108 protein-coding genes and 1 other RNA gene (1 of these 109 running past the window's edge) are annotated in these 110045 nt (G+C 66.0%); 58 read left to right on the top strand and 51 right to left on the bottom strand.

Annotated elements, in window-relative coordinates; all coding sequences use genetic code 11:
* The 6 genes from map to ACIQ3B_RS01945 all read left to right on the top strand — a co-directional run.
* Nucleotides 1–559, top strand: the 3' portion of a protein-coding gene (gene map, locus ACIQ3B_RS01970) for a type I methionyl aminopeptidase (RefSeq protein ID WP_397399628.1). The gene continues 188 nt to the left of window position 1, outside the view; the window shows 559 of its 747 coding nt (coding positions 189–747); its start codon lies beyond the left edge, outside the window; it ends in the stop codon at nucleotides 557–559.
* A gap of 81 nt (nucleotides 560–640) precedes the next feature.
* Nucleotides 641–775 (top strand): 50S ribosomal protein L34, encoded by a 135-nt coding sequence (gene rpmH / locus ACIQ3B_RS01965; RefSeq protein WP_068877158.1) that lies wholly within the window; start codon nucleotides 641–643, stop codon nucleotides 773–775.
* Between the two features lie 25 nt (nucleotides 776–800).
* Nucleotides 801–1214, top strand: coding sequence for a ribonuclease P protein component (rnpA, locus tag ACIQ3B_RS01960; protein ID WP_397399627.1), 414 nt, complete (start codon nucleotides 801–803; stop codon nucleotides 1212–1214).
* Entirely contained in the window at nucleotides 1211–3010 is a 1800-nt protein-coding gene (gene yidC / locus ACIQ3B_RS01955) for a membrane protein insertase YidC (RefSeq protein ID WP_397399626.1), read from the top strand. The genes rnpA and yidC overlap by 4 nt, the downstream gene beginning before the upstream one ends.
* Before the next feature lie 47 nt (nucleotides 3011–3057).
* Nucleotides 3058–3654 carry a ribosome biogenesis GTP-binding protein YihA/YsxC gene (gene yihA, locus ACIQ3B_RS01950; RefSeq protein WP_397399647.1) on the top strand — a complete coding sequence of 199 codons (597 nt, stop codon included), beginning with the start codon at nucleotides 3058–3060 and terminating at the stop codon, nucleotides 3652–3654.
* A 118-nt stretch (nucleotides 3655–3772) separates the two neighbouring features.
* Nucleotides 3773–4789 carry an adenosine deaminase gene (locus ACIQ3B_RS01945; protein WP_397399625.1) on the top strand — a complete coding sequence of 339 codons (1017 nt, stop codon included), beginning with the start codon at nucleotides 3773–3775 and terminating at the stop codon, nucleotides 4787–4789.
* Here the strand turns inward: ACIQ3B_RS01945 and ACIQ3B_RS01940 are convergent.
* Nucleotides 4768–5196: a GNAT family N-acetyltransferase gene (locus ACIQ3B_RS01940; protein ID WP_397399624.1), complete on the bottom strand. Its 429-nt coding sequence runs from the start codon at nucleotides 5194–5196 to the stop codon at nucleotides 4768–4770. The two genes, ACIQ3B_RS01945 and ACIQ3B_RS01940, sit on opposite strands and share 22 nt — an antisense overlap.
* A gap of 158 nt (nucleotides 5197–5354) precedes the next feature.
* Between ACIQ3B_RS01940 and ACIQ3B_RS01935 the strand changes: the two genes are divergently transcribed.
* The 4 genes from ACIQ3B_RS01935 to ACIQ3B_RS01920 all read left to right on the top strand — a co-directional run bounded on the left by ACIQ3B_RS01935 (nucleotide 5355) and on the right by ACIQ3B_RS01920 (nucleotide 9507).
* The gene (locus tag ACIQ3B_RS01935) at nucleotides 5355–6494 is read left to right on the top strand and encodes a parallel beta-helix domain-containing protein (protein WP_397399623.1); all 1140 of its coding nucleotides are present in this window, start codon (nucleotides 5355–5357) and stop codon (nucleotides 6492–6494) included.
* Nucleotides 6491–7546, top strand: a complete 1056-nt coding sequence (locus ACIQ3B_RS01930) for an SO2930 family diheme c-type cytochrome (RefSeq protein ID WP_397399622.1) — start codon at nucleotides 6491–6493, stop codon at nucleotides 7544–7546. Before ACIQ3B_RS01935 ends, ACIQ3B_RS01930 begins: the two co-directional genes overlap by 4 nt.
* The gene (locus ACIQ3B_RS01925; RefSeq protein WP_397399621.1) at nucleotides 7543–8346 is read left to right on the top strand and encodes a CAP domain-containing protein; all 804 of its coding nucleotides are present in this window, start codon (nucleotides 7543–7545) and stop codon (nucleotides 8344–8346) included. The genes ACIQ3B_RS01930 and ACIQ3B_RS01925 overlap by 4 nt, the downstream gene beginning before the upstream one ends.
* A 72-nt stretch (nucleotides 8347–8418) precedes the next feature.
* Nucleotides 8419–9507: an NADH:flavin oxidoreductase gene (locus ACIQ3B_RS01920; RefSeq protein WP_397399620.1), complete on the top strand. Its 1089-nt coding sequence runs from the start codon at nucleotides 8419–8421 to the stop codon at nucleotides 9505–9507.
* On the opposite strand, the gene glcF is transcribed toward ACIQ3B_RS01920, so the two are convergent.
* The 6 genes from glcF to ACIQ3B_RS01890 all read right to left on the bottom strand — a co-directional run bounded on the left by glcF (nucleotide 9504) and on the right by ACIQ3B_RS01890 (nucleotide 16318).
* Nucleotides 9504–10766 (bottom strand): glycolate oxidase subunit GlcF, encoded by a 1263-nt coding sequence (glcF, locus tag ACIQ3B_RS01915; RefSeq protein WP_397399619.1) that lies wholly within the window; start codon nucleotides 10764–10766, stop codon nucleotides 9504–9506. The genes ACIQ3B_RS01920 and glcF overlap by 4 nt on opposite strands.
* Nucleotides 10763–11929: a glycolate oxidase subunit GlcE gene (gene glcE / locus ACIQ3B_RS01910; RefSeq protein ID WP_397399617.1), complete on the bottom strand. Its 1167-nt coding sequence runs from the start codon at nucleotides 11927–11929 to the stop codon at nucleotides 10763–10765. The genes glcF and glcE overlap by 4 nt, the downstream gene beginning before the upstream one ends.
* On the bottom strand, nucleotides 11929–13410 hold the full coding sequence (locus tag ACIQ3B_RS01905) for an FAD-linked oxidase C-terminal domain-containing protein (protein WP_397399646.1): 1482 nt from the start codon (nucleotides 13408–13410) through the stop codon (nucleotides 11929–11931). Before ACIQ3B_RS01905 ends, glcE begins: the two co-directional genes overlap by 1 nt.
* 67 nt (nucleotides 13411–13477) lie before the next feature.
* Nucleotides 13478–14323, bottom strand: a complete 846-nt coding sequence (locus ACIQ3B_RS01900) for a phytanoyl-CoA dioxygenase family protein (protein ID WP_397399615.1) — start codon at nucleotides 14321–14323, stop codon at nucleotides 13478–13480.
* 64 nt (nucleotides 14324–14387) lie between these two features.
* On the bottom strand, nucleotides 14388–15170 hold the full coding sequence (locus tag ACIQ3B_RS01895; RefSeq protein WP_397399613.1) for an enoyl-CoA hydratase/isomerase family protein: 783 nt from the start codon (nucleotides 15168–15170) through the stop codon (nucleotides 14388–14390).
* On the bottom strand, nucleotides 15170–16318 hold the full coding sequence (locus ACIQ3B_RS01890) for an acyl-CoA dehydrogenase family protein (protein ID WP_397399611.1): 1149 nt from the start codon (nucleotides 16316–16318) through the stop codon (nucleotides 15170–15172). The genes ACIQ3B_RS01895 and ACIQ3B_RS01890 overlap by 1 nt, the downstream gene beginning before the upstream one ends.
* An 86-nt stretch (nucleotides 16319–16404) precedes the next feature.
* On the opposite strand from ACIQ3B_RS01890, the gene ACIQ3B_RS01885 reads away from it, so the two are divergent.
* Genes ACIQ3B_RS01885 through ACIQ3B_RS01875 form a run of 3 tightly spaced genes read left to right on the top strand, consistent with a single transcriptional unit; the run spans nucleotide 16405 to nucleotide 21562 of the window.
* Entirely contained in the window at nucleotides 16405–18060 is a 1656-nt protein-coding gene (locus tag ACIQ3B_RS01885) for an AMP-binding protein (protein ID WP_397399610.1), read from the top strand.
* A 7-nt stretch (nucleotides 18061–18067) separates the two neighbouring features.
* Complete coding sequence (locus ACIQ3B_RS01880) at nucleotides 18068–19660, top strand: carboxyl transferase domain-containing protein (RefSeq protein WP_397399609.1); 1593 nt, start codon at nucleotides 18068–18070, stop codon at nucleotides 19658–19660.
* An 18-nt stretch (nucleotides 19661–19678) separates the two neighbouring features.
* Nucleotides 19679–21562 carry a biotin carboxylase N-terminal domain-containing protein gene (locus ACIQ3B_RS01875; protein WP_397399645.1) on the top strand — a complete coding sequence of 628 codons (1884 nt, stop codon included), beginning with the start codon at nucleotides 19679–19681 and terminating at the stop codon, nucleotides 21560–21562.
* A gap of 115 nt (nucleotides 21563–21677) precedes the next feature.
* On the opposite strand, the gene ACIQ3B_RS01870 is transcribed toward ACIQ3B_RS01875, so the two are convergent.
* Together ACIQ3B_RS01870 and ACIQ3B_RS01865 are read right to left on the bottom strand one after the other, a co-directional pair.
* Nucleotides 21678–22895 (bottom strand): CoA transferase, encoded by a 1218-nt coding sequence (locus tag ACIQ3B_RS01870; protein ID WP_397399607.1) that lies wholly within the window; start codon nucleotides 22893–22895, stop codon nucleotides 21678–21680.
* Between the two features lie 2 nt (nucleotides 22896–22897).
* Nucleotides 22898–23827 (bottom strand): aldo/keto reductase, encoded by a 930-nt coding sequence (locus ACIQ3B_RS01865; protein ID WP_397399605.1) that lies wholly within the window; start codon nucleotides 23825–23827, stop codon nucleotides 22898–22900.
* A 165-nt stretch (nucleotides 23828–23992) separates the two neighbouring features.
* Here ACIQ3B_RS01865 and cpaB point away from each other — a divergent pair, with 165 nt between their 5' ends.
* The 6 genes from cpaB to ACIQ3B_RS01835 are packed head-to-tail and all read left to right on the top strand — an operon-like array spanning nucleotide 23993 to nucleotide 30839.
* Nucleotides 23993–24940: a Flp pilus assembly protein CpaB gene (gene cpaB, locus ACIQ3B_RS01860; protein ID WP_397399603.1), complete on the top strand. Its 948-nt coding sequence runs from the start codon at nucleotides 23993–23995 to the stop codon at nucleotides 24938–24940.
* A gap of 3 nt (nucleotides 24941–24943) precedes the next feature.
* On the top strand, nucleotides 24944–26305 hold the full coding sequence (locus ACIQ3B_RS01855) for a type II and III secretion system protein family protein (RefSeq protein ID WP_397399601.1): 1362 nt from the start codon (nucleotides 24944–24946) through the stop codon (nucleotides 26303–26305).
* 8 nt (nucleotides 26306–26313) lie between these two features.
* Nucleotides 26314–27525 (top strand): CpaE family protein, encoded by a 1212-nt coding sequence (locus ACIQ3B_RS01850; RefSeq protein WP_397399599.1) that lies wholly within the window; start codon nucleotides 26314–26316, stop codon nucleotides 27523–27525.
* On the top strand, nucleotides 27525–28916 hold the full coding sequence (locus tag ACIQ3B_RS01845; RefSeq protein WP_397399597.1) for a CpaF family protein: 1392 nt from the start codon (nucleotides 27525–27527) through the stop codon (nucleotides 28914–28916). The genes ACIQ3B_RS01850 and ACIQ3B_RS01845 overlap by 1 nt, the downstream gene beginning before the upstream one ends.
* Nucleotides 28916–29884, top strand: a complete 969-nt coding sequence (locus ACIQ3B_RS01840) for a type II secretion system F family protein (RefSeq protein WP_397399595.1) — start codon at nucleotides 28916–28918, stop codon at nucleotides 29882–29884. Before ACIQ3B_RS01845 ends, ACIQ3B_RS01840 begins: the two co-directional genes overlap by 1 nt.
* 4 nt (nucleotides 29885–29888) lie before the next feature.
* Nucleotides 29889–30839, top strand: a complete 951-nt coding sequence (locus tag ACIQ3B_RS01835; RefSeq protein ID WP_397399593.1) for a type II secretion system F family protein — start codon at nucleotides 29889–29891, stop codon at nucleotides 30837–30839.
* A gap of 16 nt (nucleotides 30840–30855) precedes the next feature.
* On the opposite strand, the gene ACIQ3B_RS01830 is transcribed toward ACIQ3B_RS01835, so the two are convergent.
* Together ACIQ3B_RS01830 and ACIQ3B_RS01825 are read right to left on the bottom strand one after the other, a co-directional pair.
* The gene (locus ACIQ3B_RS01830; RefSeq protein WP_397399644.1) at nucleotides 30856–31551 is read right to left on the bottom strand and encodes a VIT family protein; all 696 of its coding nucleotides are present in this window, start codon (nucleotides 31549–31551) and stop codon (nucleotides 30856–30858) included.
* A 21-nt stretch (nucleotides 31552–31572) separates the two neighbouring features.
* Nucleotides 31573–32124 (bottom strand): cytochrome b, encoded by a 552-nt coding sequence (locus ACIQ3B_RS01825; protein ID WP_397399591.1) that lies wholly within the window; start codon nucleotides 32122–32124, stop codon nucleotides 31573–31575.
* A gap of 161 nt (nucleotides 32125–32285) precedes the next feature.
* Here ACIQ3B_RS01825 and ACIQ3B_RS01820 point away from each other — a divergent pair, with 161 nt between their 5' ends.
* Nucleotides 32286–33584, top strand: coding sequence for an O-acetylhomoserine aminocarboxypropyltransferase/cysteine synthase family protein (locus tag ACIQ3B_RS01820; protein ID WP_397399589.1), 1299 nt, complete (start codon nucleotides 32286–32288; stop codon nucleotides 33582–33584).
* On the opposite strand, the gene ACIQ3B_RS01815 is transcribed toward ACIQ3B_RS01820, so the two are convergent.
* On the bottom strand, nucleotides 33581–34654 hold the full coding sequence (locus ACIQ3B_RS01815) for a hypothetical protein (protein ID WP_397399587.1): 1074 nt from the start codon (nucleotides 34652–34654) through the stop codon (nucleotides 33581–33583). The two genes, ACIQ3B_RS01820 and ACIQ3B_RS01815, sit on opposite strands and share 4 nt — an antisense overlap.
* A 136-nt stretch (nucleotides 34655–34790) precedes the next feature.
* On the opposite strand from ACIQ3B_RS01815, the gene ACIQ3B_RS01810 reads away from it, so the two are divergent.
* The gene (locus ACIQ3B_RS01810) at nucleotides 34791–36089 is read left to right on the top strand and encodes a cytochrome P450 (protein WP_397399585.1); all 1299 of its coding nucleotides are present in this window, start codon (nucleotides 34791–34793) and stop codon (nucleotides 36087–36089) included.
* 76 nt (nucleotides 36090–36165) lie between these two features.
* Nucleotides 36166–37305: a succinyl-diaminopimelate desuccinylase gene (gene dapE / locus ACIQ3B_RS01805; protein ID WP_397399583.1), complete on the top strand. Its 1140-nt coding sequence runs from the start codon at nucleotides 36166–36168 to the stop codon at nucleotides 37303–37305.
* 3 nt (nucleotides 37306–37308) lie between these two features.
* On the opposite strand, the gene ACIQ3B_RS01800 is transcribed toward dapE, so the two are convergent.
* The 5 genes from ACIQ3B_RS01800 to ACIQ3B_RS01780 are packed head-to-tail and all read right to left on the bottom strand — an operon-like array spanning nucleotide 37309 to nucleotide 41659.
* A complete protein-coding gene (locus ACIQ3B_RS01800) occupies nucleotides 37309–38151 on the bottom strand; it encodes a TIGR00266 family protein (RefSeq protein ID WP_397399643.1) in 843 nt (280 codons plus the stop codon).
* Nucleotides 38148–38909, bottom strand: coding sequence for a tRNA pseudouridine(38-40) synthase TruA (gene truA / locus ACIQ3B_RS01795; RefSeq protein ID WP_397399581.1), 762 nt, complete (start codon nucleotides 38907–38909; stop codon nucleotides 38148–38150). The genes ACIQ3B_RS01800 and truA overlap by 4 nt, the downstream gene beginning before the upstream one ends.
* Entirely contained in the window at nucleotides 38909–39835 is a 927-nt protein-coding gene (gene fmt / locus ACIQ3B_RS01790) for a methionyl-tRNA formyltransferase (RefSeq protein WP_397399579.1), read from the bottom strand. The genes truA and fmt overlap by 1 nt, the downstream gene beginning before the upstream one ends.
* A gap of 47 nt (nucleotides 39836–39882) precedes the next feature.
* Nucleotides 39883–40389, bottom strand: a complete 507-nt coding sequence (gene def, locus ACIQ3B_RS01785) for a peptide deformylase (protein WP_397399577.1) — start codon at nucleotides 40387–40389, stop codon at nucleotides 39883–39885.
* 52 nt (nucleotides 40390–40441) lie between these two features.
* Complete coding sequence (locus ACIQ3B_RS01780) at nucleotides 40442–41659, bottom strand: DNA recombination protein RmuC (protein WP_397399575.1); 1218 nt, start codon at nucleotides 41657–41659, stop codon at nucleotides 40442–40444.
* 75 nt (nucleotides 41660–41734) lie between these two features.
* Here ACIQ3B_RS01780 and ACIQ3B_RS01775 point away from each other — a divergent pair, with 75 nt between their 5' ends.
* Nucleotides 41735–42979, top strand: a complete 1245-nt coding sequence (locus ACIQ3B_RS01775; protein WP_397399573.1) for an MFS transporter — start codon at nucleotides 41735–41737, stop codon at nucleotides 42977–42979.
* A gap of 109 nt (nucleotides 42980–43088) precedes the next feature.
* Here the strand turns inward: ACIQ3B_RS01775 and recR are convergent, their stop codons facing one another.
* The 5 genes from recR to ACIQ3B_RS01750 all read right to left on the bottom strand — a co-directional run bounded on the left by recR (nucleotide 43089) and on the right by ACIQ3B_RS01750 (nucleotide 47342).
* Entirely contained in the window at nucleotides 43089–43691 is a 603-nt protein-coding gene (gene recR / locus ACIQ3B_RS01770; protein WP_397399571.1) for a recombination mediator RecR, read from the bottom strand.
* Nucleotide 43692: 1 nt separating this feature from the next.
* Nucleotides 43693–44019, bottom strand: coding sequence for a YbaB/EbfC family nucleoid-associated protein (locus tag ACIQ3B_RS01765; protein ID WP_397399642.1), 327 nt, complete (start codon nucleotides 44017–44019; stop codon nucleotides 43693–43695).
* A 3-nt stretch (nucleotides 44020–44022) separates the two neighbouring features.
* Nucleotides 44023–45831, bottom strand: a complete 1809-nt coding sequence (locus ACIQ3B_RS01760; RefSeq protein ID WP_397399569.1) for a DNA polymerase III subunit gamma/tau — start codon at nucleotides 45829–45831, stop codon at nucleotides 44023–44025.
* Between the two features lie 60 nt (nucleotides 45832–45891).
* Nucleotides 45892–45990, bottom strand: an RNA gene (gene ffs, locus ACIQ3B_RS01755) — signal recognition particle sRNA small type.
* Nucleotides 45991–46043: 53 nt separating this feature from the next.
* On the bottom strand, nucleotides 46044–47342 hold the full coding sequence (locus ACIQ3B_RS01750) for a spinster family MFS transporter (RefSeq protein ID WP_397399567.1): 1299 nt from the start codon (nucleotides 47340–47342) through the stop codon (nucleotides 46044–46046).
* Nucleotides 47343–47512: 170 nt separating this feature from the next.
* On the opposite strand from ACIQ3B_RS01750, the gene ACIQ3B_RS01745 reads away from it, so the two are divergent.
* The 4 genes from ACIQ3B_RS01745 to ACIQ3B_RS01730 all read left to right on the top strand — a co-directional run bounded on the left by ACIQ3B_RS01745 (nucleotide 47513) and on the right by ACIQ3B_RS01730 (nucleotide 49651).
* A complete protein-coding gene (locus tag ACIQ3B_RS01745; RefSeq protein WP_397399565.1) occupies nucleotides 47513–47935 on the top strand; it encodes a hypothetical protein in 423 nt (140 codons plus the stop codon).
* A 72-nt stretch (nucleotides 47936–48007) separates the two neighbouring features.
* Nucleotides 48008–48934, top strand: a complete 927-nt coding sequence (gene nudC / locus ACIQ3B_RS01740) for an NAD(+) diphosphatase (protein ID WP_397399563.1) — start codon at nucleotides 48008–48010, stop codon at nucleotides 48932–48934.
* 49 nt (nucleotides 48935–48983) lie between these two features.
* Nucleotides 48984–49280: a type II toxin-antitoxin system HigB family toxin gene (locus ACIQ3B_RS01735; RefSeq protein ID WP_397399561.1), complete on the top strand. Its 297-nt coding sequence runs from the start codon at nucleotides 48984–48986 to the stop codon at nucleotides 49278–49280.
* Nucleotides 49280–49651, top strand: coding sequence for a type II toxin-antitoxin system HigA family antitoxin (locus ACIQ3B_RS01730; protein ID WP_397399559.1), 372 nt, complete (start codon nucleotides 49280–49282; stop codon nucleotides 49649–49651). The genes ACIQ3B_RS01735 and ACIQ3B_RS01730 overlap by 1 nt, the downstream gene beginning before the upstream one ends.
* 36 nt (nucleotides 49652–49687) lie before the next feature.
* Here ACIQ3B_RS01730 and ACIQ3B_RS01725 read toward each other — a convergent pair whose 3' ends face one another.
* The 3 genes from ACIQ3B_RS01725 to ppk2 are packed head-to-tail and all read right to left on the bottom strand — an operon-like array spanning nucleotide 49688 to nucleotide 52675.
* Entirely contained in the window at nucleotides 49688–50887 is a 1200-nt protein-coding gene (locus ACIQ3B_RS01725) for a winged helix-turn-helix domain-containing protein (protein WP_397399557.1), read from the bottom strand.
* Between the two features lie 58 nt (nucleotides 50888–50945).
* Nucleotides 50946–51917: an aldo/keto reductase gene (locus ACIQ3B_RS01720; RefSeq protein WP_397399555.1), complete on the bottom strand. Its 972-nt coding sequence runs from the start codon at nucleotides 51915–51917 to the stop codon at nucleotides 50946–50948.
* Between the two features lie 2 nt (nucleotides 51918–51919).
* Nucleotides 51920–52675, bottom strand: a complete 756-nt coding sequence (ppk2, locus tag ACIQ3B_RS01715) for a polyphosphate kinase 2 (protein ID WP_397399553.1) — start codon at nucleotides 52673–52675, stop codon at nucleotides 51920–51922.
* 60 nt (nucleotides 52676–52735) lie between these two features.
* Here ppk2 and ACIQ3B_RS01710 point away from each other — a divergent pair, with 60 nt between their 5' ends.
* A complete protein-coding gene (locus ACIQ3B_RS01710) occupies nucleotides 52736–53449 on the top strand; it encodes a 16S rRNA (uracil(1498)-N(3))-methyltransferase (protein ID WP_397399551.1) in 714 nt (237 codons plus the stop codon).
* Here ACIQ3B_RS01710 and ACIQ3B_RS01705 read toward each other — a convergent pair.
* Complete coding sequence (locus ACIQ3B_RS01705) at nucleotides 53446–53868, bottom strand: VOC family protein (protein WP_397399549.1); 423 nt, start codon at nucleotides 53866–53868, stop codon at nucleotides 53446–53448. The two genes, ACIQ3B_RS01710 and ACIQ3B_RS01705, sit on opposite strands and share 4 nt — an antisense overlap.
* A gap of 144 nt (nucleotides 53869–54012) precedes the next feature.
* Between ACIQ3B_RS01705 and ACIQ3B_RS01700 the strand changes: the two genes are divergently transcribed.
* Nucleotides 54013–55368 (top strand): glutamate--cysteine ligase, encoded by a 1356-nt coding sequence (locus ACIQ3B_RS01700; protein WP_397399547.1) that lies wholly within the window; start codon nucleotides 54013–54015, stop codon nucleotides 55366–55368.
* 97 nt (nucleotides 55369–55465) lie between these two features.
* Here ACIQ3B_RS01700 and ACIQ3B_RS01695 read toward each other — a convergent pair whose 3' ends face one another.
* Nucleotides 55466–56143, bottom strand: a complete 678-nt coding sequence (locus ACIQ3B_RS01695; RefSeq protein ID WP_397399545.1) for a PEPxxWA-CTERM sorting domain-containing protein — start codon at nucleotides 56141–56143, stop codon at nucleotides 55466–55468.
* A gap of 346 nt (nucleotides 56144–56489) precedes the next feature.
* On the opposite strand from ACIQ3B_RS01695, the gene ACIQ3B_RS01690 reads away from it, so the two are divergent.
* Complete coding sequence (locus ACIQ3B_RS01690) at nucleotides 56490–56744, top strand: DUF6356 family protein (protein ID WP_397399543.1); 255 nt, start codon at nucleotides 56490–56492, stop codon at nucleotides 56742–56744.
* Between the two features lie 7 nt (nucleotides 56745–56751).
* Here the strand turns inward: ACIQ3B_RS01690 and ACIQ3B_RS01685 are convergent, their stop codons facing one another.
* Complete coding sequence (locus ACIQ3B_RS01685) at nucleotides 56752–58869, bottom strand: M13 family metallopeptidase (RefSeq protein ID WP_397399541.1); 2118 nt, start codon at nucleotides 58867–58869, stop codon at nucleotides 56752–56754.
* Nucleotides 58870–59024: 155 nt separating this feature from the next.
* Here ACIQ3B_RS01685 and ACIQ3B_RS01680 point away from each other — a divergent pair, with 155 nt between their 5' ends.
* A complete protein-coding gene (locus ACIQ3B_RS01680) occupies nucleotides 59025–59534 on the top strand; it encodes a thioredoxin family protein (protein WP_397399539.1) in 510 nt (169 codons plus the stop codon).
* Between the two features lie 6 nt (nucleotides 59535–59540).
* On the top strand, nucleotides 59541–60035 hold the full coding sequence (locus ACIQ3B_RS01675; protein WP_397399537.1) for an HtaA domain-containing protein: 495 nt from the start codon (nucleotides 59541–59543) through the stop codon (nucleotides 60033–60035).
* Between the two features lie 9 nt (nucleotides 60036–60044).
* Here the strand turns inward: ACIQ3B_RS01675 and ACIQ3B_RS01670 are convergent, their stop codons facing one another.
* Nucleotides 60045–61676 carry an amidohydrolase gene (locus ACIQ3B_RS01670; protein WP_397399535.1) on the bottom strand — a complete coding sequence of 544 codons (1632 nt, stop codon included), beginning with the start codon at nucleotides 61674–61676 and terminating at the stop codon, nucleotides 60045–60047.
* Between the two features lie 124 nt (nucleotides 61677–61800).
* Here ACIQ3B_RS01670 and ACIQ3B_RS01665 point away from each other — a divergent pair, with 124 nt between their 5' ends.
* Genes ACIQ3B_RS01665 through ACIQ3B_RS01635 form a run of 7 tightly spaced genes read left to right on the top strand, consistent with a single transcriptional unit; the run spans nucleotide 61801 to nucleotide 66764 of the window.
* The gene (locus tag ACIQ3B_RS01665) at nucleotides 61801–62148 is read left to right on the top strand and encodes an MmcQ/YjbR family DNA-binding protein (RefSeq protein ID WP_397399533.1); all 348 of its coding nucleotides are present in this window, start codon (nucleotides 61801–61803) and stop codon (nucleotides 62146–62148) included.
* 40 nt (nucleotides 62149–62188) lie between these two features.
* Entirely contained in the window at nucleotides 62189–62377 is a 189-nt protein-coding gene (locus tag ACIQ3B_RS01660; protein WP_397399531.1) for a hypothetical protein, read from the top strand.
* Between the two features lie 31 nt (nucleotides 62378–62408).
* Complete coding sequence (locus ACIQ3B_RS01655) at nucleotides 62409–63935, top strand: UbiD family decarboxylase (protein ID WP_397399529.1); 1527 nt, start codon at nucleotides 62409–62411, stop codon at nucleotides 63933–63935.
* 14 nt (nucleotides 63936–63949) lie between these two features.
* The gene (locus tag ACIQ3B_RS01650) at nucleotides 63950–64351 is read left to right on the top strand and encodes an MAPEG family protein (protein ID WP_397399527.1); all 402 of its coding nucleotides are present in this window, start codon (nucleotides 63950–63952) and stop codon (nucleotides 64349–64351) included.
* A gap of 37 nt (nucleotides 64352–64388) precedes the next feature.
* Nucleotides 64389–65720, top strand: a complete 1332-nt coding sequence (locus ACIQ3B_RS01645; RefSeq protein WP_397399525.1) for a TldD/PmbA family protein — start codon at nucleotides 64389–64391, stop codon at nucleotides 65718–65720.
* Nucleotides 65717–66502, top strand: coding sequence for an inositol monophosphatase family protein (locus ACIQ3B_RS01640; RefSeq protein WP_397399523.1), 786 nt, complete (start codon nucleotides 65717–65719; stop codon nucleotides 66500–66502). The genes ACIQ3B_RS01645 and ACIQ3B_RS01640 overlap by 4 nt, the downstream gene beginning before the upstream one ends.
* A 22-nt stretch (nucleotides 66503–66524) precedes the next feature.
* Complete coding sequence (locus ACIQ3B_RS01635; RefSeq protein WP_397399521.1) at nucleotides 66525–66764, top strand: DUF4170 domain-containing protein; 240 nt, start codon at nucleotides 66525–66527, stop codon at nucleotides 66762–66764.
* Nucleotides 66765–66766: 2 nt separating this feature from the next.
* Here ACIQ3B_RS01635 and ACIQ3B_RS01630 read toward each other — a convergent pair whose 3' ends face one another.
* Entirely contained in the window at nucleotides 66767–69085 is a 2319-nt protein-coding gene (locus ACIQ3B_RS01630) for an ATP-binding protein (protein ID WP_397399520.1), read from the bottom strand.
* Here ACIQ3B_RS01630 and ACIQ3B_RS01625 point away from each other — a divergent pair.
* From ACIQ3B_RS01625 to ACIQ3B_RS01615, 3 genes are all read left to right on the top strand, one after another.
* Nucleotides 69078–69275 carry a hypothetical protein gene (locus tag ACIQ3B_RS01625; protein WP_397399519.1) on the top strand — a complete coding sequence of 66 codons (198 nt, stop codon included), beginning with the start codon at nucleotides 69078–69080 and terminating at the stop codon, nucleotides 69273–69275. The two genes, ACIQ3B_RS01630 and ACIQ3B_RS01625, sit on opposite strands and share 8 nt — an antisense overlap.
* 21 nt (nucleotides 69276–69296) lie before the next feature.
* Nucleotides 69297–69509, top strand: coding sequence for a hypothetical protein (locus ACIQ3B_RS01620; protein WP_397399517.1), 213 nt, complete (start codon nucleotides 69297–69299; stop codon nucleotides 69507–69509).
* Nucleotides 69510–69598: 89 nt separating this feature from the next.
* Nucleotides 69599–69931: a c-type cytochrome gene (locus tag ACIQ3B_RS01615; protein WP_397399515.1), complete on the top strand. Its 333-nt coding sequence runs from the start codon at nucleotides 69599–69601 to the stop codon at nucleotides 69929–69931.
* Nucleotides 69932–69944: 13 nt separating this feature from the next.
* Here ACIQ3B_RS01615 and ACIQ3B_RS01610 read toward each other — a convergent pair whose 3' ends face one another.
* The 4 genes from ACIQ3B_RS01610 to ACIQ3B_RS01595 all read right to left on the bottom strand — a co-directional run bounded on the left by ACIQ3B_RS01610 (nucleotide 69945) and on the right by ACIQ3B_RS01595 (nucleotide 72105).
* Nucleotides 69945–70598 (bottom strand): DsbA family protein, encoded by a 654-nt coding sequence (locus tag ACIQ3B_RS01610; RefSeq protein WP_397399513.1) that lies wholly within the window; start codon nucleotides 70596–70598, stop codon nucleotides 69945–69947.
* 1 nt (nucleotide 70599) lies between these two features.
* Entirely contained in the window at nucleotides 70600–71394 is a 795-nt protein-coding gene (locus tag ACIQ3B_RS01605; RefSeq protein WP_397399510.1) for a hypothetical protein, read from the bottom strand.
* A gap of 27 nt (nucleotides 71395–71421) precedes the next feature.
* Entirely contained in the window at nucleotides 71422–71607 is a 186-nt protein-coding gene (locus tag ACIQ3B_RS01600) for a hypothetical protein (RefSeq protein ID WP_397399508.1), read from the bottom strand.
* A 75-nt stretch (nucleotides 71608–71682) separates the two neighbouring features.
* Nucleotides 71683–72105, bottom strand: coding sequence for a DUF4118 domain-containing protein (locus ACIQ3B_RS01595; protein ID WP_397399506.1), 423 nt, complete (start codon nucleotides 72103–72105; stop codon nucleotides 71683–71685).
* A 61-nt stretch (nucleotides 72106–72166) separates the two neighbouring features.
* Between ACIQ3B_RS01595 and ACIQ3B_RS01590 the strand changes: the two genes are divergently transcribed.
* The 3 genes from ACIQ3B_RS01590 (at nucleotide 72167) to ACIQ3B_RS01580 (ending at nucleotide 74168) form a co-directional block, all read left to right on the top strand.
* Nucleotides 72167–73228, top strand: coding sequence for a 2OG-Fe(II) oxygenase (locus ACIQ3B_RS01590; protein ID WP_397399504.1), 1062 nt, complete (start codon nucleotides 72167–72169; stop codon nucleotides 73226–73228).
* 141 nt (nucleotides 73229–73369) lie between these two features.
* Entirely contained in the window at nucleotides 73370–73906 is a 537-nt protein-coding gene (locus ACIQ3B_RS01585) for an RcnB family protein (RefSeq protein WP_397399502.1), read from the top strand.
* An 85-nt stretch (nucleotides 73907–73991) separates the two neighbouring features.
* Nucleotides 73992–74168 (top strand): hypothetical protein, encoded by a 177-nt coding sequence (locus ACIQ3B_RS01580; RefSeq protein WP_397399500.1) that lies wholly within the window; start codon nucleotides 73992–73994, stop codon nucleotides 74166–74168.
* A gap of 20 nt (nucleotides 74169–74188) precedes the next feature.
* Here ACIQ3B_RS01580 and katG read toward each other — a convergent pair whose 3' ends face one another.
* Entirely contained in the window at nucleotides 74189–76378 is a 2190-nt protein-coding gene (gene katG, locus ACIQ3B_RS01575; RefSeq protein ID WP_397399498.1) for a catalase/peroxidase HPI, read from the bottom strand.
* A 99-nt stretch (nucleotides 76379–76477) separates the two neighbouring features.
* Here katG and ACIQ3B_RS01570 point away from each other — a divergent pair, with 99 nt between their 5' ends.
* Entirely contained in the window at nucleotides 76478–77281 is an 804-nt protein-coding gene (locus ACIQ3B_RS01570; RefSeq protein ID WP_397399496.1) for a class I SAM-dependent methyltransferase, read from the top strand.
* Here ACIQ3B_RS01570 and dapD read toward each other — a convergent pair.
* From dapD to ACIQ3B_RS01545, 5 genes are all read right to left on the bottom strand, one after another.
* Entirely contained in the window at nucleotides 77259–78089 is an 831-nt protein-coding gene (gene dapD / locus ACIQ3B_RS01565) for a 2,3,4,5-tetrahydropyridine-2,6-dicarboxylate N-succinyltransferase (RefSeq protein ID WP_397399494.1), read from the bottom strand. The genes ACIQ3B_RS01570 and dapD overlap by 23 nt on opposite strands.
* Complete coding sequence (locus tag ACIQ3B_RS01560; protein ID WP_397399492.1) at nucleotides 78089–78751, bottom strand: pyrimidine 5'-nucleotidase; 663 nt, start codon at nucleotides 78749–78751, stop codon at nucleotides 78089–78091. The genes dapD and ACIQ3B_RS01560 overlap by 1 nt, the downstream gene beginning before the upstream one ends.
* Nucleotides 78748–79662: an acetylglutamate kinase gene (argB, locus tag ACIQ3B_RS01555; protein WP_397399490.1), complete on the bottom strand. Its 915-nt coding sequence runs from the start codon at nucleotides 79660–79662 to the stop codon at nucleotides 78748–78750. Before argB ends, ACIQ3B_RS01560 begins: the two co-directional genes overlap by 4 nt.
* 63 nt (nucleotides 79663–79725) lie before the next feature.
* Nucleotides 79726–80868 carry an acyl-CoA dehydrogenase family protein gene (locus ACIQ3B_RS01550; RefSeq protein WP_397399488.1) on the bottom strand — a complete coding sequence of 381 codons (1143 nt, stop codon included), beginning with the start codon at nucleotides 80866–80868 and terminating at the stop codon, nucleotides 79726–79728.
* Between the two features lie 66 nt (nucleotides 80869–80934).
* On the bottom strand, nucleotides 80935–81084 hold the full coding sequence (locus ACIQ3B_RS01545; protein WP_397399486.1) for a hypothetical protein: 150 nt from the start codon (nucleotides 81082–81084) through the stop codon (nucleotides 80935–80937).
* A 97-nt stretch (nucleotides 81085–81181) separates the two neighbouring features.
* On the opposite strand from ACIQ3B_RS01545, the gene dgcA reads away from it, so the two are divergent.
* Nucleotides 81182–82168: an N-acetyl-D-Glu racemase DgcA gene (dgcA, locus tag ACIQ3B_RS01540; RefSeq protein ID WP_397399484.1), complete on the top strand. Its 987-nt coding sequence runs from the start codon at nucleotides 81182–81184 to the stop codon at nucleotides 82166–82168.
* Here dgcA and ACIQ3B_RS01535 read toward each other — a convergent pair.
* Nucleotides 82165–83019 carry an enoyl-CoA hydratase-related protein gene (locus ACIQ3B_RS01535; protein ID WP_397399482.1) on the bottom strand — a complete coding sequence of 285 codons (855 nt, stop codon included), beginning with the start codon at nucleotides 83017–83019 and terminating at the stop codon, nucleotides 82165–82167. The two genes, dgcA and ACIQ3B_RS01535, sit on opposite strands and share 4 nt — an antisense overlap.
* Before the next feature lie 131 nt (nucleotides 83020–83150).
* Between ACIQ3B_RS01535 and ACIQ3B_RS01530 the strand changes: the two genes are divergently transcribed.
* A complete protein-coding gene (locus tag ACIQ3B_RS01530; protein ID WP_397399480.1) occupies nucleotides 83151–84464 on the top strand; it encodes an anthranilate synthase component I family protein in 1314 nt (437 codons plus the stop codon).
* Nucleotides 84461–85240: an aminotransferase class IV gene (locus ACIQ3B_RS01525; protein WP_397399478.1), complete on the top strand. Its 780-nt coding sequence runs from the start codon at nucleotides 84461–84463 to the stop codon at nucleotides 85238–85240. The genes ACIQ3B_RS01530 and ACIQ3B_RS01525 overlap by 4 nt, the downstream gene beginning before the upstream one ends.
* Here ACIQ3B_RS01525 and ACIQ3B_RS01520 read toward each other — a convergent pair.
* Both ACIQ3B_RS01520 and ACIQ3B_RS01515 read right to left on the bottom strand, forming a co-directional pair.
* Nucleotides 85221–86552 carry an aspartate aminotransferase family protein gene (locus ACIQ3B_RS01520; RefSeq protein WP_397399476.1) on the bottom strand — a complete coding sequence of 444 codons (1332 nt, stop codon included), beginning with the start codon at nucleotides 86550–86552 and terminating at the stop codon, nucleotides 85221–85223. The two genes, ACIQ3B_RS01525 and ACIQ3B_RS01520, sit on opposite strands and share 20 nt — an antisense overlap.
* Nucleotides 86553–86573: 21 nt before the next feature.
* Nucleotides 86574–87410 carry a hypothetical protein gene (locus ACIQ3B_RS01515; RefSeq protein ID WP_397399474.1) on the bottom strand — a complete coding sequence of 279 codons (837 nt, stop codon included), beginning with the start codon at nucleotides 87408–87410 and terminating at the stop codon, nucleotides 86574–86576.
* A 149-nt stretch (nucleotides 87411–87559) separates the two neighbouring features.
* Here ACIQ3B_RS01515 and ACIQ3B_RS01510 point away from each other — a divergent pair, with 149 nt between their 5' ends.
* From ACIQ3B_RS01510 to ACIQ3B_RS01500, 3 genes are all read left to right on the top strand, one after another.
* Complete coding sequence (locus ACIQ3B_RS01510) at nucleotides 87560–88801, top strand: LLM class flavin-dependent oxidoreductase (RefSeq protein ID WP_397399472.1); 1242 nt, start codon at nucleotides 87560–87562, stop codon at nucleotides 88799–88801.
* Nucleotides 88802–88838: 37 nt separating this feature from the next.
* The gene (locus ACIQ3B_RS01505; RefSeq protein WP_397399470.1) at nucleotides 88839–89639 is read left to right on the top strand and encodes a hypothetical protein; all 801 of its coding nucleotides are present in this window, start codon (nucleotides 88839–88841) and stop codon (nucleotides 89637–89639) included.
* Nucleotides 89640–89714: 75 nt separating this feature from the next.
* Nucleotides 89715–90974 carry a cytochrome P450 gene (locus tag ACIQ3B_RS01500; protein WP_397399468.1) on the top strand — a complete coding sequence of 420 codons (1260 nt, stop codon included), beginning with the start codon at nucleotides 89715–89717 and terminating at the stop codon, nucleotides 90972–90974.
* Nucleotides 90975–91034: 60 nt separating this feature from the next.
* Here the strand turns inward: ACIQ3B_RS01500 and ACIQ3B_RS01495 are convergent, their stop codons facing one another.
* Nucleotides 91035–92054, bottom strand: a complete 1020-nt coding sequence (locus ACIQ3B_RS01495; RefSeq protein WP_397399466.1) for an endonuclease/exonuclease/phosphatase family protein — start codon at nucleotides 92052–92054, stop codon at nucleotides 91035–91037.
* Between the two features lie 234 nt (nucleotides 92055–92288).
* Nucleotides 92289–93416 carry a phosphatidylserine/phosphatidylglycerophosphate/cardiolipin synthase family protein gene (locus tag ACIQ3B_RS01490; RefSeq protein ID WP_397399464.1) on the bottom strand — a complete coding sequence of 376 codons (1128 nt, stop codon included), beginning with the start codon at nucleotides 93414–93416 and terminating at the stop codon, nucleotides 92289–92291.
* A 259-nt stretch (nucleotides 93417–93675) separates the two neighbouring features.
* Between ACIQ3B_RS01490 and gltB the strand changes: the two genes are divergently transcribed.
* The 3 genes from gltB to ACIQ3B_RS01475 all read left to right on the top strand — a co-directional run bounded on the left by gltB (nucleotide 93676) and on the right by ACIQ3B_RS01475 (nucleotide 100341).
* The gene (gene gltB, locus ACIQ3B_RS01485; RefSeq protein ID WP_397399462.1) at nucleotides 93676–98313 is read left to right on the top strand and encodes a glutamate synthase large subunit; all 4638 of its coding nucleotides are present in this window, start codon (nucleotides 93676–93678) and stop codon (nucleotides 98311–98313) included.
* Between the two features lie 20 nt (nucleotides 98314–98333).
* Nucleotides 98334–99785: a glutamate synthase subunit beta gene (locus tag ACIQ3B_RS01480; protein ID WP_397399460.1), complete on the top strand. Its 1452-nt coding sequence runs from the start codon at nucleotides 98334–98336 to the stop codon at nucleotides 99783–99785.
* Nucleotides 99786–99846: 61 nt separating this feature from the next.
* Nucleotides 99847–100341: a hypothetical protein gene (locus ACIQ3B_RS01475; RefSeq protein WP_397399458.1), complete on the top strand. Its 495-nt coding sequence runs from the start codon at nucleotides 99847–99849 to the stop codon at nucleotides 100339–100341.
* On the opposite strand, the gene pdeM is transcribed toward ACIQ3B_RS01475, so the two are convergent.
* Together pdeM and ACIQ3B_RS01465 are read right to left on the bottom strand one after the other, a co-directional pair.
* Nucleotides 100323–101018, bottom strand: coding sequence for a ligase-associated DNA damage response endonuclease PdeM (pdeM, locus tag ACIQ3B_RS01470; protein ID WP_397399456.1), 696 nt, complete (start codon nucleotides 101016–101018; stop codon nucleotides 100323–100325). The two genes, ACIQ3B_RS01475 and pdeM, sit on opposite strands and share 19 nt — an antisense overlap.
* A 143-nt stretch (nucleotides 101019–101161) precedes the next feature.
* On the bottom strand, nucleotides 101162–103780 hold the full coding sequence (locus tag ACIQ3B_RS01465) for a ligase-associated DNA damage response DEXH box helicase (RefSeq protein WP_397399454.1): 2619 nt from the start codon (nucleotides 103778–103780) through the stop codon (nucleotides 101162–101164).
* 69 nt (nucleotides 103781–103849) lie between these two features.
* Between ACIQ3B_RS01465 and ACIQ3B_RS01460 the strand changes: the two genes are divergently transcribed.
* Nucleotides 103850–104578 carry a class I SAM-dependent methyltransferase gene (locus ACIQ3B_RS01460; protein ID WP_397399452.1) on the top strand — a complete coding sequence of 243 codons (729 nt, stop codon included), beginning with the start codon at nucleotides 103850–103852 and terminating at the stop codon, nucleotides 104576–104578.
* Here the strand turns inward: ACIQ3B_RS01460 and ACIQ3B_RS01455 are convergent.
* Entirely contained in the window at nucleotides 104575–105117 is a 543-nt protein-coding gene (locus ACIQ3B_RS01455; protein ID WP_397399450.1) for an adenylate/guanylate cyclase domain-containing protein, read from the bottom strand. The two genes, ACIQ3B_RS01460 and ACIQ3B_RS01455, sit on opposite strands and share 4 nt — an antisense overlap.
* A 364-nt stretch (nucleotides 105118–105481) precedes the next feature.
* On the opposite strand from ACIQ3B_RS01455, the gene ACIQ3B_RS01450 reads away from it, so the two are divergent.
* On the top strand, nucleotides 105482–106471 hold the full coding sequence (locus tag ACIQ3B_RS01450) for an SDR family NAD(P)-dependent oxidoreductase (RefSeq protein ID WP_397399448.1): 990 nt from the start codon (nucleotides 105482–105484) through the stop codon (nucleotides 106469–106471).
* 8 nt (nucleotides 106472–106479) lie between these two features.
* Here ACIQ3B_RS01450 and ACIQ3B_RS01445 read toward each other — a convergent pair whose 3' ends face one another.
* Nucleotides 106480–107748, bottom strand: a complete 1269-nt coding sequence (locus tag ACIQ3B_RS01445) for a cytochrome P450 (protein WP_397399446.1) — start codon at nucleotides 107746–107748, stop codon at nucleotides 106480–106482.
* Nucleotides 107749–107886: 138 nt separating this feature from the next.
* Between ACIQ3B_RS01445 and ACIQ3B_RS01440 the strand changes: the two genes are divergently transcribed.
* Entirely contained in the window at nucleotides 107887–108726 is an 840-nt protein-coding gene (locus tag ACIQ3B_RS01440; protein WP_397399444.1) for a carbonic anhydrase, read from the top strand.
* Nucleotides 108727–108757: 31 nt separating this feature from the next.
* Here ACIQ3B_RS01440 and ACIQ3B_RS01435 read toward each other — a convergent pair whose 3' ends face one another.
* Both ACIQ3B_RS01435 and ACIQ3B_RS01430 read right to left on the bottom strand, forming a co-directional pair.
* Nucleotides 108758–109699 (bottom strand): phytanoyl-CoA dioxygenase family protein, encoded by a 942-nt coding sequence (locus ACIQ3B_RS01435; RefSeq protein WP_397399442.1) that lies wholly within the window; start codon nucleotides 109697–109699, stop codon nucleotides 108758–108760.
* The gene (locus ACIQ3B_RS01430; protein ID WP_397399440.1) at nucleotides 109696–109971 is read right to left on the bottom strand and encodes a hypothetical protein; all 276 of its coding nucleotides are present in this window, start codon (nucleotides 109969–109971) and stop codon (nucleotides 109696–109698) included. Before ACIQ3B_RS01430 ends, ACIQ3B_RS01435 begins: the two co-directional genes overlap by 4 nt.
* Nucleotides 109972–110045 lie beyond the last annotated feature (74 nt).

Raw genomic sequence — 110045 nt, 5'->3', positions numbered from 1 at the left:
TGGCGCCACCTGTATTTCGATCGCGCCGGACGTGGCGCACGGGATCCCCGATGATCGGGCGATCAAAGCGGGCGACCTCATCAACATCGACGTGTCTGCTGAGCTGGAAGGGTTCTTTGGCGACACAGGGTCCAGTTTTGCGGTGCCGCCAGTCTCCAGGCAGGTGGAACGTCTGTGCCGCGATGGCCGCCGCGCCCTGTGGACCGGCATCCGCGCCGTGCGCACCGGCGGCGACCTTGCCGCGCCCGGCCGGCAGATCGAGGCGTTTGCGCGCAAGAATGGCTATAGCCTGGTCCGTAACCTGGCCAGCCATGGGGTTGGCGGCGCTCTGCACGAGCATCCCACGGAAATTCCGACCTGGAATGAGAGGTCCGAGCGGCGAAAGATCACCGAAGGGCTGGTCTTCACGCTGGAGCCTTTCCTGTCTCTGGGCGCCGATTGGGTCGAGGAAACCGGCGACGGCTGGACGCTGCGCCCGCCGGGCGGCGAGCCCACGGTGCAGTACGAGCATACCCTGGTGGCGACGCGGAACGGACCAGTGGTGTTGACGCTGGCATAGCGGCCGACGCCACTGTGGTTGACAGGCCCCCGCCCTTCGACTATCCACCGCCGCTCGATTTTCGACCCCGGAGCTTTCCCCGTGAAGCGCACTTTTCAACCGTCCCGCCTCGTGCGCGCGCGCCGTCACGGCTTCCGTCTTCGCATGTCCACGAAGAATGGTCAGAAGATCCTGGCGCGCCGCCGCGCCAAGGGTCGCAAGCGCCTGAGCGCTTAAGCCCGGCGTGAGATAAGGTGTCCGGGTGACGGACGCCGCACTTTCCATTCAGAAACTGACCAGGCGCAGCGAATTCCTCGCCTGCGCCAAGGCCCCCTACTGTGCAAGGGGAGCGGTCGTCGTCCAGGCCCTGCCCCGCGAGGACGACAACGCTTTGGTCCGCGTCGGCTTTACCGCCACAAAACGCATCGGCGGCGCCGTGCAACGCAACCGCGCCAAGCGCCGGTTGCGCGAGGCGGCCCGCCAGATTTTGCCCCTGATCGCCAGCCCCGGAACCGACTATGTGATCATTGCGCGCACGGGCGTGATCACGCGCAACTGGACCCGGTTGCTTGACGATGTGAAAAGCGCGCTGTTAAGGCTCGCCGCCGACCGCAAGGCCCCCCATGTAGATGGGCCTGTCCCTTCCTCCGCTGGAAACCCGCGTCCCCGCTCATGAGAGACGATAACACTCGCAACACGATCATCTTCTTCGTGAGCGCGGCCCTGCTGCTGATGGTCTATCAGTTCTTTGTCATTGAGCCGCAGGCCAAGCAGAGACAGACAGCCGCCGCCGTGGCGGCCGCGACCCAGGCGCCGGCAGGCCCCGGTCTGGCTGCCCCGCAGGTCCCCCAGGCCATGACCCGGGAGGCCGCGATCGGAGCCAGCCCTCGCGTTCCCATCGAGACTGCGGCGCTCAAGGGGTCGCTGTCGCTCCGCGGTGGCCGTATCGATGATCTTTACCTCGTGGGGTATCGCCAGACCCTGGACAAGGGGTCTCCGCCGGTCGAGTTGTTGCGACCGGAAGGCGCAACCCATGCCCTGTTCACAGACATCGGCTGGGCCGGCGCCAACGTTCCCGGACTGCCAACCGCCCAGACCCTATGGACTCTGGCGAAGGGCTCGGTGCTGTCACCCGGCAATCCCATCACCCTGACCTACGCCAATGGCCAGGGCCTGACGTTCACTCGGGTCGTCGCGGTCGACGACAGGTTCATGTTTACGGTGACCGACAGCGTGGCCAATGCCGGCGGCCTGCCCATCACCCTGGCGCCCTATGGTTCGGTTCAGCGTCAAGGGGTGCCGGAACACCTTGGCAAGAACTCGGTCGTCCACGAGGGTGGCATGGGCTGGATGGACGGCAAGCGTCGGCCGATCCGCTACGCCAAGTGGGAGAAAGAGGGCGGTGGCCCGGTCTATCCGTCCACCGGCGGCTGGATCGGCATTACCGATCACTACTGGCTGACAGCCCTGATCCCGGCCCAAACCGAAAAGATGGAAGCCCGCTACCGTGTGACGAAGACGGCGGCGCTCAACATTTTCGACGCCAGCTTCGTGGGGCAGGCCCGGACCATTGCGGTGGGCAAGCAGGTCAGCTCCACCATCCACGTCTTTGCCGGCGCCAAACAGGAACCTGTGCTTAAGGCCTACCAGGAGAAGCTGGGAGTCGCCCATCTGGATGAGGCGATCGACTGGGGCATGCTCTGGTTCATCACCCGGCCGATCTTCCTGTTCCTGGCCTGGATCTTCCATTACGTCGGCAACTTCGGCGTGGCCATTCTGCTGCTGACCGTTGTCGTGCGCCTGGTCTTCTTCCCGCTCGCCAACAAGCAGTACGAGTCGATGACCAAGATGAAGAAGGTGCAGCCGGCGATGGAGGAGCTGCGCAAGACCTTCAAGGACGATCCGGCGCGCCAGCAGCAGGAGCTGATGGAACTCTACAAGCGCGAGAAGGTGAATCCGCTGGCAGGTTGCTTCCCGATCCTCCTTCAGATTCCGGTGTTCTTCGCGCTCTTCAAGGTGCTGCAGATCAGCATCGAAATGCGCCATGCGCCATTTGTCGGCTTCATCAAGGACCTGTCGGCGCCGGATCCAACGACGATCTTCAATCTGTTCGGCCTGATCCCCTGGGATCCAGGCACGGCGCCCATGATCGGCAGCCTTCTGGCCTATGGTACGCCGCCGGGCTTCCTGCACATCGGCATCCTGCCGATCCTCTACGGGATCACCACCTGGCTCACCACCTCGATGAGCCCGCCTGCGCCGGACCCGATGCAGCAGCGGATCTTCCAGCTGATGCCGATCCTTTTCACCTTCATCATGGCCCAGTTCGCCATCGGCCTGCTGGTCTACTACACTTGGTCCAACATCCTGACCGCCATGCAGCAGTATGTGATCATGCGGCGCTTCAAGGTGGACAATCCCATCGACCAGCTGATCCGGCGGATCACGGGCAAGCCCGCGGAACTGACGTGAGCGAACCCTCCGTCGCCTTCGATGAAGAGGCGCTGGAGGCGGCGCGGGTGTTTTTCGCGCATCCCGTCGCCTTCCTGATGGGCGCCGTCGCCATCGATGGTCTGCCTTCGACAGACTTGCCGGAAGTGGCCTTCGCGGGTCGTTCCAATGTGGGCAAGTCGTCGCTCATCAACGCGGTGACCGGACGCACCCATCTGGCGCGGGCCTCCACGGCGCCGGGACGCACCCGTGAAATCAACTTTTTCGTTTGCGACGAGACCCTGCGCCTGGTCGATCTGCCCGGCTACGGCTTCGCCAAGGTCAGCCGCGAGGCCAAGAACAAGTTCCAGAACCTGGGGCGCGCCTATCTGCGCGGCCGACCTAATCTCAAGCGCGCCTATCTGCTGATCGACAGTCGTCATGGCCTGAAGGACGTGGATCTGGATGCTATGGAGGCGTTCGATCTGGCAGCCGTTTCCTACCAGATCATCCTGACCAAGGCCGACAAGCTGAGCGCCCGCGATGTGGCCCAGGTCACCGCCGAAACCCAGCGCAAGATCGCCAAGCGTCCTGCGGCCTTCCCGCGGGTGCTGGCGACCTCTTCCGAAAAGGGTGGAGGCATCCCCGAGCTGCGCGCCGAGATCGTGGCGGCCTGCGCCGCTTGATGCGGCCAATTCAGGTGTCGAACTTGTCCTTGCGGCGTTGGCCGAACAGTCGTGCGCCGCAAGGTGCGGATTGAAGCAGACCTTGACGCCGCTACCCGCCCCGGAGAGGACGTAGGCCATGATCGACGTCGCCCGTTTCATTCAGGGTCTGCCCAAGGCCGAACTGCACCTGCATATTGAGGGAAGCCTCGAACCCGAGCTGATGTTCGATCTGGCGCGGCGCAACCGCATCAGCCTGCCGTTCACCTCGGTCGAGGCGGTGCGCGCGGCCTATGCCTTCTCAAACCTGCAGGATTTCCTGGACATCTATTATAAGGGCGCGGGCGTCTTGATGACGGAACAGGACTTCCAGGACCTGGCCATGGCCTATTTCCGACGGGTAGCCGCCGACGGCTGCCGCCACGTCGAACTGTTCTTCGATCCCCAGACCCACACAGATCGCGGGCTGCCGTTCCGTATTGCTATCGAAGGGCTTCTGGCCGGAATGGCCGAGGCCGAGCGGAGGTTCGGCGTATCGTCCAGTCTGATTCTCTGCTTCCTGCGACACCTGGATGAGGACGCCGCCTTCACGACCCTAAGGGCGGCAGAACCCTATCTCGACCGCATCCTTGGTGTCGGCCTGGATTCCTCTGAAGTCGGGCATCCGCCGTCGAAGTTCGCGCGGGTGTTCGCGGCCGCCGGGGAGCGGGGCCTGAAGCGGGTCGCCCATGCCGGTGAGGAGGGTCCCCCAGCCTATGTCCGGGAAGCGCTGGACCTGCTGCACGTGGATCGCATCGACCATGGCAATCGGGCGCTGGAGGATCCGGCGCTGGTGGCGCGGCTTGTGGCGGAGGGGATGACGCTAACGGTGTGTCCACTGTCGAACCTCAAGCTCTGCGTCGTTGACGACCTGAAGGCGCACCCGTTGAAGCGAATGCTGGACCTCGGCCTCAAGGCCACGATCAACTCGGATGATCCGGCTTATTTCGGCGGGTACCTGGGACGGAACTGGACCGAGACAGCCCAGGCGCTTTCACTATCGCGCGCCGAACTCGTCACCCTGGCGAAAAACAGCTTCACCGGCTCGTTCCTGCCGCCGGATGCAGTCAGTGACCATCTTGCCGGGATAGACGCCTATCTGTCGTCGAACTCGTAGAAGTACAGCACGAAGGGCTCCGCCTCGGACCCGCGCCCCTTGTAGAGCGCGCGTGCGGCCTCATTGTCGACTTCAGTGCCCACCCAGGCTTCCTCGCACCCGAGACTGCGGGCCCAGTCCGTCAGATCGTCCAGCAAGCGGGTGGCGACGCCTTCGCGTTTACGGTCGGGGGTGACGCCCAAATTGTCGATATAGAGCTCGGTGGGCGCGTCCGGGTGTCGATGAACGACACCGCGCGCCTGGCCAATGACCTCTCCGTTGAAAGTCGCAACCACCATAAGGTGCGAAGGGTCCCGCAGGTAGTGCGCCAGCCGGGCCAGATCGATCCGGTCGTCAAAGACGTCCTCTGCAACCCGATCCAGCAGATCGGCCTGAGCGGGCCCCACGCGTATGATCTGGACATCCATGGCGCTGACCTTAGGGTTCTCGTCAACTTTGTGAAGAGCGACGCGTTTGAGGCCTAACCTCGATCTGCAGCGCCAGGAGGACCCCGATTATCAAACTTGCGACAGCCCTGCTCGCCGCCACGGCGCTGGCGAGCGCCGCCCAGGCCAAAACGATCGCGGTGGGGCCGGGACCCGACGCTCAGGAGCGCATCCAGACCGCGCTGCTCGACGCCAAGCCGGGCGACACGGTGCAGTTCGCCGCCGGCCGCTATGAGCTGACCGACGGCCTGTCGCTGGACGTGAACAATGTCACGGTCAAGGGCGCCGGCCCCGACGCTACAGTCCTGTCGTTCAAGGGGCAGAAGGGCGCCGGTGAGGGGCTGCTGATCACCTCGGATCAGGTGACGGTCCGCGACTTCGCCGTTGAGGACAGCCGCGGCGACGGTATCAAGTCCAAGGGCGCTGACGAGATCAGCTTTCTGAACGTGCGCGTCGAATGGACCGGCGGCCCCAGGGAGACCAACGGCGCCTATGGCGTCTATCCGGTAGCCTCGACCAATGTGCTGATCGATCGGGTGGTGGTGCGCGGCGCGTCCGACGCCGGGATATATGTCGGCCAGTCCAAGAACATCGTGGTCAAGAACAGCCGGGCCGAGTTCAACGTGGCCGGGATCGAGATCGAGAACTCGATGAACGCCGACGTCTTCGACAACGTCGCCACGCGCAATACCGGCGGGATTCTGGTGTTTGACCTGCCCAATCTGCCGCAGATGGGCGGCCATTCCACGCGCCTCTACCGCAACAAGGTGGTCGACAACGACACACCCAACTTCGCGCCCAAGGGCAATATCGTGGCGGGCGTGCCTACGGGCACGGGCATCATGGTGATGGCCAACCGCAACGTCCACGTCTTTGACAACGAGATTTCAGGCAATCAGAGCACGGCGGTGATGCTGGTCAGCTACACGCGCACCTTCGACGACAAGAGCTACAATCCCCTGCCACGTGATATCGTCGTGCGGAACAACCGGATCGGGAAGAATGGCTGGGACCCCAAATTCGACGGCGGCCCGATGATCGCCAAGCTGATGGGCGGCAGCCTGCCGCCGGTGGTCTGGGACGGCGTGACCACCTTCGCGGGTTCGCCGGATGTAGCCCAGGTCCGGATCAGTGACGGTCCGGTGCTGAATCTCAACCTTCCCGGCCCGGGTCAGATCGAAAAGGCCCGCCCTTCCGTCGCCAAGACGGTCGGCGACACGCAGATCGCGGAACCTGGCGCGGTAGTCCTGCCGAAGCGACAGGCTGACCTCGGCGCATGAAGGCCTGGTTTGCCGGACTGGCTGCGCTGCTGTGCCTTGGCGCCTCGCCGCCGCCGCCCGGTGTTGCACTTGATCTGCTGCTGGCCGAGACCCCGGCGACGAAACTGGCGGACTACCGGCTGTTTACCGACGCCAGTGGCCGCAAGGTCAACGCCGGTCTGACCCCCTACGCCCTGAATACGCCGCTGTTCACAGACTATGCCGAAAAACTGCGGTTCGCCTGGTTGCCGCCGGGAACCCGGGCGCACTACCGCGCCGACGAAGTCTTAGCGTTTCCGGTCGGAACCGTGCTGGTGAAGACCTTTGCCTATCCCGCTGACCTTCGAGAGCCAGCCAAAGGCGTCCGCTACATCGAAACGCGGCTGTTGATCCGCAAGGCCGCGGGCTGGGTCGCGCAGACCTACCTCTGGAATCCGGAACAGACCGAAGCGGTGCTCAAGCGGGCAGGAGCGCGGGTGGACGTGGCCTTCATCGACAATCAGGGGCGCGCCCGCACGGTGGATTACGCGGTTCCCAACCAGAACCAATGCAAGGAATGCCACCAGCTCGACGAGGCGCTAACGCCGATAGGACCCAAGGGACGAAACCTCAACGGCGTACTCGACTATCCCGGGGCGTCGGAAAACCAACTGGTCCACTGGACCCACAAGGGCCTGCTGGCCGGCGCACCGGCGGCCGGGACGGCGCCGCGCACCGCGCGCTGGGATGATCCTGCCGAGCCCCTGGATCGGCGCGCCCGGGCCTACCTAGATGCCAATTGCGCCCATTGTCACAACCCTCGCGCGGTGGCCAGCAACTCCGGCCTGTTCCTTGGCGTCGAAGAGACCCGGCCCGCAGCGCTGGGGATCGGGAAGGGGCCGGTGGCCGCCGGTCGCGGCTCTGGAAACCTGCAGGTTGGCATCGAGCCGGGACACGCGGAGGCCTCGATCCTGGCCTATCGGGTGGCGTCGAACGAGCCTGGTGTGATGATGCCCGAACTGGGGCGCACCCTGATCCACGACGAGGGCGTCGCGCTCATCCGGGCCTGGATCGACGGAATGAAGCGCCCTTGAGCGTTGGGCGACGCACCTTTCTGGTGCTGGGCGCCGGCCTCGCCGCCGACTGTGCCCTGGCTCAGGCTCCAGCGCGATCTGTTCCGGCCCCACCCGCCGCCGACGCTTCCGCCTGGACCGCCTACGAGGCGAGGCTCCGCGCCCGCCTCCATGACGCCGGCGGCGGCGCCTTCGATGGGGATGGCGGTCGCCTGGCCCTCGATCTGGTCAACCGCGCCCGCGCGGTGGCCGGCGCCTCGCACTTGGCGTGGCACGAGGAACTGGCCGAAACCGCGCGCGCCCACGCCGGCGACCTGGTTCGACGTGGCTATGTGGAGCACGTCTCGCCTGAAGGCTTCGAACCCAGCCACCGGTTCTGGTTGATCGGTCGCACGACCATCGGCTCGCCGTCCGAGAACATCGCCCACCACCGGGGATCAGAGGGCCGGGCCACACCACAACAGCTGGTGCAGCTCTGGCGTTACAGCTCTGGCCACTGGCGCAACGTGCTACGCCCATTGCACACCCACGCCGCGTTCGCGCTGGTGAGGACGCCGGGCAAGGCGTGGCTGGTAGGTCTGTTCGCCCGGCCGCTGGCGACGCTGTCCGAGCCATTGGCCTTCCGGGCTATCGGGCCGGAGATCAGCCGCGCCCTGCGCAGTCTCTCCCCAGACCTGCGCGCGAGCGTCTCGATCCCTCAGGGCAGTCGCCTGGGCGATGTGAATGGCCCGCCTCCCGTTCTTCAGATCACAGCGGTTCGCCCCGCCGGCCTGGGCGCTTATGATGTCATCGGCGGCCCGATCTTTCTGGCCGCCGCCTGACTGCACCCTGATTTGCCAAACCTAGCGGAAGCCCGTTAGGTCACGGACGCTTTCCCCTTTCGGAGTCCCGCCATGGCCGACCTCTTCGATCCCATGACCTTCCCGCATGGCCCAGCCATGAAGAACCGGTTCATGCTGGCGCCGCTGACCAACTGGCAGAGCCATCCCGACGGGCGGCTGTCCGACGATGAGTTCAAGTGGTTGACCATGCGCGCCGAAGGCGGCTTCGGCCTGACCATGACCTGCGCGGCGCACGTGCAGGCCGTTGGTCAGGGCTTCCCGGGCCAACTGGGCGTGTTCGGTGATCAGCATCTGGAGGGCCTGAGCCGCCTCGCCGCCGCCATCAAGGCTAACGGCAGCGTCTCGTCGCTGCAGATGCACCATGCGGGCAACCGATCGCCCAAGGAGCTCGTCGGCCAGCCGGTCTGCCCGTCGGACGATCCCGAAACCGGCGCGCGCGGCCTGTCGCTGGGTGAGGTTGAGCAACTGATCGAGGACTTCGTCGCCGCCGCTGTCCGTTCGGAACAGGCGGGCTTCGAGGGCGTGGAGATCCACGGCGCCCACGGCTACATCATCGCCCAGTTCCTGTCGGCCGAACTCAACCACCGCACCGACCGCTACGGCGGCTCGGTCGAGAATCGCGCCCGCATCATCCACGAGATCATTGACGGCGTGCGCAGCCGCTGCGGGCCCGACTTCCAGCTGGGCCTGCGCCTGTCGCCGGAACGCTTCGGCCTGAAGCTGGCCGAGATCCTTCAGATCACCCAGACCATCCTCACCGATGGCCGCATCGATTATCTGGACATGTCGCTTTGGGATGTCGCCAAGGAGCCCATGGAAGAGGAATTCCAGGGTAGGTCGCTGATGTCGTACTTCACGGCGCTGGATCGTGGACAGGTGCGGCTGGGCGTCGCCGGCAAGGTGACCAGCCCGGCGGTGGCGCGCGAGATGCTGGCGGGGGGCGCCGATTTCGTCCTGATCGGCCGCGCGGCCATCCTGCACCACGACTTCCCGAAGCTCTCCCACGATCCCGCCTTCGAGCCGATCGCCCTGCCGGTCACCCGCGAGCATCTGGTCAAGGAAGGCCTCGGCCCGGCGTTCGTGGACTACATGTCCACCTGGAAGGGCTTTGTGCAGGAGCCGGTAGCGGCCGAGGCTTAAAGGCCGAGACGTGCCGGCTTCGGCCCACCGGTCGCCCAGTCCAGGAGCTCCACGGGGTGGACCACTGGCGCATCCAGCACTGGCGCAAGTTGCGCGATACAGCCGATGTTGCCGGCGGCCACAACGACGGCGCCCGTGCGGTTGATGTTGGCCGCCTTGCGGTCGCGGAGTTGGGTGGCGAGGTCGGGCTGCAGGATGTTGTAGACGCCGGCTGAACCGCAGCAGATGTGACCCTCCGGAACCGTCCGCACCTCGAACCCGGCCGCTCCCAGCAGCGCCGGAGGGCCGGTCTTGATCTGCTGGCCATGTTGAAGCGAGCAGGCAGCATGATAGGCCACAACCAGTCCCGATGGCGCTAGGACAGGCGGGAGCCCCACCTCGCCGATGAACTCCAGGATGTCTTTGGCCGGTACAGCCTCGCCGACCAGCTGCTGGTAGGACTTCAGCATTGTCCCGCAGCCAGCCGCCGTGGTGATGATGGCGTCGATCGTCCCGGCGCGCGCCCAGGCGGCGAGATTGGCGTTCGCCATCGCCTTCGCTTCGGCCGCGCGGCCAAGGTGTTCGGAGAGCGCGCCGCAGCAGCCTTCACCCTCGGCCAGCACGACGTCAATACCTGCCCGGTTGAGCAATCGGATCGCCGCTTCGCGGATCTCCGGCGCCATCACCGGCTCAACGCATCCCTGAAGCAGGATCACCCGGCCTCTCACCGGCTGGGCCGCTCCTGTCGGCGCGGCGCCGTGCCCTGGCGCAGTGACGCCGGCCCGTGATTTCGGGACCAAACCGAGCATGGCTGCCAAGGGTTTCAGTCCCAGACGCCTCAAGAGGGGCTCAAGCGGCCGAGCGATCCGCCCAAGGCCAAGCGCAATCCGCAACCTTCCAGGCCGCGTCATCACGCCCGCCAGGACGGCGCGCAGTATCCGCTCGGGCAAGGGCCGCACGTGATGTGTCTCGATATGGGTCCGGGCGTGATCGATCAGCTGCGCGTAGTCGACGCCGGAAGGGCAGGTGGTCGTACAGGCCAGGCATGACAGGCATCGGTCCACATGGGTGACGGTGCTGGCCGGCGGCGGCCCGCCATCCTCCAGCATCGCCTTGATCAGCTCGATCCGCCCGCGGGGACTGTCGCGCTCATCGCCCAGCAGCACATAGGTGGGGCAGGTCGCCGTGCAGAACCCGCAGTGGACGCACTTTCGGATCGCCGCGGCCGAGGCTGCGGTTTCGGGATCGGCCAGCTGTTCCGGTGTGAACGAGGTTCTCATCCGCGCCCCTCCATGCGGCCGGGATTGAGAACGCTTAAGGGATCAAAGGCGGCTTTGACCCGCGCCTGTAGCGCCCCCAGCGCCCCGCTTCTCGCCGTGAACGCCTCGCCGCCCTGCAGGCAAAGGCCATGGCCGCCCAGGTTCGCGACAACGGCGCGGATGCGGTCAGGCAGCGCCTCAGTCCGTAGCCAGACCTGTCCGCCAGCCCAGTCATAGAACGCATCGCCCGCAAGCTGCTCTGGCCCGCGCCATCCCGACGCCGGGGGCAGGGACAGTCGCCAGAGCGGCCGTGGATCGTCGGCCAGGGCCTCAACCTCGCGCACCTGCTTCCAGAACGGGCGACTGTGGCCGGCGTCCAGCGTCTCGATCCGACCGAAGGGCCTGAGCGCCGCCGCCAGCGCCTCGGCCCGCGCCGTGACCGACGCCTCGAACCCCTCGAGCCGCAGCGCCGTCACCGCGCTCTCGGCCTTCAGGAGGCTTGCCTTGGCCGCGAAGGGCGGAAGATGGGCCGCGCCGGACACTTCAAAGGGGCCGTTCATCGCCGCACCTATGGCTTCAAAGGCCCTGGTGTCGTTCAGACCAAACAGCATCAGGGTGGTTTCGGCTCGTGGCGCGGGGAGCACCTTGATGGTGACTTCGGTCAATACCGCCAGCGTGCCCCAGGACCCCGCCATCAGCTTCATCAGATCATAGCCGGTGACATTCTTCACGACCTTGCCGCCGGCCTTGAACATCTCCCCCCGACCGGAGACGGCTTCGAACCCCAGGAAGTGATCCCGCGCGGCGCCCGAACGAATCCGCCGGGGTCCCGAGACGTTGGCCGCGAGGACCCCACCGAGGGTCGGCTGCCCCGTTGCGCCCAGCAGCCCGGTCCAGTGCGGCGGCTCAAAGGCCAGCATCTGACCCTGACTGGCCACCCGCGCCTCCAGATCCGCCAGCCGCACGCCGGGCTGCGCGGTCAGCACCAGCTCGTCCGGGGCATAGTCGATGATGCGGTCAAGACGCGTCGTCGACAGGACCAGATCCGTCCGGTCGACACCGCCGATGCTCCGCTTCGTGCCGCCGCCGACGACCTCGATGCGACGCCCCTTCGCGCCGGCCTCCGCGACAGCGTCGAGCACCTCTTCGGGCGTCGCGGGTTCCAGGGTGGGGGCGTTGGACATCAGAACCGCGACAGATCCGGGAAGGCCAGCTTCCCGCGGTGAACATGGACGCGTCCCAGCTCGGCGCAGCGATGCAGCACCGGAAACACCTTGCCGGGATTGAGCAGGAGGCCAGGATCAAAGGCGCACTTGACCCTTTGCTGGCAGGCCAGATCGGTCTCGTCGAACATCTCGCTCATGAGGTCGCGTTTCTCGACACCCACGCCATGCTCCCCGGTCAGGACGCCGCCCACCGATACGCAGAGTTTCAGGATGTCGGCGCCGAACGCCTCGGCCTTTTCCAGATCACCCGGGATGTCGACATCGTAGAGGATCAGCGGATGCAGGTTGCCGTCGCCAGCGTGAAAGACATTGGCCACACCCAGCCCGTACTGCCCGCTCAGCTCGGTGATCCTGGCCAGCACCTGCGGCAGCTTGCCCCTGGGTATCGTGCCGTCCATGCAGAAATAGTCCGGTGCGATCCGTCCCACAGCCGGGAAGGCGGCCTTGCGGCCCGCCCAGAAGGCCTGACGCTCGGCTTCGGACTTTGACACGCGCTCGAAAGTGACATTCCGCACCGCCGCCAGAGCCCGGATGTGGCCGGTCAGTTCGTCGCACTCGGCCTGCGGTCCATCCAGTTCGACGATAAGCAGGGCCGCGCAGTCCACCGGATAGCCGACGCCCACAAAGGCCTCCGCCGCCCGGATCGCGGGGTTATCCATCATTTCCAGGCCCGCCGGAATGACGCCCGCGGCGATGATGTCGCCCACCAGCCCGCCCGCATCTTCCACCGAGGCGAACCCCAGCAACATGGCCTTGGCGGTCTCGGGCTTTGGCAGGATCCGCACTGTCACCTCGGTGACAATTCCCAGAAGACCCTCAGATCCGGTCACCAGTCCCAGCAGATCATAGCCGTCCGCGTCCATCGCCTTGCCGCCCAGGCGCACGATCTCGCCGCTCATCAGCACCAGTTCACAGCCCAGCAGGTTGTTGGTGGTCAGGCCGTACTTCAGGCAGTGCACCCCGCCGGAGTTCTCGGCCACGTTACCGCCGATGGTGCAGGCGATTTGACTGGAGGGATCGGGGGCATAGTAGAACCCCTCGGCCTCGACGGCCCCGGTGATCGCCAGATTGGTCACGCCCGGCTGCACCACAGCGCAGCGATTGGGATAGTCCACCTCCAGCACCCGATTGAACTTTGACAGACCCACGACGACGCTGTCCGCCAACGGCAGCGCGCCGCCGGATAGTGAGGTCCCGGCCCCGCGCGGCACGACCTTGACGCCATTGGCCTGACACCAGCGCAGTACCTCGGCGACCTGCGCTGTGGTTTCTGGGAGGACCACGGCGATAGGCGCCTGCCGATAGGCCGACAGTCCGTCGCTTTCGAAAGGGACAAGTTCGCTCGCAGCGCTCACCACGCCCTCGCCAGGCACGATCTGCTGCAAGGCGCGCACGATCTCGGCCTTTCGGGATATCAGGTCGGCATCCGGCACGGGCATCTTCATGCGGCGGACGGTAAGCGGATGTGCGCTTCGAGGCTACGGCCCTTGCGCGTTCAGCCGGGCCTCACCCGTCGTAGAACAGCGCCGGGTGCAGGCCGATCACCTTGCGCTCACGGGACGTGGTTGCCCGCGCGATGGCCTCTGTGGAGAGCTGATTCGCCTCATCTGTCGTAACCAGCCGCTGGGCGATGTCGCGACGACCATAGTGGACCTGCAGGAAGAACCGCCCTTGGTCGCCGTCCCGCGTCGGCATCCGTCGGTGCCAGACGTCGGAAACGAACAGGCCCGCGTCACCGGCCCGGGTCAGCAAGGGCACAACGCGTTGGCCCTCATAGTCGAGGTCATCATCCATGTTGCGCGCATGAGGCGGCGCCCGGCCTGAGAGATGGCTGCCCGGCAGCACGCCGGTCGGGCCGTCTTCCAGTGCGCAGTCCTGCAGATAGAGATGCACCCCGATGGCGAACACAGGGTGCGGAATTTCGGCTGGCCATCTCACGCCCTCGGGCAACGGCACATGGGGACCGGCGTCAATGTGCCAGGCCTGCCCTCCGTGCGAACCGGGATGGCCGGCCGGGTTCCGCCAGGCTGTATTGGCGATCACGTGGCAATCCTCGCCCAGCAGCGGCTCTATCACTGACAGCAGCCGCGGATGCGCGCACACGCGCTGGGCGGCGGCGCTTCGGTTCAGCATCGCGTAACGGAACATCGCCGCATCTTCCGGCGGTCGGTCACCGCGCCGGTCGGACGGATCGCGGTCATAGATCTCGCCGATCTCGGTGCATAGCTCGGCCATCTCTGCCGGTGAGAGCAGGCCACGGATGATGGCGAAACCGTCCCGCTCCAGCTGGACGGACTCTTCCGGCGCCGGTTCGGTGCGAACTTCCAGATAGGGGCGGCCGCGTCGGATCATGCTGTGGCTCCATGTGGGCTCAGCCTATCCACTGCCTGGGCGGCGCGCCACTATGAAGGATCGCCTACTCGGCCTTGAACGCGGGCGTCCGCTTCTCGTTGAAGCTGGCTACGCCTTCGCGGCGGTCGGCGGTGGTGAAGAGGCGGTTGTAGAGGCTGAGTTCCAGGTCCATCGCAGCCTTCAGGTCAAGGTCCTGACCGCCATGGACCACCCGCTTCAGCGCCCGCACCGACAGGGGCGCCCGGCTGGCGATCTGGGCGGCGACGGCCAACACGGTGTCGAGCAGGGCGTCGACCGGAACCACGCCGTTGACGATCCCGTAGTCCAGCGCCTTGTCCGCCGGGATCGGGGCGGCGGTTGTCATGATCTCGATGGCCCGGCGGGGTCCCACGGCGCGGGTCAGGAGCTGGGTGCCGCCCAGACCCGGCATGATGCCGAGCCCGGCTTCAGGCAAACCGAACCGCGCGCCTTCGGCGGCGTAGGCGAAGTCGCAGGCGAGCGTCATCTCGCAGCCGCCACCCATGGCCGCACCCTGCACGGCCGCGATCACGGGAACCGGCACGGCCAGCTGTGCGCGGGCCATGTCCTCGAAGATCTTGTGCTGGGCCGCCCAGGCCTCATCGGTCATGCCGTTGCGTTCCTTGAGGTCCGCGCCGGCCTGGAAGTTCTTGCCCTCGCCGCGCAGGATCACGCAGCGCAGATCGACGCGCGCACCCAGTTTGGTCCAGGCGTCCAGCAGTTCGCGGCCCATGGTCGACGACAGGGCGTTGGCCACCTCCGGCCGGTTGAACACCACCGCCACGATGCCGGGGCCGAGGTCTTCCAGTTTGATCGTCTCGTAATCCATCAGAAGCTCTTCGGCTGGCCCAGCACGTGGGTGGCCACGTGGCTGAGGATGAGGTTCGTGGAGATGGGAGCCACCTGGTAGAGGCGGGTCTCCCGGAACTTGCGCTCTATGTCGTATTCCTCGGCGAAGCCGAAGCCGCCGTGGGTCTGGATCGCCATGTCGGCGGCGAACCAGCTGGCCTCCGAGGCGACCAGTTTGGCCATGTTGGCCTCGGTGCCGCAGGGCTGACCGGCCTCGAACAGTTCCGCCGCCTTTTCCACCATCAGATTGGCTGAGGTCATCTGCACATAGGCCCGCGCCAACGGGAACTGGACGCCCTGATTCTCGCCGATGGGACGGCCGAAGACCACCCGGTCCTTGGCATACTGGCTGGCGCGGTCGATGAAGAACTTCGCATCGCCGATGCACTCGGCCGCGATCAGGATCCGCTCGGCGTTCATGCCGTCGAGGATGTACTTGAAGCCCTTGCCCTCCTCGCCGATCAGGTTCTCGGCGGGAACCTCCAGGTCCTCGAAGAGCAGCTCGGTCGTGGCGTGGTTCAGCATGGTGCGGACCGGCGTGATGGTCAGGCCGTTCCCCACCGCCGCGCGCATGTCGACCAGCAGCACGCTCATCCCGGCCGACGTCTTCGCCTCGTCGCGCGGTGACGTGCGGCAGAGCAGCACCATCAGGTCGGAATGCTCGGCCCGGCTGATCCACAGCTTGCGGCCGTTCACGACGTACTTGTCGCCGACCTTCCTCGCAAATGTGGTGATGCGGGTGGTGTCAGTGCCGGCGTCCGGCTCGGTGACCCCGAAGGCCTGCAGGCGCAGCTCGCCGCTGGCGATCCGGGGCATATAGGCCTCTTTCTGCGCTGACGTGCCGTGCCGCAGCAGCGTGCCCATTGTGTACATCTGGGCGTGACAGGCACCGCCGTTGCAGCCCGACCGGTGGATTTCCTCCAGCACCGCCGACCCCGCCGCCAGACCCAGGCCCGAGCCGCCGTACTCTTCCGGAATCAGCACCGACAGGAAGCCGGCCTCGGTCAGGGCCTGCACGAAGGCCGTCGGATAGGCGCGATCGCGGTCAAGCGCCCGCCAGTAGGCGCCGGGGAAGCGGGCGCACAGCTTGCGCACCGCCTCGCGAATTTCAGGGAAGGTTTCGGTCATCGTGGTGTCTCTGTCATGCGCGGCACTGGAGATCGACTGCCAAAAGTGATCATCTCCACAAAACAGGAAACGTCGGGGAACCCAAGGTGAGTCAACTCAGCTATGTGCATGGCGCGAGTTCGCAGCCGCTGATCGGAAAGACCATCGGCGTGGTGTTCGACGAGACGTGCGCCGCCCATCCCGATCAGCTTGCGGTAATCTCTCGCCATCAGAAGATCCGCTGGACCTATGCTGAACTACAACGCCGCGTCGACGCCTTCGCCGGCGGCCTGATTGCGCTGGGCCTGGAACCGGGTGACCGGATCGGAATCTGGGCGCCGAACTGCGCCGAATGGGTCGTCACCCAGTTCGCCACCGCCAAGGCGGGCCTGATCCTTGTGAACATCAACCCGGCCTATCGTCTGTCCGAGGCTGAGTACGCCCTGAACAAGGTTGGCTGCAAAGCCCTGGTCATCGCCGTCCGCCACAAGACCAGCGAGTATCTGTCGATGGTGCATGAGTTGCGTGACGCCGGCCGCCTGCCGCATCTCGAAGTCGTCATCACAATCGGCGACGATCCGCATCGCGGCTGCCAGAGCTTTCCGCACGTATCGAATACCGCGCGTCTGGCCGACCGGTCGCGGCTGACCGAGATCGGCGCGACCCTGCAGTTCGACGACCCCATCAATATCCAGTTCACCAGCGGCACCACCGGCTTTCCCAAGGGCGCGACGCTCAGCCACCACAACATCCTGAACAACGGCTTCTTTGTCGGCGAGGCGCTGCGTCTGAAGGCCGGATCCCGACTCTGCATTCCGGTACCGCTCTATCACTGCTTCGGCATGGTGATGGGCAATCTGGGCTGCATCACCCGCGGCGCCACAATGGTGCTCCCCTCGGAGGGGTTCGAACCCCTGGCGGTGCTGGAGGCTGTGTCAGAGGAGCGCTGCGAGGCCCTGTACGGGGTGCCCACCATGTTCATCGCCGTACTGGCGCATCCGGCCTTCGACAGTTTCGATCTGACCTGTCTGCGCACCGGGATCATGGCCGGCTCGCCCTGTCCGGTGGAGGTGATGCGTCAGGTGATTGACCGGATGCACATGCCGGAAGTGACCATCGCCTATGGCATGACCGAGACCAGCCCGATCAGCTTCCAGTCCAGCTGCGACGACAGTCTGGAAGCCCGGGTCTCCACGGTCGGTCGCATCCAGCCCCACATCGAGGTCAAGATCGTCGACGAGGCCGGACGGATCGTGCCCCGCGGCGCGCCCGGCGAACTCTGCACCCGGGGCTACTCCGTGATGCTGGGCTACTGGGATGATGCCGAGCGGACGGACGAGGCCCTCGACCGGTCCGGCTGGATGCATACCGGCGACCTCGCCACCCTCGATGCCGACGGCTACTGCAACATCGTCGGCCGCATCAAGGACATGGTCATTCGAGGCGGCGAGAACGTCTATCCGCGCGAGATCGAGGAGTATCTCTATGGCCATCCCGCCGTACAGGACGTGCAGGTGATCGGCGTACCCGATCTCAGGTTCGGCGAGGAGCTCTGTGCCTGGATCGTGCTGAAGCCCGGCGAAGCGGTCACTGACGAGGAGGTCCGCGATTTCTGCCGCGGCCAGATCGCCCACTACAAGATCCCCCGCTATATCCGCTTCGTGGAGGGTTTCCCCACCACCGTCACCGGCAAGGTGCGCAAGGTCGAGATGCGCGAGACCATGATCGCCGAGCTTGACCTGAAACTGGAAAAGACGGCCTAGGCCAACCATGAGGAAGCTGTACAGCGCCGTCGATCCGAACGGCCCGGCCTTTGCGGCCAACGCCCGGGTGAACCGAGCCCTGGCGGACGATCTCCGCGCCCGGGCGGGCAAGGCCGCACTGGGCGGGCCAGAAGCCTCGCGCACCCGGCACGTGGCGCGCGGCAAGCTGTTGCCCCGCGACCGGGTGATGCGCCTGCTCGACCCCGGTGCGCCGTTCCTGGAAGTCGGTTCGTTGGCGGCGAACGGCCTCTATGACGATGAGGCTCCGGCCGCCGGCGTCATCACCGGCATCGGCCGAGTGTCCGGCCGCGAGGTGATGATTGTCGCCAATGACGCGACAGTGAAGGGTGGGGCCTATTTCCCGATCACTGTGAAGAAGCACCTCCGCGCCCAGGAGATCGCCCAGCAGAACCGCCTGCCCTGCGTCTATCTGGTGGACTCGGGCGGCGCCAACCTGCCGCATCAGGCCGAGGTATTTCCCGACCGCGAGCATTTCGGGCGGATCTTCTTCAACCAGGCCCGGATGAGCGCCGAGGGCATTGCACAGATCGCCTGCGTCATGGGCTCCTGCACCGCCGGCGGCGCCTATGTCCCGGCGATGAGCGACGAGACGGTGATCGTGCGCGGCCAGGGCACGATCTTTCTGGGCGGCCCGCCCCTGGTTAAGGCCGCCACCGGTGAGATCATCTCGGCCGAGGAACTGGGCGGCGCCGACACCCACGGCCGTCGCTCCGGCGTGGTCGACCATGTGGCCGAAGACGACGAGGACGCCCTGGCCATCGTCCGGCGGATCGTGGCCAATCTCAACACCACCAAACCGCAGGACATCACGCTGGCCGAGCCGGAGCCCCCGGCCTTCGACCCCGAGGAACTCTATGGCGTGGTCCCCACGGACGTCCGCGCCCCCTACGATGTGCGTGAAGTGATCGCCCGCGTCGTCGACGGCTCCCGGTTTGATGAATTCAAGGCGCTCTACGGTGCGACGCTGGTCTGTGGCTTCGCCCGCATCTGGGGTTATCCGGTGGCGATCCTGGCCAACAACGGCGTATTGTTCTCGGAGAGCGCGCTGAAGGGCGCCCACTTCATCGAACTGGCCTGCCAGCGGAAAATCCCGCTGGTGTTCCTGCAGAATATCTCGGGCTTCATGGTCGGCGGGAAGTACGAGGCCGGCGGCATCGCCAAGGACGGGGCCAAGCTGGTCACCGCGGTCGCCAGCGCCAATGTGCCCAAGTTCACCGTCCTCATCGGCGGCTCGTTCGGGGCCGGCAACTACGGCATGTGCGGCCGGGCCTATTCCCCCCGCTTCCTGTGGAGCTGGCCCAACAGCCGGATCTCGGTCATGGGCGGCGAGCAGGCTGCCTCGGTCCTGGCCACCGTCCACCGCGACGCCGACAAATGGACGCCCGCCGATGAAGAAGCCTTCAAGGCCCCGGTCCGCCAGCGCTACGAGGATGAGGGCAACCCCTACTTCGCCACCGCGCGACTGTGGGATGACGGCATCATCGACCCGGCCCAGACCCGCGACGTTCTGGGCCTGTCCATATCGGCGGCCCTCAACGCCCCGATCCCGGAGACACGCTTCGGCGTGTTCAGGATGTAGCGGATGGCCAGGTCAAAGATGTTCAAGTCCGTCCTGGTCGCCAACCGTGGAGAGATCGCCCGCCGCATCTTCGGCACCGCGCGCCGGATGGGGATCGAAACGGTCGCGGTCCACTCCGAGGCCGACACCCACGCCGCCCACGTCCGCGACGCCGACCAGGCGATCCTGATCGGGCCCGCCGCCGCGCGGGAAAGCTACCTGGTCCCAGAAAAGATCATCGCCGCGGCGAAGCAGACCGGCGCCGAGGCGATCCACCCGGGCTATGGCTTCCTGTCAGAGAACGCCGCGTTCGCCGAGGCCGTGACGGCGGCAGGTCTGATCTGGATCGGGCCGCCGCCGTCGGCGATCCGCGCCATGGGCCTGAAGGACGCCGCCAAGAGCCTGATGGCCAGGGCCGGTGTCCCGGTGACGCCCGGCTATCTGGGCGAGGACCAGTCGCCGGAGATCCTGGCCCGCGAGGCCGCCCGCATCGGCTATCCGGTGCTGATCAAGGCCGTGGCCGGCGGCGGCGGCAAGGGCATGCGGCTGGTAGACAGCGCCGACGCGTTCGCCGAGGCGCTCGCCTCCTGCAAACGCGAGGCCGCCGCCAGCTTCGGCGATGATCGCGTGCTGCTTGAGACCTATGTGAGCCGCCCCCGCCACATCGAGGTGCAGGTGTTCGGCGACAGCTACGGAAACGTTGTACACCTGTTCGAACGCGACTGTTCGTTGCAGCGCCGCCACCAGAAGGTGATCGAGGAGGCGCCGGCGCCCGGCATGGACGCCACCACCCGAGCGGCCGTCACCGCCGCCGCAGTCAAGGCGGCCAAGGCGGTGAACTATGTCGGCGCCGGCACCATCGAGTTCATCGCCGACGCGAGCGCCGGCCTGCGCCCCGACCGCATCTGGTTCATGGAGATGAACACCCGCCTGCAGGTGGAGCATCCCGTCACCGAGATGGTCACCGGTCTCGACCTCGTGGAATGGCAGTTCCGCGTGGCGGCCGGCGAAAAGCTGCCCTTGAAGCAGGATCAGATCCTGATGACCGGCCACGCCGTCGAGGCGCGCCTTTATGCCGAGAACCCCGCCTCGGGCTTCTTGCCGTCGATCGGTCGGCTTGACGCCTTCAGCCTGCCGCAGGGGATCCGGGTCGATGCCGGGGTCGAGGCGGGCGATGTCATCAGTCCCTTCTACGATCCGATGATCGCCAAGCTGATCGTGCATGGCGAAACCCGTGAGGAGGCCATCGCCGATCTGGCCGAAGCCTGCGCCGAGGTGGACATCTGGCCGGTGAAGACCAATGCCGGCTTCCTGGTCCGCTGCCTGGAGAACCCTGACTTTATTGCCGGCGCCGTTGACACCGGCCTGATCGCCCGAAACCTGAACACCCTGGCCGCAACGCCCGAGCCCAGCCCGGAGGTCCTGGCGACGGCTGGCTGGGCCTTCCGCGAGGTGATCGAGCGCGCCGCCGCCGGCCAGCCGGCCACGCCCTGGGTGGAACTGCTGGGCTTCCGCCTCAACGCCCCGCCGCTGGAGACGGCCCGCGTCTTCCTGGGCGCAACGGCCGTCCATGTCCCTATGCCGCTGGAACCCAGTCGCATTGTCCATGCGCCAGGCGACGACGAGTTGGTGGTCTTCGAGGCCGGTGAGGCCTTCGTCTTCCGCGATAACCCGGCCATAAGGGAGGGTGGCGTCGCGGCTGGCGACGGCTCGATCCGGGCGCCCATGCCGGGCAGGATCACCCAGTTGTCGGTCAAGGCGGGGGACAGGGTGACATCAGGTCAGCCTCTGTTGACCCTCGAAGCCATGAAGATGGAGCACGCCCTGGCCGCGCCATTCGACGGTGAGGTAAGCGAGGTCGCCGCCGAACTTGGCGGACAGGTCACCGAGGGGGCGGTGCTGGTGAAGCTGACAGCGGACTAGAGCCTGTCCGGTTCAGATGGAATCATCTGAACCGGATAAACAGGCTCGTTATCAAATGTTTAGAGCACGACGGGCGCTTGAACCGGTATCCACTTCAAGCTGTCGTGCTCTAGGGTCAGCTGGCCCCTGCCACCACGCCCGCGTCGTGCAGCTTGCCGATCTCGCCGCTGCTCATGCCCAGCACCTCGGCCAGCACCTCGTCCGTGTGTTGACCCAGTTTCGGCGCCGGTAGCACCGGTCCACGTTCGTCCTGCGGGATCGTGCCCATGGCGCCGGGGGCGGGGTAGGTGAGGCCGCTGGGGTGTTTCACGGCCTCGAACACCGGGTTGTTCTTGTAGAGGCGGGTGTCCTCGAGAGCGGCTTCCAGGGTCTGGTAGCTGCCCCAGGTGACGCCGCCGGCGTCGAAGGCCGGTGTCAGGGCGGCGGCGTCCTTCGCCGCGAACGCCCGCTCGAACAGCGGATAGAGCCGCGCGCGGTGGGTGAACCTCAAGCCTTCGTCGGTTGCGAAGGAGACGCCCAACGCCGCCTCCACGGCCGACACCTCGGCGCCGATACCCAGCGCTTCCAGGGCCTTGCTCCACTGCTTGGGCGTGATCGCCAGCAGCATCAGCTTCTGCCCGTCGCGGGTGGTGAAGTCGCGGCCGAAGGCGCCGAACACGTCATTGCCCATGCGGGGGCGCTGGTGGCCGGCCAGCATCGCCTCGGCGGTGAAGCCCATGTTGGCCATGGACGCTGCGCCGATGTCCGACAACGGGGCCCGGATCTCACGCCCACCGGCTCCGCGATGACGCGCCAGAAGCGCAGACACCAGGCCAAATGCGCAGTAGGCGCCGGTGAGCAGGTCCCAGGCCGCCAGCACGTGGTTGACCGGCCGGTCGTCGTCGGCCGGCCCTGTCATCAATGGCAGGCCCAATGCCGAGTTGATCGTGTAGTCCATGCCCTGCGAGCCGTCGGCCCAGCCCATGACCCGCACGCAGATGAGATCGGTGCGAAGGGCGCTGAGCTTCTCGTAGGACAGGAACCCGTCGACCGGGAAGTTGGTCACAAACAGGCCGGCGTCATCACCGGGGGAGGCGGCAAGCCGTTGGGCGATCTCACGCCCTGCGGGCCCCGAGAGGTCCAGGGCCACCGACTTCTTGCCCTTGTTCAGCCCCTCCCAGTAGAGGCTGGCGCCATTGTCAGCCAACGGCCAGCGCCGGTAATCCGGACCGCCGCCGATATTGTCGAACCGGATCACCTCGGCGCCCATCTGGGCCAGATAGAGACCGCAGGTGGGCGCGGCGACAAAAGCCGATCCCTCAACGACGCGCAGGCCTTTCAGAAGATCGTACATGGTCAGGCCACCAGCTTTCCGACCTCGGCCACCTCATCGGGCGTGAGCCGCCACTCCGCGGTGGCAGCATTGGTGCGGACCTGCTCCGGCGACGTGGCGCCGGCGATCACCGAGGACACCGCCTCATGACCCAGCAGCCAGGCGAAGGCCAGCTCCAGGATCGTATGCCCGCGCTCGGACGCCCACGCCTCGAGCGCCTCGATCCGGTCAAAGTTGCGGTCGCTCATCGCCTGGGCGCCGCGCGCGCCCCAGGCGGCCAGCCGCGTACCTTCTGGCGGCGCCTCGCCGCGCTTGTACTTGCCCGACAGCAGGCCCGATGCGAGCGGGAAGAACGGCAGGAAGCCCAGGCCGAAATGCTGGCAGGCCGGCAATACCTCGCGCTCAACATCGCGCTCCAGCAGGGAGTAGAGGTTCTGTGCTGACACAAACCGCGTCTGGCCGGCGGCGCTCCAGTCGGCGTCGGCGATCTGCCAGCCGGTGTAGTTGGAGTTGCCGAGGTAGCGGACCTTGCCATGCGTGACGAGGTCGTCCAGCGCGCGCAGCGTCTCGTCCACCGGGGTATCGCCGTCGGACTGATGATGCTGATAGAGGTCGATGTGGTCGGTGCCTAGCCGGCGAAGGCTGTCTTCGACCGCCGTCATGATCCAGCGGCGCGATCCCCCGCGCTTCCTGGGGTCTTGGCCGATCTGCATGCCGAATTTGGTGGCCAGCACGATCTCATGGCGTCGCTTGCCCAGCGCCTTGCCCAGGAAAACCTCTGACTGCGTGCCGCCATAGATGTCGGCCGTGTCGAACAGGGTGATGCCCGCGTCGATCGCGGCGTCCACGACGGCCTGGGTCTGGCCCTGGTCGATCCGCATGCCGAAATTGTTGCAGCCCAGGCCCACCACACTGACCTTCAGTCCCGAGTTACCCAGCCGGCGCACCTTCATCCGTCATCTCCCTCATCTGTTGTCGGGCCGTTTCTAGCTGTCCCGGCGAGAGAAGCGCCAGCGGGATCATGCTTAAGCCTACGTTCACTGTGATTGTTGGCGATGTCGCAAGTCGGTTGTCGTTAACGTTGCGAGATCAGACAGAAACTCGCGGCGGATCAATAGATGCGGCTCGTAACCATCGCCAGCCTTGGGGTTTCCGCGGTCCTCGGCCTCGGCGCCCTTTTTGTGGCCAAGATCGCGCTGCCCAGCGCCTCGGCAGCGAAAAGTCCGGTCGTCCAAGAGATGAAGGGCGCGCCGCTCGTCGTCGCCGCCCGCGCTATCAATTATGGCGAGAAGCTGGACGCCGGCATGCTGAAGGTGATCAAGGCGCCCGAAAACGCGGTGCCCGCCGGCGCCTTCACCTCCGTCGCCGCCGCGCTGGCGGCGGACAACGGCGGCGCGCCGGTGGTGCTGTTCCCGATTTCCGAGCGTGAGGCGATCCTGCCCACCAAGGTCTCCGGCCCGGGCGCGCGGCCGTCGGTGGCGGCCGAGGTGGCCGAGGGCATGCGGGCCTATGCGGTGAAGGTGGATGACGCCACGGGCGTGGGCGGCCATGCCTTGCCTGGAGATCGCGTGGACGTGGTGCTGATGCGCGACCTGACGCCCACCGGGCCCGAGCGGAACTTCATCTCCTATGTGGTGGTTCAGAACTCCCGCGTGCTGGGTGTCGATCTGAACGCTGACCCCACCTCGAACAAGCCCGCCAGCCCCAACACGGCCACCCTCGAGGTCTCGGTCGAGGACTCACAGAAACTCTCGGTGGCCTCCACCCTGGGCACCCTGTCGCTGGCGTTGCGGCGCAACGGCGAGGCGGTCATCGCCGACGCCACACCCCTGCGCACCTCCGACTTTCTGGTGGGCAGCGGCGGTGGTCGCAGCACCGGGGGCGGACGCGCAGTGTCGCGCGGTCCGGCCCGGTCGTACTCGGCGATCCTGATCATCGAGGGCGAACCCTCCAAGCGTGGCGGCGGCTCGCGCCGGGCGCCCGCACCTGCACCGCCCCCTGCCGCGAACGCGGCTGGCGGCGCCAACCCCCAGGCCGGCTCCGCCGGCGTCGGCGCGATCGGATAGGCCATGACCCCCCGTCGGATTTCCAGAACCGCTCTTGGGCTGCTGGCGCTTTCGCTGGCGCCGCTGGTTCCGCTGGCGACACCCGTCCCCGCAGCGGCCCAATCCCTGTCGAGCGAGCCGGTCTTGCGCCGGACAATCCATGTTCCGCGCGACAAATCCCTGTCGTTCCGACTGCCCCAGGCGGCCTCGCGGATCGTCATCGCCCAGCCGGACATCGCCAAGGTCACGGCGACCAGCGACTCCAGCTTCTATGTCCAGGGCATCGAGTTCGGGTCCACAAACCTGCTGGTCTACGGCGCTGGCGGGCGGCTGCAGGAGGTGATCGACATCCGGGTTGGCTACGACTCCGACGGCCTTCAGCAGGACTTCGCCGCCGCCTTCCCCGGCGAGGGGTTGAAGGTGCGAAACCTGGGCGAGGCGCTGATGCTGGCGGGGGAAGTTTCCACCACCGGCGTGCAGGCCGGGGCCGAGCGGATCGCCGCCAAATATGCGCCCGACTCGGTCATTTCCCGCATCACCGTACGGGCGTCACAGCAGATCATCCTTGAGGTCCGTATCCTCGAGGCCAGCCGGAACGCCATGCAGGACCTCGGGGTGAACCTGAACGTGGCCAATGGGTCGTTCTCGATGTTGAGCGGTTCAGGCCTGGTCGGCCTGACCCCCGCCGCCGGCGTCCTGACCACCCGTGGCGGGTCGGGCAGCACCCGGATCGATACGCAGATCCAGGCCCTGGAAGAGCGGGGCGTGATCCGGACCCTGGCCAAGCCAAATCTGGTGGCCATCTCCGGCGAGAAGGCCAGCTTCCTGGCGGGTGGGGAGTTCCCGTTCCCGGTGCCTACGGGTCGTGACGGCATCACCATTGAGTTCCGCCCCTACGGCGTCCGTCTGAACTTCACCCCCAAGGTGCAGGATAATGGCTGGATCCGGATGAGTGTAGAGCCCGAGGTCAGCCAGCTGGATCCCAACCGATCCCTGACCATCAATGGCGTCAACATACCGGCGCTGTCCGTGCGACGCGCATCCACCACACTGGAGCTGAAGTCCGGCGACAGCTTCGCCATGGCCGGACTGTTCCAGCACGACTACCAGAACAACACGGCCCAGACTCCCTGGCTCGGTGATATTCCGGTGCTGGGCGCCCTGTTCCGCTCGGCGCGGTTCAAGCGCGCGGAGACCGAGTTGCTGATCATCGTGACGCCACGTCTGGCCACCGCCGAGGAACGCCAGATCACGCCGGTTGATAGCCTGCCCGGTCGCGAACCCTCTGCGGCGGACCTGTTCCTGCGTGGCAAGTCCCTTGACCGGCCCATGGCGCGTGACCTTGGTCCGCCGGTCGCCGCCAACAGCCTTAGCGGGAAGAAGTAGCGCCAGTCATGTTGCGTTTGAAGTCCGCGTCACCGCCCCCTGCCAACCTCATTGACGGCCGCCGCGTGCTCGCGCTGGGCGCCGCGTTAGCGAACCTGATCGAGGGTCCCCTTCAGGGTGCGACCGTCCAGATGGGGGCCATCCCCCAACTCCAGACCCTGGCGGCTGGCGCGTTCGACCTGGTCCTGATCGACGCCGACGCCTGGGAGGCGCCGGCCCTGGCCGCGGCCGTCCAGGCGCTATCGGCGCTGAAGGCCTGCCCGCCGGTGCTGGTGGTGGGCGCCAACCTGCCTGCCGGTCTGGTCCGCAACCTGATGCGGCTGGAGGCGGCCGACATCCTGGAGGCGCCCTACACCGACCAGCAAATGGCCGGGGAGATCCAGAATCTGCTGGCGCGCGCCCAACCCGTGCTTTCGGCGGCGACCGGCGAGGTCGGTGGCTCGCGTTGCTGGGCCGTGACCGGCGCGGTGGGGGGGTGTGGCGCCACTACCGTGGCGATCGAGATCGCTTACGGTCTGGCCACCCGGTCCGGCAAGGATCGCAGTGTCTGTCTGGTGGACCTCAATCTGACCGACGGGGCGGCTGCAGCCTATCTGGGTGCTGCGCCGACCATGCGCCTCTCAGACTTCGGCAACGCCGCCGACCGGATCGATGCGGCCATGTTGCAGGCCTTTGTTACTCCGGTCTGCAAGGGACTAGATCTGGTGGCCGGCGTGCGCGATCCATCCGCGTTCGAAACCGTCGGTCGCGACGCCATCCTGCGCATGCTGGAAGTGGCCTGCGAGGTCTACGACTGGGTGATCCTGGATGTGCCACGCCATCGCCGCAGCTGGACGCTGGAGGCGCTGGCCGGGTGCGATGAGGTGCTGGTGATCTCGGAGCTGACCGTTCCGGCCCTGCTCGCCGCGCGCGCCCAGTCGGACGAGATCGAGGAGGGGGTCGGCGTCGCTGTCGGTCTTCGTCCGCGAATCGTATTGAACCGCCTGGCCAACCGGATGTTTGGACCTGCGCCCTCGGTAATGGAGGCCGAGAAGGCCCTTCAGCGCAAGGCTGAGGCCGGGGTCAGTTCGGATTGGGAAGCCGCCGCCGCGTCGGTCAATCTGGGTGGTCCGATCGCCCAGCACCGCCCCAAGTCGAAGATCGTCAAGGACATCCAGCAGATGGTAGAGCGGCTGGCCGCCCAGCCGCTGCGGCGCGACACCGCCCAGAAGGCCGCCTGATGAGCCGCTTCAGCTTGGCCCGTTCCGCGCCCGCACCGGCTCCCGCCGCCCCGGCAGCGCCGCCGCCGGTCGCGACCCCGGCGGCCCGCGTGGAATCCAAGCCGAAGTCGCCGGCGCGCGACGCCGGGCTGGACCTGCGCCTGCGTCTGCACGCCAAGCTGATCGAGGAACTGGATCTCGCCAAGCTGGACAAGCTGGACGAGGCGGAGCTTCGCCGTCAGGTGCTGGGTCAGGTCACCGAGTTCGCCCGCATCGAGCGCATGGCGCTGAACGCCAGGGAGCTCGAGGCGCTGGGCGCCTCGATCTACGACGAGATGGTGGGGCTGGGACCCATCGAGCCACTGCTGAAGGATGACTCGATCAACGACATCCTGATCAATGGACCCTATCAGGTTTACATCGAGCGGCGCGGTGAGCTGGAGCTCACCCCGATCCGCTTCCGCGACAACGACCACCTGCTGCGCATCGTCAACCGCATCGTCGCCGCTGTCGGCCGCCGGATCGACGAAAGCCAGCCAATGGTCGACGCGCGTCTGCCCGACGGTAGCCGGGTCAATGCCGCCATCCCGCCGGTGGCCATTGACGGATGCTCGGTCTCCATCCGGAAGTTCTCCAAGAAGCCGCTGACGCTGGAGAAGCTGGTCGAATTCGGGGCCATGACCCAGTCGATGTCCGACTTTCTCTATGGGGCCGTCCGGAGCCGGGTCTCGACCGTGATTTCCGGCGGCACCGGGTCGGGCAAGACCACCCTGCTCAACGCCCTGTCGTCGGCGATCAGCGAGGGCGAGCGCCTGATCACCATAGAGGACGCGGCCGAGCTGCAGCTGCAGCAGCCGCACGTGGTGCGCATGGAGACGCGGCCGCCGAACATCGAGGGCAAGGGCGAGATCCGTCAGCGCGAGCTGGTCAAGAACGCCCTGCGGATGCGACCCGACCGGGTGATCCTGGGCGAGGTGCGGTCCGAAGAAGCCTTCGACATGCTTCAGGCCATGAATACCGGCCACGAAGGCTCGATGGCGACGATCCACTCCAATAATCCGCGCGAAGCCATCAGCCGTCTCGAACAGATGGTGGCCATGGGGGGGCTGAATATCGGCGCCGACGCCGTACGCCACCAGATCGCCGCCGCCGTAGGGCTCGTGGTGCAGGTGATGCGCCTGTCGGACGGCAAGCGGAAGGTCACCCATGTCACCGAGATCACCGGCATGGAAGGCCAGGTCGTGCAGATGCAGGACATCTTTGTGTTCAACCGGACGCACACCGGCGCCGATGGTGAGGTGTTCGGCGAATTCCGCGCGACGGGCCTCAGGCCCCTCTGCCTGGACGAGATGATCCGTCGCGGCATTCCGTACGACACCGCCAACTTTGACCCCTCGAAGGTACTGGGCTGATGTTCGGGCTCGTGATCGACGCCAAGCTGGTGGTCATGGTGATGGTCGCTGCCGCCGTGTTCGCCGGCGTCCAGGGGCTGGTCGGCATGCTCACGGTCGCGACCCAGAAGCGCAAGCTGAACCAGCGCCTCAAGATCGGTGAGAAGGTCGAAGGGGTCTCGGCCCTGGTGATCGAGCTCAGGAAACGGCGAGGGCTGACGTCGTCTGGCGGGCGCCCGGGTGGCCTGCGCTGGCTGTCCGACCTGATCGTCGCCTCCGGCCTGCCCTACGACCAGAGCAAATGGCTGATGTATCTGGCCGCCGCCACGGTGCTGGGTAGCATACTGGTTGGCGTCCTGACCCGCACGCCACTTGGTTTTGCCGGCGGCGCCCTGCTGGGCGGCGTCGTCGCTCCGCTGGGACTGCTCAAGGTGAAGGCGGGCCAGCGCGCTGCGGCGCTTGGTCTGCAGTTGCCCCAGGCGCTGGACATCATCGTGCGGTCGCTGGAAGCGGGGCACCCGGTGCCGTCCGCTGTCAATCTGGTGGGCCGCGAGTTGCCCGATCCCATCGGGACCGAGTTTGGCATGGCCGCTGACGAGATCGCCTACGGCGCCACCCTCGAGCAGGCGATCGAGCGGATGTCGGAGCGCTGCCAGCACCCTGACGTCGACCTCTTTGCCGCCACCGTGCGCCTGCAGGAAAAGACCGGCGGCAATCTGACGGGCCTGCTCAAGCTCAACGCCCATACCGTGCGGGACCGCCACAAGATGCGGCTGAAGATCAAGGCCGCTTCCTCGGAAGGCCGCGCCTCGGCGATGATCCTGACGTCCGCGCCCTTCATCGCCGTGGGCTTCATCATGATCTCCTCGCCACACTTCTACGGCGATGTCATCGACCAGCCGATGGTGAAGTACGGCCTGGCGGCGGTCGGCTTCTGGATCTTCCTCGGCAACATGATCATGCGGCGCATGATCGACATGCGGCTCTGACGCCATGAACCTTGAAACCATCATCTATCTTGTTGGCCTGGTTCTGACCGTTGGCGCGATCGGCGGCCTTGGTCTGGTGGGGTTCGGCGAGCTGCGTACGCGCGCCCAGCGCCGCAACCGCCTGACCGGCACGGTCGAGGGCCGCCGCTCGGCCGGAAACGGGGCCATCCCGGGCGCAGCGATTTCGGCCCAGCTGGTGGGCGCGGTTCGCAAACTGGGCCAGCAGAGCGCGGTCAGCGACCCGGCCAAGGTTTCGGAGATGCGCTCACGGCTGATGCAGGCGGGGTTCTATTCCCGCGAGGCGCCGATCATCTTCATGGGCATCAAGGCGATCGGCGTGGCGCTGGCGACACTGGGCGTGGTGCTGACGCTGCCGTCCATGATCGCTCACAAGGGTGGAAATCTCGTGGCCCTGGGGATCGCGGTGGGGCTCTCGCTGGCCGCCCTCTACGGCCCCGACTTCGTGCTTAAACAGCGCAAGATCACGCGTGAGCGGGAGTATTCGGACGGGTTTCCCGACCTGCTGGATCTGCTGGGGGCCTCGGTCGAGGCCGGACTGTCGCTTGACGCGGGCGTCACCCGGGTGACCGAGGAGCTGGAGCGTCGTTACCCGACGCTGACGGTGCATCTGCGGTTCCTGGTGCTGGAACTACGCGCCGGCCGCGCCCGCAAGGACGCCTGGACCGCTTTCGCTGACCGCCTGGGCATCGACGACGCGCGCCAGCTGGCCACCATGTTGCGTCAGGCCGAGGAGATGGGCACGAGCCTGGGGGAGACGCTCTCCGTGTTCTCCGCCGACATGCGTTCCAAGCGGATGCTGCGGGCCGAGGAGAAGGCGCTGGGACTATCGGCCAAGCTGACGGTGCCCCTGATCCTGTTTATCTTCCCCTCGTTGCTGGCGGCCCTGTTGCTGCCGGCGGCGGCGCGGGTGGTTCACATCTTCGGCGACAAGTGATCCGGGCGCGGTCGAACTAGGCGGCCACACCGAACATCAGGCCGACGCCCGCGGTGAGGGCCATGGCGGCGGCGCCCCAGAAGGTCACCCGCAACACGCTTTTCAGCACCGGCGCGCCGCCCGCCCTGGCGCCAACGGCGCCCAGCAGGACCAGGAACAGGATCGAGGCGGTGGACACCGCCGGGGTGATCACGGCTTGGGGCGAGAAGGTCGCAGCCGCCAGCGGCAGGGCGGCGCCGACCGAGAATGTCATGGCCGAGGTCAGCGCGGCCTGGATCGGGCGGGCCGTCGTGATCTCCGAGATGCCGAGTTCGTCACGGGCGTGGGCGCCCAGGGCGTCCCTCGCCATCAGCTGGGTCGCGACCTGCCGGGCCAGGGCGGGCTCGACGCCGCGCGCCGCGTAGAGGCCTGCCAGTTCATCGAGCTCCAGTTCAGGCTGGGTGGCCAGCTCCGCCCGCTCCCGCGCCAGGTCTGCGCCCTCGGTATCGGATTGCGAGCTGACCGAGACATATTCTCCGGCCGCCATCGACATGGCGCCGGCTACCAGGCCCGCTGCGCCGGCCACGAGGATCTCGGTCCGGCCCTGCGCGGCTGCGGCGACACCGACGATCAGGCTGGCGGTCGAGACGATGCCGTCGTTGGCCCCGAGGACTGCGGCCCGTAGCCAGCCGATCCGCTGCACCAGATGTCGTTCCGCGTGAAGTCGACTCATCATCAGTGTGGCTCCATCGTTTCAGGTGCGACGGACCCAGAGCATACGCTGAAAGGTCCTGTCACGATCCAGCAGCAGGTGCTTCACAGCGCCCCCGACGTGCAGGACGACGAGGGGCCAGAACAGCTTCTTCGCCAGACCGTGCATATCTTCCGCAAGGTCATGCAGCCACACGATACGGGTCGGAAACGGACTGGGCAGGCTGAACAGGTCAAACACGGTGATGGCCCGCGGCGCAGACCACACCGCGAGCGGTCCCGTGACGATCAGCACGGCGATCATCAGCAGAAACAATCCCTGGACGACCCTCGCGGCAATGCGGAACCATTTGTTCCGCTCGAACGAATCCGGATGCGGTTGCGACAGGCTCCACAAAAGCCGCGCCAGCAGAAAGGTGAACAGCAGGGCGCCGACGGAGACGTGCAGGCCCTGGGCGGCGGCTTTTGCGACCTTGTCCGGGGCGTCCTCCATCTGCTCGCCCAGGACGTACATTGCCACGACGCCGATTGCGCTGATCCAGTGCAGCGCGATGGCGATCCAGCCGTAGGCGGCCTTCGTGTTGGTCAATGACATGTGGCGGTCTCCCGTAACCTTTCAGATCGGCGATCCCGTGCGGCGCTGCATTGATAAGGCGCAACGGGCCAGATGTGCGCCGGGGCCTTCTATCCGGGGTCGGTTAGGCTAGAATGCGCCCTGACAGCGGCGTTGACCGCCAGACCCAGGAACGCTCCGCCATGTCCGACGCCCCGCTCCACACCGAAACCCTGGTCGTCCACGCCGGCTGGCGGGCTGATCCATCGACCGGCTCGGTAGCGGTGCCGATCCACCAGACGACATCCTACCAGTTCCGCGACGCGGGCCATGCCGCTGCGCTCTTCTCGCTGTCCGAACTGGGCAACATTTACACCCGCATCATGAACCCCACGACCGACGTGCTCGAAAAGCGTGTCGCGGCGCTGGAGGGCGGCGTGGGCGCTCTGGCTGTGGCGTCCGGGCAGGCGGCGTCGGCCTATGCCGTGCAGAACCTGGCGCGGGCGGGCGACAACATCGTGTCGTCCACCGCCCTCTATGGCGGCACCTGGAACCTGTTCGCCAACACGCTGAAGGACCAGGGCATCGAGGTCCGCTTTGTCGATCCTGCCGACCCGGAAGCCTTTCGCCGCGCCACTGATGACCGCACGCGCGCCTACTACGCCGAGACCCTGCCGAACCCGAAGCTCGAGGTCTTCCCCATCGCCGAGGTCGCCGCCATCGGCCGCGAGTTTGGCATTCCGCTGATCATGGACAACACCGCCGCACCACTGCTCTGTCGTCCGCTGGATCATGGCGCGGCCATCGTGGTCTATTCCGCTACCAAATACCTGGGCGGTCACGGCACCTCCATCGGCGGCCTGATCGTCGACGGCGGCAATTTCGACTGGGAAGCCAACCCCGAACGCCAGCCCCAGCTCAACACGCCCGACGCCTCGTACCATGGTGCGGTGTGGACCCAGGCGGTCAAGCCGCTCGGCCCCATCGCCTACATCCTGCGCGCCCGCGTGATCCTGTTGCGCGATCTGGGCGCCGCCATCTCGCCCTTCAACGCCTTCCAGATCATCCAGGGTATCGAGACCCTGGCGCTGCGGATGGAACGCCATTGCGCCAACGCTGCAAAGGTCGCCGCCTGGCTGGCCGCGCGCGCTGGCGTCACCCGGGTGATTCACCCCAGCCTGCAGACCGGCGAGGCCCGCGCGCGGGCAGACCGCAACCTGAAGGGCGGCTACGGCGGCCTTGTGGGCTTCGAAATGGCCGGCGGGGTCGAGGCCGGCGCCGCCTTCATCAACGCCCTGAAGCTGCTCTACCACGTGGCCAACATCGGCGATGCGCGCAGCCTCGCGATCCACCCGGCCTCCACCACCCATTCCCAGCTCACGCCCGACGAACAGGCCGCCACCGGGGTGACGCCGGGCTACGTGCGCCTGTCCATCGGCATCGAGCACGTGGACGACATCATCGCCGACCTTGATCAGGCGTTGAAGGCCGCAGGGGTCTAGAAGCCCAGCGGCCGGTAGGGTCCAAGGATCAGCTGTTCGAACACGCCCACACCCACCTGATCGTCCCGGCCCGGCTGTGACAGAGTGGCGCGGCTGATGGCCTGGATGTGCAGGTTGCCGGGATCGGCGTGGTCGAAGTTCACCGTGTCCAGGTCCTCGCGCGCCACGGCCAGCTCGCCCTTGAGCGCACCGTGCCGCCACTCACCGCCATAACCGATGCCGCGCATCAGGAAGGTGGCGACAGGCTCGATCTTCACGGTGGCCTCGCCCTGCGCCAGGGGGATGATCAGTTTGCCGGATTTTGCATGCCGGGTGCCGGGCAGGATTTCGGTCTCCATCACCGGGGCGTCGGAGTGATAGCCGCCCTCGGGGCCTGCGCCGTCCGGGAGGATCACAGCGCGGGTGTTCCAGGGCTTGCCGTCCGGGTCGGCGTTGATGTGGAAATAGACGGATGTGTCGGCGAAGTTCAGCGGGGTCCATTGCCAGAAGAAGCCGGTGATCCCGCCGCCGGGGGTAGGCTGGGTGTCGGGCGCGCCGACGGGACGGATCCCCCAGGAGCGGTCACGGGTGCCGACCCAGCCGGCAACCTCGATCCGCTCGCCGTCCACTTCCAGCCAGCCCGAGGCCCGCACGTTCTGCGTCAGGCGGGTGTAGTCCATGAACAGGCGCGGGCCGTTGCGCTTGACGAAGCGCGGCTCCTCGATGGGAAAGGCGCGGCCTTCGAAGGTGATCTCGCCGGCGATGCCCTCGGTCTTCTGGATCGTCACCTTCAGCTTCTGCAGGGGCTCCAGGATGTCGATGGCGATCGGCCCCACCTTAAGGTCCAGCCGTTCCATACCCAGGACGCGCGAGGCGTGCAGGCAACGCTCCTTGCCGTCCGTGACGATGGCGATGTGCGCATCGGCCACGTTCAGCGCTGGATAGACGCCAAAGGCGATGGCCGCGAACGCCGACCCATCCGGCGCATAGGCGTTGAAAAAGTAGCGGTCATAGAAGTTCCGGTCCGAACCTGAATAGGCGATCGGCTCGGGAGTCTGGTGGATCGGGTAGTCATCACCCTTGGTCAGCATCGCCTGGCGTCTCCGGTTGACGCGCGGTCACACTTGCGGGCCGTCGCGTTGGGGGTATCAACTCCCTTCAGGATACGAACAATCAGACGGCGTCGTCTCGCGTGACCTCACGTCAGGCCGCTGCCCCGGAGACCAAATGTCCGCCACCACCGCCGCCGACCACATGATCCCCCAGGCCCATGCCGATCATCTGGCGATGCCGGCCGCCTACGCTGACAACCGGATCCACGACACCTACCGCTGGCTGCGCGCCAACGAGCCCATGGGCATGGCCAAGATCGACGGCATTGACCCGTTCTGGGTGGCCACCAAACACGCCGACATTCTCGAGATCAGCCGCCAGAACGACCTGTTCCACAATGGCGACCGCGCCGCGACGCTCACCAGCCAGGCCGCTGACAAGCGCGTGCGCGAGATGATGGGCGGTAGCCCCCACCTGCTGCGCACCCTGGTGCAGATGGACGCGCCGGATCATCCCAAGTACCGCGCCCTGACCCAGGGCTGGTTCATGCCCCAGAACCTGAAGAAGCTGGAAGAACGCATTCGCGTCATCGCCCGCGCCTCGGTCGACAAGATGGCGGCCAAGGGCGGCGAGTGCGACTTCGTCAATGAGGTGGCGCTGCACTTCCCGCTGCACGTGATCATGACCATCCTGGGCGTGCCCGAGAGCGACGAGCCCCGGATGCTGAAGCTGACCCAGGAGCTGTTCGGCGCCACCGACCCCGAGCTTGGCCGCAAGCCGAATGAGGCGCAGACCACCGAGAGGGGCGAGCCAGCCTTCGACATGGGCGTGATCATCGATTTCAACAACTATTTCAGCGCCCTGTCCGCCGCGCGCAGGGCCAATCCCACCGATGATCTGGCCTCGCTGATCGCCAACAGCCAGATCAACGGCGCGCCCATCTCCGACTTCGAGGCCATGGGCTACTACATCATCGTCGCCACGGCCGGCCACGACACCACCTCGTCATCGACGGCCGGCGCCATGTGGGCGCTGGTGGATAATCCTGGCCAGCTTCGCAAGGTGAAGGCCGACCTGTCGCTGATCCCGGGCCTGGTGGACGAATCTATCCGCTGGACCACCCCGGTGAAGACCTTCATGCGCACGCTCACCGCCGACACCGAGTTCGCCGGTCGCCAGATGAAGCAGAACGACTGGCTGATGCTCTGCTACGCCTCGGGCAACCGCGACGAAGAGGTCTTCGAGGCCCCCGACGAGTTCCGCGTCGACCGCTCGCCCAACAAGCATCTGGCCTTTGGCTACGGCGCGCACCTGTGCCTCGGCCAGCACCTGGCCAAGATGGAGATGCGCATTCTCTGGGAGGAACTGCTGCCCAGACTTGAATCTGTCGAGATGGCCGGGACACCTGCCATGAGCGAAAGCTTCTTCGTCAACGGCCCCAAACGCCTGCCTATCCGCTTCAAGATGAGCTGATGATCGGCGGGGTCGCCATCGCGGTCTTCCCGCACCCCTCTCGCCTCCGGGCGGAATGACCGGTAAAGCGCGACGTATGATTGACGCCGTTGAACTGACCCGCGACCTGATCCGCCGCCCTTCGGTGACGCCCGCTGACGCCGGCGCCATGGATATCGTCGAGCAGACGCTTGCAGGGTTGGGCTTCGCCTGCCGCCGAATGAAATTCGGCGATATCGAGAACCTCTACGCCCGCTACGGGACCGCCAGGCCCAATCTCTGCTTTGCCGGACATACCGATGTGGTGCCGGTGGGCGACGCCGGCGCCTGGACGAAGGATGCGTTCGGTGCCGAGGTGATTGATGGCGTGCTGATCGGACGCGGTGCCGTGGACATGAAGAGCGCCATTGCCGCCTTCGCGGCTGCGGCCTCCGAAGCCATTGCTGCGGGCCAGGTCACCGGCTCGATCTCGTTCCTGATCACCGGGGACGAGGAGGGCGTCGCCACCCATGGCACAAAGCTGGTGGTCGAAGAGCTGGCCGCCGAGGGCGAGGTGATCGATCACTGTGTGGTGGGCGAACCCACCTCGGCCGAAACGTTCGGCGACATGGTCAAGGTGGGCCGGCGCGGTTCGATCAACGCCGAGATACTTGTGGAAGGCATCCAGGGCCACGTGGCCTATCCGCATCGGGCGGCCAACCCTGTGCCCGTGCTGGTGAAGCTTCTCTCGGCGCTGCAGGAGCGCAAGCTGGACGAGGGCTATGCCGAGTTCCAGCCCTCCAATCTCGAAGTCACCATGATCGAGGCGCCCAACACGGCGACCAATGTTATCCCCGGCGTGGCGCGGGCCAGGCTCAACATCCGGTTCAACCCCAACCACACGGGACAGCAGCTGGCCGACTGGTTCGAGCTGGAGGTCTGGCGCGCCTCAGTGGGCTTTGCCGGGAAGATCACGGTCACGCCCCAGATCAGCGGCGAGGCCTTTCTGACCGAGCGGGGCGCCTTCACCGACCTTGTGGCAGCCGCTGTGGCCGACGTCACCGGCGCGGCCCCGGAGCTGTCAACTTCAGGCGGCACGTCTGACGCCCGCTTCATCCGCGCGCTGTGCCCGGTGATCGAAGTGGGGCTGGTGGGCAAGACCATGCACCAGGTGGATGAGCGCGCCCCGGTCGAGGAAATCCGCACCCTGCAGAAGGTCTATGCCCGGATCATCCAGCGCTACTTCGCGCCGGCCTGATCCCTATCGATTGCCGCCGATCAGGTCGCCGAGTCCGCCCAGAACCGAGCCCTCGCCGCGGTTCCCGCCCTGTCCGCCCGCCGCCGCCAGCATCCGACCGGCCAGGCGCGAGAACGGCAAGGACTGGATCCAGACCTTTCCGGGGCCGCGCAGGCGGGCGAAGAACAGACCCTCGCCGCCGAACAGCACACTCTTGACGCCGCCGGCCATCACCAGGTCGAAATCGACGCTGGGCGTATAGGCGGCCAGACAGCCGGTATCCACGTGCAGTTCCTCGCCGGCCGCCAGGGTGCGTTCGATCACGGTGCCGCCCATCTGGACAAACACCCAGCCGTCGCCCTCCAGCTTCTGCATGATGAAGCCTTCGCCCCCGAACAGGCCGGTCATCATGCGGCGCTGGAACTGGATACCGATGGACACGCCGCGCGCAGCGGCCAGGAAACTGTCCTTCTGGCAGATCAGGCAGCCGCCCTGTTCCCCCAGATTGATCGGCAGGATTGCACCTGGCGTCGGCGAGGCGAAGGCCACGCGGGCCTTGCCCCCTGCGTTGTGGGTGAAGACGGTGGTGAACAGGCTCTCGCCGGTGACCAGACGCTTGCCGGCGCCCAGCAGCTTGCCCATGAAGCCACCTTCCGCGCCTGCGCCGTCACCGAACACGGTGGTCATTCCGATACTGGCGTCCTTCCAGACAAGCGCGCCGGCCTCGGCCACGGCGCTCTCGCCGGGATCGAGTTCAATCTCCAGGAACTGCAGCTCCTGGCCCTTGATCTCGAAATCGATGTCATCGGCGACGTTGGCGTTGCGGTGATGAACCCAGGGGCTTTGTGTCATGGCGGAGGTCCTCAGGATGTTGAAGGAGATGCCGGCTGATAGCCGACGTGGGTAAGGTAGAGGCCGTCAGGCGGGGCCACCGGGCCGCAAGCCCTGCGGTCCCGCGCGGCCAGGGCGTCGGCGACGTCGGCCCGGCTCCAACGCCCGACGCCCACCTGGGCCAGGGTGCCTGTCATGGAGCGTACCTGCCTGTGCAGAAACGAGCGCGAGGCGAAGTCCAGGATCACCTCATCGCCCTCCCGGCGCACCGTGGCGATGTCCAGGGTCTTCATCGGCGACTTCGCCTGACAGGCCAGGTCACGGAAGGTGGTGAAGTCGTGGTGGCCCAGGAGCGCCTGGGCGGCGTCGTGCATGGCCTGTGCATCAAGGGGCTTGCGAACATACCAGACCCGGCCCTGATTCAGCGCCGGTGGGCTCTGCCGATTGAGAATGCGATAGCGATAGCGCCGCTCCATTGCCGAAAACCGGGCATGCCAGCCCTCCGTGGCCTCCGTGGCCTCCAGTACACAGACAGGCTGGGGCATGAGATGGGCGTTCAGCGCCTTGCGCACCGTGTCCGCCGGCCAGTCGCGGGCAAGGTCGACATGGACGACCTGACCGGTGGCGTGGACGCCGGTGTCGGTCCGGCCCGCCGCTTGCACCCGGACGGTCTCACCGCTGAACCCCAGAACGGCGGCCTCCAGCGCGCCCTGCACAGATGGCAATCCGGCCTGGGTCTGATAGCCGCAGAACGGACGGCCGTCATATTCGATCAGGAGGCGATAGCGCGGCATCAGCTCAGCCGAACGCCGGCGGCCACCGGCGTCCCCCGGAGGAAAACCTCAGCCTCCTGCGGGCCGCGGCCCTCGCGTTGCACTCTGAGCAGGCGCACGGCGCCCTGGCCTGTCGCCACCAGCAGCCGATCGTCGAGGGTGACGCCTGGCACGCCGCCAGCGTCCTCGAACGCCGAGAGCAGAGCTTTTACGCGCACAGGCCCTTTCTCGGAGGGCAGTTCGAACCAGGCGCCCGGCGCCGGCGACATTCCACGGATCTTGGCGTCAAGCATCGCCCCTGGCTTGGTCCAGTCCAGCCGCGCATGCCTGGGGCTGATCTTGCGGGCATAGGTGACGCCCTCCCTGGCCTGAGGCGTTTCCACGGCGCGCCCGGCGGCGATATCGGCCAGGGTGCGGACGAGGAGATCCGCGCCAATCGGGGCCAGCCGTTCAAACAGGGTCGCAGTCGTTTCCAGAGCGTCGATCCGGACCGTCGCGGTGGCCAGCACAGGGCCTTCGTCGAGCCCCTCGGTCATGCGCATGACCTGCACGCCGGTAACCTTGTCGCCGGCCATGATCGCTCGCTGGATCGGCGCGGCGCCTCGCCAGCGCGGCAGCAGCGAGCCGTGGAGGTTGAACGAGCCCAAGCGTGGTGCGTCGAGCACCCCGCCCGGCAGGATCTGACCGAACGCGACCACGACGGCGGCGTCGAGGTTTAGGGTGGCGAAAGCGGCGATCTCGAGAGGGTCGCGCATTGAGGCGGGCGTGCGGACCGTCAGGCCATGGCTGTCGGCGAAGGCGTGAACCGGCGAAGGCTTCAGGTCATGCCCGCGCCCGCGCGGCGCCGGCGGCTGGGTATAGACGCACGCCACCTCATGCCCCGCCGCCAGGATGGCGCTCAGGCTGGCGACAGCAAAATCCGGGGTGCCGAGGAAGGCGAGACGCATGGCCGGAGTTTAGCGCGTGGACGGGGCGAAGGCGAGGATCGCCCGGCTTACGCCCGAACCAGCTTCTTGACCTTCTTGATCGCCTGCTCGCGCTTCAGCCGGGACAGATGATCGATGAACAGCACACCTTCAAGGTGGTCCATCTCGTGCTGGATGCAGACGGCGAACATGCCGTCGGCGTCTTCCTCGACTGCCTCGCCCTGATAGTTCAGGTACTTGAGCTTCACGCGGGCTGGCCGTTCGACCTCATCATAATACTCCGGCACGGAGAGGCAGCCTTCCTCGTAGGGTGCGGTGTCGTCCGAGGCCCAGACGATCTCGGGATTGACGAAATAGCGCGGCGCCGGGGGTTCGTCCTTGCCCGCCAGATCCATCACGATCACCCGCTTGGGCACACCGATCTGCACCGCCGCCAGGCCGATGCCCGGCGCGTCGTACATGGTCTCCAGCATGTCATCCATCAGGGCGCGCAGGGCGTCGTCGACCACATCAACGGACGTCGACACCTGTTTCAGCACAGGGTGGGGGACGACAAGGATCTCTCGGATAGCCATGGCGCGGACGTAAGGTCGCTATCTGCAGGCGTCAAGGTGCGTGACCCTGGCGCTAGCCCTCGTCGCCGGCCACAAGTCGCACCGGTGGGGTCTCGCCGGCGGGCAGTTTGGTCAGCGGCCGTACGGCGCTGTCCAGCGGCTCCAGCACGGCGACGGTTTTGCCCTGATGGTCGACCTTGAGGTCTTCGAAGCGGCGCGCCTGGGTCAGCACCTGGGCTTCCAGAGAGCCTACGAACTGATTGTAGCGGCCAACCGCCGTCTGCAGTGCCTTGCCCATGGCATCGGCATGGCCGCCCATCACCGCAATGCGCTTGTAGAGTTCACGCCCCAGCTCGGCGATTTTCTGGGCGTTGGCGGCCTGTTCCTCGACGCGCCAGCCGTAGACCACGGCCTTGCAGAGCGCGAACAGGGTGGACGGGGTGACGATCACCACCCGCTTGTCCATGGCCTCATTCATCAGGTTAGGCTCGCGGTCGAGCGCGGCGGCCAGGGCGGAGTCCAGCGGCACGAACATGGCCACGAAGTCCGGCGAAGCATCGAACTGGTCCCAGTAAGCCTTGGCCGAGAGGCCTGAGATGTGGCTGCGCACGCTCTGCACGTGACGGATCCCGGCGGCGTCGCGGGCGAAGTCGTCCACGGCTTCCTGGATTTCGAGGAAGGCGTTCAGTGAGCACTTGGCGTCGATGACGAACAGGGCCCCGCCTGGCAGGCGCACGGTTACATCAGGCCGACGTCGACCTTCGTCTGTGTCGGTGGAGGTCTGTTCGTCGAAGTCGTAGCGGTTGGTAAGGCCCGCGGCCTCCAGCACATTGCGCAGGGTCTGCTCGCCCCAGCGACCCTGCACGCCAGCGCCGCGCCGCAGGGCGCTGGAGAGCTTGCGGGCCTCATCCTGGGTGGCGGTGGCCGCCTGCAGCATCTGGGCGATCTGTTCCTTCAGGCCGCCGGTCTCCTCAGCGCGTTGCTTCTCCACGGCCGTCACCTGCTCCTGGAACTTCAGCAGGGTGTCGGCGACGGGCTTGAGTTGCGCCTCCAGCCGGGCCTGGGCCAGCTGCTCGCGGCCCCGCACCGCCTCATCGTTCTTGCGCAGGATCTCCTCGGCGACACTGGCCGCCGACTGGGTCAACTGGTTGCGAACCAGCTCGCCCTGTTCCTGATAGAGCGCCAGCCTGAGCTCGGCCGCCGCTGCCCGACCGCGTTCACGCAGAGCCCAGGCGATGGCGATCGCGGCGGTCAGAGCCAGCAACATGATCATCAGCAGCATCAGGTTCATGCTGTGTTCCTAGCGACTTAGGTGAGTCGGGACCAGCCGTGTCAGTGTCCGTGAAAAGGGGATCGGGGGAACACCATGACGACGGAAACGGCGGCGAAGCCGCTGCGCGAGGCTTTCAGCCCATTCATAGTGCCGCTGCTCGCGGCGGCGGTGTTCATCAACTATGTGGACCGGGGCGGTCTGGCCACCGCTGCGCCGCTGATCAAGGACGAACTCGCCCTCACCTCGACCCAGATCGGGATCCTGATCTCGGCCTTCTTCTGGACCTACACGCCGGGGCTCGTCCTCTCCGGCTGGATGGCCGACCGTTTCAACGCTTACAAGACCCTGGCTGCCGGTCTGGCGATCTGGTCGCTGGCGACCTTCTTCAGCGGCTTCGCGGCAGGTTTCGTGGCCCTGCTGATGCTACGTTTGCTACTGGGGGTCGGCGAGAGCGCCGCCTTTCCGGTCAGTTCGACCCTGATCGCGCGGCATGTGCCCGCAGCCCGCCTGGGCGCCGCCAACGGCCTGATCATCGTCGGTCTGTCGCTCGGGCCGGCGGTTGGCATCTTCTTCGGCGGACACCTTATGGAGACGCTTGGCTGGCGCGGGGTCTTCATCATGTTCGGCGCCATCTCCCTGCTCTGGCTTGTGCCCTGGCTGTTGGTGACCGGCAGGCTCACGGACCGGGGCGCCGCAGATCATGAGCCGGGCGCGGGGCCGTCCTTTCCGGATATCTTCCGGCGCCCGGAGCTCTGGGGAGCCAGCCTCGGCCATTTCTCGGTCAACTTCGCCTTCTACTTCGTCGTCTCCTGGATCCCGCTCTACCTGGTGAAGTCGCAGGGCTACACGCTGGGAGAAATGGCCAATGTCGGCGGCGGCCTCTACCTGGTCTATGCGGGGGGTTCGTTCCTGAGCGGCTGGCTTTCAGACCGCTGGATCGCGACCGGCGCAACGCCCAACCGGGCCCGCAAGACCATCTTTGTGTGCGCCCATCTTGTCACCGCCGCCGGTCTGCTGGCCTGCGCCTATGTGGCGCCGCAGGTGGCGATCGGATGCCTGTTCGTCGTCGCCTTCGCCCTGGGCGCGGTCGGTCCGCACATTTTCGCCACCGGTCAGACGCTGGCCGGACCCAAGGCGGCGGGCAAGTGGATAGGGGTGCAGAACGGCTGGGCCAACTTCGCCGGCATTCTGGGACCGATCATCACCGGCATGATTGTTGACAGCACGGGAAGTTTCCACGCCGCCTTCATCGTCACGGCGGCGGGCGCCTTGCTGGGTGTCGCAGGCTGGGGCCTGATGATCCGGAAGATCGAGCCGGTCCCCTGGAAGGCAGGCTAGAGCCTGTCCGGTTCAGATGGAATCATCTGAACCGGATAAACAGGCTCGTTACCATATCTTTAGAGCACGACGGGCGCTTGAACCGGTATCCACTTCAAGCTGTCGTGCTCTAGGCCGGCCGTCGCGCGCGGATGGCGTGGGCGATGGTGCCGTCGTCCAGCCAGTCCAGTTCACCGCCGACAGGAACGCCGCGCGCCATCATCGAAACCGAGACGTTACACCCGGCCAGCCGCTCGGCCAGATAGTGCGCCGTGGTCTGGCCGTCGACCGTGGCTGGCAGGGCCAGGATCACCTCGGAGGTATGGTCGCGCGAGGCGCGCTCTACCAGGTCGTCCACGCGTAGAGCCTCCGGCCCCACACCCTCCAGCGCTGAGAGCAGACCACTCAGTACGTGGTAGCGTCCGCGAAAGGCTGCGGCGCGTTCCATGGCCCAGAGCGCACCTACATCTTCGACAACGCAGATCAGGGCGTCGTCGCGGCTCCAGTCAGCGCAGATGGCGCAGGGGTTCTGGGTGTCCAGTGAGCCGCACTCATCGCAGGTCTGCACCAGCCGCGCCGCTTCACTGAGGGCGTCGGCCAGCGGGACCAGCAACTGATCGCGCCGCTTGAGCAGCGCCAGCGCCGCACGACGAGCGGAGCGGCGCCCCAGTCCTGGAATCTTGGCCAGCAGCGTGACCAGGCGTTCGATCTCTGGTCCGGCGGACGCGGCCATCTCAGAACTTCGGCATGCCGGGAATGTTCATGCCGGCCAGCGGCCCGGCCGCCTCGCGCATCAGTTCGCCCTGTGCGGCGTCCAGCTTGCGCTTGGCGTCGGCGTGGGCGGCGACCATCAGATCGGCCACTACCTCGCCCTCGCCCGGCGCCATCAGACCGGGATCAAGCTCTACGCGCGCCAGTTCGCCCGATCCGCGCAGCACCAGTTTCACCATGCCGCCGCCGGACGTGCCCTCCACCTCGATGGCGGCAATCCGTTCCTGCGCATCGGCCATCCGCTGCTGCATGGCCTGGGCCTGTTTCATCAGGGCATTGATGTCCATCAGCCGTTACTCCTCGTCATCATCATCGACCTCGGTCGGGGCCACGCCCTCGATCGCCGGGGTCGGCGTCAGGTTGCGGACGCCGATGATCTCGGCGCCGGGAAAGGCTTCCATCACGGAGCGGACGAAGGGGTCCTGCTCGATCTCGGCGCGGACCTCGCGCTGCTCGCGCCGTTGTTTCTCCCAGGCGCTTTCGGCGCCGCCGCCGCCCTGCGCGGCGATCAGCCAGCGCTCGCCGGTCCACTCCTTCAGCCTCGCCACCAGCCGCTGAGCCAGATTGACGGGCGCGCCGGGGCCGGGTTCGTACTCAATGGCGCCCTGCCGGAAGCTGATGGGGCGGATGTAGCGCTCCACATCCATCTTCAATGTCACATCGCGTCGACGGTCGATCAGCGCCAGCAGGTCCTCGAAGGTGTTCAGGACCGCAGCGGGCTCCGGAGAGTGCGGGGCCAACGGCATAGGCTGGAGGGCCACCGCATTTGTGGCGCTGCGCCCTGTAACACCCCCGCCGCCGCCGGCCGGGCCGCCGCCGAGCGGCCCGGCGCCCGGAAGTTCACCGGCCTGCAGCCGCTTCAAAGCCTCCTCCGGCCCCGGCAGGTCGGCCGCATAGGCCAGCCGGATCAGGGCCATGTCCACCGCCGCAGCCGCATCGGGCGCGCGCCGCACCTCCTCATAGGCCTTCAGCGTCAATTGCCAGATGCGCGAGAGGGTCCCGGCCGATACCGCCGCCCCGACGGCGGCCAGCCGTCCCGCCTGTTCCCGCGGCAGCACCAGCGCCTGCGGACCGATGGCCTTGGCGACAGATGCGCCGTGGGTGTGGTCCAGCAGGTCCATCACCACCTGATCGGGATTGGCGCCATAGCCATAGAGCGCGCGGAAGGTTTCAATGGCGGCGCCGGCTTCGCCGCGCATGATCTGTTCAAACAGTGAGATAGTCTGGGCGCGGTCGGCCAGCCCCAGCATGTCGCGGATCGAGGCGGCGGTGACGGTGACGCCCGGATCAGCCTGGACGATGGCCTGGTCCAGCATCGACTGACCGTCGCGGACCGAGCCTTCTGCGGCGCGGGCGATCAGCATCAGGCCCTCGGCCTCGACGCGGGCGCCCTCGTTCTCGCAGATCATCTCGAGATTCTTGACCAGCACATCGGGCTCCACCCGGCGCAGGTCGAACCGCTGGGTTCGCGACAGGATGGTCACCGGCACCTTGCGGATCTCGGTGGTGGCGAAGATGAACTTCGCGTGCGGCGGCGGCTCTTCCAGCGTCTTCAGCAGCGCGTTGAACGCGCCGGTCGACAGCATGTGCACTTCGTCGATGATGTAGACCTTGAAGCGGGCCTCCACCGGCGAATAGCGCACGCCTTCCAGCAGGTCGCGGATGTCGCCCACACCGGTGCGCGAGGCGGCGTCCAGTTCCAGCACATCCATATGCCGCCCCTCGATGATCGAGCGGCAGTGGATGCCCTCCTGGTGGAAATCGAGGGTGGGCGTGTCAACCGTGGCGGTCTGGAAATTCAGAGCGCGCGCCAGCAGGCGCGCGGTGGTGGTCTTGCCGACCCCACGTACGCCGGTGAGCATGAAGGCATGCGCGATCCGACCTGAGGAGAAGGCGTTGCGCAGGGTGCGCACCATGGCCTCCTGGCCATAGAGATCGTCGAAGGTCTGCGGCCGGTACTTCCGCGCGATGACGGTGTAGGCGGCGCTGTCCATGGTGGGCGCGGGCGGGGTCGTAACCGGCGCATCGCCGAACATGTCGCCCGTGTTCGGGTCACGCTCGGGTGGCTCAAGGTCGTCGCGGGGAAAGTCTTCGTCGCCCATGGCGCCATCTAAGGGAACGGCCAACCTCCGCGCCACGCGAAAATTGAAAAGTCTGGGGAAAGGTGGAGACCGAACGACGACCCGGAGCGAAACTCGTTGTGGCTGCTGCCTTCCGGCCCTGACCAGGTTGGCGAGGCGTCCGCCCGTCGCCGATCTCCGGGGCGGCATATGGCGGATCGGAGGGCCGTGGGCAAGAGGCAGCCCAAGCGCGGCTACCCCCCGGCGTTCCTCGCCACGTCTCGCTTAGTCCACCGTCCGGCCAGAACGAACGCCGGGATCGCCAGGGCCGAGATGGCGGTGAACACCAGCACCGAGGCCGTGTAGGGTTGGGCTGCCCCTGCGTCCCGGAATTGGTCGATGACCCAACCGGCTCCGGTGATGCCGATCCCCAGGCCGACAACGTTCAGGCAGAGGATGTAGAAGGCGGTGACGGTTGCACGCGCACCGGGTGGCGCCAGTTCCTGTACGGTCGAGAAGGTCGGGCCATAGAACGCCGCCAACTGGAAGATGCCGATCCCCATGCCGATGAGAAAGAACGGCGAGTCCGCCGGGACCACGCGGTAGGCCAGAGCCAGTGGCATCGTCACCAGGATCAGCAGGGCGAGCATCATTGGTCGCCCGGATTTCATCTTCTGCTGCCACCAGTCGCCGATGAAGCCGCCAAACAGATTCCCCGCGACGCCGGCGACCACCGTGATGTAGCCGGCCAGTTGCGCGATATGCGCCCTTTCAAAACCACGCTCGGCGACAAACCAGAGCTGGTCGAACTGGGCCGCGCCGATGCCGATGTGGAGCGCCACCCCGCCGCAGATGGTGGCGACGAGCGCGGGTGAGCGCTTCAGGGCGTCGCCAAGAAGACGGGTCTGCACCAGGAATCCAGGCCCCTTTGTATGTTGGGCTTCGCGCTTGGGGCGCGGGTCGCGGACGAACAGGAAGGCCAGGGCCAGGACCAATCCCACCGCACCCAGCACATAGAAACAATTCCGCCAGCCGATCGCCGGGCCGAGGTAGCCCGCGATCAGCAGACCGGCGCCGGTGCCGATGGGTACGCCCATGTAGTAGATGGCGCTGGCCAGTCCCATGCGCGAAGGGTGAACCCGGTCCGCGAGCAGCGACATGGCCGAGGGCGTCAGCGCTGACTCGCCGATGCCGATAAGCGCGCGCGGAATCGCCAGCGAGATGAACCCGCGCGCCATTCCCGAAATTGCGGTCAGAGCGCTCCAGACCGCAACGGCGCCGGCGATCAGCCGAGGACGGTGCGACAGATCCGCCAACATGCCCATGAACAGGCCCGCCACCGCATAGAAGACCAGAAACACCAGTCCGGTCAGCAAACCGAACTGGGTGTCGGTGAGGTTGAGCTCGGGCTTCAGGAAGTTGGCGAAACTGGCCAGCAGGTTCCGGTCGACGAAATTCAGCGCGTTGGTGACCGTCAGCAGGGCGAGCAATCCCACCGGCAGAGCCGCCGCGGTGGTCGCCGACGGTGGCGTCGTCGTTGTCTTGTCGCTCATGAACTGTTCCCCCTGGGTCGGCCCATGACACTTGCGGTCACATGGCCAACGCGCTGCCCTGCGGTACTCAAACAGAAGTCTGGCCACAGAGCACGCGGGAATCGCGGGGGCTTGCGCCTGACCTTCGACCTGACCCAAGATCGCTGGCAGAAAACGCCGGGGGGCAGCAGATGATCAGACAATCCATGTGCGCGGTGCTTGCGCTCAGCGCCACGCTTTCAGTCGCGAACGCGGCATTGGCCCAGGTGGCGGTGACGCCCGAGGTGGCGTTGAGATTCCTGGACGCCAACAAGGACGGGATGGTGACGCTCAACGATTATCTGAATGTCCAGATGCCGAAGATGACAGCCGGTGATCTCGATCAGAATGGCGAGCTGACCTACAAGGAGTTCAAGGAAACCCTGGAAGGCCGCGCCAGGACGAATGCCGAACAGAGTTTCAGGGCCTTCAACCGCGATGGTCGCGAGCGCACCATGAACCAGCGCGATTTCCTGAACTATCACGCCTATGTTTTCACAGGCATTCTCGATGGCGACAAGGACGGGTTCCTGACCGCGGGCGAGCTCGGCAAGGTCATGAGCCAAGACAGGTAGGCTGGCGTTGATCGCAATCAACGCCGTCTGCGATGGGATGACGTGCGCGCTGGGGCGCACTATGAACATCCCATGGCTCTCTCCTTCTTCCAGAACACCTTCGCCGGAAACCCCCTGAATCGCGCCAGCGAGCGACGGGGCGATGCGGGATGGCTTGCCGAACAGCTGCAGTCGCCCGACAGCCTCGGGCTGGCGCTGTGGAACGGTAAACCCCTCATCGAGAAGACCAAGGACGACGGCGCCCAGATCGCCTACCTGCCGGCGAAGCTGGTGGGTGAGCTGGCGGGCGGCCCCGAGCGGCTGCTGTTCATGGGCCTCTGGAAGGACACAGCCATCTTTGCCCTCGACATGGAGGGCGCCGCCGATCCCGCACAGGGACCCCTGCAGGGCCTGGGCGAGTTCAAGGATCTTCGGCAGGTCGCCATGCAGCTTCCGGGCACGGAGGCGGCGATCTGCGGGACCGCCAAACAGATGTTCGAGTGGCGCCGGCGTCACGGCTATTGCGCCGCCTGTGGTCAGCCCAGCGAGGCCGTGGACGGCGGGTGGAAGCGCAAGTGCCCGTCGTGCCAGGTCGAGCACTTCCCGCGCACCGATCCCGTCGTGATCATGCTGGCCTATCACGGCGAGCGTTGCATGCTGGGACGCCAGGAGATCTGGCCCGCTGGGATGTTCTCGGCCCTCGCCGGCTTCCTGGAGCCGGGCGAATCCATTGAGGAAGCCTGTGCTCGCGAACTGAACGAGGAAGCCGGTCTGCGAACCCGCCAGGTGCGGTATCACTCCACCCAGCCCTGGCCCTATCCGTCATCCCTGATGATCGGCCTGATCGCCGAGGTGGAGGACGACGAGGGCACGCCGGACCAGACCGAGCTCAGCGAAGTCCGCTGGTTCACCCGCGCCGAGGCTCGCGCCCTGATCGCCGGCCAGATCGAAGCCACCTTCGCGCCTGGGCCACTGGCGATCGCACACCAGCTCATCAAGGCGTGGGCGGAGGAAGCATAGGGATCTTGAGTGTGTTGTTCCCATTCGGGGAACATGCTAGAGCCCCGTCGTGCAGATCATCGCCAAACGGACGCTGATTGAGTTCTGGGCGCGTCATCCAGATGCCGAACGGCCCCTGCGCGCCTGGTACGGCCTGGTAGACAAGGCGCTCTGGACCGGCCCGGCAGACGTAAAGGCGATGTTCGGGACGACCGTCGACTTCGTGGCAGACAATCGCGTCGTCTTCGATATCGGCGGCAACAAGTACCGTCTCGTGATCCACGTCGCCTACTCCTACCGGCGCGTGCTGATCAAGTTCGTGGGAACCCATGCGGCATATGACCGCATCAATGTGGAGACCGTCTGATGGATGTTCGCGCCCTGCGCTCGGAGGCTGATTATGATTGGGCCCTCGGCGAGATCGCGGGATATTTTGTCGACCTGCCGGCGATGGGTAGCGAGGCTGCGGCGCGATTTGATGTGCTCGCAGATCTGATCGAAGCCTATGAGCGTCGTGCCTGGCCAATCGCCCCAGCAGAACCCCTGGACGCGATCCGCTATGCGATGGAGCTCAAGGGGCTTACTCAGACAGACCTTGCAAGCTTGCTGGGATCGCGGTCCCGGGCTTCGGAAGTGCTGAACGGGCGGCGTGGACTGACGCCGTCGATGATGGCCAAGTTGCACCGTCATTGGGGCGTGCCCGCCGAGAGCCTACTGCGTACCCTGGACGCCGCCTGACCCGCCGGAGCCAGGCTTTGGCTAAAGGACGGAACCTCAGGCCACCTTGGCCAATGTTCCCGCCAGATCGCCCTTCGGCTCCACCCGCACGGTCTCCAATCCCAGCCAGCCAGCCATCTGTTTCAACTCGGCGGCCAGTCGAACCGGGGTCTGGTCGTTGGCCCAGGGTTCGGCGTGGGAGGCTTGCACCAGGAGCGCGCCGGCCTTGCGGTCGGCCTTCAGATCCACGCGGGCGGTGATGGCGTCGCCTTCCAGGAACGGCAGCACATAGTAGCCGTGCTGGCGCTTCTCGGCGGGCACATAGATCTCGATCCGGTAGCGCACGCCGAAGATGCGTTCGGTGCGCTCGCGAAACCAGATCAGATTGTCGAAGGGCGAGAGGAGGGCGGTCGCCTCGATCTTCCGGGGGCGGCGCGCCGTAGGGTCGAGAAAGGCCGGCTCGGCCCAGCCCTTCACCGTCACCGGCAGCAAGGACCCGGCTTCCACCAGTTCTCCGACGCGCGCGCGGGTGTCCTCCAACCCCATCCGGAAATAGTCGCGCAGGTCGCGCATCGTGGCCACGCCCATGGCGCGGGCGGCGATCCGGATCAGCTGGCGCTGCGCCTCGTCGCGGGGCGGGGTGGGGGTCGCGACGACGGCTTTGGGCAGTACCCGGTGGGGCACATCATAGACTCGCTCGAAGGTTCCGCGCCGGGTGGCGGTGGTGAGTTCGCCGGTCCAGAATAGGCCCTCGACCGCGCGCTTGCCCTCGCTCCAGCCCCACCAGCCGCCCGCGCCCTTGGCGCCCAGCTCCAGTTCCGATGCTGACATGGGCCCGCGTGTGGCGATCTCGTCCAGCGCCCGGTCCACGAAATCGCGGCGCTCGCGCAGGAAACGCGCGATGCCCTTCCAGGCGCCAACGCCCTCCAGCGCGTCCGTCATCCGCCAGCGGAACAGCGGTTGACTGGAGAGCGGCAGCAGCGAGGCCTCATGGGCCCAGTACTCGAACAGCGGTCGCTTCTTCGACCAGGCAATGTCCTCCAGCATCTCTCGCGGATAGGCGCCCAGGCGCGAGTAGGCGGGCAAGTAGTGGGTGCGCGACACCACGTTCACGGAATCGATCTGGATCACGCCCAGCCGGTCGACCAGTTGCGTAAGTTGGCGTCGGCTGACGGGACCCTCGCGTGAGCCCCCGAACCCCTGGGCCGCCAGCGCGACCCGGCGAGCCTCTCCAGCGGTCAATGTATGTGCTGGCATCGATCCCCCTTAGTGAGCCGGCAGGAGGGCGGTCGTCATCGAACAAAGACCAAAAAAATCAGCTCGCCAACCCCAGCGCATCAATCGCCGCAACCCGCGCTTGCTCCATAGGCCCGGCGGCCTCTGCGGCCAGGCACTGGGCCAGTTCGGCGCGGTTCTTCACGCCCAGAACGATGGTGTCATAGTTGGCGAGGCTCAGCGCATAGTGGTGCGCCACCTGGGCGGGATCCTCACCCCAGGCGGCGCAGAGCTCGCGGAACGGCGCAGCGCGGGCGAAGTCGGCATTGTCAGGGCTGTTGGCCGACAGATCGCGGTCCACGCCTGAGGTCAGCGCCCCGGCCTGAACCGCGCGGATGCCCATGACGCCGACGCCCCGGGCCCTGGCCGCCGCCGCGATCGCGCGGGGTTGTGGCGCTTCGGCATAGCGCCTCAGCGCGCCAGGGCTATCCATCAGGTTGGCGATCACCTGCACCGCGTCGGGCTTCTGCGCCTGATCCAGCGCGGCGAGGATCGCAGTGGGCACGCCGATGCCGGTGATCCCCCAGCCGCCGATCCGGCCCTGGGCCTTCAGCTTCAGCATGGCCGGAACAACGTGGCCCTCATACAGCGACATCGCTGTCGAGAACGTATCCCGGCGCGCGTTGCCGTGGGCATATTCAAAGCCGTCGGCGTGCAGATTGGAATGCAGGAAAAAGAGGTCTACCCGCTCCAGCCCCATGGCGGACAGACTGGCCTCCAGCGAGGCGATCAGACGGGCTTCCACCTCCGCGGCAGGCGACGTGGCGAGGTAGTGCTTGGTCGTGACCTTGACGCCGGTCGGAAGTTTGCCGCCAAAGGTCTTGCCGATCAGGGCCTCGCAACTGCCGTAGATCGGCGCCGCATCCAGCACCGTGATCCCGGCTTCGAGGGCGGCCATCACTGTGGCCATCGCCTCCTCGTCGTTGGTCTCGCCCCAGATCTGGCCGATACCGCCGCCGCCCAGCGTCAGCCGACTGACCGGTCCCAGGGATCCCAGTGTCGAAGTCTGCATGCTCAGCGCTCCAGTCGGCCGTCGGAGAAAGCGGCGGTGTCAAAGGTATAGAGGACGTCGGGGTCCGGCTTCGGAACGCTCTTCGCCACTTCCGCAGGCGCCAGGGCATGCAGAAGGTGGCGCATGATCGCGGTGCGCGCCCGGGCCTTCTTGTCGGTGTGCACGATCACCCAGGGCGATTCTGCGGAGTGCGTTCGCGACAGCATCTCGTCGCGGGCCCGGGAATAGTCGTCCCACTTTTCCTGGGCGACGGCGTCCAGCGGGCTGATCTTGAGCGTCTTCAATGGATCTGTCTTGCGGGCCTCCAGACGGGTCGCCTGCTCCTTGCGAGAGATGTCCAGCCACAGCTTCACCATGCGCACGCCGTCGCCGATCAGCATGCGTTCGAACACGGGCGTCTCGTCCAGGAAGACAGCGTTCTGTTCCGGCGTACAGAAGCCCATCACCGGCTCTACCCCTCCACGATTGTACCAGGAGCGGTTGAGGATGACGAGCTCGCCGGCCGCCGGCAGGTGCGCCACATACCTTTGGAAATACCATTGGCTGCGCTCGCGCTCCGTGGGTTTGGGCAGGGCCACCACGCGGGTGTTGCGGACCGAGAGATACTCATTGATCCGCTTGATCGCCCCGTCCTTGCCGGCGGTGTCGCGGCCTTCGAAGACCACCAGGTCCCGGCGCCCCTGGGCGATAGCGTCCACCTGATATCGCACCAGGGCGACCTGCAGGGCTTCCAGTTCTTCGTCGTCGGAATTGGCCATGGCCCATTTAGACGCCTCGGAGTGATTTCGCCCAGCCCCAACCGTTGGTAGGGATGCGGTATGATCCGTCTCTACGTGCCGTATGATCTGGCGCCGGGCGCCCAGTTCACCCTCGATGAGGGCCAGAGCCGCTATCTGTCAGCTGTCATGCGCCAGACGGTGGGCGACACGCTGGCGGTGTTCAATGGCCGCGACGGTGAGTGGCGGGCTTCCGTCGCCAAGGTGGGAAAGCGGGCAGTCACGCTCACGGCGCTTTCCTGCGTACGCCCCCAGCACGTGGGCCCCGACCTCGATCTGATGATCGCCCTGGTCAAGCGCGGCCGGCTTGAAACCATCATCGAAAAGGCCGCAGAGCTGGGCGCGCGTCGCGTACGTCTGGTGACCACTGAACGCACCAACGCCGACCACATCCGCGTCGAGCGCCTGCGCGCCATTGCCATGGAAGCCACCGAACAGACCGGGCGGCTGGATGTTCCGCAGATTGCAGAGCCCGTTAAACTCGATCGCCTGCTGGCCGACTGGGACCCCGCGCGCCGCCTGCTGTTCTGCGACGAGGCGGGGGATGCGCCAACCGTGCTGGAGGCTGTCACCACGCCCGGCCCCTGGGCCATCCTGATTGGACCGGAGGGGGGCTTCTCCCCCGGGGAACGCGACCGGCTGCGGGCTTTACCCTATGCCGCCGCCGCCGCCCTGGGCCCCAGGATCCTCCGCGCCGACACCGCCGCCATCAGCGCATTGACGCTCTGGCAGGCGGCGGTGGGGGATTGGCGCTAATCCTCCCCGAACACGCTGTCCTCGGGCGCATCGGTAGGGCTTTCGAATTCCAGCCGGTAGCCGTCGGGGTCGTCGAAGCCGGCCAGCCACATGCCATTGCCCACTTCCGGAGGCGGGGCGTCCAGGCCACGTGCGGTCGCTTCGGTCCAGACGACCGTGGCGTCCTCGCAGGGGAAATAGATCGTCACCCCTTCGCCCACCGGGCCGGCGGCGATCCAGGCGTCCTGGCCCTTGGGTTTGAACTGCTGGAGCCGGAGCGTCGCCCCGCCCAGCTTCAGGCTGCACCATCGTAGTACGCCGCGGTCATCCCAGCGCTTGTCGATCTCGAAGCCGAGACCCTCCACGTAGAAGGCCAGCGAGGCCTTCATGTCCCGGACCCTGAAGTACGGGACGGCCTCCTTCACGTTCGCCGCGGCCATCATGTCTCCAGACTGTCTTTGCAAAGACCCTATAGCCCGCCCTTGAGCTTCACGGAATTGCGCCCACCTATCCTAACAGCGTAAAGACGCGACCGCGTGAGCCTCTTTGAGTGTTGCCGCGTTATCTCGGGGGAGGATTTACGAATGGCCGACGTGGTGAGCGATGATCGTCCCCTTGTCTTTGAAGACCTGGTGGGCTGGATGGCGGAGGGCGGAAAGCCCGCCAGCGCCTGGCGCGTAGGCGCCGAGCACGAGAAGTTCGTCTACCGCCTGGCCGACAATTCGCCGGTAGCCTACGAGCCTCGCGGCATCAAGGCGCTGCTGGACGGCCTGACCCGCTTCGGCTGGACCCCGGTTATGGAAGGCGAGTACGTCATCGCCCTGGAACGTGGGCTTGCTAATGTCAGCCTGGAGCCGGGCGGCCAGTTCGAGCTCTCGGGTGCGCCGCTGGAGACCGTCCACGACATCTGCGAGGAGACCGGTAACCACCTGGCCGAGGTCAAACAGGTGGCCGACGAACTGGGCCTCGGGTTCCTGGGGCTGGGCTACAGCCCGATCTGGCGGCGCGACCAGGTGCCGGTGATGCCCAAGGGCCGCTACAAGATCATGCGGGAATACATGCCCAAGGTGGGCAATCTCGGCCTCGACATGATGTTCCGCACCTGCACGGTGCAGGCCAACCTCGACTTCGCCGACGAGGCCGACATGGTGGCCAAGTTCCGCACCTCGCTGGCCTTGCAGCCGATCTGCACCGCCCTGTTCGCCAACTCGCCGTTCATCGAAGGTAAGCCGTCAGGCTTCGTTTCGGCCCGCGCCAATGTGTGGACCGATACCGATCCGGACCGGACCGGCATGCTGGATTTCGTGTTCCGCGAGGGCTTCAACTTCGAGACCTACGCCCGCTATGCGCTGAAGGTGCCGATGTATTTCGTAAAGCGCGGCGACCGCTACATCGACGTGGCTGGGCGCTCCTTCGTGGACTTCATGGAGGGCAAGCTGCCGGAGTTGCCGGGAGAGCGGCCGACAAGCAAGGACTGGGCCGACCACATGACCACCATCTTCCCGGAGGTCAGGCTCAAGAAATATCTGGAGATGCGCGGCGCCGACGCCGGACCCTGGAGCCGTCTCTGCGCCCTGCCGGCGCTGTGGATGGGGATTTTCTACGATGCGCCCGCGCTGGCGGCGGCCTGGGACCTCTGCAAGGACTGGCACATCGAGGACCATGAGCGCCTGCGCGCCGACGTGGCCCGGGTGGGCCTGAAGGCGCAGATCGCCGGGCGCAGCGTGCAGGACGTGGCGAAGGATATGCTGGCCATCTCGCGCTCGGGCCTGAAGAACCGCAACCGCCTGTCCGGCGGCATGGTGGACGAGACCGGCTACCTCTCCGAACTGGACCAGATCGCCGAGAGCGGGATCACGCCTGCCGAGCGTCTGCTGGAGCTCTACAACACCCGTTGGGAAGGCGACGCCAGCCGCGTGTTTGCGGACTTCGCCTACTAGGGTCTGAGCCCACGAAAAAAGGCCCGCGAAGGGCCCCCATCCAGACGAAAACGCCGCCGGTTATTGGACCGGCGGCGTTTCAAATTCCAAAGATCGCTCAGGCCGCGACCATCTTCCGGCGGTGACGCAGCGCAGCGCCGGCCAGGCCGAAACCGCAGATCATCAGCGCCCAGGCGCCGGGTTCCGGGACCACATTGCCGACCGTGAAGGCGTAGTAGTTGTCCGCGACCGGGTTTTTCCAGGAGATCGAGGTCACCGCGCCGCTGAACTGCAGCACGCCGTTGCCTTCCACGCCCACCGCGTTAGCTCCGGACAGGGTCAAGCCGCCGCCGCCATACTGCGTGGTGGGGCCACCGGCGACGATCGAGATTGAGGGACTGTCCAGGAAGTCAAACCTGGTGGCTATGCCGCCCCCTCCCAGGCTCCAGATCAGGAACACAGGGTTGATCAGGGCCTCGGAAAACGTGATCGTGTTCGTGGTTGCATCTTCGCCGCGGCCGCCGATCAGCTTCAGCGCGCCGTTGGCATTGGTGGGTACGTTGCCGACCGGACCGCCCAGGAAGGATGAGTTCGGAATGTAACCCTGGAACGAAGGAATGCTGCCCGGGAAAATCAGGCCTTCCTCCTCGCCTGAGTAGGTCACGTTCACGTCGCCCATCGTACCGGCGGTGTTGGAGGCCCATTGTGTCCACACGACGGTCGCCGCCTGGGCTGCAGGGCTGATCAATAGTGCCACAGTCGCACAAGCCACGGCGCCTGCCATCCTGAAATTCATCTCGTTCTCCCGTAATCAGGCGACCCGCATCCCGTGGGCGCTCTTCGACTTGCGTTAACTATACACCTAAAGTCGGGAGCCAGAAGCGGTTTTCCCGGAGAGGAGAGTAAGGGGGGCCTGCGGTTGTGTCTGACCTTCCAGGCGACGCGGCTGCGCAGCCCTGGACGATTTGATCTGCAAGTAGGTATCAAGCTGCGCCCTTTCAGGCGTGGAGACCAAAAATCTCCGGAAAGGCAGGAAGGCAGCAACATTATCCCCTGTTTCGGCACGAATTCATTGGATGCGATACAGACATTCTCCCGCCCGCCCTCCATTCTGGAGCCAGTTCAGGACCACAGGCGATCCCATGTTCAAGGCTTTCACACAGCACCCTGGAACGGTCGGCGAGACCTATTTCGAGCATCTGGCCTCGGCGAGCGGCTATGCGGCGACGATGGCCGCAGGCGCCATAGCCTGCCTGCTGCACGGCATCTTTCCGTTCGCGTTTCAGGCCTCGGGCAGTCGGCGGATCCGCGAACTGCACCACCGGATGGTGACGCATCGCACCGCCGGCAAGACCCGGCCGGAGCCGGGCCTAACGGGCTGGTGTCCCGAGATCTGAGGTCTCGCTACCAGATGTTCACGCGCTGCTCCGGCGGGATGTAGAGCTTGTCGCCGGGCTTGATATCCCAGGCGTCGTACCAGGCCTGGATGTTTCGAATTGGGCCCATCACCCGGTAGAACGACGGCGCGTGCGGACCGGTGGCGATCTGACGGCGGGTGAAGTCCTCCCGGGCCTTGCTGCGCCAGGCCTGGGCGTAACCCAGGAACACCCGCTGATCGCCGGTGAACCCGTCGATCACGGGCGCCGGGGCGCCCTTCAATGAAGCGCGATAGGCGTCCAGCGCCAGCTTCAGTCCACCCAGGTCCGCGATGTTCTCGCCAAGGCTCAGGGCGCCCTGCACCCTCACGCCGGGAAAAGGCTCAAAGGCGTCAAACTGCGCGGTGAGCCGGCCAGCCTGCGCCTTGAACTTGGCGTCGTCCTCCGGTTGCCACCAGTCGGTCAGGACGCCGCCGGCATCGGCCTTGCGGCCCTGATCGTCGAAACCGTGAGTGATCTCATGGCCGATCACCGCGCCGACAGCCCCGTAGTTCACCGCCGGGTCCGCGTCCGGATCAAAGAACGGCGGCTGCAGGAACGCGGCGGGGAAGGCGATCTCGATGTTGAACGTGTGATAGTAGGCGTTGACGGTCTGCGGCGTCATGCCCCACTCGGTCCGATCCACCGGCTTGTCAAAGCGGGCGACCTGGCGTCGCCACTCGAAGACACTGGATCGCATGGCGTTGCCGTAGAGGTCGTCCGGCTTCATCTCTAGCGCGGAATAGTCCAGCCACTGGTCCGGATAGCCAATTTTCAGACCCAGGCGGTCCAGCTTCTCCAGTGCCTTGGCCTTGGTGGCGGGGCCCATCCACGCCAGGTTCTCGATCCGGCCGCGCATGGCGCTACGGACGTTTGTCACCAACTCCAAGGCCTTGACCTTGGTCTCCGGCGGGAAGTAGCGGGCGACATAGACCTTGCCGACCGACTCGCCGAGCGCGCCGTCCATCCAGCGTGCGGCCCGCTTCCAGCGCGGCGCCAATTCCTTCTGACCGGTCAGTTCCTTGCCCTGGAACTCAAAGCGCGCGTCGACGAACCGCTTGGAGAGGTAGGGCGCGGCGCCATCGGTCAGGTGGAACGCCTGCCAGGCCTTCAGCGTGTCCACCGGCGTGGCCGCATAGATCGCGGTGATCTTCGGGAAGGCCGGCTTGCTCCAGACAATGATCTTGTCGGCTTTCGGCAGGTCGGCCGCGGCCAGATAGGACTTCCAGTCGAAGTCGGGCGTATAGGCGGCCAGCTCGGCCGGGGTCATCGGATTGTAGGTTTTGTCACGGTCACGCTGCTCGACGCGGGTCATGCTGACCTCGGCCATTTTCGTCTCGAAGGCCACGATGGCCCTGGCGCTCTCGGCCGGCTTTTCCCAGCCGATCATCGTCAGCATCCGGGCGATATAGGCCTCGTACTTGACCTTCTTGTCGGCGAAGCTGGCCTGCAGGTAGTAGTCGCGGTCAGGCAGGCCCAACCCCGAATTCGACGTTAGCAGCACGTAGCGGTCCGGCGCCTTGGCATCGAAGGAGATCTGCACCGGCAGGACCGAGGTAAATCCCGTGGTGTTCGACTTCGCCATCAGGGCGGTGAAGTCGGCCCGGGTCTTCACCTTGCGGATCATCGCCAGCTCTGGCGCCAAGGGCTTGGCGTCCAGGGCTTCGACGCGGGCTTCATCCATGAAAGCGCCATAGGCTGCGGCGATCCTAGCCGCGTCGGGGTGGTCCAGCTTGCCGGCGGCGGCCTCTTCCAGAATGGCACGGACGCGAGCTTCCGAAAGCACCTGCAGCGTATCGAATGACCCATACCGGACGCGGTCGGCCGGGATTTCCGTTCGCTCGGCCCATTTGCCGTTGGCGAAGGCATAGAAGTCATCGCCGGGCTTCACCGAGCGATCCATCCCGCTGAGGTCAAAACCCCAGGTTCCGAACTTCGGTGAGACGAGCGACTCGGCGGTCGCGCCGCCCGTCGGGCTGGCAGCCGCCGTGACCTGCGCGTCGGGCGCCTGGTCGTGCGTGTCATGCGCCTGTGCTGCGCCTGTGGAAAGGGCCAATAGCGCGGCGGCGCTGGTCGCCATCACGCGGGTGCGGAACATCTGGGCCATGGATTTTCTCGTTGAGGTTGCAGTGGATGTGGTGCCTGCGTTAACGCGAATTGAGACAAATCTGTGGCTTTGCCAGTCCAGCATTCATTACAGTTCTGTCAGACTTGACCTGCCAGCCTGCGCCGGTGATGGGTTGGACGCTCAGGAGACTCAACATGGTCCGGTTCACGGTCGCTCTTTTCGCCCTGGCGCTCGCCCTCCCGGCCGCCGCGGCCCCGCCGCCGCGCGTCAGCATCAGTGACTACGGCCAGCTCAAGACACCGCTGCCCTATCCGTATGATGAGGCCGCCAACGCGTCGGCCCAGACGGACAAGGCCCTGGCGAGGGCCAAGGCGGGTAAGAAGCTTTTGATGATCAAGATGGGCGGAAACTGGTGCGGCGACTGCCGGATCCTGCAGGCCACCATGGATCTGCCCGAGATGAAAGCCTTCCTGGGCCGCCACTACGAGATGATCAGCATTGACGTGGGCCGCATGGACAAGAACCTGCAGGTGCCCGCCCGCTTCGGCGTGAAGGACAAGCTGGAAGGTGTGCCCGCGATCCTGATCGTCGACCCCGCCAGCGGCAAGCAACTGGTCGCCCGCGCCGACGTGGCCGCTCTGGCCGACGCGCGCCACATGACCCCCCAGGCCCTGGCCAACTGGCTGGCGAAGTATACGCGGTAGGAAACAATGACCGATTCTCAGTTGCAGCCCGTCACCGCCCTGCACTGGGGGGTGAAGACGAGCTTCCGGGGTTACGTGGCGATGATGGGCGGCGTGACCGAGGTCGGTGGCGGCGCCGACATCGCCCCGGACGGCGGGTTCACCTTTGCCGCCGCGCCCGACAGCGACCTTGGGCTTGCCGTGGATGGGTCACTGACAGGTCAGGGCCGGTTTTTGGGCGAGGTGCGGTTCGAGGCGCACGGCGGCATGCTGAAGGTGTTCCTGGCCGATCCGGCGATCGAGATCTCCGAGACCGGCGCTGTCCTGACGGTCGCCGACAGCGCGGCGCGGACCCGCCGCGTCGAAATCGCAAAGCTGGATCTGGCGGCGATAACTGGGGGCGAGCCAAGCGAGACGTTGATACCCGCCTCGCTGACAATGGATGGGAGCTTCGTGCTCGGTGACCACTATCCACCGACGACGGCACTGGATCCCGCCAGGCTCACTGTCGCGGCGCGCTGACCGCCGCGCTCAGTCCGCCCGATACACCACCTTGCCGTCCACTACCGTCAGCACGGCCCGGCCCTTGGGGATATCGGCTTCCGGCGCCGTCATCAGATCGACCGAGAAGGCTGACAGGTCGGCGATCTTGCCCACCTCGATCGTGCCCAGCTCGTTCTCGGCGAAGCTGGCCCAGGCGGCCTCCGAGGTAAACAGTTTCAGCGCTTCGGCGCGGGAGAGTTTCTGTTCCGGTTGCCAGTCGGGCGCCGAGAACCCGCTGAGGTCCTTGCGGGCCACGGCGGCATAGAACTCGATCAGGGGATCGCCGCGTTCTACCGGCGCGTCGGATCCGCCCACCACACGGGCCCCGGCCTTCAGCATGTCCTTCCAGGCGTAGGCGCCGGCCAGCCGGGCCTCGCCCAGGCGCGCGGGGGCAAAGTGCAGGTCACCGATAGCATGGCTGGGCTGCATCGAGGCGATCACGCCCATCGTAGCGAAGCGCGGGATATCGGCGGGCCGCACGATCTGGGAATGCTCGATCCGCCAGCGCAGCTTCGATGCGTCCTGCCCGGCGTAGAGGTCCAGCACATTGGCGTTGCCGCGATCTCCGATAGCGTGGGTGGCGACCTGGATGCCGGCAGCCCTGGCCCTGGCCATGGTGGCGCGCATGGTCTCGGGCGACGTCAGCACCAGGCCGCTGGTGGCGGGCGCGTCGGCGTAGGGGGCGAACAGCGCCGCCCCGCGGGACCCCAGAGCCCCGTCCTCGTATAGCTTGATCGCCCGCGTGGTGATCCGCCCGGATCTGGAGGCGCGCGGACCTGTGGTGAACAGTGGCCCGGCCTGGTCGCCGTCGACGGCGTTGTACACCCGCAAGGCCGCCTTGCCCTCGGCGTCCATCGCTTCCAGCAGCGGCACATCGGCCCAGTCGACGCTCATGGAATGGACGCCGGTCCAGCCATAGGCCGCTTCCACCTTGAAGGCCGCCTCGAAGGCTGCCCGGCGATCCGCCCCGGTCGGGGCGGTCCGGAGCTTGCGGATCAGACCCATGGCGTTGTCCACGAATACGCCCGTGAGGCGACCCTGGGCGTCCTTCAGGATCGCGCCGCCGTCGGGCGCCGGCGTAGCCTCGGTGATCCCGGCGGCCTTCAGCGCGGCAGTATTGGCGGTGAGCGCGTGGCCGTCTGCGCGCACCAGGATCACGGGCTGATCGGGCGCGATCGGGTCCAGATCGTCGCGGTTGAGGAACCGGCCCTCGGGCCATCCGGTTTCGATCCAGCCGCGCCCGAACACGGGTCCCGCCGGCTTGCGCTGGGCCAGGTAGGCCTTCACCCGCGCCGTAGCCTCTGCGGCGGATTTCGAGCCTTCCAGGTTCAGGCTCAGCTCGCGCTCCCCGATCCCGCGCAGGTGGGCGTGTCCATCGGTAAAGCCCGGAAACAGCGCTGCGCCCTTCAGGTCGATCACCTGGGTGTTCGGGCCCAGCTTCGCCTGGGCGCCAGCCTTCGACCCCACATAGACGATCTTGCCGCCAGCGACCGCGACCGCGTCCACGGCCTTCGGCGCAACCCCGGTATAGACCGGCCCGCCCCAGATCATCAGGTCGGCCGGCTGGGCGGTGGCGGGGGTGGCCAGGAGGGTGGCGAGGAGGAAAAGACGGCGGTTCATCCCGTCAGGCTAAGGCCTCCGGCACGCCACCGCCAGTCGCCAGGCGCGCAGAATTGTCGGCAAGACCGACTTGACGCAAAAGCATGCAGGGTCTTCGAAAGCTGTCTGATCAGGAGCGCTTGCCGTGACACCCGACGAGATGAAAGCCATCGTGATGTCGTTCCCCGGCGCCGAGGAGGGGATGAGCTATGGCAGCCCCGCCTTCAAGGTGAACGGCAAGTTCTTCACCCGTCTGCGGCGCGACGACGCCAGCGTGGTGCTGATGGATGTCAGCGCGGACGAGCGCGACATGCTGATGGAGGCCGAACCCGGCACGTTCCACATCACGCCGCACTACAAGGACTATCCCAGCGTGCTCGCCCGCATCGAGACCCTGCACCCCGGCTCGTTCCGGAACTTTCTGGAGCGCCGGTTCCGGAAGGTGGCGAAGAGGAGCGTGGTGAAGGCGTGGGAGGCGGAACGGGCCGCCTAGAATTCGTCCTCGACGGCTGATCGAAATTTTCCATCACCTCGTGCATTTGCTCCTCTGGCGAAATTTCGAGCTCACTCACGGCCACCGGCGCGACGGCCGCCGTCAGCCACCCTTCCACGGCGCCGTGCTGCACCAGCATCAACGCCTCACCGTCGCCGAGGACGCTCAGCAAGGCCGCAATCTTCGGCGGCAGGTCGTCAAGATCGAGGTGGGTATGTCGCCATCCTAGACCGCTTCCGGCGAGACGGGTACACCGCCGCATGGCCTATAAATCCCTGCGCGAATTCCTGGACAAGCTGGAGGCGGCCGGCGAGCTGGTCCGCGTGACCGAGCCGGTCTCCACCGTCCTTGAGATGACCGAGATCCAGCGGCGACTGCTGCGCGATGGCGGACCCGCCGTGCTGTTCGAGAATGTCATCCGGGCCGACGGCGAGCCCTCGTCGATGCCCTGCCTCGTGAACCTGTTCGGCACGGTGAAACGGGTGGCCATGGGGGTTACCCTGGAGGGGCGCGAACGCACCACCGCCGAAGAGCTGCGCGAGGTGGGTGAACTGCTGGCCTTCCTGCGTCAGCCCGAACCGCCGCGCGGGATCAAGGACGCCATGGAGATGCTGCCGCTGGCCCGCACCGTGATGTCCATGCGACCCGCCACGGTGAAGAAGGCGCCGGTGCAGGAGATCGTGCTGAAAGGCGACGACATCGACCTGAGGAAATTGCCGATCCAGACCTGCTGGCCGGGGGAGCCTGCGCCCCTGATCACGTGGCCGCTGGTGGTCACCAAGGGTCCGTCGGACAAGCGCGAGGACAACTACAATCTCGGCATCTATCGCATGCAGGTGCTGGACAAGAACCGCACCGTCATGCGCTGGCTGGCCCATCGCGGCGGCGCCCAGCATCACCGGCGCTGGAAGGCCGAGGGCAAGCGCGAGCCGCTGCCCGCCTGCGCGGTGATCGGCGCCGATCCTGGTACAATCGTGGCTGCCGTGACGCCGGTGCCGGACACCCTGTCGGAATACCAGTTCGCGGGCCTGCTGCGCGGCTCGAAGCTGGACCTCGTGCCCGCCAAGACCGTGCCGCTGATGGTGCCGGCCCAGGCGGAGATCGTGCTGGAAGGCCATGTGCTGCTGGATGACTACGCCGATGAAGGGCCCTACGGCGACCACACCGGCTACTACAATTCCGTCGAGAAGTTCCCGATCTTCCAGGTGACCGCGATCACCATGCGGAGGAACCCGATCTATCTGACCACCTTCACGGGCCGCCCGCCGGATGAGCCCAGCGTGCTGGGCGAGGCCTTGAACGAGGTGTTCATTCCCCTGTTGCAGCAGCAGTTCCCGGAGATCGTCGACTTCTGGCTGCCGCCGGAAGGCTGCAGCTACCGGATCGCCGTCGTCTCGATGAAGAAGGGCTACCCGGGGCACGCCAAGCGCGTGATGATGGGCGTCTGGAGCTATCTGCGGCAGTTCATGTATACCAAGTGGGTCATCGTCGTGGACGACGACATCAACGCCCGCGACTGGAAGGACGTCATGTGGGCGCTGTCCACCCGCATGGATCCGGCTCGCGACATCACCGTGATCGAGAACACCCCCATCGACTATCTGGACTTCGCCTCGCCGGAGAGCGGCCTGGGCTCCAAGATCGGGCTGGACGCCACCAACAAATGGCCGCCCGAGACCCATCGCGAGTGGGGTGAGAAGCTCGGCATGGACGAGGCCACCATCGCGGCGGTCACGGAGAAGTGGTCCAGATTGGGCCTGCCGGGGGATGGACGACCGGTAGAATGAGGTAAGGAGGCAAAATGGACCCCCAAGCTTCAGCACACGCCGCCGCCCTCTGGACCGGCCTGCATCTGATCCTCCTGCTTGTGCTCTCGGTGCTGGTGACCCGCCAGCGGCGCAAGCATCATGTCGAGATCGGCGACGGCGGCGTTCCAGCGCTGAACCAGGCCATTCGTGCGTTTGGAAATGCGACGGAGTATGTTCCCGCCGCGCTGATCGGACTGGCTGTTCTCGCTCTGGCCAGCGCCATGCCGCTGTTGATCCACCTGATAGGATTTATGCTGCTGACGGGACGGGTGATGCACGCCGCCGGCCTGTCTCGCAGCGCGGGCGTCTCCTGGCTGAGGACGGCGGGCGTGCTGGCGACGTGGATCGCCTACATCGCGCTGGCTGCGTCATTGTTGTTCTACGCGGTGCCGTAGGGTTGTTCCGAAGAGCCCGGTCGGCCATATCCCTCAGATGAACGAGACTCTTCTGAACGACGTCGTGGTCGCCGCCTTGAAGGCGGGCGCCGACGCCGCCGAAGCTGTGGGTGCTGAGCGACGCAGCCTTTCCATCGGGGTGCGCAACGGGGCGCTTGAGGAAGTGGAGCGCGAGGAATCGCGGGATCTGGGCCTGCGCGTCTTCATCGGCCAGCGCCAGGCGACTGTGTCCGGCTCCGACATTTCGGCGGAAGCGCGCGCAAAACTGGTCGCCCGCGCCGTGGCCATGGCGCGGCTGGCCCCCGAGGATCCCTATGGCGGACTGGCCGATCCGGACCGGTTGGCGCGGGGACCCTTGCCTGACCTTGACCTGTATGACCCCACCGAACCCTCGCCGCTGGAGCTCGAGGACCGGGCCCGCGCGGCCGAAGCGGCGGCGCGGGAAGTGCCGAAGGTGACCAACTCCGACGGCGGCAGCGGCTCCTGGTCATCGTCGCAATGGACCATGGTGACCAGCAGCGGGTTCGCAGGCGTCCACCGGGCCTCGGGCTTTGCTATTGGCGCCTCGGCCATCGCCGGAGATGAGGACGGCATGGAGACCGGCTACGATGGCCGTTCCGCCCGTTGGCAGGCCGATTTGCCTTCGCCCGAGAGCCTTGGCGCTGAAGCCGGTCGCCGGGCAGCGTCGCGACTTGGCGCTCGCAAGATTGCGTCAACCACCGCGCCAGTGATCTTCGAGAACCGTCTGGCGGGATCGCTGCTCAGTCCGCTGATCGGCGGAATCTCCGGGCCGTCCATCGCGCGCGGCACCTCGTTCCTGAAGGACAAGCTTGGACAGCAGCTTTTCGCCAAAGGGATCGTGATCTCGGACGATCCGCACCGCCTGCGAGGTCTCGGCTCATCTCCCTTCGATGACGAGGGTGTGGCCAATGGGGCCCGCAACCTGATCGACGACGGGGTCCTGACCACCTGGCTGCTGAATTCCTCCTCGGCGCGGCAACTGGGCCTCACCACCACCGGCCACGCCTCGCGCGGCCTGGCCGGACCGCCGGGCGTCTCGACATCGAACCTGACTTTCCATCCGGGCGATCGCGATCTGGCCGGTCTGATGCAGGACGCCAGGGCGGGCCTGCTGGTGACCTCGATGTTCGGTCCCTCGCTCAATGGCAACACCGGCGACTGGTCGGTGGGGTGTTCGGGCTTCTGGTTCGAGGCGGGCGAGATCGCCTATCCGGTCAACGAGATCACTGTCGCGGGTAACCTGCTGGATATCTTTGCGCGCGTTGTGCCTGGCGCGGATCTCGAGATCCGGGGGTCTGCCAATTCGCCGTCCCTGCTGGTCGATGGGCTGGCCATCGCGGGGCTATGACCCTCGATCTGGCGCTGATCACCGAGGCCGCACATGCCGCCGGCGCGCTGGCGCGGGATATACGCAGGAAGGGTCTGCAGGTCGAGTACAAGGATGACCGCAGCCCGGTCACCGACGCCGATCTGGCCACTGACGCCCTGCTGACCGAACGTCTGCGCGCGGCGCGGCCAGACTACGGCTGGTTGTCGGAAGAGACCGCTGACGCCACTCACCGTCTGGATTGTCGCCGCATCTTCGTGGTCGATCCTATCGATGGCACGCGGGCCTTCCTCAATGACCGGCCCTGGTGGTCAGTGGCTATCGCCATCGTCGAGGACGGTTTGGCGGTGGCCGGCGTGGTCTATGCGCCGGAGTTTGAGCAGACCTATGTCGCCACCGCCGGCGGCGGCGCCCGGTTGAACGGTGAGCCGATCCAACCCAGCTCTGCCCTGTTGCTGGAAGACTGCCGGATGGCGGGCGATCCGTCGCTTTTCAGACATCCGGCCTGGCCGCAGCCATGGCCGAACATGAGGGTAGAGCCCAGAAACTCCACGGCCTATCGCATGTGCCTGGTGGCCTCCGGAAATTTCGACGCGGCGGTCGCACCAGTGCGAAAAAGTGACTGGGATGTCGCCGCAGGCGATCTTATTGCCCGCGAGGCTGGATGTTTTGTCGGGGATCACCTGGGCGCCGCGTTTCGCTACAATCGCCCACGGCCGTCGCAGGCCAGCCTGATCTGCGCTACCCCGGCGTTGGCCCCATTGATCCTGGACCGCGTTCGGCATATTGGCGCATCCAGATGATTTCATTTGAAACGGCCTGACCATGCCGCACAGACAATTGCTCCACCTCGTCATAGGCGGGGAACTGAAATCCCTCGAGGGAACGCCGGAGTTCAGCGATCTGACCAAGGTCGATCTGGTCGGCGCCTATCCGACCTATGACGACGCGGTTCGCGCCTGGCGGGCCAAGGCTCAGCAGACCGTCGACAACGCCCTGATGCGCTACTTCATCATCCATGCGCACAAGCTTCTGGCGCCGGACGCCGGCGAACACGAAGGCTGAGCCTAACGCCCTTGCGCCGCCATTGGTTCGGTATCCTGATCGGCGGCTGTCGTCACAGGGTTGTCCGCTCCTGTTGACCAGCGACCCAGCATGTTCAACAGCTGCTCGGGGCTGATCGGTTTGCCAAGATGGTCGTCCATCCCGGCTTCGAGGCAGCGCGCGACCTGTTCCGGAAGCACATTAGCCGTCAGGGCGATGATGGGCACACGCCCGCCATCCACTGCTTCGGCGGCGCGAATGCGGCGTGTTGCGGTCAGGCCGTCCATGTTTGGCATCTGGACGTCCATCAGGATCAGGTCGTAGGCCGCCCTTGCTGCGGCCTCAACAGCCTCGACGCCGTCGTTGGCGGTCTCGATATCCACGTCAAAGGGCTCGAGAAGGGCGCATACCAGCTCGCGGTTCACCGGGTTGTCGTCGACCAGCAACAGCCGCAGCGCCTGGCCGGTTTCCATCGCGGGCGTGGCTTCTGGCTCTCCCATGCGCGCTGCCTCCGCCGCCGGCATGACAACCTCGAACCAGAAATTTGAACCCTTTCCGGGCTCACTCTCCACGGCGATCTGTCCGCCCAGCGCTTCGATGATCCGCCGCGAGATCGCCAGACCCAGGCCCGTGCCGCCATACTGGCGTGACACCGAAGCGTCAGCCTGGGTGAAACGTCCGAATATGCCCTCGATCTGGTCGGAAGGAATTCCGATCCCCGTGTCACGCACCGACATGCGCAGCTTGCGCTGATCACCCACCGCGGCTTGCCGGATCACAACCTTGATTTCGCCTGAGGCCGTGAACTTCACGGCGTTGGACAACAGATTGGTCAGTACCTGGCGAAGACGCGCGCCGTCGCCCAGCAGGCTACCCTTAAAGCCGTCTGCTTCCACCGAGAGGTAGAGGTCCTTGGCGGCGGCCTGGTTGGCCAGCAACGCGACGGTGGATTGGGCCATCGACAACGGGTCGAAGGGATGGGCGTCGAGCTCCACAGCTCCGGCTTCCAGCCGGGAAAAATCAAGCACGTCGTTGACCACGCTCAAGAGGTTCTCGCTGGCGTCGCAGATGATGCCCACCTGGCGAGCGTGGATGGGGTTGAGATCCTGGGCGCCCTTCAGAAGGCTGGAGAAGCCGACGATGGCGGTGAGCGGCGTCCGCAGCTCATGGGTCATGTTCGCGAGGAAGTCGGACTTGGCCTTGAGCGCTGCCTTCGCATCATCCAGCGCGCGGTGCAGTTCCCGCTCCAGCTGCTTGCGTTCGGTCGCCACGCGGCCCGTGGAGAGCATGCGGCCACTTCCGTCATTCAGCCGCTGGAACGTCCCTTCCACCCAGACGATGGAGCCATCCCTGTGAAACAGGCGATAGTCGGCGTTATGCAGGCCGTCCTCAGGCGTAAGATCCTTGAAGATGGACCGGATCAGTTCGACATCGTCGGGATGAGGCGCCGCGAAATTCGGGAGCTTGGCCCGGTCCTCCAGCGTGTATCCGAACGCGCGAACGACAGAAGGCGAGCTGTAGATCGGGCTTCCGTCCGGCCCCCAGAGCGCGATCATGTCGCTCTGGTTGTCGGCCAACAGCCTGTAGAGGGTCTCACTTTCCCGCGACCGCTCGAGGGCGCGCTCAGCTTCGGCCTTGTGGCGGATGAGATCCTCGAAGCCCCGTGCATTGCCGAACTGCAGGTAGCGGGCGTTGGCGACAAAAACGACGCCGAGGGCGGCGAACAACAAGGGCGTCTGCCCTTCGCCGATGGCATAGAGGTTCCAGACCAATGCCACCGCAGCCGCAGGGGCGGTGGCCAGGAACATGTGTCGATGCAGGCTATGCTGCGCGCCGACTGTCAAAAGAATGCCAGCGGCCAGAGTGACGCCAACCAGCTGGGGTACAGCGCCTCCCGGGATTGTGAAAAAGCAGGGCAAGGCCGCCAGGGTGCTGAGTGCGGCGGACAGGCCGATCAACTCGGCCTGAAGTCTGTTGTAGATCGCCGCATTGAGGCAGCCCAGAACCTTCTGCGCCCGACGCCACCAGACCATCAGCGCGACCTCGCCCGCTGCATAAGTCAAGGCCCATAGCGCGGCCAGGACAGGAGACCAGACCTCGAAGACTGTCGTCGCCCCGGCGACAAGAGCAATACTGACCAATCGAACCGCCAACTGGTCGCCGTAGGTACGGTTGTAGTAGGTCTCCAGGGTCGTCCCGTAGACCGAGTTGAAGGCATTGGAGTTTTCCACGCCCTTAGTGTGACAGAAGCCCGTAAAAGTTTTCTGAAACCGCCAAATCTCGGAATGGTTGTGGTTGCTCGTCAGATTGGCTTTTTCGCTGTAGGCCTTTGCGATGTCCATACGCACCGCACCGCTTCGCCGCCTGATCGATCTGCCCGGCGTAAAGGATCTCGAGTTCCGGGCCGTTATGAAACGCGACTTCGCCGAACCGGAAGCCCGAATGGAGTTCCCGGAGATTGACGCCTGCGCCCACGCCCTGTTCGGCCTGACCAATGACGACGCCGAAAGCGCTGTACGCCCCGCTGACTGAGACAACATCGAACTCAAGACCGTGGCTGTTCAGGTGGCGGCGTTCGAGGATGCCGGGTGGGACGTCACCGATGACAAGCGCCGACCTCTGCGCGTTCTGGCCCATTTCAATCAGCCGCTTTGGTTGGCGATCAGAGGTGTGGCCGGCGCCCTGCCTTTCCAGTCCGATAGCGGTGAGCCAGAGGCCTGGGTTTCGAAGCTGGAGGCCGAGGCCAAGCGGTTCCGGAAGCGGTAGGGCGACGATCCGGGCCGTTGATCTGGATCAAGGCGGCGCGGCCTCTGGATGGGATAGTCTGGAATCACAATCTGGAGCGACGACCTCGCATGGACCGCCGCTTTGGCATGGTCGTCCTGACGCTCGGCCTGAGCGCCTGTGCGACGCAGGATGCGCGCAAGCACGATGACCCGGTCGCGCGCGGCCATCACATCGCTCAGCGGGCATGCGCCACCTGTCATGCGATAGAGAAGGGCGACGCCACCAGCCGCGCCCGCCGCGCCGCGCCGTTTGCAAGCCTCGAAATGCGACATACGGTCGGATTGGAAGGTCGACTGGCCGACCTGACCAGCAAGGGTCACTACAGCATGGCGCCTGTCGTGCTCACGGTCGGCGAGCTGGCAGATCTACGGGCATATATCGAGAGCCTCCACACCCACTGATCGGTGTGAAACCCTATCGGGCGGCGCGGCGAGCGCGGCGGACGGCGGCGGACAAGGCACGGTTTTCGAGGCCCCCCTGGATGAGTAAGGGACCAACCAGATAGGCCGGCGTTCCCTGCAGGCCCAGGCCGAACGCCTGCAGATTGTGGTGGCCCAGCTGGGCGTCAATGTCAGCCGCGTAGGCGGCCTGATCGGCCCGGAGCCGGGTGACGTCCAGCCCGGCGGCGGCGGCGATCGCGTCAATCCTGGGCGGATCCAGAGGGCCGCGGCTGGCCATCAGCGCCCGGTGAAACGGAAGATAGCGGTCCTGGTAGCGCGCAGCCAGCGCCGCATGAGCTGCGGCCGTGGAGTCCGGGCCGCGAATGGGCCAGTCCTTGAAGGTCACCCGGACTCTTGGGTCGGTAGCCAGAAGGCGATCCAGCGCCGGCGCCGTCGACTGGCAGATCCCGCAGCGATAGTCGGTGAACACCACGATAGTGACATCGGCATTCGCCGGGCCTGCCCGGGGCGACCCCGGATCGTCGAGAACCGAGGCGACTACCGGAGTCCGTGACAGCGGCTGCGGCGACTGCGGCAGGTTCTGCAGCACCCAGGATACGGCGAACCCCAGGAGCAGCACGCCGGCCAGCATCAGCCCTGAGTGTCGAGGCGCCGGCGCTCCGGCCACCTCAGTTCCCCACAGCAGTGCGCTCGGCCAGGCGGGCGCCGGCGAGGATGCCGGGCAGCGCATAGTTGCCCTCTTGACAGGCGAACTCATAAATCTGTCCGGCCAAGGCGCTCAGGCTCATTTCGGCGCGCCAGGGACGACTGTAGTAGACAGGGTCCTCGACCTGGAACGCGTAGAATATCTCGCTGGCCGCGACGGGTGTGAAACGCTCGGTCACTTTTCCGCGCGGTGACAGGAAGATGGGGCCGAACCCGCCCTGCTGCTGGTTCACAGTCACGGTTTCGACGACCAGGGTATTCCCGCTCCACCACCCTGCGGAATCGCCGAGCCAACGATTGAGCACCGCCGGACCATGGAACGCCCGCGCGGCCTCAGCGTTTGCCCGGATGGGGATGATGCGGGCATCGTGGATCATCTCCGACACGATCACCACGGCGTCCGGTGTCTGCACGATCTGGTAGTTGCTGTTGTAGATGTTGTTGAGCAAGCCCGGGCCGCCGGCGCCCCTTGAGGCGATCAGGCAGCGATTATTGGGCGCCAGGCGCCCGGGGCCCTCAGGGTCTTCACGCGCGCGAACCCACGGACTGGCCGCTGCAAGACGTCGCGCCTCGTCCCCGGACAGGGTCACAGACGCCAGGTTCGCCGGGCGCTGAAGCAGGGTGAGCGAGGCGTTGGACCAGACGCCGGTCAGGTTGGCCGGGTGATCCGCCACATTTGGCGCCGACTGGGCCACTGAAGTCTGCGCTGCCGCCAGACACAAGACGACCACTATCCACATCCATCGCGCGCTGTTCACGGTCGCCGAACCCTCCCGAGCCTCAGCCTAGCCCCCACATTCATCTTCGGGCACCAACTGGAACATGGCCGCTGTCCGCCAGCAGGCGGCGGTCTCGCGTTCATGGGTCCATGCCCAGGCGAGACTGGCGCACATCACGGCCAGTGCGACACAGAGGCCCGCCAGAATGCGTGCGGCGCCGACCGATCGGTCCTTCTGGGGGTCCTTCGACATCAGGCAGGCTTTGGCTGAACCGCAGCAGCAGGGCAAGACCTGCGGGGCCCGGGGCCGGCTGTACCGGCGGCGATGTCAGGAAATGATGCGATTGTTACCCTTGCGGTCGATCGCCGCAGACAAGCGTGCCATGGCGTCACGTAGCTGGCTACGCAGCTCGCTGGCGGTGGCCAGAACTGGCGCGGCGACGCCCCAGAACATCATCAGGGCGAGCATCGATCCTTTCTGGGCGACGCCGTCGGGGCTGAGGAACAGCTCGTAGCCCAGCAAACCGCCGCCCAGCATCACCAGCCCGCCACAAAGCGGCCCGCGCACCAGTCCCGCCACCAGCACAGCGGCGATATACAGCATGAACGGGGACAGGCCGCCAAGGTAGGGTATCAAGGCCATCCGCACCCAGGTGGTGACAGCCAGCAGCAAGCCCGCCACGATCAATGTGATCGCAAACTGCAGGAGCCGCCAACCGGGTCGCTTTTCAGGCCTGACCATCTCTGTCATTTGATCAAAGCCTGCGGCAAACGCAATCTGACGGCGCCCATAGAATGGGTTGGGAGGGGTTATGGGACTGATGACAGGCGCCCCGGCGCCGCTCTTCAAGGCATTGTCGCCGGTCAATCCCCAGTTCGCGCTTTCGAGCGTCGGGGGTCGGTATGTGGTCCTGGCGTTCCTGCCGGAGCCAGGGCTGGAGCGTGATGCAGCCCTTACGCTGGTTGGGCGTTACCGGCATCTCTTCAACGACGAGAATTGCCTGTTCTTCGGGGTGTTGCCGGATCAGGCCTCGTTCGAGAGGGCCCGAAACTCCGGCCTGATGCGTTGGTTCGCGGACTTCGACGGGGCGCTTCGGCGGCTCTATGACGCCGAGGGCCCGGATGGTCGCGTCGCGCCGCGTTGGGTGGCGATTGATCCTTCGCAGCGTGTGCTGGCCTGGACGGATCTGAATCAGGGGCCCGCGCTCCTTGACCATCTGGTGCGCATGGGGCCGCCTGAGGATCACGCTGCTGTGCCCCTGCATGCGCCGGTGATGATCGTGCCCCGGGTGCTGGAACCCCAGCTTTGCCGGCAACTGATTGATCTGTACCTGGCTGATGGAGGCTCACCCTCCGGCGTGATGCGCGAGAAGGACGGCAAGACCATTGGTGTGCTGGACGATTTCAAACGTCGCCGGGACACCACGATCACCGATGAGTCGCTGATGGCCACCCTGCGCCACCGGGTGGACAAGCGGCTGGTTCCGGAGATCTTCAAGGCCTTTCAGTTTCAGGTGACAAGGATCGAACGCTACATCGTCGCCTGCTACGACGCCTCGGACGGGGGGTATTTCAAGGCGCACCGGGACAACACGACCTCGGCCACCGCTCATCGCAAGTTCGCCGTCTCCATCAATCTGAATGCCGAGGAATTTGAGGGTGGCGACCTGCGCTTTCCGGAGTTTGGATCCCGTACCTACCGCCCGCCCACCGGCGGTGCGGTGGTGTTTTCCTGCTCGCTGCTGCATGAGGCGACCCCGGTGAAACGCGGCACGCGGTACGCCTTTTTGCCGTTCCTGTTCGATGAGGCCGGGGCGCGGCTCCGGGAGCAGAACCAGCATCTTCTGGTGACGGGGTCTGCACCCCCCGCCTAGCCATGGCGACAGTCCTGCGCGGTCACGACAGGCGCGGACACGGATTAGTGTCGCTCAGCGAACGTTGGCGTGCTGCGCCGGATGAACCAAACGCGCTTTGCCGGGTTGGTGCTGTGGGGACCACCCCTCAGAGGAATTCCCATGAAGTCCGCATTGATCTTGCTGCTGGCCTTGTCGACGTCACTGTCACCTGTCGTCGTCGAAGCGGCCCAACCAGGTCGAGAGCAGCGTGAGGATCGGCAGGAGCACCGCGAAAACCGCCAGGCGTTGAAGGCAGACCAACGCGACGCGCGCCGCGACGGCGTAGTTACCCAACAGGAGCAGCGTGAGCTGGCCCGCGACCGCGCCGACGTGCGCGAGAGCCTGCGCGAGCTACGCTACGACCGCAGTCGGCAGGAGACGTGGCGGGAGCGGACGGAGTGGAAATCCTACCGCGGGCAGCGCTCCGGGTATTGGTATGCGCCCGGCTATGGATACCAAACCAGCGTGCGAGGCCGCGCCTGGCGCCGTGGCGCCTATGTGCCACGCGCCTATCGCCGCTTCTATGTCCAGGAACCCCGCTACTATGGGCTGGCGCAGGCCCCCCGAGGCCAGCGCTGGATCTATGCCGATGGCAATTTTGTCCGTTTGATTGTGGCGACCGGCCTGATCGCCAGCGTGGTGGTGAACGGCTATTGAGTGCGAAATCCCGGGCTGCAGGCCAAATTTGCAGCCCGGCTTGACCGCCCTTGCGTGACGCAGGGAACCTGGTCGACAAGGGGCCATGAATGATCGTGACGTGTATCTGAAGCTGGCGGCCGTGGCCGAGGAGTTGATGGCGCTTTCAGAGGCTGCGGAAACCTACGTGGGTGAGACGGCGCTACGCACCGCTGCCAGCACCATCGCGGGAACCGCGAAGGCGGTTTACGAGCACGTCATGGACTCCGACAGCACCCACTGAACCTTGCCTCCGCCGTCGCGTCAGAGGTCGAAACGATCCAGGTTCATCACCTTGGTCCAGGCCTTCACGAAGTCGGCCACGAAGGCTGCCTCGGCGTCGTCACTGGCATAGACCTCGGCAATGGCGCGCAGCTGGGAGTTCGAGCCGAACACCAGATCTGCCCTGGTGGCGATCCAGATCAGCGCCCCGGAGGCTCGATCGCGCCCTTCGAAGACGCCGGCCGCCGCCACGGGCCGCCACTCGGTAGCCATATCGGTCAGATTGACGAAGACGTCGTTGGTCAGCACGCCGGGGCGGGCGGTCAGAACGCCATACGCCGCCTCGCCAGATGTCACGCCCAGGGCGCGTAGGCCACCCACCAGCACTGTCATTTCCGGCGCCGACAAGGTCAGAAGCTGCGCGCGATCAAGCAGCAGCTCCTCGGCGGAGATCGCCAGGTCAGGTTTCAGATAGTTCCTGAACCCGTCAGCGGCCGGCTCAAGCACGGCGAAGGAGTCTACGTCCGTCTGGTCCTGAGACGCGTCGGTGCGTCCGGGCGTGAAGGCGACGGTGACGTCGTGTCCCGCGGCCCTTGCGGCGGCTTCCACCGCCGCGTCGCCGCCTAGCACGATCAGATCTGCCAGCGAGACCCGCTTGCGATCGGTGCGCCCGGTGTTGAATTCGGCCTTAATGGTTTCCAGTGCCGCCAGCACCCGTGCCAGTTGTTCCGGCTTGTTGACTGCCCAGTCCTTCTGCGGCGCCAGTCGAACCCGCGCGCCGTTGGCTCCGCCGCGCTTGTCGGACCCCCGGAAGGTCGATGCCGAGGCCCAGGCAGTTTCAACCAGCTCGGTGACGCTTGGGCCGGCGGCCAGGATCGTCGCCTTCAAGGCCGCGATATCCGCAGCGTCGATCAAGACGTGGTCCACCGCTGGAACCGGGTCCTGCCAGATCATCACTTCGGCAGGGACTTGCGGGCCCATGTAACGGGCGCGGGGCCCCATGTCGCGATGGGTCAGCTTGAACCATGCGCGGGCGAAAGCGTCGGCGAAAGCCTGGGGGTTTTCGTGGAAGTGTTTCGAGATGCGCAGATAGTCGGGGTCGGCCCGTAGCGCGAGGTCGGTTGTGGCCATCATCGGGGCGTGCCGGCGCGACGGATCGTGGGCGTCCGGCACGGCGTCGCCTGCGGCGCCGGCCCTGGGGGTCCACTGCTGGGCGCCGGCCGGGCTCTTGGTCAGTTCCCACTCATGGCCGAACAGGGTGTCGAAGTAGCTGTTGTCCCAGGTGATCGGCGTGGGCGTCCAGGCGCCTTCCAGACCGCTGGTGATGGTGTGCACGCCTTTTCCGCTGCCGAACCGGTTGGTCCAGCCAAAGCCCTGTTCCTCGAGGCTCGCGCCTTCGGGCTCGGGACCGACATACTGGTCCGGGTCAGCTGCGCCGTGCGCCTTGCCGAAGGTGTGTCCGCCGGCGATCAGGGCGACTGTCTCCTCGTCGTCCATGGCCATGCGTGCGAAGGTCTCGCGGATATCGCGGGCCGAGGCCAGCGGGTCAGGGTTCCCGTCCGGGCCCTGCGGATTGACGTAGATCAGGCCCATCTGGACGGCCGCCAGCGGCTTTTCAAGGTCGCGGTCGCCGCTGTAGCGCTCATCGGCCAGCCACTTGCCTTCGGGGCCCCAGTAGATGTCCTCCTCCGGCTCCCAGACGTCAGCGCGGCCGCCGCCGAAGCCGAAGGTCCTGAAGCCCATGGAGTCGAGCGCGACGTTGCCGGCAAGGATCATCAGGTCGGCCCACGACAGCTTGCGGCCGTACTTCTGCTTGATCGGCCACAGCAGCCGCCGCGCCTTGTCGAGGTTGCCGTTGTCCGGCCAACTGTTGAGCGGCGCGAACCTCTGCGTGCCCGAGCCTGCCCCGCCGCGGCCATCGCCGGTACGGTAAGTGCCGGCGCTGTGCCAGGCCATGCGAATGAAGAAGGGGCCATAGTGGCCATAGTCGGCGGGCCACCAGTCCTGGGAGTCGGTCATCAGGGCGTGGAGGTCGGCAACCACCGCATCCAGGTCGAGCGTCTTGAACTCCGCCGCGTAGTCGAAGGCCGCGCCCATCGGGTCAGACGCAACTGAGTGCTGATGGAGGACCTTGAGGTTGAGCTGGTTCGGCCACCAGGTCGCGTTGCCAGACGCGCCAGCGGTGGTGGCTCGGCGTGCGCCCGCCATAGGGCATTTGGACTCGGTGGACATGTGCGGCTCCTGCTAGCGTCAGATCTTCGCTGACGAGTGTAGGCAACGCTTTGACATTGATCCAATCGATAGTTCTTATAATAAAAATAGAGCGACACGATGATGATGCTCTGCAAGGCGGCCGGCAGGAGTAGGACAGTGGGATTGGTGTCGGCGATGCGTGAGGTCGGGCGGACTATCGTGCGCCTCTTGCTTTCTGCGGCCGGACCACGCCTGGACAGGGCCTATCTGGCGGCTGATGTGCCGGGTCCGACCCGCCTGACCGCCCACGCGACTTTTGCCGACCGCGTGGTGGAGGCGGGCGACAAGCCTGGCTTCCGCATCCTGGAGATCGGCAGCCGGGAGGTGGCGGGTGGCCCGCCCATGCGGGGTCGACTGTCGCACGCGGAGTATGTCGGGTTCGATTACTACCCCGGCCCGAACGTCGACGTGGCCGGTGACGCGCACCGACTGTCAGATCTCGTTGAGGGCTTGTTCGATGTGGTCTACTCGACGGCGGTCTTCGAACACCTGGCCATGCCCTGGGTGGTAGCCGAGGAGATCGCCCAGGTGCTGAAGCCGGGCGGGCTGGTGTTCGTCGAGACCCATTTCTCCTATTCTTCGCACGAACGACCCTGGCACTTCTTCCAGTTCAGCGACATGGGTCTGAGGGCTCTGTTTTCGCCGGCGCTGGGCTTCGAGTGCGTGGAGGCCGCGATGCAGAACCCGATCGTCGGGCGCTTCTCCGCCTACGCTGATCGTTACCTGCGGTTCCAGCCCGTGAGAGCGCTTTACTGCCACAGCAACATCGTCGCGCGGAAAGTGCGCGACGTCGAAGGCTTCGATTGGCGCCTGGCGGCGCTTGGGTCGATCGCAGGCGATACAGCCTATCCAGCTCCGGTCAGTCCCGAAGCAGCTCGTTGATCGAGGTCTTCGATCGGGTGCGCTCGTCCACCGTCTTCATGATCACCGCACAATAGGTCGAGGGCAGGGACGGGTCTGTGGCATTGGGGCGCGATCCCGACATCAGCACCGAATAGGGCGGCACCTCGCCGGTGAAGACCGCGCCGGTCTTGCGGTCGACGATGGGTGTGGTCGAGGTCAGGTAGACCCCCATCGACAGCACGCTGCCTTCCCGCACGATCACACCCTCGGCGACCTCTGAGCGTGCGCCGATGAAGCAGTTGTCCTCGATGATCGTGGGATTGGCCTGCAGCGGCTCCAGCACCCCGCCGATGCCCGCGCCGCCCGAAAGGTGCACGTTCTTGCCGATCTGGGCGCAGGAGCCGACCGTGGCCCAGCCATCGACCATGGTCCCCTCGTCCACATAGGCGCCGATGTTCACGAAAGACGGCATCAGAACCACATTGCGCGCGATGAAGGCGCCACGCCTCGCCACCGCGCCCGGCACGGCGCGGAAGCCCGCGGCTTCAAACCGCGCCGCGTCCCAGCCGGCGAACTTCGACGGCACCTTGTCCCAGTACGGACCCGGGGCGTCACCCTCCATCAATTCGTTCGGATTCAGTCGAAACGACAACAGGATCGCCTGCTTGGCCCATTGATGGGTGGTCCAGACGCCGTCATCGCCACGGGAAGCCACCCGCAGGACGCCGCTGTCCAACTGGTCGAGCGTCTCGCGCACGGCGTCCCGGATTTCGCCCCTGGTGCCGGTGTTGACGCCATCCCGCGCCTCCCATGCCGCTTCAATGATGCGCTTCAGGTCTTCGGACATCAGGCGGCCTCCCGGATTTGTGCGCCGGCGAGGAAGGGCGCCAGCGTTTCGGTTCTGTGGTGGACGAATTGAGCGGTGGACCCGGCGGCGTGCGCGCCCACCAGCACGGTGGTCATGCCAAGCTCGGCGGCCGGCGCCAGATTGCGCTCGGCGTCCTCGAAGAAGGCGGTGACAGCCGGATTGATGCTGTGCGCCGCGCTCATCAGGGCGAACGCCTCGGGGCTGGGCTTGGGTTCATAGTTGGCCGAACCGATGTGGAAAACGTCGTCGAAAAGGTGGCTGAGACCGAGGCGCTCCAGCACGCGCTCGGCATGAACATCATCGGCGTTGGTGAAGATCAGCCGCCGCCCCGGCAGGCGCTCCAGGGCTGCCAGAAGCTGAGGTTCATGGGCCAGCGCCTCCAGCGACAGGTCGTGGAAGATGGCGTGAAACTCGGCCGGGTCCACGCCGTGGTTCAACATCATCCCCTTCAGGGTCAGGCCATGCTCGGCCAGATAGGCTTTCTGCAGCCGGAATGCTTCATCCCGGGGCAGGCCAGTGACCTTCTCGACGAAATCGGTCATCCGTACGACCATCTTGGCCATAAAGCCCGACTCGGCCGGATAGAGGGTGTTGTCCAGGTCGAACAGCCAGGTGTCGATATGGCGCAGGTCGGCGCTCATCGGCGGATCATGGTGCCGGATCCGTGCTCGGTGAACAGTTCCACCAGCATGGCATGGGGCCTGCGGCCGTCCAGGATCACCACGGCCTCGACACCGGCCTCGACGGCCGCCATGGCGGTTTCCAGCTTGGGGATCATCCCGCCGGTCGCCACCCCGTCCGCAATCGCCTGTCGGGCCTCGGCGACGGTCATCTGGGCGAGCCGGTTGCCGTCCTTGTCCAGCACGCCGGCCACATCTGTCAGCAACAGCATACGCTTGGCGTCCAGCGCGCCTGCCAGAGCGCCGGCCACGGTGTCGGCGTTGATGTTGTAGGTCTGGCCTTCCTCCGATACGCCGATCGGCGCGATCACGGGAATATAGTCGTCGTCTGCGCTCAGCAGCGCCTTGATGATCGTGGTGTCGATGGCCTTGGGTTCGCCGACAAATCCCAGATCGACCACCTTCTCGATTTCTGAATCCGGATCCTTCCGGGTCCGGGTGACCTTTTCGACGGTGATCAGCCGCGCGTCCTTGCCGGAAAGACCTACGCCGCGCACCTTGGCCTGCGATCCGGCCTGGGTGATCCAGCTGGCGATTTCCTTGTTGATGGCGCCGGACAGCACCATCTCGGCGACTTCCATGGTGGCCGCGTCCGTGACCCGCAGGCCGTCGATGAACGTCGACTTTACGCCGGCGCGGTCCAGCATGGCCGAAATCTGCGGACCGCCACCGTGGACGACAACGGGGTGCAGACCCAGCATCTTCAGGAGGACAACGTCCGTGGCGAACAGCCGGGCCACCGACTCATCCCCCATGGCGTGGCCGCCATATTTGATGACCACGGTCTCACGATCGTAGGTCTGGATATAGGGCAGGGCCTCCGCCAGCGTTCTGGCTGTGGCCCAGCCTTGCTCTTCCGTCTCTTCGCCCAATGACCCGTCCTCGAAACTTGCGCGTCCCGATAGCGGACGGGGGCGCGACTGTCACGCGGCGGTCTAGATAGAGCGGGCGACGACTTCCTTCATGATCTCCGATGTGCCGCCATAAATTCGCTGGACCCGGGCGTCGCGCCACAGCCGGGCGATGGGATACTCGTTCATGTATCCGGCCCCGCCATGCAGTTGCAGGGCTGCGTCACAAACCTCCCACTGCAGCTCGGTGTGGAACAGCTTGGCGGCCGAGCCTTCAGCTGCCGTCAGCTTGCCTTCCAGGTGGCGCGCCAGGCACCAGTCGATGTGCGCCCAGCCGGCCTGCAACTTGGCCTTCAGGCCGGCCAGGGTGAAACGGGTGTTCTGGAAGTCGAAAACCGACTGGCCGAAGGCTTTTCGCTCCTTGGTGAACTTCACCGCCTCATCGAAGGCGCGCTGCGCGCCGCCCTGGGCCGAGATGGCGATGCCCAGTCGCTCCTGCGGCAACTGGCTCATCAGATAGGCGAATCCCCGGCCTTCCTCGCCCAGGCAGTTGGTGATTGGCACGCGCACGTCCTCGAAGAACAGCTCCGATGTGTCCGCCGAATTCTGGCCGATCTTGTCCAGGTTGCGCCCGCGCGAGAACCCCGCCCGCGTGGCCTCCACCAGGATCAGCGAGATCCCCTTGCCGCCGGCCGAGGGGTCGGTCTTGGCCACCAGGATGATCAGGTCGGCGTTCTGGCCATTGGTGATGTAGGTCTTGGAGCCGTTGATGACATACTCATTGCCGCTGCGGATGGCGGTGGTGCGCACCGATTGCAGGTCGGAGCCAGTGCCAGGCTCGGTCATGGCGATGGCGGTGATCGCCTCGCCGGAGATCATCTTCGGCAGCCACTGCTGCTTTTGCTCATCGGAGCCATAGTTCAGGATGTAGTCGGCAACGATGTCCGACTGCAGGGTGATGCCTGCGCTGGAACCCGCATAGGCCAGTTCCTCGTCGATCACCGCGTTGAACCGGAAATCGAGGCCCAGGCCGCCATATTCCACCGGCAGGGTCGGACACAGCAGTCCCGCCTCGCCGCAGGCCAGCCAGAAGTCGCGGTCGACGAGGCCGTCCTCCTCCCAGCGGTCTAGGTGCGGATAGAGCGCCTTGTCAAAGAACTTGCGCACCTGATCCCGGAACAGCGTCAGGTCCTGGTCATAGACGGTGCGGGCGTCGGTCTGGATCATGGCGATCTCCTCAAGGCGTGGCCGCCAGATACCGTGATGACGCTAGGGAGGTGAAGAGGGGTCCGGCTATTCGAAGACCTTCGGACGCGCCCCGTTCAGGTCCTGCACCGTACCATAGACGATGGCGCCCAGTAGAATACTGGCCGTGGTGATCGCCGCCAATCCGCCAATGATCGCATAAGAGAAAACACCGAGGCGGAAGTCGCCTGCCGCCACGGCATCACCAACAACGCCACAAAATCCGCCCGATGACGCCAACGGTCTGGGTGATCACCCTGTCGACGTTTTGCGCCGGATGGGTGAAAAGCCGCGCATGAGCCTCGTCCTCCGTGTCCGTGCCGAACGTCTGGCCCTGCGCGCGCCATTCCGCATCTCGCGCGGCGTCAAGACCCATGCAGAGGTGGTCGTCGCCGAACTGGCCGATGGTGAGGTGCTGGGGCGCGGCGAATGTGTGCCCTACGCCCGTTATGGCGAAACCCTGGATGGTGTCGCGGCCCGGTTGGCCGCCGTGGGCGACCGGCTGCGCAGCGGTATGCCGATAGAAGCCGTACTGACCGCGCTCCCGGCCGGCGCAGCGCGCAACGCGCTGGACTGTGCGCTCTGGGATCTTGATGCGCGCCGTAGCGGCCGCTCTGTGGGCCAGCGTCTGGGTCGCCCGCCGCCTGGTCCGATACCGACCGCCGTGACCATCAGCCTGGGCGCCCCGGCCGCCATGCGCGCCGCGGCGGCAGCGGTGGCCGATGCGCCGCTGCTGAAGGTCAAGCTGGATGCCGAACAACCCGCTGCCTGCCTGGCCGCCGTGGTCGAGGGCGCCCCGGACGCGCGGCTGATTGTCGATCCCAACGAGGGCTGGACCCTCGCTGTCCTCATGGCCATGGCCGACCAGATTTCGCAGCTGAACGTGATCATGGTGGAGCAGCCGCTGCCCGCTGACGCAGATCAGGACCTCGAGGGCCTGGCCTATCCCGCCCCACTCTGCGCCGACGAGGCGGTCCATACGTCCGAAGACCTGGAGCAGGTGGCCGGGCGCTATCAGATGGTCAACATCAAGCTCGACAAGGCTGGCGGCCTGACCGAGGCGCTGGCCATGGCGGAACGTGCGCGGGCGCTCGGACTCGGCGTCATGGCGGGCTGCATGGTCTGCAGTTCCCTCTCCATCGCCCCCCATCTATGGGTCGCCGCCCAGGCTGACGCCTGCGATCTCGACGGCCCCTGGTGGCTGGCGCAGGACCGCCCCGGCGGCTGCCGGGTCGAGTCCGGCGTGCTCTATCCGCCAAAGTCGGGGTTCTGGGGCGGCTAATCCTTCCACCAGGGATAGAGGTCCGGCATGTCTTCGGACACCCGCCCCGGGAACCGGGGCGGGCGCTTTTCCAGAAAGGCGCTGACGCCTTCCTTCACGTCGGGGCCGGCGCCCAGGATCATCGACAGGCGCCCATCCACGGCCAGCGCCCCGGAGGGATCCGGTTCGCCGGAGAAGCGCCATAGCATTTGCCGCGCCAGCGCGATGGACACAGGCGCGGTGTTTTCGGCGATCTCCATCGCGATCTCGCGAGCGCGAACCAGCAAATGGTCCGGATCGACGACCTCGCTCACCAGTCCGCCCGCAAGGGCCTCATCGGCCGGAACCAGCTTGCCCGTCAGGCACCAGCGCAGCGCCTGCGGCAGGCCCACCAGCCGGGGCAGGAACCAGGCGCTGCCGGCCTCCGGCACCAGGCCGCGACGCGCGAAGATAAAGCCTATCCGCGCGCCCGACGCTGCGATCCGGATGTCCATCGGCAGGGTCAAGGTGGCGCCCACGCCTACGGCTGCCCCATTGATCGCTGCTATGGATGGCTTGCGACAGCCATAGATGGCCCCCACGAATCCGCCGCCTTCGGCCCGCGCCTGGCCTGGAGCCTGGAACGCCACGGACCCTTCCGCCTGGGTGTCGAAAGCACCCGCGCCGGCCGAGATGTCCGCGCCCGCGCAGAAGCCCCGACCCGCGCCCGTGACAATCACCACCCGCACCGCGTCGTCCGCATCTGCTCTCTGAAACGCGTCGGTCAGCTCGGCGCCCATGGTGGCGGTGTAGGCGTTCAGCTTGTCCGGACGATTGAGTGTGATCGTAAGAACGGGCCCGTCCAGCTCGTAGAGCAGGGTCTCATAGGCCATCGCATCCTCCTGGTATTTTGCACATCACGCGCGCCTTCCGGCGCGGCAGGCAAGCGCAGGCGAATCCGCCAGAGATGGGCTATAGGCGACGCGTGACGTGCGGCCCCCAAATCCTCGATACTTCCGGTGATATGAGAGCCGTAGCGCTACGCGCCTTCGCATGGGCCGATCCGCTGGAGGTCGCGTCGGCTTTCGCTGATGAGACGCATGCCTGCGTGCTGCTGTCGGGCGAAGGGGGTTGGTCGTATGTCCTGCGTCACCCCCGGCTGACGGTCAGGGGCGAAGACCCCGCAGATCTGGATTGTTCAGGCGCTGAATTGTACGCCGGGGGACCGCCGTTCCAGGGGGGCTTTGTCGGCCTCGCCGCCTATGAACTTTCTGCTGAGCTGGAGCCCACGGCGCCCCAGGCGCGGGGCGATGGGCCGGACCTGATCGTACTGTGCTATCCGGCGCTGCTGGCCTTCCACGCCGGCGAACGGCGTGCGGTGGCCGTGGGTCGGGGCTCTGATGCCCTCATGGCAAAGGCCCGGGCGGATGCGGCGCTGACCTGGCTGGACGGCCCGCGATGCTTCGCGCGAGCCGGCGTGCTGGCCGATCATGTTGCGTGCGCTGTGTCCGACGCCGACCACGCCCTGGCAGTGGCGGACACCGTCTGCCGGATTGCCGCCGGCGACCTGTTCCAGGCCAATCTGGCCCGACCCTGGCGGGGGCGACTTGCGGCGGGCGTCACACCATTCGATCTGTTCCGCCGACTGACGCGCCAGAGCCCGGCGGCCTATGCGGCTTACCTGCGTCTTCCCGGTCGCGCCCTGGTCTCCAATTCACCGGAGCAGTTCCTGTCGGTCCGTCGGGAAGGTGACGCACTATGGGCCGAGAGCCAGCCGATCAAAGGCACCCGCGCGCGCGGCGCCGACCCGGTGAGCGATGCGGCGCTGGCCGCCGAGCTTCAGGCCAGCGCCAAGGATCAGGCGGAGAATCTGATGATCGTCGACCTGATACGCAATGATCTGGCCCGGGTCTGCGATCCCGGCACGGTGAGCGTCCCGGCGCGCGCGGTCCTGCGTAGCTACGCCAATGTCCACCATCTGGTCTCACGCGTCCGGGGGCGGTTGAAGACTGGAGCCACGACCTGGGACGCCTTCTGTGCTGCCTTCCCGCCAGGCTCGGTGACGGGCGCGCCCAAGCTGGCGGCGATGTCGGTGATCGCCCGCCACGAGCCGCCCAGGGGTCCCTATTGCGGCAGCCTGTTCTGGCTGGGCCTCGACGGGTCGATGGAGGCCAGTGTTCTCATCCGCACGGTGTCCCTGAGCGAAAACCCGGCAGGCTGGGGGTTCGAAGCCCGCGCGGGCGGCGGAATCGTCGCCGACAGCGACCCGATGTCCGAGGTGCGGGAGACGACGGCCAAGATCGGCGCCATCCTCAACGCGCTGACGGGGGCGAGATGACTGACATCGCCATGGATGACCGTGGATTCACCCTGGGCCACGGACTGTTCGAGACCGTGCTGTGGGCGTCGGGCGAACCGGAACACTGGGACGCCCATGTTGAGCGCCTGGAGCGGGGCTGCCGGGCGCTGGGCCTGCCCCTGCCGGATCGGCGGGATATCCGCTCGGCTGCCGATGCAGCGGTTCGCGACCTCGGGCCCGCAAAGCGCGTCGCTGTCCGGCTGAGCTGGACCGCGGGATCGGGCGGTCGTGGGCTTGATCTCCCGGAGGTGCTGGCGCCTCGGCTGGTCGTATCGGCTGCGCCTTCGGGGCTTCCCACCGGACCGGTCAGCCTGGCCACCGCCCGTGTCCGTCGCAACGACCGCTCGCCGACGTCGCGGCTGAAATCCTTGTCCTACCTGGACAACGTCCTGGCCCGGGCTGAGGCGCGCGGGGCGGGGGCCGAGGAAGCGCTGATGCTGAACACCGCCGGCGAGATCGCCTGCGCTGCAGCGGCCAATGTGTTCTGGATCCGCCATGACGAGGTGTTCACCCCCAGCCTGGAGTGCGGGGTTCTGGACGGGATCATGCGCCGCGAAGTTATCGCCGCCTGCCAGGGCCTCGGACTGCCTGTGGGGGAGGTATTCGCCAACCCAGGCCGTCTGGCCGGCGCGCCGATGTTCATCACCAACAGCCTGATCGGCGTACGCGCGGTGGCCAGTCTGGACGGCAACCCCCTTCCGACGTCGGCGCGCGTAGCGGCGATCGCCAGGGCGGTCAGTCGAGCGTCGAAATGACCCGGCGCAGGGTTTCCACGATCCGGCCGATCTCGCCCTCGCTGACAATCAGAGGCGGAGAAAGGGCGATGGTGTCGCCGGTGGCGCGTACGAGAACGCCTGCCTCCAGCATGCGAACCAGCATTTCATAGCCGCGTGCGCCCGGAGCTCCGGGACGCGGCGCCAGGTCAAGCCCCGCCATAAGGCCAAGGTTGCGAATGTCGGTCATGTGCGGTGCGTCCGCCAGGCTGTGGATCGCCGTCTCCCAGGTTTCGGCGAGGCCCCCGACACGCGTCAACAGACCCTCGCGGCGGTAGATCTCCAGCGTGGCGAGCCCGGCGGCGGCGGCTACCGGATGGCCGGAATAGGTGTAGCCGTGGAAGAACTCGATCACGCCCTCCGCGCCGCTGTCGACCACCGCGTCGTGCACCGCCCGGCTGGCGAACACGGCGCCCATCGGCAGAACGCCATTGGTGATGGCCTTGGCGGTGGTCATCAGGTCAGGGACCACGCCGAAATGATGGGCGGCGAAGGCGGAGCCCAGTCGCCCGAAGCCGGTGATCACCTCATCGAAGATCAGCAGGATTCCATGGGCGTCGCAGATGGCGCGCAGGCGCTCCAGATAGCCCACCGGCGGTGGCAGCACCCCGGCGGATCCTGACACCGGCTCGACGATCACCGCCGCCAGGGTTTCGGCGCCGTGCAGCGCGATCAGCTGTTCGAGATCTTCGGCCCGTTCGGCGCCATGGGCGGGCAGTCCCCGGGAAAACGCGTTCCGCGCCGGATCATGAGTGTGGCGCATATGGTCCGAGGGCAGGGTTACAAAAGTCCGGCGATTGTTCACCAGCCCGCCCGCCGATATCCCGCCGAAGCCGACGCCGTGATAACCTTTCTCGCGACCCACGATGCGGGTGCGCTGTCCCTGGCCGCGAGCGCGGTGATAGGCCATGGCGATCTTCAGCGCGGTATCCACCGCCTCCGATCCCGAGTTGGTGAAGAAAACCCGGTCGAGGCCCGATGGCGTCAACTTCGCCAGCGCCGAAGCGAAGTCAAAGGCGACGGGATGGCCCATCTGGAATGTGGGCGCATAGTCCAGGGTCATCAGCTGCCTGTGGACGGCGTCGGCGATCTCGATACGCCCATGACCTGCGTTGACGCACCAGAGACCCGAGGTCGCGTCCAGAATCTCGCGGCCATCCTCCGTGCGGTAGTACATCCCGGCTGCAGACGCCAACAGACGCGGCGCGGCCTTGAACTGTCGGTTTGCGGTGAACGGCATCCAGAAGGCCGACAGGTCCAGGCTGTTGGCGAGGGTGGGCGCGGCGTCGTCCATCAGGGTCTCGTCTGCTCGAATTCAGCCCTGCGCCCAGAGGGGGGAGGAGCCTTTCAGCACCCGCAGGAAATAGAGGACGCGGGCGATGTCGTGCCCGGCCTCGGTGAAGATGACTTCATACCAGACGTTCTCGGTCTTTGGGCTCTCACTCAGCTTGAGCACCCTGGTGCGGGCCTGATAGTCGACGCCCACCCTGAGTGGCCCGGCCAGGTTCTGCACCTCCAGCGCGCCGTAGAGGGCGACTTGCGGGCGGGTGGATTTCGCCATCACCGCCTCGCGCGTCATGTGCGCCATGTGGATCACCAGTGACGGGGGCAGGATACCGGTCTCATAGGCGGATAGGGCCTCGGTGATGACCCCCAGAGAGCGGGCCAGGGTCTCCGGCGCCACGGATACGGCCAGATCGTGGTTTTCATCTCCGACCTGCATCGCGGCCAGGATGCGCAGCGCTCCGGCCGCTGCAGGGGTCTGTGTCTCGAACCGCCGCGCCAGTTCCGACCCGGCGTCGGGTTGGGCCGATGCGGTCCCCTGGCAGATCAGGGCGCCATCGTGGTTGTGCATCGAGAGTCGCAGGCGGTCCGCGCCGGGCTCGACAGCGCATTGAACCTCCTCGCGGTCCACGGTCGCCTGGGTGAAATAGACCGATAGCCCGCCGGTCTCGAACCATTGCGGTCCAAAGTTTTCCACCAGGCGTGGCACGAACTGGTCCAGGTGGATCGATCCCGCCACCGTGCCGCCACGAAAGCCAAGTCGCGTCGCCGTGGCGTCGTCATGGATCGAGCCCCGGGCCTCGGCGGCCATGTTGCGCGGCGTCCGGAACGGACCCACCCAGGTTTCCGGCGATACGGCTTCGCTCATGGCGATCTCCCAATTCCCGCTCTTCCGGCGGCCGGCCGACGCTGACCCTGACGGACGGCGACGTCAACGGGCTTGCCATCACGTACTGTCCAACGCGAAAGTGAATTCAAGAGCGCCGAAGGGCGTCGACCAACAGGAGCAAACGCGCCATGCGGTTCGGGATCTTCTACGAGCACCAGCTGCCCAAACCCTGGAATCCGGGCGATGAGGCCAGGATGTTCCATGACGCCCTGGAGCAGGTCGTGCTCGCTGACCGGCTGGGCTATGACTACGCTTGGGAGGTGGAACATCATTTCCTCGAGGAATACTCCCACTCTTCCGCACCTGAGGTGTTCCTGTCAGCCTGTGCGGCCCTGACCAAGAACATCCGGGTAGGCCACGGCATCCGCCAGGTGATCCCCAACTACAATCATCCGGCGCGCACCGCCGAGGGTCTGGCGACCCTCGACATCATCTCCCGCGGCCGGCTCGACTTCGGCATCGGCGAGGGGGCGACCCGGCTGGAACTGGGCGGCTTCGGCATTCCCGCCCGCGAGAAGAGGGCCATGGCCATCGAGGCCGCCGAGCAGATCGCCAACATGATGGTGATGGACCCCTATCCGGGCTTTGAAGGGAAGAGCTTCTCCTTTCCCTGCCGCAATGTGATCCCCAAGCCGATGCAGTCACCCCATCCGCCCATGTGGATGGCCTGCACCAATCGCGACACCATCAAGGTGGCGGCTTCCCTTGGCGTCGGCGCGCTGGCCTTTTCCTTCGTCAATCCGGAGGAGGCGCGGGCCTGGGCCGATATCTACTACGGGATCATCAAGTCTGAAGCGTGTGTCCCCATCGGCCATGCGGTGAACGCCAACATCGCCATGGTCTCGAACTTCTCGGTCCATCACGATCGCGACGAGGCGATCCGACGCGGGCAGGAGGGGTTCGAGTTCTTCTCCTATGCGGTCAACGCCCTGGTGGCCCACGACGCCGTGCCGGGCCGCTCCACCCTGTTCGAGGATTTCCAGAAATCCCGCGCGGCCAGCGACGACGAGATAATCGCCGCGCGAAAAGCGGCGAAGTTCAACGCCAACGGCATTGGCACCCCCGACGATATCCGCCAGCATATCGCCGCCTTTCAGGCTGCAGGGGTGGATCAGGTGATCTTCCTGCAACAAGCTGGTCGTAACCGGCACGCTCACATCTGTGAGTCGCTGGAGTTGTTCGCCGCCGAGGTGATGCCGACGTTCAAGGCCGAGGTGGCAGAGCGTGAGGCCCGCAAGCAAAAGGAACTTGCGCCGTATCTCGCTGCGGCAATGGCGCGCAAGACATGGATGAAGCCGCTCGAGGATCACGAGATCCCCGTCGTCCCATCCTCTCGCCCAAAGGCCCAGATCAACGAGGCGGCGGGTTAGGCTGCGCGCCCGGCGGCGCCAATTGGGGGAGATCAGAATGACAACGACAACGGATGACGGGCTCCCGCCAGACCAGCGGGACGACCGCTTCTTTCTCGGCACTGTGATCGCCATGGCCGTGGTGCTCGTCGCGGGCTTCTCGGTTCAACTGGCGACGGGCAGATCCAGCTTCTCGGCGCCGCTGATGGTCCATGCGCATGCCGTCGTTTTCATGGGCTGGCTGGGCATCTACCTGTTGCAGAACATATTCGTCGCCACAGGTCGGAGCGCGCTTCATCGCCGCCTCGGCTGGATCGGCGCCGGCTGGATCCTGGCGATGCTCGTGCTCGGGTGCGCCGTGACCGTTGACATGGCGCGTCGGGGTGCGATCCCGTTCTTTTTCCGTCCGCTGCAGTTCCTGGTGTTCGATGTCCTGTCGCTGCTCACGTTCGTGGGACTGACCACAGCTGCGATCGCGCTGCGGCGACAGACAGACTGGCATCGACGCCTGCACTTTTGCGCGATGGCGATACTTCTCGGCCCCGGCCTTGGCCGACTGCTGCCCATGCCGCTGCTGACGCCCTGGGCCTGGGAGGCGACATTCGTCGTTTCATTGATCTTCCCCCTTGTCGGGATGTGGGCCGACCATCGTCGCAGCGGGCGCATCCACCCGGCCTGGAGTCGGGGGTTGGCGGCCATGTTCGGGCTGCTTCTGGTGGTCGAGGCTGTCACCTACAGCCCGCTCGGCGACGCGCTCTACAGGGCCGCGGTTGCGGGATCGCCGGGCGCAGCGGTGGCGCCGCTGGCCTTTCCCCCGCCCCCTGGTCCGCCCCCCATGGGCGAAGTCGGAGCCCGCTGAGACAAACAAGACTGACGGCCGCGATTTGCGAACTGGCCCAAAATAGGCGCATGTTCATGCGAGGGAGACACGTTCATGGCGGATGGCGCGATCAATCTGAAGGATGAGTTCCAGGCAAAGGCGTGGTCCACGCCGCTGGAGGACCTTAATCCAGGCGATCCCGAGCTTTTCCTGAACGACGCCCACTGGCCCTATTTCGAGCGCCTGCGCGCCGAGGCGCCGGTGCACTGGTGCAAGGAGAGTGAGTTCGGCCCCTATTGGTCGGTGACCCGATATCAGGACATCATGGCGGTGGACACCAACCACGCCACCTTCTCCTCGGATGCGGCGCTGGGCGGGATCACGATCCGTGACGCACGTCTGGATCTGCGGCGGCCCAGTTTCATCGCCATGGATCCGCCCAAGCACGACGTGCAGCGCAAGGCGGTCAGCCCCATCGTCTCCCCCGCCAACCTGATGCAGATGGAACCGATTATCCGCGAGCGGGCCGGCAAGATCCTCGACGCCCTGCCGGTTGGCGAAACCTTCGACTGGGTCGACCGGGTGTCCATCGAGCTCACCACACAGATGTTGGCCACGCTGTTTGACTTCCCCTTCGAGGAGCGTCGAAAGCTCACCCGTTGGTCCGATGTGGCGACAGCCTTGCCCGTGGCCGGCGGAATAGTTGAGACGGAAGAGGCCCGTCAGGCCGAGCTCATGGAGTGTCTGGCCTATTTCACCGGCCTCTGGAACGAGCGGGTGAACCTGCCGCCGCGAGGCGACCTGATCTCGATGATGGCCCACAGCGACGCCACCCGGAACATGAGCCCGGATGAGTATCTGGGGAATGTAATCCTGCTGATCGTGGGCGGTAACGATACCACCCGCAATTCCCTCAGCGGGGGTCTCTATGCCCTGAGCAAGTTCCCAGCCGAGTTCGAAAAGCTGCGCGCCGACCACAGCCTGGTCACCAGCATGGTTCCCGAGATCATCCGCTGGCAAACGCCGCTGGCCCATATGCGCCGCACGGCTGTCAAGGATGTGGAACTGGGTGGCCAGACCATCAAAAAGGGCGACAAGGTCGTCATGTGGTACGTCTCCGGCAACCGCGACGACGCCGAGATCGCCAACCCTGACGCCTTAATCATTGATCGCGAGCGTCCGCGCCAGCACCTGTCATTCGGCTTTGGCATCCATCGCTGCGTGGGCAATCGGCTCGCGGAGTTGCAGCTCAAGATCGTCTGGGAAGAAATTCTCAAGCGGTGGAGCCATATTGAGGTCATGGCCGAACCACGGCGCGTGCGCTCGAGCTTCGTAAAGGGCTACGAGAGTCTGCCGGTCAGGATCGTCGGTTAACCTTCACGGCGTCCAGGATACCCGTCCCCGTCGCATCCAACGCGGCCCGGTGTCAGGCGATCAGGGTTTCCAGGATATCTTCACGCCCCATGCGCCCATTCTTGGTTTGACCACGACCGAGTCGGTGGCGCGATACTTGAGCGTGCTCTCGGGCCTCGCCCACTGGAGCTGATATCGCACCACGTAGCCGTCGTGATCGGAAAGCCGCGGCTGGCCTTTTGCATTAGAGAACATCAGGTCGGTCTTCAGAGGGCGAATGCTCACCTGCTCATCTGAGACGAAGGCCTGCAGGTCCTGCGAGCGGAGCCAGGGTTCAGTGACAGGGTCAGCATCGCGTACGCCGCAGTCGGGCTCGGTCCGCTGACTGCAGTACTCGCTGACCACCGTGTAGGGGCGCTCCAGGGCGTTGAAGTAGTAGCGTTGCGGGGCGTTGCGCACATTGAAGTCACCGCCCACCACCATCGGGACCCCCGGCTGGCGGACTTTTTCGACGAAGGCGTTCAGCTGGCGCACCTGGCGATTGTGGGCGGCCAACGCGTCAGCTGGCGCGGCCCGCGAAGCGCGTTTGGAGTTCAGGTGAGTGTTGACGATGTCGATCGGTGTCGCATAGCCGTCGGGGACAATCCGCACGGACATGACGCCCTTGTTGGCGAAACAGTCCAGGCCCGCACAGTCGCCGAAAGCGTGGCGTCTGACGTCAATGATCGGGGCATCTGACAGGACGTGCAGCCCGGCGCTCGTCAGGCGGCCAAAGCCTGACCCACGCCCTGGCCCCCGCGCCCAGAAGCGGTATCCGCTGGTTTGCACCAGCTCGGCGATCTCGCTGCGGAACCCCTCCTGGATCAGCACCACATCGGGTTGTTGTCCTGATCGCCGCATCTGCGCCAGTTCCTGCCCGATCGCCCTCAATGCATCACCGCGCCCGCTAGCGATGGGCCATGGCAGTCCTCGCACATTGTAGGTCAGGACGCTGAGATCCCGGGTTGGGCTGGTGTCGGGATCGGAGGCGCCGCCAAGCACCCGGGACTCGACGGCCGGTCGCTCAATCGACGCTATGGGGGCTATATCTTCCAAGTACATCAACTGCCGCTCCAAAGACTTGCGCGCAGGATGAAGCGGATCTTGAATCGAACCGCGTTCGCCCCTCGTCGCGTTGCTCAAGTGCTGCCCGATGAATCTGTGATGAACTTCGAGCGGGGGCTAAATGATCTGATTGGGTTACCGGCCTGTGGCGTCTTTGCTGCAGTTTCATGTCGCGCGCGGAATTATTGATGGCGCAATCGTGCCTGTCTCACACTCTCGTGGCCGTAGGCGTTATCGATCCGCTGAGACGGTGGTGGTCCGCGCCGTGTCGCCGCAGGTCGGGGCCTGTTGGGCTGCCTCGTCGGACAGGATCTGGAACCTGGCCTCCAGATCATCAATAACCTGGGCGTTGGTGCTGCGCGCCAGAACTTCCTGGTTAAGGTACCGCGATGTCGCCGTGTAGTTGAAACTGCCGAACCAGGCTGATCGCTGACCACCGTCGTCAATGAGCACGAACTTGGCGTGCATTGGCAGGTCCCCTGCGTCGCAATAGCGCTGGATATTCACCCCCGCCCTGCCAAGATCCCGAACAACGCTTCGGGGCACCCGGCGGGTCGTCTCGTGAACCACCAGATCGATCTCGGCGCCCCGCTCCGCCGCCTCGGCCAACTGCCTGGCGAAGGGACCTTTGTCCATGTGCGAAATGGCCGCCTGAACCCGATCTCCCGGACCGAGTCTTTCGATCCGGCGGTCAACCACATCCGGCCTCAGGCGTGGGAAATAGTAGAGGCGCGCATCCTCGAACCTGCGGGGCCGATTCATCCGACTGGCGAAGCGCGAGACGCCCCGGCCTGTCCAGATTCGCTCAGCCTGGCGGTACAGCGAGCGGGCGACGCCCGGTTCGCGAAAGGCCACGAGCAGATTCTGGCCCCGGTCCTGGTCACCGATTTGCGCCAGCAATCCGGGGTTGGGAATTTCGTCCCCCGAAGGATTGAACGACCCGATCAGGGCTTCCGGCTGCGGACCGGAAAAGGCGTAGATCTTGGTGTGAAGGTGCGCCAACCCGAACCAGGCCCGCTGCACACGCAGGTCATCACCGAGTTCCGCCCGGAGCATGTCAATAACGGCGCGGTTGGCATCGGGGCTGCGGGGGCTGGCCTCGATGCGGATTCGCACCCGAACACCACGTCGGTGGGCCGCCACAAGGCTTCCAGCGAGATCCCGGTCGCGGAAATAGTAAGTAGCCCAGACGATTTCGCTGCCAGCCGGCGCGGCCTCTACCCGGGCCTTCAGGACATCACGCAGCGCGCGAGGCGCCTGATCCGGGCCGCCATAATAGACTTCCGTCAGCGGTCGGATCGCCGCAGGCGAGGCCACCGCCCGGTCGATCATCGGTGGCGCATCAATGTCCAGCCACATGCCAGTCTCGCGTCAATGCCGTCAGTTCCAAACCTACATTCCCCTGCTCTCGAACGCCAATTTGAACGTCGCGCGACGCGGCTGTACGCGCGCCCGCCGCCGCATCTTCGGCGCCAGTTGGAAGATTCTGCCCCCGGCCAGCGGTCCTGCCCATCGACAAGGGCCGATCATGCCGGGTAAATGCGCCCGAGATGCACGTACGGCCCTCCTCAAGTGAGGTATCGGGTCGCGGTTACGCGTGCTTGTGTGAGAGACGACGATGGGACTGCCCAAGCCGCAAGGACTGTACGATCCGGCGAACGAGCACGATGCGTGCGGCGTGGGCTTTGTCGCGAATATCAAAGGCCGCAAATCGCACGAGGTTGTCCGGTCCGGTCTGCAGATCCTGCTGAATATCGACCATCGCGGCGCCGTGGGCGCCGACCCGCTTGTGGGTGATGGTGCGGGCTGCCTTATCCAGATTCCCGATGTCCTGTACCGCGCCTGGGCCGAAGAGGCTGGCGTTGAGCTCCCGCCGCCAGGCGAATATGCGGTCGCAATGTGCTTCCTGCCGCAGGATCCGCTTAGCCGAACTGCGGCCATGGAGCAGTTCGAGCACTTCCTGCGCGTGGAAAAGCAGCCGCTGATCGGGTGGCGCGACGTGCCCACGGATCCGACAGGCCTGGGCGAAGCCGTGCTGGCGTCGATGCCGGTGGTGCGGCAGGCGTTTATCGGCCGGGGTCCCAATGTAAAGGACCAGGACGCTCACGAGCGCAAGCTGCTGGCCGTGCGCAAGCAGTTCCAGAATCCCTTGGCCGACGTCGCGGCCAAGCGGGGCCTGCCGGATCTGGTCAACGTTTACCTACCATCCCTGTCCACGCGCACCGTGGTCTACAAGGGCCTGTTGCTGGCCGGCCAGGTGGGGACCTTCTACAAGGACCTGTCGGACGAGCGATGCACGTCGGCCCTGGCGCTGGTCCACCAACGATTCTCCACCAACACCTTCCCGTCCTGGAAGCTGGCCCACCCGTACCGGTTCATTGCCCATAACGGCGAGATCAACACGGTCCGCGGCAATGTGAACTGGATGAACGCACGGCGCCGTTCGCTGGAAAGCGACCTGATCGGCCCGGACCTCAACAAGATGTGGCCGCTGATCCCGCACGGCCAGTCAGACACCGCCTGCCTCGACAATGCGCTCGAGCTGCTGGTGGCAGGCGGAATTCCGTTGGCCCAGGCGGTGATGATGCTGATCCCGGAGGCTTGGGCCGGCAATCCGCTGATGGACGCCAAGCGGAAGGCTTTCTACGAGTATCACGCCGCGCTTATGGAGCCTTGGGACGGCCCTGCTGCGGTGGCCTTCACGGATGGCCGCCAGATCGGCGCCACCCTGGATCGGAACGGTCTGCGCCCGGCGCGTTTCGTGATCACTGACGAAGACCACGTGATCATGGCTTCCGAGGTCGGCGTGCTGGACGTTCCGGAAGCGCGCATCGTCCGTAAGTGGCGTCTTCAGCCCGGCAAGATGCTGCTCATCGACATGGAAGAAGGCCGCATCATCGAGGACGAGGAGATCAAGCGGACCCTCGCCGAAGCCGAACCCTATGAGGAATGGCTGGCGGAAACCCAGTTCAAGCTGGAAGAGCTCTCCATGGAGGGCGTCGTCGGCGAAGCGGTCACCAATGACCCCGAGACCCTTCTCGATCGCCAGCAGGCGTTTGGTTACACCCAGGAAGACCTGCAGTTCTTCCTGGAGCCCATGGGCCGCGACGGGGACGATCCTATCGGCTCCATGGGCGCCGACACGCCCATCGCCGTACTCTCGCAGCGTCCGAAGCTGATATACGAGTACTTCAAGCAGAACTTCGCTCAGGTCACCAACCCGCCGATCGATCCGATCCGCGAGGAGCTGGTCATGAGCCTTGTGTCCATGATCGGCCCCCGACCCAACCTGCTGGGCCGCAACGCCGGAACCCACAAGCGGCTGGAAGTGGCCCAACCCATCCTCACCGATGAAGATCTGGCCAAGATCCGCGCCGTAAATGAGCTGCTGGATGGCGCTTTCCGCACCGCCACCCTCGATGCCACCTGGGCGGCGGAGGAGGGCGCCGACGGCCTCGATGCGGCCATCGAGCGCCTTTGCCGTGAGGCCACCGACGCCGTGCTGGCCGACAACAATATACTCATCCTGTCTGACCGCGAGGTCTCCGCGGACCGCATTCCAATCCCGGCGGCCCTGGCTACGGCGGCGGTGCACCATCACCTGATCCGCCAGGGCCTGCGTATGCAGACCGGCCTGGTCGTCGAGACCGGCGAGGCCCGCGAGGTGCATCACTTCTGTGTGCTGGCCGGCTATGGCGCCGAGGCCGTCAATCCCTACCTCGCCTTCCAGACCCTGGAGCAGTTACGGGTCCGCAACGGCCTCACGCTTTCAGCTTACGAGGTCCGCAAGAACTATATCAAGGCGGTTGGCAAGGGCATCATGAAGGTGATGTCCAAGATGGGCATCTCCACCTACCAGTCCTATTGCGGCGCCCAGATTTTCGACGCCGTTGGCTTGTCGACCGACCTGATCGACCGGTACTTCACCGGCACAGCCTCGACCATTCAGGGGGCCGGCCTGATCGAGATCGCCAAGGAAAGCGTCCGCCGCCACCGCGACGCCTTCGGCGACAATCCAATTTACCGGACGATGCTGGATGTAGGCGGCCAGTACGGTTGGCGGCTGCGCGGCGAGAGCCATGCCTGGACGCCGGAAGCGGTCTCGGGCCTTCAGCACGCCGTTCGCGGCAACCTGCCCGACGCCTACCAGCGCTTCGCCGATGAGATCAACGAGCAGAGCGAACGCCTGCTCACCATCCGCGGCCTGATGCGTTTCACCGACGGCGCCGCGGTCCCGTTGGACGAGGTCGAACCGGCGTCGGAGATCGTCAAGCGCTTCTCCACGGGAGCCATGTCGTTTGGCTCGATCAGCCGGGAAGCCCACACCACGCTGGCGATCGCCATGAACCGCATCGGTGGTCGGTCCAACACGGGCGAAGGCGGTGAGGAGCCGGATCGCTTCGTCCGGATGGCCAATGGCGACTCCATGCGTTCGGCGATCAAGCAGGTCGCCTCGGGCCGGTTCGGCGTGACCACCGAGTATCTGGTCAACGCCGACGACATCCAGATCAAGATGGCACAGGGCGCCAAGCCCGGCGAAGGCGGCCAGCTTCCCGGCCACAAGGTCGACGCCAACATCGCCCGTGTACGTCACTCGACGCCGGGCGTAGGCCTGATCAGCCCGCCGCCGCATCACGATATCTATTCGATCGAGGATCTGGCCCAGCTGATCCACGACCTGAAGAACGTGAATTCGAAGGCGCGGATTTCTGTGAAGCTGGTCTCGGAGGTGGGCGTGGGCACCGTGGCGGCCGGCGTCGCCAAGGCCCGGGCCGATCATGTCACCATTTCTGGCTTCGAGGGCGGTACTGGCGCCTCCCCACTGACCTCCCTGACCCATGCTGGATCGCCCTGGGAAATCGGCCTGGCCGAGACCCAGCAGACGCTGCTGCTCAACGGCCTGCGCGCCCGCATTGCGGTGCAGGTGGACGGGGGCCTCCGTACCGGCCGGGACGTGGCCATCGGCGCGTTGCTGGGGGCCGATGAATTCGGGTTTGCTACTGCTCCGCTGATCGCGGCGGGCTGTATCATGATGCGCAAGTGCCACCTCAACACCTGCCCGGTAGGGGTCGCGACCCAGGATCCGGTGCTGCGCGCGCGCTTCACCGGCCAGCCCGAGCATGTGATCAACTACTTCTTCTTCGTGGCCGAGGAACTGCGGGCGATCATGGCCCAGCTGGGCTTCCGGACGGTCGCCGAGATGATCGGTCGGGTTGATCGTCTCAACATGGCTCCGGCGCTGGACCACTGGAAGGCCCACGGTATCGACCTGTCACGCATCCTCTATTCCGTGCCGGACCAGGGCCAGAAGAGCCTGCGTAATGCCGAGCACCAGAACCATGGCCTGGAGCACGCTCTGGACCACACCCTGATCGCCGATGCGCAGGAGGCTCTTGAGAAGGGGTCGCCGGTTCGCGGCGAATACGCCGTGCGCAACATCAACCGAACCGTAGGTGCGATGCTCTCCGGTGAGGTGGCCAAGCGCTATGGCCATGCGGGTCTGGCCGATGACACGATCGCGCTCATGTTCAAGGGTACGGCCGGCCAGAGCTTCGGCGCCTTTGCGGCGCGGGGCGTCAGCCTGACTCTTGTCGGGGACGCCAACGACTATGTGGGCAAGGGCCTGTCCGGCGGCCGCGTGGTGGTGCGTCAGCCTGCGGGATCGCTGCGTGACCCGACCCAGAACATCGTCGTGGGCAATACGGTGCTCTACGGCGCGATCGCGGGTGAAGCCTATCTTGAGGGCGTGGCCGGCGAGCGGTTCGCCGTGCGGAATTCCGGCGCGGTGGCGGTCGTCGAGGGCGTGGGCGACCACGGCTGCGAGTACATGACCGGCGGCGTCGTGGTCGTTCTCGGCGATACCGGCCGAAATTTCGCGGCTGGCATGAGTGGCGGCGTGGCCTATGTCTACGATCCCCGACGCCGCTTCGATCCGCTTTGCAACAAGGCCATGGTCGATCTTGAGCCGGTTGGGCCCGCCCAGGGCGGCGATGACGCGGGTCGACCCGGCCAGCGCTCCGTCTCGGTGGACAACAATGGCATGGGCGACCTATTGGCCTTCGATGCAGAGCGGTTGCGCATCCTGATCGAGCGCCATCACCTGCATACCGGTAGCAAGCGCGCGGCCGAGATCCTGGATAACTGGGACAAGGCTCTCCTGTCCTTCGTCAAGGTCATGCCAAAGGACTACCGCCGCGCACTCACCGATATGGCGCGCGAGCGCGCCGCCGCCGCCGCCGCCGTCGCGGCTGAATAGTAAAGTTTACGGGGGACTACATGGGCAAGCCCACCGGCTTCCTGGAGATCGAGCGTCATGACCGCGGCTACGCGCCCGTGGCCGAACGCCTGAAGCACTGGAAGGAATTCGTCGAACCCCTGCCGCAGGCTGAACTGCAGCAGCAGGCGTCCCGCTGCATGAGCTGCGGGATCCCGTTCTGTCACCAGGGCTGCCCGGTGAACAACCAGATCCCGGATTTCAACGATCTGGTTTATCGCGACCAATGGCGCGATGCGCTGGACAACCTGCAGTCCACGAACAATTTTCCGGAATTCACCGGTCGCATCTGCCCTGCCCCATGCGAGGCGTCCTGTACGCTGAACATCCCGGATACGCCGGTCACGATCAAGTCGATCGAGTGCCAGATCATTGATCGCGGATGGGAAGAAGGCTGGGTCACGCCCCAGCCCTCGGAGCGCGGCACCGGAAAGCGCGTGGCCGTGGTCGGTTCGGGCCCGGCTGGCCTGGCCTGCGCCCAGCAGTTGGCGCGCGCGGGCCATGCGACCACAGTGTTCGAGAAGTCGGACCGTCCCGGCGGCCTGCTGCGGTACGGCATTCCCGACTTCAAGATGGAAAAGCACCTCATCGACCGGCGCATCCGGCAGATGGAGGCGGAGGGCGTCATCTTCCGCTGCAATTTCGAGGTCGGTGTCGACGTCTCGGTCCAGCGGCTGCTGGATGACTACGATGTGCTGGTCATGGCCAACGGCGCTGAAGACCCCCGCGACCTGAACGCCCACGGCCGGGATCTGGACGGCATCCACTATGCCATGGAGTTCCTGACCCAGCAGAACAAGCGCAATGCGGGCGATCAAGAGGACGTAGCGGCGCCCGCCGGCACGCTGTCGGCAAAGGGCAAGCACGTGGTGGTGATCGGCGGCGGTGACACCGGCTCCGACTGCATCGGTACTTCAAACCGCCAGGGCGCGGCCTCGGTCGTCCAGCTCGAGATCATGCCGCAGCCGCCCGAGCACGAGAACAAGGCGCTGACCTGGCCTGACTGGCCGCTGAAGATGCGCACCTCTTCCTCACAGCAGGAAGGCGTCGAGCGCGACTTCGCCGTCGCCACCCGCCGCGCGCTGGGGCAGGATGGTCGTGTAACCGCGCTCGATTGCGCCCGCCTGGAATGGGTCGCCGGCGATGACGGCCGCATGCAGATGCGTGAAGTCGAAGGGTCGGCCTTTGAGCTGAAGGCTGACCTGGTGCTGCTGGCCATGGGGTTCGTGGGGCCCCGCAAGTCGGGACTTATCGAGCAGAGCGCCGTCGAGCTGGACGCCCGCGGCAACGTCAAGGCCAACGTGCAGGACTACCGCACCTCCGACGCCCGGATCTTCGCCTGCGGAGACGCCCGTCGCGGTCAGTCGCTCGTGGTCTGGGCCATCCGCGAAGGCCGCCAGTGCGCCCGCGCCATCGATGCGCACCTTATGGGGGTGTCGAAGCTGCCGCGATAGCGCAGGTTGACAGCCGGCTCCGATGAGATCACGCTTTTGTGATAGGCCGGAGATCTCTGCTATGGACGCGAAGGTGTTGGCGACAGGGCTCATCTTTCTCGCCTTGGTCGGCTGTGCGAAAAAGGAAGAGGCGCCGGCGGCGGAAGCGTTTGGGCCCTTCAGCAGTCCAGGCCAACGCGGCCGCTATGTAGCGGTGGGGCTCTACACGCCGGGCGATTTGTGGGAGCAGTTGCGCCCAGCGGTGTCAGCCCAGAGCGTTCAGCCAGCTGTCGTGGACCCCCAGGCCGCAAGTCTCAACGACGACGAGCAGGTTGTCGTTGTGATGGACAGCAAGACTGGCGAACTTCGCCAGTGCGGTAACCTGAGCGGCCACTGCATCGGCTTCAACCCCTGGGCCAAGCCGCTTGGCGTAGAGCAGAAGGCGCCAGTGAAGCTGGTGAAGACAGCGCAGCAACTCAAGGCCGAGGTCATGGCTGCGCAGGAAGCATTGGAGCGGGACCACAACAAAGGGTTGGCGGCCAGGGACCCCGCCCGCTCTCAGTCCCCCGCCAATTGACGCCAGCCCACGGCGCGTACCCGCGCGGCGCCCAGCACTCCGGCGAGAGGCGTCGCTGAAAACATCCCGGCGAACGCGGCATCGCGCACGTTCAGCCCGCCCGCATAGGCGCCGAAAGCCGGCAGGATGATCCGCTGGCCGTCGGTGATGAAGCAGCGGCGACGCACTGTCCCGCGCGGCGCCCTGACGCGCGCCGCCGGGTGCAGGTGGCCGGCCACTTCGCCGGGTTGCAGACCGGGTTGCGGCTCGTGTCGGAAGGTGAGCCCCGCCAGCACAAGTTCGTCCACCGCATCACCTGGCAGATTCTGCGGCCCGTCGGCGTCGTGGTTGCCGATGACCCAGACCAGCCTGCGACCCGCCGCCAGCCTTCGTAGCCGATCGGTGTCGTCCGCCGCCAGCCGGTCTTCGCTGCGCCGGTCATGGAAGGTGTCGCCCAGCAGGACAACGGTGTCGGGGACCAGCGCCGCTATCTCCGCCTCCAGCCGTTGCAGGGTCTCGCGGGTGTCATAGGGCGGCAGCATCTGACCGCGCGCGGCATAGCTCGACCCTTTCTCGAGATGCAGGTCCGCCACCACGAGCGTCCTGACAGCCTCCAGCCATAGTGCGCCGGAGCATCGCAGGACGACCTCGCCGGCGCCGAGGGCAATCCTGAGTCCTCCACACGCATTGAGGGCCACAGTTCCTCCCCCCTTGGGGGATGTGGCGGCGAAGCCGACGGAGGGGGCTTCATCCGGAACGATCGCGGCGGCGGAAGCCCCCTCCACCGCTTCGCGGTCCCCCTCCCCCGAGGGGGGAGGAACTAGAGATCCTACATCCTGCCTCATCCCATGGCCTCGGCGATCAGCTCGTCCTCGGCTTCCGCCAGGATCATGTCGGCCGCCCCGCCAGGGGAGCGCTCCTTGCCGATCTCCAGCAGGATCGGCACCGAGAACGGCGACAGATGTTCGAGCGGCGCATGACGGATCCGGCCCTTGATCCGCGCCAGCATCCCCGCCAGCCGCGCTACATCCACCAGGCCGGTCGCCGCATCGGCCCGCGCGCAACGCAGTAACAGATGGTCCGGCTGATGGCGGCGCAGGACGTCGTAGATCAGGTCGGTTGAAAAGGTGATCTGGCGCCCCGTCTTTTGTTCCTGTCCCGGGAACCGCCGCTCGATCAGCCCGGAAATGATCGCACAACCCTTGAAGGCTCGCTTCATCATCAAGCTCTCGGAGAGCCATGATTCCAGGTCGTCGCCCAGCATGTCCTCGGCGAACAACTCCTCATGGTCCAGTGCGTCCATCGGATTCAGCGCCCAGATCGCCAGCGCATAGTCGTTGCAGACAAACCCCATTGGCCCGATGCCGAGACGCTCAAGACGGCGTGTCAGCAGCATGGCCAGCGTCGTGTGGGCCAGCCGGCCCTCGAACGGATAGATCACCATGAAGTTGCGCTTGCCGCGCGGAAAGGTCTCCAGTAGCAGCTCGTCCTCGCCCACGATCCGGGATCGATCTCTTTGGGCCTCCAGCCATTCGCGGACATCGGCCGGCAATACGCCCCATTGGTTCTGATCGAACATCAACTGCCGCACCCGCTTTGCCAGGTAGGTGGACAGCGCGAACTTCGAACCGCCCCAGGACGGCATCTTGGGATCCTTGTCGTTGGCCGGCTTCACCAGCACATCGAGATTGGTCACACCCACCAGCGACCAGACCTGACCGGCGAACACGAAGGTGTCGCCTGGGTCCAGCATCTCCAGCATGCCCTCCTCGACCTCGCCGATCTTCCTGCCGCCTCGACCGCCGCGCATGGCGATCCGCACCGCCAGCATGGCCGGTGAGACAATGGCGCCGACGTTCAACCGGTGGCGCTGGGCGGTCGGCAGGTCGCGCACGCGCCACAGGCCGTCCTGCCCCTGCACGATCCGGCGAAACCGGTCGTAGGTCTTCAGCGCGTAGCCGCCCGTGGAAACGAAATCGACGACCTGCTCGAAGTCCTCCCAGATGAGGTCGCGATAGGGTCCGGCGGAGCGGACCTCGTCGTAGAGCGCCAGCAGTTCGAAGGGTTCGGAGACCGCGCACCCCATGACGTGTTGCGCCAGAACGTCCAGCGCGCCCACCCGGGCCGGGTCGCCGTCCAGCCGGTTCTCGGCGATGGCTTCGCGCGCGGCCTGGCACTCCAGCATTTCAAACCGGTTGGCCGGCACGAACAGCGCGCGTGATGGCTCGTCCAGCCGATGATTGGCGCGTCCGATCCGTTGCACCATCCGCGATGCGCCCTTGGGGCTGGCCAGCTGGATCACCAGGTCCACATCGCCCCAGTCGATTCCAAGATCCAGAGTTGAGGTGCAGACCACGGCGCGAAGCTCGCCCCGGGCCATGGCCGCCTCCACCTTGCGCCGCTGCTCGGCCGCCAGGCTGCCGTGATGCAGGGCGATGGGAAGGCTGTCGTCGTTCAGCCGCCAGAGTTCCTGAAAGGCAAACTCCGCCTGAAACCGCGTGTTGACGAACACCAGGGCGATCCGGCTCTTTCTGATCACCTCATAGACTTCGGCCATCGCGTGTTTGGCTGTATGTCCCGCCCACGGCACCCGGCCTTCCGACAACAGCATGTCCACAATGGGCTGCGCGCCGGCCGGCCCACGGACGAGGTCGATCTCCTTTGTTCCTCCCCCATCGGGGGAGGGGGACCGCGAAGCGGGGGAGGGGGCCAGCCCCAGGCTCGGCGCGCCCCACATGCTCCCTTTATTCGCGTCAAGGCGATCCCCCTTTTCCGGCGAGGGAGGAGCAAGGCGGGTCCCACCCCCCACCACCTCAACCGCCCGATGGTTCCCCATCCAGGCCTTGATCACCTCGGGATCGTCCACCGTCGCGCTCAGCCCGACGCGGCGCATCGCCGGAGCCAGCACCTGAAGCCGGGCCAGATCCAGCGCCAGCAGGTCGCCGCGTTTCGACGAATGCAGCGTGTGGATTTCATCCAGGATCACGCAGCGCAGGTCTTCGAAGAACAGCCGCGCGCCTTCCCAGGCGCACAGCAAGGCCAGTTGCTCGGGCGTGGTCAGCAAGATGTCCGGGGGCTTGATCCTCTGGCGTTGGCGGCGCGCGATGCCGGTGTCCCCGGTACGGCTCTCAGCCACAATCTTCAGGCCCATCTCGGCGATAGGCGCCCCCAGGTTTCGCTCTACATCCACCGCCAGCGCTTTCAGAGGTGAGATGTAGATGGTGTGCAGGCCTCTTGGCGTATTGGCGGGGGGCCTCTGCGACAGGTCGATCAGACTGGGCAGAAACCCTGCCAGCGTCTTGCCGCCGCCGGTGGGCGCGATCAGCAGGGCGTCACGGCCCTCCATTCCCTTTGCCACCATCTCCAGCTGATGTGAGCGCGCGGTCCAGCCGCGCCCCGCGAACCAGTTCCGGAACGCAGGCGGCAAGTGGTCGTCGGCAGGTCTGGCGGCGTCAGCCATACGCCATCCATATCACGTTCACTTTCCGTTTCACTGGTGTTGGTCGTGGATTCGGGTTGAGTAACGCCCATGAGGAACAGTCTCGCCGCCCTGGTCGCAACCCTGCTCTGCGCCTGCTCACCGCCTTCCGCCAGCGTTGGCGCACCGGTCCCCCCAACCGTCCGCGATCCGGCAGGATTCCCGGCGGCAGACCGTCCCGTCGCGGGCATCGTTTCACCGGAGTGGTCCAGCGGCCCCGACCGGGACGCCGCTGATGAATCGGGGCAGTTGATCCGTGCGCTGGGCATCCGCAAGGGCATGGTGGTGGCCGACATCGGTGCAGGGTCGGGGTACCATACCCTGCGGCTGTCGCCGGCCGTCGGACCGCAGGGCCTCGTCTATGCCGAAGACATCGTGGAGGCCTATGTCGCGGGCCTTCGCCGCGAGGCCGAACGCCGCAAGCTTGCCAACGTCAGGATCGTCATCGGGACCGCCGACGATCCGAAATTGCCTGCGGCGACCATGGACCGTGCGGTGCTGGTCCACATGTACCATGAGATCGAGAGCCCCTACGCCCTGCTGTGGAACCTGGCGGGCGCCATGAAGCCCGGTGGTCTTGTTGGCGTCATCGACCTTGATCGGAAAATCGAGAACCACGGTACGCCGCCGGCCCTGCTCAGGTGTGAGTTTGAAGCCGTGGGATATCGCCGGGTCTCCCATATCGATATGGCCGGCGGAACCGGCTACATCGCCATCTTCGAGGCGCCGAAGGCTCGCCCGAAGCCGACCGACATCAAACCCTGTCGGGCCAAGCCCTAAGCTGCGCGCGGTGAATCCCAGACGCCGTCCCAGTCGGTCGCAGGCGGTTCGCCGACCAGGATGCGGCAGCGTTCCAGCATCAGGGCGGCGGGCCGGTCGCCCGGCGCCAGGACGAGGGCAGCCTCGAACGCCGCCACCGCATCTGCCCAGCGGCCTTCCGCCATCGCCGTCCGCCCCTCGGCATAGGTCGCAATCGCGGCCTGGCTCAGCGGCGCCTCGGCCGTGACCACCTGGAAAATCTTGGAAGGTTGGGTGCGGCCCCGCACCCGGATGGTGTCAAGTTCGCGCAGGCGGTGGGCGCCGCCGACCGCTCTGGCCGTGTCTTCACAGATTACAATGCCCACGCCATAGGTCTTGGTGATCTTCTCGAGACGCGAGGCCAGGTTCACCGAGTCCCCGATCACTGTGTAGTCCATGCGTTTGGGCGAGCCGATGGTGCCGGCCACCACCTCGCCGCTGGCGATGCCAACGCCCAGCCTTAGGTCGATGCCGCCGCGCGCCGCGCGCCGGGCATTGATCGCCACCAGCATCGCCGACATCGCCACTGTCCGCCAAGCAGGACGGGGGCGGTAAGCGGTCCGTGTGCGGAATAGTCCACCTGTCCGCCGACCGGCTTTGGCGCAGCTCGGTCGATATTCTCGACGAACAGCGGCGCCATCAGCAGGCACATCAGGGCGATGACGGCCATCGCAAATCGCAGCCGGGGCCCACGCGCCAGATTCCGCGCGCGCGGGGCCGTCTGAACCCCGGTCTCTATCGCCTGCGTCACCCCCAAAACCCTCCGCAGCCGTACTATCGCACCGCAAATCGGCGACTGTCACGCGGGCCGTTTGGATCGATTCGTGCTGACCCAGCGTCATGCTCTGTCGGGATTATGGTGCGCGAAACCTTGGGAGGATCGTGATGAAAGACTTCGCCGGAAAATTCGCAGTGGTCACGGGCGGCGGCACGGGCATGGGTCGAGAGCTGGCGCGCCAGCTGATCGCCGAGGGTTGCAGCGTCGCCATGTGCGACGTCTCGATGAAGAACATGGAACGCACCATTGCGCTGGCCCAGGCCGACGGCGTGCCCCAGGGCGCCCGCATCACGGCGCACCTGGCCGATGTGTCCGATGAAGCCCAGCTGATCGCCTTCCGCGACGCGGCGCTGGCGGCCCACGACATGGATCGCCTGCACCTGCTCTTCAACAACGCCGGCATCGGCGGGGGCGGGTCAATGATCAACACCGACCGCGCCGAATGGGAACTCACGTTCAACGTCTGCTGGGGTGGGGTCTATCTGGGGGTGCGTACCTTCCTGCCGCTGATGCAGGCTGCGGACGAGGCGCACATCATCAATACCTCGTCGGTCAACGGCTTCTGGGCCAGCCTGGGCCCCCACGTGTCGCACACGGCGTACGCCGCGGCGAAGTTTGCGGTGAAGGGCTTCACCGAGGCGCTGGTCACCGACCTGCGGCTGACCGCGCCCCACATCAAATGTTCGGTGGTGATGCCCGGCCACATCGGCACCGAGATCGTCGCCAATTCCCGCAAGGTGATCGCCGGCACCGACGATGACGCCATGTCGGCCGACGAACTTGCCCGTGCGCGCACCCGCATGGCCGCCGCAGGGATCGACGCTGCCGCGATCCCGGACGCCGGGATCCAGGCCCTGGTCGCCGAACAGGCCCGCCGCTTCCACGACGATGCGCCGATGAGCGCCGCGGAGGCCGCCAAGGTCATTCTGGACGGCGTGAAGGCCGACCGCTGGCGCATCCTGGTGGGTGAGGACGCGCATGCGCTCGACAGCATGGTCCGGGCGGATCCGGAACAGGCCTACGAGGCGGGCTTTTACCAGCGCATGGCCACAGAGGCTGGTTGGCGATTGAATGTGGCGGCGGCGTCCGAGGGATAGGGACCCCTTTAGGCCCGCTGCGGGATCACCACTGGCAGCGTCTCGTAGCCTTTGACGAAGGTGGAATAGACCCGCTTCGGCGGGGCGACCACACGGATTTCGGGGAAGCGCTTCAGGATTTCTTCCCAGATGATGGTCAGCTGTAGCTCGGCCAGCCGGTTGCCCACGCAGCGGTGAATGCCGAAGCCGAACGAGATGTGCTGGCGCGGACGGTCGCGATCAATGATGTAGTCGTTCGGTCGCTCGATGACCTCTTCGTCTCGGTTGCCGGAGACGTACCACATGACAACCTTGTCGCCCTTCTTGATCTGCTTGCCCCGAAACTCATAGTCCTGCAGCGCCGTCCGGCGCATGTGGGCCAGAGGCGTCTGCCACCGGATCGTTTCCGAGACCATCGAGGTGATCAGTTCGGGATTGGCGCGCAGCTTTGCGTACTGGTCAGGGTTCTGGTTCAGCGCCAGGACCGAACCGGAGATGGTGTTGCGGGTGGTGTCGTTTCCGCCCACGGTGAGCAGCACCACGTTGCCGAAGAATTCCCGCGGTTCCATGTTCCGGGTCGCCGGGCTGTGGGCCAGCATCGAGATCAGGTCGCCCGACGGCGGCGCGTTGACCTTGGCGTTCCACAGCTTGGTGAAATAGGCGTGGTACTCGCCGAAAATCGCCATCTTCTGTTCCAGGGTGTCGATCAGGCCCTGACCCGGCGCGGCGGTGACCACGTCAGACCAGTAGATCAGCTGGCGACGGTCTTCCTGCGGCATGTCGAAGAGGGTGGCCAGCGTCATGCCGGTAAGCTCTTTCGAGACGCGCTCGACCCAGTCAAACTCCTCGCCGATCGGCAGGCTGTCGAGGATCTGGCCGGCGCGTTCACGGATCTGCGGCGCCATCAACGCCAGGTTCATCGGCGAGACCGCCGGCGTCACCGCCTTGCGCTGGACATCATGTTTGGGCGGGTCCATGGCGATGAACATCGGCAGCGGATCCATGTTCGACTGGCCGCCCGCAATGGTGATGCCGCCCAGCATATAGTCTGACGAGAACACCTGATGATTGGTGTCGATCGCCATGATGTCGTTGTACCTGGTGATGGACCAGTAGGGGCCGAACTCGTGCTCGGTGCAGTAGTGGACGGGGTCTTCAGCGCGAAGACGCTCGAAGATTGGCCACATCGCATCTGCCTGAAACAGCTTCGGCTGTGCCGGGTTCAGTTTTTCCAGAGGGAGCGCATAGGCCTCGGCTCGCGCCGCTTCCAGCCCAGCCATGTTTCCGTCCGCCGCCATGGTCATTTCCTCACGTTCGTTGTTCGACAGTGAACGCCGATAACCGACGTTTTGGAAGAGAAGAATGTTCGGAACCGACTCTTAAGGCTTGGCCTGGATACTCGATCTTCCGTTGAGTCGCCGGGGCACAGGCCAGAAATGCATCGTCACATCGCACCTCCCCGCCGCCCTCTCTCGCGTCGCCATCTGGTGCTTGGCCTGGGCGCGGGCCTTTTGGCGACCGGAGCTGCCATCGCTCAGGAAGCCGAAGAAGCCGCTGGCCGCAATGCGGCGCCCCGCAAACCTGCCCCGCGCCGTTCGCGGGCAGCGCCCAAACCCGCCGCAAAACCCGCGACCGCCCCGGCGCCGGCGCCCGCCGCGGCGCATACCGGCGCATCCGTCGGCCCGGAGGAGGCCATGGCCCGCCTCGTCGCCGGCAATGAGCGCTATGTGTCCGGCTTTTCGGCCCACCCCAACAACGACCTGGCACGGCGCGGCAAGGTGGCGGCGGGCCAGACCCCATTCGCCACGATCCTGACCTGCGCCGACAGCCGGGTTCCGCCGGAACTGCTGTTCGACCAGGGCCTCGGAGATCTGTTTGTCTGCCGCGTGGCCGGCAATGTGGTGGACGACGCCCTGCTCGCTTCGCTGGAGTATTCGGTCATCCACCTGGGTTCGACCCTGATCATGGTGCTGGGTCACGAGCGCTGCGGCGCGGTGAAGGCAACCATCGACGCACTGGCGGGGAAGGGCGATCCGAACGACGCCGGCACCAAGATCGGAGCGCTGGCTGCCTTGATTGCACCCGCCGTGCGTGCGGCTCCGGCCGACGCGCCAGACAAGCTGGATGCGGTTGTCTCGATCAACGCCAGCCATGCGGCGGCCGAGATTTTCGTGAACAGCCCGCCGCTGCGCGCGCGCGTGCTGGCTGGCAAACTCAAGATCGTCGCGGCGCGTTACGATCTGGACGACGGCAAGGTCACCCCGGCGCGGAGCTAGCTGTCGGGTTGCCGTGGCGTGCGCCGGATCTTCAGGCCGGCGCCCCCTCGGCCTCCAGCCGCGTCATCCAGTAGTCCGCATCGAACGATGGATCGCCGCTGAGGTAGCGCCACAGCTTCACGCGGTTCACGAACTCCAGGCGTCCGGTGTCCTGCTCGAACCAGGGCTCCGGCGTCATCAGGATCGCCGCGACGCTCTCCGGATCTGACGGGGTTTTCACATAGAAGATAGGCCTTTGCGGGGCGCGCGGCTCAATCGGCTCAGCATCCCAGCGGCGTACCTGTGAGCCAGAGGCGTGCACGCGGATCTTGAACATGTAGCGGGTGCGGTCCGACAGGTTCACGCCGCCGCCGTGCCAGATACCGTGATGCAGGAAGAGCAGGGTGCCCGCTTCACAGACCATGTGCTGTTGCCCGCGGATGTTCTGATAGCGCCCCAGCGCCACTTCACTGACCTTGCGCAGGTGGGTGCCGGGGATGAACCGCGTGCCGCCCATGGGCCGGGTCACCTTGTGCGGATAGTACATCACCTGCACATCGAAGGCCTGCCGTGGGTCGATGGTCGAGTCCTGGTGGGTATGCTGGCTGACGCTCTCGCCGCCCGAGGCCGCGTGATAGGCGGGCGGAAACGTGATGTGTAGAAAGTGGTGGTCGAACACCGGGTCATCGCCCAGCAGGCTTTGCAGCGCCCCGCGCACCAGCGGCAGATCCAGCAACCGCGAGATGGCGCTGCCCTCGGGATAGGTCTGGCTGAGCGGTGTGCCCGCCGATACCTCCGGGATCGCATTGGCCGCCAGCGCCTTGCCATAGGTTTTCATCAGCCGCTCGCCCGGCTTCGGCTCGGCGACCTCGCCGGCCTCGGCCATGAACTGGGCGTTGATGTCGTCCGGCACCACGGCATCGAATCGCAGGAAGCCGCGGGCCACGAAGCGGGCCATCTGGGCGGAGCTGAGCAGGGGCGGGGCCTGGCTCATGGGGTCACCTCAACCAGTTGTTCGAACCAGAATTCGTACTTCAGATAGGCGATGTCGAATTCCTCGCCCCGCGCATGCGGGTTCAGCTGGGATGCCTGGAACAGTCGCCAACCATCCTTCAGCGCGGCCAGACCGGTGACGTATGGAACCTCTTCGCTGTCGCCGGCCATATGCAGTTTTTCGCCGGTCCCGTCATAGACGGCCCAGGCGATGGTCGGCGCGTCCAGCGCGCTGTTGGCCAGATAGAGGACCAGGACTTTCTGGCGGGTCACGGGTTTTGGCTTCCTTAACCGAGGGCGAAGTTCGGCATGGTGTTCAAGGCCTCCCACGGCACGCTCATGTGCGA

The organism is Phenylobacterium sp. (assembly GCF_044358365.1).
Lineage (GTDB): Bacteria > Pseudomonadota > Alphaproteobacteria > Caulobacterales > Caulobacteraceae > Phenylobacterium.
Note: the sequence above shows the minus strand (reverse complement) of the source record. Positions and strands in the feature narration are given on the sequence as shown.

What these genes read in the sequence shown, in the direction of transcription:
- yidC (WP_397399626.1), top strand. Translation starts at nt 1,211, where the DNA reads ATGAGAGACGATAACACTCGCAACACGATCATCTTCTTCGTGAGCGCG.
- ACIQ3B_RS01945 (WP_397399625.1), top strand. Translation starts at nt 3,773, where the DNA reads ATGATCGACGTCGCCCGTTTCATTCAGGGTCTGCCCAAGGCCGAACTG.
- ACIQ3B_RS01940 (WP_397399624.1), bottom strand. Translation starts at nt 5,196, where the DNA reads ATGGATGTCCAGATCATACGCGTGGGGCCCGCTCAGGCCGATCTGCTG.
- ACIQ3B_RS01930 (WP_397399622.1), top strand. Translation starts at nt 6,491, where the DNA reads ATGAAGGCCTGGTTTGCCGGACTGGCTGCGCTGCTGTGCCTTGGCGCC.
- ACIQ3B_RS01920 (WP_397399620.1), top strand. Translation starts at nt 8,419, where the DNA reads ATGGCCGACCTCTTCGATCCCATGACCTTCCCGCATGGCCCAGCCATG.
- glcF (WP_397399619.1), bottom strand. Translation starts at nt 10,766, where the DNA reads ATGAGAACCTCGTTCACACCGGAACAGCTGGCCGATCCCGAAACCGCA.
- glcE (WP_397399617.1), bottom strand. Translation starts at nt 11,929, where the DNA reads ATGTCCAACGCCCCCACCCTGGAACCCGCGACGCCCGAAGAGGTGCTC.
- ACIQ3B_RS01905 (WP_397399646.1), bottom strand. Translation starts at nt 13,410, where the DNA reads ATGCCCGTGCCGGATGCCGACCTGATATCCCGAAAGGCCGAGATCGTG.
- ACIQ3B_RS01900 (WP_397399615.1), bottom strand. Translation starts at nt 14,323, where the DNA reads ATGATCCGACGCGGCCGCCCCTATCTGGAAGTTCGCACCGAACCGGCG.
- ACIQ3B_RS01895 (WP_397399613.1), bottom strand. Translation starts at nt 15,170, where the DNA reads ATGGATTACGAGACGATCAAACTGGAAGACCTCGGCCCCGGCATCGTG.
- ACIQ3B_RS01890 (WP_397399611.1), bottom strand. Translation starts at nt 16,318, where the DNA reads ATGACCGAAACCTTCCCTGAAATTCGCGAGGCGGTGCGCAAGCTGTGC.
- ACIQ3B_RS01880 (WP_397399609.1), top strand. Translation starts at nt 18,068, where the DNA reads ATGAGGAAGCTGTACAGCGCCGTCGATCCGAACGGCCCGGCCTTTGCG.
- ACIQ3B_RS01875 (WP_397399645.1), top strand. Translation starts at nt 19,679, where the DNA reads ATGTTCAAGTCCGTCCTGGTCGCCAACCGTGGAGAGATCGCCCGCCGC.
- ACIQ3B_RS01870 (WP_397399607.1), bottom strand. Translation starts at nt 22,895, where the DNA reads ATGTACGATCTTCTGAAAGGCCTGCGCGTCGTTGAGGGATCGGCTTTT.
- ACIQ3B_RS01865 (WP_397399605.1), bottom strand. Translation starts at nt 23,827, where the DNA reads ATGAAGGTGCGCCGGCTGGGTAACTCGGGACTGAAGGTCAGTGTGGTG.
- cpaB (WP_397399603.1), top strand. Translation starts at nt 23,993, where the DNA reads ATGCGGCTCGTAACCATCGCCAGCCTTGGGGTTTCCGCGGTCCTCGGC.
- ACIQ3B_RS01855 (WP_397399601.1), top strand. Translation starts at nt 24,944, where the DNA reads ATGACCCCCCGTCGGATTTCCAGAACCGCTCTTGGGCTGCTGGCGCTT.
- ACIQ3B_RS01850 (WP_397399599.1), top strand. Translation starts at nt 26,314, where the DNA reads ATGTTGCGTTTGAAGTCCGCGTCACCGCCCCCTGCCAACCTCATTGAC.
- ACIQ3B_RS01845 (WP_397399597.1), top strand. Translation starts at nt 27,525, where the DNA reads ATGAGCCGCTTCAGCTTGGCCCGTTCCGCGCCCGCACCGGCTCCCGCC.
- ACIQ3B_RS01840 (WP_397399595.1), top strand. Translation starts at nt 28,916, where the DNA reads ATGTTCGGGCTCGTGATCGACGCCAAGCTGGTGGTCATGGTGATGGTC.
- ACIQ3B_RS01835 (WP_397399593.1), top strand. Translation starts at nt 29,889, where the DNA reads ATGAACCTTGAAACCATCATCTATCTTGTTGGCCTGGTTCTGACCGTT.
- ACIQ3B_RS01830 (WP_397399644.1), bottom strand. Translation starts at nt 31,551, where the DNA reads ATGAGTCGACTTCACGCGGAACGACATCTGGTGCAGCGGATCGGCTGG.
- ACIQ3B_RS01825 (WP_397399591.1), bottom strand. Translation starts at nt 32,124, where the DNA reads ATGTCATTGACCAACACGAAGGCCGCCTACGGCTGGATCGCCATCGCG.
- ACIQ3B_RS01820 (WP_397399589.1), top strand. Translation starts at nt 32,286, where the DNA reads ATGTCCGACGCCCCGCTCCACACCGAAACCCTGGTCGTCCACGCCGGC.
- ACIQ3B_RS01815 (WP_397399587.1), bottom strand. Translation starts at nt 34,654, where the DNA reads ATGCTGACCAAGGGTGATGACTACCCGATCCACCAGACTCCCGAGCCG.
- ACIQ3B_RS01810 (WP_397399585.1), top strand. Translation starts at nt 34,791, where the DNA reads ATGTCCGCCACCACCGCCGCCGACCACATGATCCCCCAGGCCCATGCC.
- dapE (WP_397399583.1), top strand. Translation starts at nt 36,166, where the DNA reads ATGATTGACGCCGTTGAACTGACCCGCGACCTGATCCGCCGCCCTTCG.
- truA (WP_397399581.1), bottom strand. Translation starts at nt 38,909, where the DNA reads ATGCCGCGCTATCGCCTCCTGATCGAATATGACGGCCGTCCGTTCTGC.
- fmt (WP_397399579.1), bottom strand. Translation starts at nt 39,835, where the DNA reads ATGCGTCTCGCCTTCCTCGGCACCCCGGATTTTGCTGTCGCCAGCCTG.
- def (WP_397399577.1), bottom strand. Translation starts at nt 40,389, where the DNA reads ATGGCTATCCGAGAGATCCTTGTCGTCCCCCACCCTGTGCTGAAACAG.
- ACIQ3B_RS01780 (WP_397399575.1), bottom strand. Translation starts at nt 41,659, where the DNA reads ATGAACCTGATGCTGCTGATGATCATGTTGCTGGCTCTGACCGCCGCG.
- ACIQ3B_RS01775 (WP_397399573.1), top strand. Translation starts at nt 41,735, where the DNA reads ATGACGACGGAAACGGCGGCGAAGCCGCTGCGCGAGGCTTTCAGCCCA.
- recR (WP_397399571.1), bottom strand. Translation starts at nt 43,691, where the DNA reads ATGGCCGCGTCCGCCGGACCAGAGATCGAACGCCTGGTCACGCTGCTG.
- ACIQ3B_RS01760 (WP_397399569.1), bottom strand. Translation starts at nt 45,831, where the DNA reads ATGGGCGACGAAGACTTTCCCCGCGACGACCTTGAGCCACCCGAGCGT.
- ACIQ3B_RS01750 (WP_397399567.1), bottom strand. Translation starts at nt 47,342, where the DNA reads ATGAGCGACAAGACAACGACGACGCCACCGTCGGCGACCACCGCGGCG.
- ACIQ3B_RS01745 (WP_397399565.1), top strand. Translation starts at nt 47,513, where the DNA reads ATGATCAGACAATCCATGTGCGCGGTGCTTGCGCTCAGCGCCACGCTT.
- nudC (WP_397399563.1), top strand. Translation starts at nt 48,008, where the DNA reads ATGGCTCTCTCCTTCTTCCAGAACACCTTCGCCGGAAACCCCCTGAAT.
- ACIQ3B_RS01730 (WP_397399559.1), top strand. Translation starts at nt 49,280, where the DNA reads ATGGATGTTCGCGCCCTGCGCTCGGAGGCTGATTATGATTGGGCCCTC.
- ACIQ3B_RS01725 (WP_397399557.1), bottom strand. Translation starts at nt 50,887, where the DNA reads ATGCCAGCACATACATTGACCGCTGGAGAGGCTCGCCGGGTCGCGCTG.
- ACIQ3B_RS01720 (WP_397399555.1), bottom strand. Translation starts at nt 51,917, where the DNA reads ATGCAGACTTCGACACTGGGATCCCTGGGACCGGTCAGTCGGCTGACG.
- ppk2 (WP_397399553.1), bottom strand. Translation starts at nt 52,675, where the DNA reads ATGGCCAATTCCGACGACGAAGAACTGGAAGCCCTGCAGGTCGCCCTG.
- ACIQ3B_RS01710 (WP_397399551.1), top strand. Translation starts at nt 52,736, where the DNA reads ATGATCCGTCTCTACGTGCCGTATGATCTGGCGCCGGGCGCCCAGTTC.
- ACIQ3B_RS01705 (WP_397399549.1), bottom strand. Translation starts at nt 53,868, where the DNA reads ATGGCCGCGGCGAACGTGAAGGAGGCCGTCCCGTACTTCAGGGTCCGG.
- ACIQ3B_RS01700 (WP_397399547.1), top strand. Translation starts at nt 54,013, where the DNA reads ATGGCCGACGTGGTGAGCGATGATCGTCCCCTTGTCTTTGAAGACCTG.
- ACIQ3B_RS01695 (WP_397399545.1), bottom strand. Translation starts at nt 56,143, where the DNA reads ATGAATTTCAGGATGGCAGGCGCCGTGGCTTGTGCGACTGTGGCACTA.
- ACIQ3B_RS01690 (WP_397399543.1), top strand. Translation starts at nt 56,490, where the DNA reads ATGTTCAAGGCTTTCACACAGCACCCTGGAACGGTCGGCGAGACCTAT.
- ACIQ3B_RS01685 (WP_397399541.1), bottom strand. Translation starts at nt 58,869, where the DNA reads ATGGCCCAGATGTTCCGCACCCGCGTGATGGCGACCAGCGCCGCCGCG.
- ACIQ3B_RS01680 (WP_397399539.1), top strand. Translation starts at nt 59,025, where the DNA reads ATGGTCCGGTTCACGGTCGCTCTTTTCGCCCTGGCGCTCGCCCTCCCG.
- ACIQ3B_RS01675 (WP_397399537.1), top strand. Translation starts at nt 59,541, where the DNA reads ATGACCGATTCTCAGTTGCAGCCCGTCACCGCCCTGCACTGGGGGGTG.
- ACIQ3B_RS01670 (WP_397399535.1), bottom strand. Translation starts at nt 61,676, where the DNA reads ATGAACCGCCGTCTTTTCCTCCTCGCCACCCTCCTGGCCACCCCCGCC.
- ACIQ3B_RS01655 (WP_397399529.1), top strand. Translation starts at nt 62,409, where the DNA reads ATGGCCTATAAATCCCTGCGCGAATTCCTGGACAAGCTGGAGGCGGCC.
- ACIQ3B_RS01650 (WP_397399527.1), top strand. Translation starts at nt 63,950, where the DNA reads ATGGACCCCCAAGCTTCAGCACACGCCGCCGCCCTCTGGACCGGCCTG.
- ACIQ3B_RS01645 (WP_397399525.1), top strand. Translation starts at nt 64,389, where the DNA reads ATGAACGAGACTCTTCTGAACGACGTCGTGGTCGCCGCCTTGAAGGCG.
- ACIQ3B_RS01640 (WP_397399523.1), top strand. Translation starts at nt 65,717, where the DNA reads ATGACCCTCGATCTGGCGCTGATCACCGAGGCCGCACATGCCGCCGGC.
- ACIQ3B_RS01635 (WP_397399521.1), top strand. Translation starts at nt 66,525, where the DNA reads ATGCCGCACAGACAATTGCTCCACCTCGTCATAGGCGGGGAACTGAAA.
- ACIQ3B_RS01625 (WP_397399519.1), top strand. Translation starts at nt 69,078, where the DNA reads ATGTCCATACGCACCGCACCGCTTCGCCGCCTGATCGATCTGCCCGGC.
- ACIQ3B_RS01630 (WP_397399520.1), bottom strand. Translation starts at nt 69,085, where the DNA reads ATGGACATCGCAAAGGCCTACAGCGAAAAAGCCAATCTGACGAGCAAC.
- ACIQ3B_RS01615 (WP_397399515.1), top strand. Translation starts at nt 69,599, where the DNA reads ATGGACCGCCGCTTTGGCATGGTCGTCCTGACGCTCGGCCTGAGCGCC.
- ACIQ3B_RS01600 (WP_397399508.1), bottom strand. Translation starts at nt 71,607, where the DNA reads ATGTCGAAGGACCCCCAGAAGGACCGATCGGTCGGCGCCGCACGCATT.
- ACIQ3B_RS01595 (WP_397399506.1), bottom strand. Translation starts at nt 72,105, where the DNA reads ATGACAGAGATGGTCAGGCCTGAAAAGCGACCCGGTTGGCGGCTCCTG.
- ACIQ3B_RS01590 (WP_397399504.1), top strand. Translation starts at nt 72,167, where the DNA reads ATGGGACTGATGACAGGCGCCCCGGCGCCGCTCTTCAAGGCATTGTCG.
- ACIQ3B_RS01585 (WP_397399502.1), top strand. Translation starts at nt 73,370, where the DNA reads ATGAAGTCCGCATTGATCTTGCTGCTGGCCTTGTCGACGTCACTGTCA.
- ACIQ3B_RS01580 (WP_397399500.1), top strand. Translation starts at nt 73,992, where the DNA reads ATGAATGATCGTGACGTGTATCTGAAGCTGGCGGCCGTGGCCGAGGAG.
- katG (WP_397399498.1), bottom strand. Translation starts at nt 76,378, where the DNA reads ATGTCCACCGAGTCCAAATGCCCTATGGCGGGCGCACGCCGAGCCACC.
- ACIQ3B_RS01570 (WP_397399496.1), top strand. Translation starts at nt 76,478, where the DNA reads ATGATGATGCTCTGCAAGGCGGCCGGCAGGAGTAGGACAGTGGGATTG.
- dapD (WP_397399494.1), bottom strand. Translation starts at nt 78,089, where the DNA reads ATGTCCGAAGACCTGAAGCGCATCATTGAAGCGGCATGGGAGGCGCGG.
- ACIQ3B_RS01560 (WP_397399492.1), bottom strand. Translation starts at nt 78,751, where the DNA reads ATGAGCGCCGACCTGCGCCATATCGACACCTGGCTGTTCGACCTGGAC.
- ACIQ3B_RS01550 (WP_397399488.1), bottom strand. Translation starts at nt 80,868, where the DNA reads ATGATCCAGACCGACGCCCGCACCGTCTATGACCAGGACCTGACGCTG.
- dgcA (WP_397399484.1), top strand. Translation starts at nt 81,182, where the DNA reads ATGAGCCTCGTCCTCCGTGTCCGTGCCGAACGTCTGGCCCTGCGCGCG.
- ACIQ3B_RS01535 (WP_397399482.1), bottom strand. Translation starts at nt 83,019, where the DNA reads ATGGCCTATGAGACCCTGCTCTACGAGCTGGACGGGCCCGTTCTTACG.
- ACIQ3B_RS01530 (WP_397399480.1), top strand. Translation starts at nt 83,151, where the DNA reads ATGAGAGCCGTAGCGCTACGCGCCTTCGCATGGGCCGATCCGCTGGAG.
- ACIQ3B_RS01525 (WP_397399478.1), top strand. Translation starts at nt 84,461, where the DNA reads ATGACTGACATCGCCATGGATGACCGTGGATTCACCCTGGGCCACGGA.
- ACIQ3B_RS01520 (WP_397399476.1), bottom strand. Translation starts at nt 86,552, where the DNA reads ATGGACGACGCCGCGCCCACCCTCGCCAACAGCCTGGACCTGTCGGCC.
- ACIQ3B_RS01515 (WP_397399474.1), bottom strand. Translation starts at nt 87,410, where the DNA reads ATGAGCGAAGCCGTATCGCCGGAAACCTGGGTGGGTCCGTTCCGGACG.
- ACIQ3B_RS01510 (WP_397399472.1), top strand. Translation starts at nt 87,560, where the DNA reads ATGCGGTTCGGGATCTTCTACGAGCACCAGCTGCCCAAACCCTGGAAT.
- ACIQ3B_RS01505 (WP_397399470.1), top strand. Translation starts at nt 88,839, where the DNA reads ATGACAACGACAACGGATGACGGGCTCCCGCCAGACCAGCGGGACGAC.
- ACIQ3B_RS01500 (WP_397399468.1), top strand. Translation starts at nt 89,715, where the DNA reads ATGGCGGATGGCGCGATCAATCTGAAGGATGAGTTCCAGGCAAAGGCG.
- ACIQ3B_RS01495 (WP_397399466.1), bottom strand. Translation starts at nt 92,054, where the DNA reads ATGTACTTGGAAGATATAGCCCCCATAGCGTCGATTGAGCGACCGGCC.
- ACIQ3B_RS01490 (WP_397399464.1), bottom strand. Translation starts at nt 93,416, where the DNA reads ATGTGGCTGGACATTGATGCGCCACCGATGATCGACCGGGCGGTGGCC.
- gltB (WP_397399462.1), top strand. Translation starts at nt 93,676, where the DNA reads ATGGGACTGCCCAAGCCGCAAGGACTGTACGATCCGGCGAACGAGCAC.
- ACIQ3B_RS01480 (WP_397399460.1), top strand. Translation starts at nt 98,334, where the DNA reads ATGGGCAAGCCCACCGGCTTCCTGGAGATCGAGCGTCATGACCGCGGC.
- ACIQ3B_RS01475 (WP_397399458.1), top strand. Translation starts at nt 99,847, where the DNA reads ATGGACGCGAAGGTGTTGGCGACAGGGCTCATCTTTCTCGCCTTGGTC.
- ACIQ3B_RS01465 (WP_397399454.1), bottom strand. Translation starts at nt 103,780, where the DNA reads ATGGCTGACGCCGCCAGACCTGCCGACGACCACTTGCCGCCTGCGTTC.
- ACIQ3B_RS01460 (WP_397399452.1), top strand. Translation starts at nt 103,850, where the DNA reads ATGAGGAACAGTCTCGCCGCCCTGGTCGCAACCCTGCTCTGCGCCTGC.
- ACIQ3B_RS01455 (WP_397399450.1), bottom strand. Translation starts at nt 105,117, where the DNA reads ATGTCGGCGATGCTGGTGGCGATCAATGCCCGGCGCGCGGCGCGCGGC.
- ACIQ3B_RS01450 (WP_397399448.1), top strand. Translation starts at nt 105,482, where the DNA reads ATGAAAGACTTCGCCGGAAAATTCGCAGTGGTCACGGGCGGCGGCACG.
- ACIQ3B_RS01445 (WP_397399446.1), bottom strand. Translation starts at nt 107,748, where the DNA reads ATGGCGGCGGACGGAAACATGGCTGGGCTGGAAGCGGCGCGAGCCGAG.
- ACIQ3B_RS01440 (WP_397399444.1), top strand. Translation starts at nt 107,887, where the DNA reads ATGCATCGTCACATCGCACCTCCCCGCCGCCCTCTCTCGCGTCGCCAT.
- ACIQ3B_RS01435 (WP_397399442.1), bottom strand. Translation starts at nt 109,699, where the DNA reads ATGAGCCAGGCCCCGCCCCTGCTCAGCTCCGCCCAGATGGCCCGCTTC.